The sequence below is a fragment of the Rhizobium sp. NFACC06-2 genome, assembly GCF_900101425.1.
GTDB classification, from domain to species: Bacteria; Pseudomonadota; Alphaproteobacteria; order Rhizobiales; family Rhizobiaceae; genus Agrobacterium; species Agrobacterium leguminum.
This window is the reverse complement of the sequence record NZ_FMVA01000001.1, coordinates 445,044-558,205: the sequence shown is the minus strand read 5'-3', so window position 1 is coordinate 558,205 and position 113,162 is coordinate 445,044. Positions and strand designations below refer to the sequence as shown.

The following is a 113,162-nucleotide window of genomic DNA, read 5'->3' as shown; positions in this document are numbered from 1 at the left end:
GTCGAGCGACGACCCCACATGCGCGACCGCCGGCAGCAGCACGTAATATTTGACGTCGAGAATGCGGGCCGTGTTGTCGGCGCGCTCGATGAAGGTGCCGATGCGGGAGAAATTATAGAGATCGTTGCGCAGCATCGAGCCGTGGAAAGCGCCGCGCACCAGGCCGGCGCGGTGTTTGATGCCATCGATGATTTGCGGCATGTCCGCCGCCTTTATCCTGCGGTCGAGACTGGTCTTCAGCTCTATCCAGAATTCGTTGGTCGCTTCCCATGTCTCGCGCGTCAGCGCGGTGCGCACCATGCGGGCATTGTTGCGGCCCGCCTCGATGCAGGAGAGGACGCTCGACGGGTTGGCCTTGTCGCGCAGGAGATAATCGATCGCATCCGCCGTCGTTACCTTGTCATGCGTTTCGAGAAACGCCTCGTGGACTCCCGCACTTTGCAGCACGCCGTCCCAGTCTTCATCGCCGCTACCCGAGCGCGTCAGTGAAACGCGCAGACCCGCATCGATCAGCCGGGCGATGTTTTCAGCGCGCTCGATGTACCGGAACATCCAGTAGAGCCCGTTTGCCGTTCTGCCCAGCATGGCTTAGTCCTCCAGTACCCATGTATCCTTGGTGCCGCCGCCCTGGCTGGAATTGACCACCAGCGAGCCCTGCTTGAGCGCGACGCGGGTCAGGCCGCCGGGAATGATCTTCACCTTGTCCGACACCAGCACGTAAGGGCGCAGATCGACATGGCGCGGCGCAATGCCGTTCTTGACCATGATCGGCACGGTGGAAAGCGACAGCGTCGGCTGCGCGATATAGTTGGAGGGGCGGGCTTTGAGCTTTTCGGCAAAGAGCGCCCGTTCCTTTTTCGATGCGGTGGGACCGACCAGCATGCCGTAACCGCCCGAACCGTGAACTTCCTTGACGACGAGATCGGCGAGGTTGTCCAGCACGTATTTCAGGCTGTCCGGCTCCGAACAGCGCCAGGTCGGCACGTTTTCCAGAAGCGGCTTGCGGCCGGTATAGAACTCGACGATCTCGGGCATGTAGGAATAGATCGCCTTGTCGTCGGAAATGCCGGTGCCGGGGGCATTGGCGATGGTGATGTTGCCGGCGCGGTAGACATCCATGATGCCGGGCACGCCAAGCGCCGAATCCGGCCGGAAGGTCAACGGGTCGAGGAAGTCGTCATCGACGCGGCGGTAAAGCACGTCGATGGCCTCATAACCGCGGGTGGTGCGCATCTTGACCTTGCCGTCCATGACGCGCAGGTCGGAGCCTTCCACCAGCTCCACGCCCATCATGTCGGCGAGGAAGGAATGTTCGTAATAGGCGGAGTTATAGATGCCGGGCGTCAGCACCGCGACGCGCGGCTTGCCGGAACAGCCGGGCGGGGCGAGCGAAGCGAGCGACTGGCGCAGCAGATAGGGGTAATCCTCCACCCGCCGCACCCGGTTCTCATGGAAGAGTTCCGGGAACATCTGCATCATCGTCTCGCGGTTTTCCAGCATGTAGCTGACACCGGAGGGTGTGCGTGCATTGTCTTCCAGAACGTAGAACTGGTCTTCGCCGGTGCGGACGATGTCGGTGCCGACAATGTGGGTATAAACGCCGCCGGGCGGGGTGAAACCGATCATTTCCGGCAGGAAGGCTTCGTTTTTCTCGATGATTTCGCGGGGAATGCGGCCGGCGCGGATGATTTCCTGCTTGTGGTAGATATCGTCGAGGAAAGCATTGAGGGCGAGGACGCGCTGTTCGATGCCCTGGGCCAGTTTGCGCCACTCGCGGCCGGAGATGATGCGCGGGATGATATCGAAGGGGATCAGTTTTTCTGAACTGTCGGCATGGCCGTAGACTGCGAAAGTAATACCGGTTTTTCGAAAGATGTTTTCCGCGTCTTTTGATTTCTGGATCAGGTGCGCCCTGTCCTGTCGGCTGTACCACTCGTTATAGTTTTCATATGGGCTTCGCGGCGTGTTGTCCGCATTTATCATTTCGTCAAATGCCAACTTCGATGTCCCCTTTTTTGCCATATGAATACAACGCCAAATGCAATGCAAGAACTATGCGGACCTCCCTGCGAAGATTTTTCACCACTCTAGAGTTTTAAAAAAGAAGCGTTTTTTCGGTTTCAGCCTATAAATGCGGCATTGGCAAATTGGTTGCGCGGTGGCGAAGGCGGTAGTGGTATGATGGTGCTGTGCGCGCCGTGGGCGAATGCATAAATTTTGGTCGGTCGCTTTCGGTTGATGAATATCGGGCTTCGCATCAGAAAATCTGAAAGATGCGATCACGAAAACACCTTTGACCTTTTGTCGGGATGTGGATACCGCCTTGCTGAACACCCGGTTCGATCATTCGCCGGTTTGCGTGAAGCCGCAGAAATATCAATTCGCCGCCTTTCCCGCACCGTGTCCGGTTACGGGCATCGTGCGGCACAGGGGATGTTCCCATGTCGCTCGACCGTCTGGCTCCGGCCATCTTCGTTTTTCTCTGGTCGACCGGCTGGGTCACCGCCAAATATGCGGTCTATTATACCGGACCGCTGACCTTTCTCTGTCTGCGCTATCTGCTGGCGGGGGCGCTGCTGTGGGCGATCTGCCGCTTTTCCTCTATCCAGTGGCCTGAGCGGCGTGTCGATCTCTTCCGGGCGATCCTGTCCGGCGTCTTCCTGCACGGTCTTTATCTCGGCATGATCTGGTGGGCGATAGGGCAGGGCGTGCCGGCGGCGATCGGCGGCATCATCGCCGGTCTGCAGCCGCTGATGACGGCGGTGGCCGCCCGCTACATGATCGGCGAAAGGATCTCGCCCTTGCAGCGCGCCGGCCTGCTCATCGGCTTTGCCGGCATCGCCATTGCCGTGCTGCCGAAGGTCATGGCCACCGGTGCTGTCGGCCTGTCGGTGCCGCTCTACGCCGTGGCGGTGAATGTGCTGGGCATGACGTCGGTTACCTATGGCACGCTCTACCAGAAGAAATATGTCCATGGCGGAAACATCATGGCGGTGGCCACGCTGCAATATGTTGGTGCGCTGTTAGTCACCGTGCCCTTCGCGCTTCTGCTGGAGGATGGGCATGTGGACTGGAGCCTCGGCCTTGCCGCCACGCTTGCCTGGTCGGTGGGTGCGATCTCCATCGGCGCCGTGGCGCTGCTTCTTTATCTCATCCGACGCGGGCAGGTCTCGCGGGCCGCCTCGCTGATCTATCTCGTGCCGCCGCTTGCGGCCGTGGAAGCGGCACTGCTTTTCGGCGAAACGCTGACGCCCGCCATGATTGCCGGCACCGTTCTGGCGGTGACGGGGGTTTATCTCGCCAATCGCAAACCTGCCGCAGCGGTTGTCGCACGTTAGAGCCTTTTCGCTTTTCTTCGAGCAGCGACAGCGCTCTAACTCTTTGTTTTGCTGCATTTCCGGACGGACAACCGGTCTCCACTTTTCCTGGAAATTCTCTAATTACCACAACCTCATATTAGGGCTTTGTTAACCATAAAATTATACCTCTCGTTAATCCAAAGATTTGGCGGGGGTTACATGTCTATTTCACGTCGTGGTGTTCTGTTCGGATTGCCGCTGTTTCTGGCCGGCTGCGCGAATACCGGCATCGGCCAGCAGAGGCTGAATTATGCGGCAAAGCCGGAGGAGAAATTCCCGCTTCCCGCCATGCATCTCGACAAGGTCAAGCCGGAACTGCGCCGGCAGGAAGTCACCTACGATACCAAGCACCCGGCCGGAACGGTCGTGGTGGATACGCCGGCGCGGCGGCTTTATTACGTTATGGGCGATGGTCGCGCCATGCGTTACGGCGTCGGTGTCGGCCGGCAGGGTCTTGCGCTGAAGGGCGATGCCTATATCGGCCGCAAGGCGGAATGGCCGTCCTGGACGCCAACCGCGAACATGATGCGCCGCGATCCGCGCAATCTGAAATTTGCCGGCGGCATGGCGGGCGGCCCGAACAATCCGCTCGGCGCACGCGCGCTCTATCTCTATCGCGGCGGCAACGACACCATGTTCCGTCTGCATGGCACCAACCAGCCGCAATCCATCGGCCACGCCATGTCGAGCGGCTGCATCCGCATGCTGAACCACGACATCATCGATCTTTACAGCCGCGTGCCGGTCGGTTCGAAGGTCGTCGTCTTGCAGGCGTGAGGAACAGGCGGATTTTTCCGCCTTTGCCACGCCAGAAAATGCCTGTATCCTTGAGTTGATTTTTTCGGCAGACGGTCAATTTTATGCTGGAAAATCAACCATGTGTAGAATGCCTCCCTTTCTGTATTTAAGGGAGTTCTGCTATATCGGAAACGTGATTTCCGGTGTTCGAGACGTGTATCCATAAAGGCGTAAATGCACTGTATCGAGCGCGGCACCACTTCAACGGGGACACATGAACATGGCAACTTTCGACTCTCTTTCCCGCTATCGCCCGCAGGCACTCGGGGCGCTGCGCATCATGACGGCGCTGCTTTTCATTTCGCATGGAACGCAGAAGCTGTTCGGTTTTCCGGCATCGCAGATGGATGGCTCCCTGCCGACGATGCTGCTGGTGGCGGCGCTTCTGGAACTCGTCGGCGGCATTCTCGTGCTGATCGGCCTGTTCACACGCCCGGTCGCCTTCATCCTGTCCGGCCAGATGGCGGTCGCCTATTTCATGGCGCATGCGCCGAGCAATTTCTTCCCGGCCCTGAACGGTGGCGATGCCGCCATCCTGTTCTGCTTCATCTTCCTCTATCTGTTCGTTGCCGGTCCGGGCGCCTTCTCGGTGGATGAGCGCCGGGCCTGATTGCCCGAGCCGTCATCGATCTCTTTTGCAGAAGCTCCGCATGGTCACGCCGTGCGGAGCTTCTTTTTTGAAAAGAGGATTGAAACTTCGGTCGTGACCGAAGCATAGATGCTTGTTTTCGGGTTAAGAACGGGCCATCCTGAACGCAGTTGGAAAATCGACCCGTGACCTCCCAGAACCCCATCGCCCGCGAATTGCTGCTTCTCGCCCTGTTGTCCACCCTGTGGGCCGCATCCTATACCTTCATCAAGATCGGTGTGGAGACGATACCGCCGATCACCTTCATCGCCTCGAGAACCCTGATCGCCGGTCTGCTGCTCTTTGCGGTGATCCGGTTGCGCGGGCTGCGCCTGCCCACGGATGTGGCGACGTGGCGGCTGTTCTTCATTCAGGCCTGCATCAACAGCGTTCTGCCCCTCACCTTGATCGCCTGGGCGGAACAGAGCATCGATGCCGGTCTTGCCGTCATTCTCAATGCGACGACGCCGATCTTCACCTTTCTTCTCACCGCACTCGTTATCCGCCATGAGCCGGTCAGCGGGCGCAAGCTGTTTGGCACCATTGCCGGCATGACGGGCGTGTGCCTCATCATCGGCGTCGAAGCGCTGAGCGGCGCGGGGGAGGCGATATGGAGCCAGCTCGCCGTGCTGACGGCGGCTTTTTCCTATGCCTGTGCGGCTATTTTCAGTAAAAATTTCAAGGGGCTCGATCCGATCATGCCGGCAGCGGGTTCGCTTATCTGCGGCGCTGTTTTCCTGTTGCCCGTGAGCCTGATCGTAGACCGGCCCTGGACGCTGTCGCCTTCGGCGGCCTCACTGACGGCGCTACTGTGCCTCAGCATCTTTTCGACCGCGCTCGCCTTCATGATCTATTTCCGGCTGATGCAGACGCTGGGCTCCGTCGGCACGACGTCGCAGGCCTATCTCAGGGTGCCGGTCGGCGTCGCCATCGGCATGGCGTTTCTGGGGGAAATGCCGACACCTGCCATGTGGGTGGGGCTCGTCTGCGTCATTGCCGGCGTGCTGGCCATGACCCTGCCGTCACGGCGTCGTGCGGTCGCACAGGGCGGGTGAGGGGAAAGCAAAGCCCCGCTGGCCGGCTGTGGCTGCGGGGCTTGATTATTGGCGAGCGCGTGCCGCTTGTTTCTTCTCCCCGGCGGGGAGAAGAAACGCCCGGCAATGCCGGGCGTCCTTAATCCACTCAGAGCAACTTAGCGGTTGCGGCCGCGATGGCCGTTGCCGGAAGCGCGCTTTTCCTGGCCGTTGCCGCCGGCAGGGGCGTGGCGGTTGGCGCCGCTGCCGCCGGGCTTGCGGGCCGGGCGGCGGTGCTTGCGCGGGCCGGCCGGGCGGCCTGCGTCGCCTTCAGCCTGCTTGACGCGCTTGAAGTCGGAGGTGACTTCCAGATCGTTGTCCGCGTCGCGCGGTGCCTGGTGGCGCGACGGGCGGGATTCGCCGTTGTGACGGCCGCCTTCGCGGGGACCACGCTGATGGCCGCCATTGTTGTTGCGGCCGCCGCGGTTGTTGTTGGGGCGCGTTGGGCTCGCAAGACCGGCCGGGCGTTCGCCGGAGGCGACCGGAATATCGATCTTCATCAGCTTTTCGATGTCGTGCAGCAGGCGGGTTTCGTCCGGCGCGCAAAACGCAATGGCGATGCCGTCGCGGCCGGCGCGGGCGGTACGGCCGATGCGGTGGACATAGGCGTCGGGCACTTCCGGCAGGTCGTAGTTGAAGACGTGGGTGACGGCCGGAATGTCGATGCCACGGGCAGCGACGTCGGTTGCCACCAGCACCTTGATCTCGCCATCCTTGAAGCCCTTGAGAGCGCGCTCGCGCTGGCCCTGGCTCTTGTTGCCGTGGATGGAGGCGACCTTGAAGCCGATATGTTCGAGATGCTTGTAGAGCTTCTCAGCACCGTGCTTGGTGCGCAGGAACACGATGGCGCGGCCATCCGGGTTTTCGTTGAGCGACTTCTTCAGAAGCTCGGTCTTGTCGTTCTTGCCGGCGACGAAGTGAACATATTGCTCCACCTTGTCGGCTGCCTTGCCGGGCGGGGTCACTTCCACCTTGAGCGGATCGGTCAGGTAGCTGTGGGCGAGATCGGCGATCGCCTTCGGCATAGTGGCCGAGAAGAGCAGCGTCTGGCGCTTGGCCGGCACCATCTTCGAAATCTTGCGCAGATCGTGGATGAAGCCGAGATCGAGCATCTGGTCCGCTTCATCGAGCACCAGATAGGTGACCTTGGAGAGCGAGATGGCGTTGCGGGCAATGAGGTCAAGCAGGCGGCCGGGGGTCGCCACCAGAATATCCGTGCCCTTTTCGAGCTGGAGCTGCTGCTTGTTGATCGATGCGCCGCCGACCACCTGGTTGATGCGCAGCGGCGTCTTCTTCACGAAGGAGCGCAGGTTTTCGCCGATCTGGTTCACCAGCTCGCGGGTGGGGGCGAGGATGAGCGTGCGGCAGGTGCGGTTTGCCGGGCGGTCCGCCTGCTTCATCAGCATTTCGATGATGGGCAGGCCGAAAGCGGCGGTCTTGCCGGTGCCGGTCTGTGCGAGGCCGATCAGGTCACGGCCTTCGAGCAGTAGCGGAATGGCCTTTGCCTGAATGGGAGTAGGGGTCGTATAGCCAAGCTGGGTAACGCTGGCCACAATCTTTTCGGAGAGGCCGAGTTCGCTAAAACTGGTCAATATAATGCCTTTCGGGGCGCCAAAAACCAATCGTCCGGAACAGGGCTGCTGTCCGGCGGTTTCGGCGTCAAGAACCCCGCGTGAATTGGGAACTTGTGGGTTGGAATAACTTTCTGCGCATCAGTGCGGCACATGCCGTCTTCTGTATTCTTTGCGCTTTTCCTTCATGCGGGCCAGATTCCTTTTTTTAAGGACGTCTTTCCGGTCATACGCTGCAGCTCACGCGGCTGCCGAAGGTGAAAGCTTGAGGGCCATGTGGGCGTTTTGTGCGTCAAAGTCAAGCGATAGTTTTGTAACGCCGCCGCTGAAGGGTGCATGGCAGCCATGCGTACCGGTAGCCGGCGATTGCCGGGACAGCGTGGGTGCCAGCGAAGAATTATGGTTAAAAAAGGGTAACGACACCGTCGGATACATAGCAAAGATCGATTTTCTCACATAACGTTTTTTGCGACGGCGTCCGGAAATATTTGATTCGACAGGAATGGACTGCAAGGTGTGGAGTATCGATTGACCGAAGGCTGCGGGTTGCTGGAAAAGGCTTGCAGGGCCGTTGCCGCCCTGGACCTGCCCGCGTGCATCAAGGACAGCGAACTTCGCTATATCGCGGTCAATTCCGCCTATGCCCGGATCATGGGGCGCCCGCCCGGGGCATTCAAGGGACACACCAGCCTTTCCCTTTCCGCCGATATTCGCGATGCCGAGCGTGAGGACAAGGAGCGCCGTTCGCTGGTCTTTGCCACGGATGAGATGATTGCCTGCCATGGTGGGGGCGCGTCCGGGCCATACACGCTTCGCTGCGAACGTTTCACCGGTGACGACGGCAATCTGTTCCTGTTCGAAGCGTTCGAGGATATGCCGTCCGCCACCGCGGAGGTTTTTCCGGCAGCCGACAGCGCTTCGGAGCTGCTGTTCGGCAGCGGCGTGATCGATCTCGTCGATGCGGGTATCGTGATTTATGACCGCGAAAACCGGCTGGTCTACTGCAATACCCGCTTCAGGGAATTCTATAGCGCGCTCGGTGTCGACCTGAAGGCCGGTGTCCCGCTCGAGACGCTGATGAGGGCGATTTATTTTTCGAGCGGCTACCGCGATGCGAAGGACGGCGATCCGGCGTTCGAAGGGTGGATGCAGGAGCAGCTGCGGGATTTTTCCCTGCCCTATCTCGAAAGGGTGGAGCAGTTTGCCGATGGCCGCTGGGTGCGCATGGTCAACAAGCGGCTGGAAAACGGCATGCTGGTGGGGCTGCGGGTGGATGTCACCGAGTTCAAGGCGCATGAGACGCTTCTGAGCACGCAGATCCGCGAGACCTGGCTTCTGCGCGCCGCGCTTGAGCAATTGCCGGTCGGCGTGTTCCTGCGGGATCAGGACAGGCGGCTGACCTTTGCCAATGCGGCCTATGAGAAATTTCTGGGCGGCAGCCTCGCCGACCATATCGGCAAGACCGAATGCGAGATGTTTCCGGAGGAAGGCCCGCAGTTCCAGCGGGAAAACGAGCATATTCTGCGAACCGGGGAAGCCATTGAAAAGACCGGAAGCGTTCCGCTTGCGGATGGCGGCGCCATTCCCGTCATCACAAGGCTCGGCCGGGTCGCGACGCCGGATGACGACTATTATCTGGTGGGCTCGGTCACCGATGCCAGCCTGTTGCAGGACCGGGAAAAGGCGCTGATCGCCGCGCAGGCCGAGGCTGAGGCGCTGCACCGCCAGCTTGAAGCGGTTCTCCATGCCCTGCCGGTGGGCGTGCTGCTGCTCAGCGCCGATCTCATCATCGAATATGTCAATCCGTTCTTTTATGAGGTCTGGGGCGAGATCGGCGGCGAGAAGTCGCTTGTCGGCAAAAGTTATCGCGAATTCATGGAGATGAATTTCGACAGCGGCCTTTATGACTATGGCGACAGGCCTTTCGATGAGGTCTATGGCGAGCGGGTGCAGCGGCTTCTGAAGGAGGAGGTCTTTGCGCCCCGCGAGGTGCGCAGCAAAAGCGGCAAGGTCACGGTCATTTCGAAAACCCGGCTCGAAGGCGGGAAAATCCTCAGCACCTATGCCGATGTCACCGATGTGCGCATGCGCGATGTTGAGATCAGCAAGGCGAAGGCCGAACTGGAGCGGGTCGGCGAATATATGCAGGGCGCCACGCGCGCCATGGCGCAGGGGCTGGTGCTGGTCGAGCAGGGCACCATCATCATGTCCAACGAGGCGATGGCGCGCATGTTCGCCGTGCCGCCTCATCTTCTGGAAAAGGGCTGCAACTGGTCGGGTTTCTTCGCCCATTGCGCCGGGCGCGGCGATTTCGGCACGGCCGGGGAGGCTGCGGAGACGCTGCGCGCCTGGAGGGAGAATATCGCCGCCAACCGGCCGTTTTCCTGGCTCATCCATGTCGCCGGCAAAAGCTGGCTCAATCTGGAGGCCACCAACAGTTCCGGCAATTACTGGCTCATCATCGTCACCGATGTGACCGAGATGAAGCTGCGTGAAGAGGAATTGCAGCGGCTGCTATCGCGTGCAGAAGCGGCGGATCGGGCCAAATCGGAATTCCTGGCCAATATGAGCCATGAAATCCGCACGCCGATGAACGGCGTTCTCGGCATGGCGGAGCTTCTGGCCAAGTCCAATCTCGATACGCGCCAGAAGACCTTTACCGATATCATCGTCAAATCCGGCAATGCGCTTCTGACGATCATCAACGACATTCTCGATTTCTCGAAGATCGAGGCCGGGCAGATGAGGCTGCGCAGCGTGCCCTTCGATCCGGCGGAGGCGGTCGAGGATGTGGTGTCGCTGCTGTCCTCGGCGGCGCTGGAAAAGGACATAGAGCTGATCGTCCGCATCGATGCTTCCGTCTTCGGCAAGGTCATCGGCGATGCCGGCCGCTTTCGGCAGATCGTCACCAATATCGTTGGAAACGCCGTCAAGTTCACGGAAGTGGGGCATGTGCTGGTCGAGCTTTCGGCACGTTCGGCGGAAGCCTCCGAGGCCATCCTGTCACTGCGCGTCGAAGACAGCGGCATCGGCATTCCGGCCGACAAGCTTGAAACTATCTTCGACAAGTTCAGCCAGGTCGACGGCTCCGCCACGCGTCGGCACGAGGGAACGGGGCTGGGGCTGGCGATCACGGTCGGTCTCGTCGGCCTGTTCGACGGCGCGATCAAGGTCGTCAGCGATGTCGGCAGGGGATCGACCTTCGAGGTCAATATTCCGTTTCAGGTGACCGAGAGACAGCGCGACCTCCCGCTTCTTTCCGTGGCGATCGACGATATCCGCGTGCTCGTCATCGACGATAACGACGTCAATCGCCGCATATTGACGGAGCAGTTGCGCAGTTGGGGCATAGACGGCCACGCGGTGGAAGACGGGCCTTCCGGCATCGCCGTGCTTGAGGAGGCCGCCTCGCTCGGTTTTTCCATCGACGCCATCGTTCTCGATTATCATATGCCTGTGATGAACGGGCTGGATGTGGTGGAGCGGATCCGGGCGGATGCGCGCTTTGACGACATCGCCATTGTTTTCCTGACCTCCATGGATGTCGTCGGCGACGAGACGCTGTTCACCGATCTCAATGTGCAGGCGCATCTGATGAAACCGGCGCGGGCGCGGCTCCTGCGCTCCACCCTGTTCGATGTGGTGCGCGATGTGCGGCTGAAACGCGCCCGGCAAACTCCGGTCCCGCGTGAAGGTCTCGGTGATGGCGCCGTCCGGCCGGAAAAAGGCTCCGCCGAAAGAAAGCAGCGCGATGCCGCATCGACGGCGGTGCTCGCGCGGCATCGGCCCAGCCTTGTCGATGTGCTGGTGGCCGAGGACAATGACGTCAATCAGATTGTCTTTACCCAGATATTGCAGCAGGCGGGTCTGCGCTTTCTGATCGTCGGCAATGGCAAGAAAGCCGTGCAGGCGTGGCAGGAGAACAATCCCGCCATCATCCTGATGGATGTTTCGATGCCGGTCATGAACGGACATCAGGCGACGCAGGCCATCCGCGCCGCGGAACGGACCGCCGCCGACGGCCGGCATGTGCCGATCATCGGCGTTACCGCGCATACGCAGGAGGCGGATCGGGAACTATGCCTGGAGGCGGGCATGGATGATTATCTGTCGAAGCCCATCAGCCCGGAAACGCTCGAAGACAAGATCGCGCAATGGCTGGGCGAAAACATGCCGCGCCGCGACGTGCCGGGCGTGTGACTTTTCGACCGAAACACTGCTGTGCTTCGCGTCAGCCGAAGGGTTTGGTCCCGCAGAGCATTTCCCGCTTTCCTGCAAAACCTTTTCGGCGCTCCAGCTCAAAACCGGCGGCGATGAGGTTGCGGCGAACGAAGCCGGCGGCGGCATAGGTGGCGAATGTGCCGCCCGGCGCCGTCTTTGCGAAAAGCGCCTGCATGATTTCCAGCGACCACATGTCCGGATTGCGCGCGGGTGCGAAGCCATCGAGAAACCAGGCGTCGAAACTTTCCTCGCTTGCGGAAATGCCGGCGAGCGCTTCGCCGCAAACCACTGTCAGCTGCGTTTCGTCATCGAGCTGGATTTCGACCCGTCCTTTCGGCTCGGCGGGCCAGAGGGCGGTGAGCGCCTTGCGTTCGGCATCCACTTCCGGCCAGCGGGACAGCGCCCGGTCGATTTCCTCCGCCTTCATCGGATAGAGTTCGAAGGAGATGAAATGCAGTGTGGAGCGGCCGTTGCGCATCTCTTTCCATTGGCGCCATGTCTCGCAGAGGTTAAGCCCGGTGCCGAAGCCCAGTTCGCCAATGCGAAAGGCGCCCTCCCGTTCGAGCCAACGCTCTGGCAGGCCGTTTCCGGAGAGGAAGACATGGCCGCATTCCAGCCGGCCATCCGTCTGGCAATAAAAATGGTCGTCAAAGGCCAGTGAATAGGGCATATCCCCGTCACGCCAGTCGAGCGCGGTGGGGGCTTCCCCGGCCGGTGAACCGGCCGCTGCGCCGGTCTCTGTGATATTTTCGTTGGAATGTTTCATGGCTAAAGCCGATAATCCCGCTTTCGAACAGGGTCAATCTCCAAGATTGCCGGCTTCCGTGCCGCTTCTCATCGTCGGCGGCGGCATCATGGGACTGTGGGCCGCCGTCAAGGCGGAACGGCTCGGCATCGAGACATTGCTGGTGGAGGCGGATCGCCCTGGCGGCGGCGCCAGCGGCGGGCTGCTGGGCGCGTTGATGCCGCATATGCCGGACCGCTGGTCGGACAAGAAGCAGTTCCAGTTCGATGCCCTGGTTGCGCTGGAAAAAGAGATTGCCGGGCTGGAGGCGGAGACCGGGCTTTCCGCCGGCTACCGTCGCTCCGGCCGTATCATTCCACTGCCGAAGCCGCATCTGCGCGCCATTGCCGAACGGCACGAACGGGATGCGCTGGAGAACTGGGTGTCGGGCGAGCGCCGGTTCCATTGGCATGTCGGCGACAGGCCTTCAGTCGCGGGCTGGCTGGATGATGCGGCGGGTGAAGCGGGTTTCGTGTTCGATACGCTGGCGGCGCGGGTCTCGCCGCGCGCGATGATCGCCCTTCTTTCGGCTTTTCTCGGCAAGGCGCGGCATGTGCGGCTGGCGGAAGGTTGCCGCGTTTTTTCGCTCGATGCGGATGCCGGGCGGGCGGTGCTGTCGTCGGGCGACGCGGTTTCTTTCGGCCATGTCATCGTCGCCAATGGCCATGGTGCCTTCCCCCTGATCCGCGATGCGATCGGCCTGGAGGCCGGTGTGACGCTGGGGCAGGCGGTGAAGGGGCAGGCAGCACTTCTCGACGCGGGGGCCGATCCGGCGATGCCGGTCGTGTTCCTGAACGGTCTTTATATCGTGCCGCATGAGGATGGCACGGTCGCGATCGGCAGTACCAGCGAAGATTGTTTTTCCGATCCCTTCAGTACCGATGAAAAGCTCGAAAAACTGCTTGCCGATGCGTCTGCCGTTGTTCCCTCGCTTATCCGCGCGGCGGTGCTGGAACGCTGGGCCGGGCTGCGCCCGAAGGCGGTGGGGAGGGACCCGATGGTAGGCACGATCCCCGGCCATCCGAAGCTCGTTGCGCTGACCGGCGGCTTCAAGGTCAGCTTCGGGCTTGCGCATTTTCTCGCCGATGCGGCATTGCAGACCGTGTGCGGTCACACGCCTGTCATCCCCTCGGGCTTTCACCTTCAACAACACGTGAGTATCGCCGCCGCGGACTTTAGAAAGTTCTGATCAGGCCGCCCACGTCGTTAATCTGTCACGCAAATCACTTATTTGCTGGCCTGCAACGAGGCCGGTTTGTCCGCATTTGCGGCGAGGTGACAGTGCATGCGATACGCCATTCATTTCACGCCTTCCCCCAATGACCCCCTGACGCAGGCGGCTGCCGCGTGGTTGGGGCGCGATGCCTATTCCGGTCAGGCGGTGGAGCCGCCGGGCATGATCGATCTCGGCATGCAGGAGATTTCCTATCATACGGCGCTGCCGCGCCGTTACGGTTTCCATGGCACGATCAAGGCCCCCTTCCGTCTTGCAGAGGGCCATTCCGAGGCCGCGCTTCTGCGTGACCTGATGTATTTTTCCGGCAGGCAGGAGCCCTTCACGCTGCCGCAACTGGTGGTGGCAAGGCAGGAGAATGTCTTCAGCCTCGTTCCCGAGCGCCCCTGCGAAGTGCTGCATTTCTTTGCCGCCCGCGTGGTGCAGGAATTCGACCGCTACCGGGCTCCGCTCTCCGACGCGGAAATCGAGCGCGCGGATCCGGACCGGCTTTCGGCCTCGCAGCTCACCAATCTGCATCGCTGGGGCAGCCCGCATGTGATGGACGAGTTCCGGTTCCAGATGTCGCTGACGGGTGGTGTGGAAGCTTCCAGCAGCCAGAGGATAGAGCGGGCCGTGCGCAAGGTTTTTGAGCCGCTGCTGACCCGATCCCTGCAGTTTTCCAGCCTTGCGCTTTTCATCGAGGATGAACCGGGCGCGCCTTTCCGGGTACACTCGCTTCACCCCATGGGCCGTGTTTCCGCCCGAAAGATTGCCTGAAGGGCACGTCGCAGTAATCGTATACAAAAAAGCATCGGAATGTCGGCAAGATTGATCTCGACATTCCGGATGCGGATGCTACCGTTCGGATATCGCATATCTGAAGCGTGTGTTGCGTCCCTTCCGGGTCATCGCGCTTCGGAGGTCTGTTTTATGTCTCCCGAAATTGGTTTCCGCCTTGGGAGAGATGTTCTGGGTGGCTGCATGATTTCCGAAAACTACTCCCGCAATCTGGTGGGCTATGGCCGCAATGTTCCCGATCCGAAATGGCCGGGCGGCGCGCGCATCGCCGTGCAATTCGTCATCAATTACGAGGAGGGCGGCGAAAGCTGCATTCTCGACAATGACAAGGCGTCGGAATCGCTGCTGTCGGAAATCGTCGGCGCCCAGCCCTGGCCGGGTCAGCGCAACCTGAACATGGAATCGATCTACGAATATGGCTCGCGCGCCGGCTTCTGGCGGCTGTGGCGCATGTTCACGGGTCTCGGCGTCACCACCACCGTTTATGGCGTGACCGCCGCCATGGCCCGCAACCCGGAAGCCGTTGCGGCGATGAAGGAAGCGGGTTGGGAAATCGCCAGCCACGGTTATCGCTGGCTGGAATATAAGGATTTTTCCGAAGAAGAAGAGCGCAAGCACATAGTCGAAGCCGTGCGTCTGCATACGGAGGTTACCGGCGAGCGTCCCTATGGCATGTATCAGGGCAAGCCGTCGGACAATACGCTGCGCCTTGTCATGGAAGAGGGCGGTTTCCTCTATTCGTCGGACTCCTATGCCGACGATTTGCCCTATTGGGTGAAGGGTACGAAGGACGAGCCGTTCCTGATCATTCCCTATACGCTCGAAACCAACGATATGCGTTTCGCCACGCCGCAGGGCTTCAATTCCGGCGATCAGTTCTTCACCTATCTGAAGGATGCTTTCGATGTGCTTTATCAGGAAGGTGTCGAGGGCGCGCCGAAGATGATGAGCGTCGGCCTGCATTGCCGTCTTGTCGGCCGCCCCGGCCGCGCGGCGGCACTTCGCCGTTTCATCGAATATGTGCTCGGCCATGAGAAAGTGTGGATCCCGCAGCGCATCGAGATTGCCCGTCACTGGCATGAACATCATAAGCCGGAGGTGCTTTGATGGTGACGCGTGAGGACTTTGTCACCCGTTTCGGCGGCGTGTTCGAACATTCGCCCTTCATCGCCGAACGGGCCTATGACGCCGGCGGAGCCGGCCTGGAACTGACGGCGAAGGCGGTTCACGCCGCGCTTGGCGCGCAGTTTCGCGCCGCTTCCGAGGCGGAAAGGCTCGGCGTGTTGCGGACGCATCCCGATCTTGCCGGCAAGCTGGCGATTGCGGGCGAGTTGACGGCCGACAGCCGAAACGAACAGGCCGGTGCGGGGCTGGACCGGCTTACTCCGGAAGAGCACGCCCGTTTTACCGAATTGAACGGCGCCTATACCGAAAAATTCGGCTTTCCCTTCATCATCGCGGTCAAGGGGCTGAACAGGCATGATATTCTAGCTGCCTTCGAGACGCGCATCGGCAACGGTGCTGCCGAAGAATTTGAGACGGCGACGGCGCAGGTGGAAAAGATCGCCTGGCTTCGCCTTTCCGCGATGTTGCCGGAAGGCTGAATTGGCGAGCGGTGGCCGTTCTGCTAGAATCACGCCGTCTGGAGATTGATACCATGAGACCTTCCGAGGTGCTGGAAAAGAACAGGGAAGCGATCCGCGAAGCGACGAAACGCTTCAACGCGGCAAACCCGCGCGTGTTCGGCTCCGTCGCCCGCGGCGAGGACCGGCCGGACAGCGATCTCGACATTCTGGTGGATGCGCTGCCGGGCACGACATTGTTCGATCTCGGCGGTTTGCTGGAGGAATTGAAGGCGCTGCTTGGTGTGGAGGTTGACGTCGTCACCTCGGGCGGCCTGCATTCGGATATACGGGCGCGCGTTCTGAAGGAAGCCAAAGCGGTATGAGCACGGATCGGCTTCTGCTCTATCTGAAGGAGATGGATGTTGCCGCCTCCAGAATACGGGATTTCATTCAGGATATGGATGAGGCCGCTTTTTCTTCCGACACGCGGACGCAGATGGCGGTCATGATGGGTCTTGCCCTGATTGGCGAGGCGGTCGCCAAGCTGGACAGGCACTACCCCGCATTTTTACAGCAGCACCCGGAAATTCCCTGGATCAAGATGAAGGGTATGCGCAATCTGATCGTGCATGATTATTTCCGGGCGGAGCTCTCGGTCGTCTGGAAAACGATAACGCAGAGCATTCCGGATTTGCAGGCGCGTCTCTCCCTCCTCCGAAACTGGCATGCTGAGGGTGAGTGACTTTTCTGATATGACGCCGGAGAAAATGAGGCGTTTCGTTACAATAGTTGGTCTGGAGATTGATGCCATGAGACCTTCCGAGGTGCTGGAAAAGAACAGGGAAGCGATCCGCGAAGCGACGAAACGCTTCAACGCGGCAAACCCGCGCGTGTTCGGCTCTGTCGCCCGCGGCGAGGACCGGCCGGACAGCGATCTCGACATTCTGGTGGATGCGCTGCCGGGGGCAACCTTGTTCGATCTGGGCGGCCTGTTGGAAGAGCTATCGGCCATCATGCGCGGCACAGAAATTCATCTGTTGACGCCAGGGGACTTTCCCGAGCGCGTCCGTGTGAAGGTTCTGCAGGAAGCGAAGCCTGTATGAGCGTCGAGCGGCTGCACGTTTATCTTCAGGATATCAGGCAAGTTGCTTCGGAAACCATCGACTTCGTTCGACTGAAAACGAAGGATGAATTTTTGGCTGATCTCGTCCGCCAACGGGCGGTTGCGATGAACCTCCTGATTATCGGCGAAACGACCGCGCGGATAATGGAAGAGTTCCCCGCTTTCGTGGCGGATTTTCCCGATATTCCGTGGGTCAAGATGCGCGGCATGCGAAACAGGATCGCGCATGGCTATATGAGCATCAATCTTGAAACGGTCTGGGATACGACACAGACGGCGATACCGGACCTTCTGGACAAACTCTCCCTCCTCCGAAACTGGCATGCCCAAGGTGAATGACATTTGACTGATTTTCTCGACATAAAAACTCTCACCAAAGAGGCTTTCGCATCCTTCGGTGATGTCATCGAAACGACGCCCTCTTCCATGCGGCATATCAATGGCGGTCAGACCGAGCGGCATCATGCGCTTGCAGCTCCGGAGGCGGCGGGGGAGGGTGCGCGTGTCATCCTCAATATTTTCCGCGGGCAGCCGCGCGTCTTTCCGCATCAAATCGAGATGATGGAACGGCATCCGCTTGGCAGCCAGAGTTTTTCACCGCTTTCCGGCCGACCCTTCCTCGTGGTCGTCGCCGATGACGATGGCGGCCGGCCCGGCCGGCCGCAGGTGTTTCTGGCGCGGGGCGATCAGGGCGTGAATTACCGCCGCAATGTCTGGCACTATCCGCTTATGCCGTTGCAGGCGGTTTCGGATTTTCTGGTTGCCGACCGCGATGGGCCGGGTAACAATCTGGAAGAGTATTTTTTCGACAAGCCCTATATGATCGCGGAGCCCAAGCCATGACCGGTTTGACCACCCATGTCCTCGATGCCGCCCATGGCACGCCCGCAGAAGGGCTGACGATCGAGCTCTACCGGCTCTCCGGTGATCGCCGCGAGAAGCTGAAGACAGTGAAGACCAATAGCGACGGCCGTGTCGATGGCGGGCCTCTGCTCGTCGGCGACAGTTTCAGCGCCGGTGAATATGAGCTGGTTTTCCATGCCGGCGATTATCTGCGCGGCAAGGGTCTTGTGCTGCCGGAGCCGGCCTTTCTCGATATTATCCCGATCCGCTTCGGCATTGCCGATGAGAGCGGCCACTACCATGTGCCGCTTCTGCTTTCACCCTATAGCTATTCCACCTATCGAGGAAGCTGATTGCCATGATCTTTGCCGCCATTGCCGATATTCATGGAAACTGCGCCGCGCTTGAAGCGGTGCTGGAGGATATCGCGAGGCTTGGCATCAAAGATATCGTCAATCTCGGCGATTGTTTCAGCGGCCCGCTGGAAGCGGGGTTTACCGGCGATGTGCTTGTTGGCAACTGGATTCCCAGCATTCGCGGCAATCATGACCGGGAACTGATCGACCGCGCGCCAGAGGAGATGGGGAGCTGGGAAAGGCCGGCGCATACGCAGCTGAGCGCCGCCCATCTGGACTGGCTGCAAACCCTGCCATTCAGCATGGTGTTCAAGGATGTCGCTTATTGCTGCCACGGCTCGCCGCGTGACGATCTGGAATATTGGCTGGAAACGCTGTCGCCGGAAGGCGTTCTGAAATTGCGGCCGCTGGCCGAAATCGAAGCCATGGCGGAAGGCATCACCCAGCCGCTGATGCTGTGTGGCCATACCCATATTCCCCGCACCGTGCAGCTTTTCGACGGCCGGCTGATCGTCAATCCCGGCAGCGTCGGCTGCCCCGGCTGGAAGGACGACACGCCTTTCGACCATCACGTCGAGGCCGGTCACCCGCTTGCCACCTATGCCGTGCTGGAAGAGACCGGGCGCGGTTGGCAGGTCTATTTCCGCAACATCCGTTACGACAATATGGCAATGGCCGAGATGGCGAAGGTCAACGGCATGCCTCATCTCTCCGATGCGCTGGCGGGCGGCTGGCTTGGCAAACGGGCTTGAATTGCTTGGGGAGTTGTACTATTTGTTGTACAACTTTCATCGAGGTTCATCCATGCGTACCGTTATGTTTTCGAAAGCACGCGAATCCCTTGCATCGCTTCTGGATGAAGTGTCGCAGGACCGGGTGACTGTGGAAATCGTGCGCCGCGACAAGCCGTCCGCCGTTCTTATCGATAAGGACGAGTATGAAGGCTTGATGGAAACCTTGCATCTCTGCTCGTCGCCGGAGAATTTCGCCAGACTTAGAAAGTCGATGTCCGATGTGGACGCGGGTACTTTCGAAAGCCATGATCTTATCGACTGATTTTTCAAACCCATCGCGCATGAGTGCGAGCTTCCATCAGGAGAAACTCTCATGCAGCAAAAGGGCGCGGTTGCTCTCGGCTGGAGCCATCAGGGCTGGGAAGACTATCTTCACTGGCAACACTATGATCGCAAGATGCTCGAACGCATCAATGAACTCATCAAGGATTGTCGACGGCATCCATTTGAAGGGATCGGAAAACCTGAGCCACTGCGTTTTCAGTTGAAGGGCCTATGGTCACGCAGGATTTCGCAGGAGCATCGGCTTGTCTATGAGTTGCGCGGCGAAGCCGAAAAGACGGTTCTGATTATTCACCAATGCCGTTTCCACTACTGATCCTCACCCCTCGCTGGTCATCACCACGCAGGAATAAGATTGCGCCTTCAGTTCCTTGCACGCGGAAACCGCCGAAGACTGGTCTTCGAAGCCGGTGAAACGGGCGCGATAGAGGGTTGCCGATCCGCTTTGCACGGCTTCTGTGTAGGGAGCGATCCCGGCATAATTTCCGGCGATGTTGGAGCGGGCATTGGCGAGCAGCGAGCGGGCGGCGGCTTCGCTGTCGGTGGCGGCGATCTGCACTTCCCAGCGGCTTCTCTGGGCGGCGGAGACGGCAGTGGGGGCCGGCCGCGGGATGGCCGAAACCTGCATCATGTCGGCCATCTGGTTATTCGCCGTGGCGATCTGCATGGCGACCGGATCCTGGCGGCGCTCGGCGAACATCGGCAATGGTATGGAGGTGGGGGGTACGGAGGCGGTGGGCGCGGCTGCCGGCGTCACAGCAAAGGTGCGGCTGACATTGGCGCTGGCAACGAGCTGTTCGGTGTTGCGGCTTCTCGATGCCTGCGGCACGGCCTTGTCCAGAAGGGCGGCCATCTGCGCATCGCGGCTGCGCGCGGTCTTGCCGCCCAGCACGACGCCTACGACGCGGCGGCCATTGTGATTGACGGCGCTGACGAGGTTGAAGCCGGAAGCATTGGTATAACCGGTCTTGATGCCGTCCATGCCCTGATAGCGATACATCAGATTATTATGGCCGCGAATGCGTTTCCCCCGGAAGCTGAAGGATTCCATGGCGAATAGGCCGTATTCCTTGGGAAAGTCGCGCTGCAGCGCCAGGCCGAGCTTCGCCATATCACGCGCTGTCGTCACCTGCGATTTGCTGGGCAGGCCGGAGGCGTTGCGGAAGACCGTTTTCGTCATGCCGAGCTGGCGGGCCTTGCGGGTCATCATCTCGGCGAACCTTGCCTCGGAGCCGCCGAGATGATCGCCCATGCCTTCCGCCATGTCGTTGGCGGATTTGACGATCATGCCGTAGACCGCCTCGCGCACGGTGAAGGTCTGCCCCTGGCGCACATAAAGCTTCGAGGGGATAACGGCTGCACCGTTCTTGGACATCTTTATCTTCTGGTCCCAGCGAAGCCGGCCGGAATGCAGCGCTTCGAAGGTCATGTAGAGCGTCATCATCTTGGTGAGCGAAGCGGGGTGGTTCAGCACATCGGCATTGCGCGCGGCCAGAACCTTGCCGGTATTGGCGTCCATGATGAAATGGGCGTAACCGGCCTGCGCAGGCGATGCCTGCAATGAGAGGATCGCGCAAAAGAAGGCGAGTGCGAGGACCCATGTGCCCGCCATTCCCCGTTTGATCGTTCCCGACATAATCCACCCCTTTTGTTCGTCCGCCGCGATGAGCGAAGTTTTACTGACACTTTCCGGCAACAAAACCGCTAAAACTTTAGAGATCGCTTTCATGCTTAATTAAGTATGAATTTCAAGCCGGCGGCAGGCCTCACAATTTCCTTGCAAAGAAACCAACCGTCCGGTATGTTCTGAAACATGAAAAATGCACATGAACGGAAAAAGCAGCCTGAGATCGTTCGCCGCAGTCTTCTCGATTGCACGGCGAAACTCGCTGCCGAGCAGGGTGTTGCAGCACTTTCCGTGCAGGCGGTGGCGGATGCCGCCGGGGTGACGAAGGGCGGGTTGTTTCATCATTTTCCCTCCAAGCAGGCGCTCCTGGAAGCGGTGATGACTGACCTTCTGGCGGCTCTGGACGCTGAGATCGACGACCTCGTCTCACAGGATTGTGAAGCTTTTGGGAGCTTCACAAGGGCCTATGTGAACGCGGTTTTCTCGGATCGGGGCAGGGATTCGGGCAGGCAATGGGCAGCGATTTCGGTTTCCATGGTCGGTGAACCGTCGCTTCGGCGCATGTGGAACAGCTGGATTGAGGGACGTCTTGCCCGTCATAAAGAAACGGATGACGGGGTGGTACTGGAGATGGTGCGGCTTGCGGCTGACGGCATCTGGTTTGCCGATCTACTGGCCGACGATGGCAAAGCGGGTGGCGACAGGGCGGCTCTGAGGGCCCGGATGATCGCCCAGACGAAAAAGGAAGTGGAACGATGAACGCGGCTGTTTTGACCTATGGGGCGCTTGTCGCGGCCATCGTCTGTGAGGTCATCGCAACTTCCTTTCTGCAGCAGTCGCAGCAGTTCACCAGGCTGTTGCCAACGGTGCTGATGGCGCTGTTTTACGGTGCAGCCTTTTATCTCCTGTCGTTCACGTTGCGGGCGCTGCCGGTCGGTGTGGCCTACGCGATCTGGAGTGGGCTCGGCATCGTGCTGATTTCGGGCATCGGTTATTTCGTTTTCCGCCAGACGCTGGATATTGCCGCCGTGATCGGCCTCGGGTTCATCGTGACGGGTGTGGTAATCGTGAACGTGTTTTCGAAGACCGTGGGGCATTGAGGGGCTGGGTGGTCTAGCGCGAAGGCTATACCGACCGCCGTCATCCCGGCCTTGAGCCGGGATCCAGCACGATCAAGTCTTTGATCGCGAGAGACTCTTTCGCGGCGCAGACGCGCCGCGGCTGGATGCCGGATCTAGTCCGGCATGACGGTAGAGAGGTCTGCGAGCTGTGGTTGCCATGCCGGAAGTTCTGCCCTCCTGACATCAAGCCAGAATGCTGCGATCCACATCGGTGATCAGCCTTTTGCCGCAAAGCGCCATGCTGATATCCATCTCCTTGCGGATGATTTCGAGCGCCGTCGTCACGCCCTGTTTGCCATCAGCGCCGAGGCCGTAGAGGAAGGGGCGGCCGATATAGGTGCCTTTGGCGCCGAGTGCCACGGCCTTCAGCACGTCCTGACCGGAGCGAATGCCGCCATCCATGTGCACCTCAACCCTGTCGCCGACGGCATCGACGATCTTCGGCAGCATGGCGATGGAGGAATGCGCGCCATCGAGCTGGCGGCCGCCATGGTTGGAGACGATGATGGCGTCGGCGCCTGTGTCGAGCGACGCGCGTGCATCCTCCTCGTCAAGGATGCCCTTGAGGATCAGCTTGCCGCCCCAGCGTTCCTTGATCCATTCGACGTCTTTCCATGAGAGGCGCGGATCGAACTGCTCCGCCGTCCAGGAGGAGAGCGATGACAGGTCTGAGACATTTTTGGCGTGGCCGACGATATTGCCGAAGCTGCGGCGCTTGGTGCGAGCCATGTCCAGGCACCATTGCGGCCGGGTCGCCATCTGCCAGATGTGTTTTGGGGTGAATTTCGGCGGTGCGGACAGGCCGTTGCGAAGGTCCTTGTGGCGTTGGCCAAGCACTTGCAGGTCGAGCGTCAGCACCAGCGCCGAGCATCCGGCGGCCTTGGCGCGGTCGATCAGATTATTGACGAAATCCCGATCCTTCATCACGTAGAGCTGGAACCAGAAGGGTTTCGAGGTGACCGAGGCGACATCCTCGATGGAGCAGATGCTCATGGTGGACAGCGTGAAAGGCACGCCGAATTCTTCGGCTGCTTTCGCGGCCAGCATTTCGCCATCGGCGTGTTGCATGCCGGTCAATCCGGTGGGGGAGAGGGCTACCGGCATCGAAACCTTCTCGCCGACCATTTCTGTGGCAAGCGACCGGTCGGTCATATCCACCAGCACGCGCTGGCGGAGCTTTATCTTGGAAAAATCATCCTCATTGGCGCGGTAGGTGCCTTCCGTCCATGCGCCGCTATCGGCGTAGTCGAAAAACATTTTTGGCACACGGCGCTGAGCCTGTTGCTTCAGGTCCGCTATGGTGAGGATTTTGCCCATGGATAAAGCCTTCACATCTGAATGATTGCTTCACATATCATGGATATTGTGGTCGAGACATCAAAATCGTCGTCGTTCTGTCACCAAAATGCGCGCAGGAACAGTTCGCAGCCGAGCAGAAGCAGGCAGATGAGAAACCAGCGCCGGAACGTTGTCGGGCTGACGATATGGCGTATTTTCTGACCGAGCCACATGCCGGCAAGTGCTGGCAGGACGGCCAGTGCGGAAAGTGACAGATGCTCGACGTGAAAAGCATTCTGAGAAGCAAGGCCAGCGGCGAGCGCGATGGTTGAGACCGTAAAGGAAAGGCCTAGCGCCTGCACCAGATCATCGCGGCTAAAACCAAGCGACTGAATATAGGGCACGGCGGGTACGACGAAAATTCCGGTGCCACCTGTCAGAAGGCCGGTCACCAGCCCCATGACGGGGGAGAGTTTTGGTTCCAGCCTCGCCGGAATCGAGACGGGTCTAGCAAGCAGGCTATAGGTAGCGTAAACCGCGAGGCATAGGCCGAGCGCAGAGGTGGTCCAGACGCCGGCGCCTGATGTCATCAGCCGGATGCCGATGAGGGTGCCGAGCGCAATGGCGATCATCATCGGCCACAGCCGCTTCACAATGGCCCTGAAATCCGGCCCGGCCAGCAATTGCCAGATATTGGTGATGAAGGAGGGCAGAATGAGCAGGCCGGCGGCGATGACCGGCGGCATGAAGAGGCCGAGCACGCCCATGGCGACCGTGGGCAGTCCCATGCCGGTCACACCCTTGACGATGCCGGCAACGATGAATGTCGTGAGGATCATGAGCAGGGTGGTTGTGTCTACGTTCAGCACCGGGCACTCCAGAGCGCTTTCGCATTCGGCCGAGATGGCGTCAGGCAATCATGTGGAGCGAGCGAGTGCCGCTTGTTTCTTCTCCCCGCCGGGGAGAAGGTCGCGGCAGCGGGATGAGGGGGCAAGCTCTCCGAAATCCTGCAACGTTGCCCCCTCATCCGACCCTTCGGGCCACCTTCTCCCCGGCGGGGAGAAGAAAGAGGTGGCACACGCTCGATCCGATATGTGACGGATGTAAACGAGTTAGCAGCTATATGTTTCGGCCCCAGCCGAACTATGCCAGCACGCTCTTCATCGCCCTGCCGGCCACATAGGTCTCAACCACCGTGCGGTCGTCGCCCATGGTCAGCATCAGGAAGAGTTCTTCCGTCAGGCTGTTCACCGCTTCCATCTTCAGCGCCATGGCGGGTGTCGAGGAAGCGTTGAGCACGGTGATGTCTGCGTCCGTGCCGGCCTCCAGCGTGCCGATGCGGTCGACCATGGAAAGCGCCTCGGCATTGCCGCGGGTCATCAGATACCAGCTTTCCAGCGGGTTGAGGCGTTCGCCCAGCAATTGCTGGATCTTGTAGGCCTCGTCCATGGTGCGCAGCATGGAATAGCTCGATCCGCCGCCAATGTCGGTCGCAACCGCGATCCGCACCGGCTTTTCGCGCCGCTGCAGCTTTTTCATCGGGAACAGGCCGGAGCCGATGAAGAGGTTCGAGGTGGGGCAATGCACGGCCACTGCGCCGGTTTCCGAGAGTACGTCCGCCTCGCGCTCGGAGAGGTGGATGGCGTGGCCGAGCAGGGTCTTGTTGCCCATCAGGCCGTAACGCACATAGATATCGGTGTAGTCGGTCGCTTCGGGGTAGAGTTCGCAGGTATATTTGATCTCGTCGAGATTTTCCGAAAGATGCGTCTGGATGAAGAGATCGGGAAATTCCTGCGCCAGCGCCTGCGCGGCTTCCATCTGTTTCGGGGTGGAGGTGATGGCAAAGCGGGGGGTGATGGCGACGTGGTTGCGGCCTTTTCCGTGCCAGTCGGCGATCACCTGACGTGTCTCGTCATAGGAGGTTTCCGGCGTGTCCAGCAGGCCCTGCGGAGCGTTGCGGTCCATCATCACCTTGCCGCCGACCATCAGCATGTTGCGCTTCATGGCTTCAGTGAAAAAGGCGTCGGCGGAGGTCTTGTGCACGGAGCAATAGGCGGCGGCCGTGGTGGTGCCGTGGCGCAGAAGCTCGTCGTAGAAGTGTGTGGCGATGCGTTGAGCATGCGCGCTTTCGACGAAGCGGCATTCTTCCGGGAAAGTATAGGTGTTCAGCCATTCCAGCAGGTTGGCGGCATAGGAGCCGATGACCTGCATCTGCGGGAAATGCAGGTGCATGTCGATGAGGCCCGGCACGATGAGATGCGGCCGGTGATCCTTTTCCTCGATATCTTCGGGGGCTTGCTTGCGGATATCGGCGTAGTCGCCGATGGCGGCGATCCTGCCGTCTTCGATCAGCAGGCCACCGTCTTCGATATAGAGATAGCTTTGCGTATCGTCGATTGCGAGCGGCGCGCGGCGGAAGCTCAGCAGGCGGCCACGCAGCAGAACCATGCTCATTCAGTCTTTCCTTCGGCTTTTCCAGCCCCGGAAACCGCACTCTCATACCATGCGGTCAGCAGCTTGCGCTCATCCGGGGTGATGGCGGTGATGTTGCCGGGAGGCATGGCATGGCTTCGGCCGGCTTGCAAATAAATTTCACGCGCATGGGCGGCGATCTGTTCGTCGGTTTCGAGCTTCACCGATTTTGGTGTGAAGGGCACGCCTTCCCATACCGGCTCGGCCGCATGGCACATGGAACAGCGACCCTGCACCACATCGCGCGCCTTGGTAAAATGAGCGTCGCTGACGAATTGCTGCTGCATGGGGGAGAGGGTGGCGGCTTTCTGTTCTTCCTCGCCGGTCAGCACCTTCGGCACGGTGGAAAGCCACATGATGACGATGAAGATGAGGGCGGTCAGCGGCCAGGTCCATGTGGGTTTTCCCTTGCGGGCATGGGTGGTGTTGAACCAGTGGCGGATGGTGACGCCCATCAGGAAGACGAGTGCCGCGATGATCCAGTTAAACTGCGTGGCGAAGGCCAGCGGATAATGGTTCGACAGCATGAAGAAGATGACGGGCAGCGTCAGGTAGTTGTTATGAAGCGAGCGCTGCTTGGCGATGCGGCCATATTTCGGGTCTGGCGTGCGCCCGGCGATCAGGTCTGCGACGACGATCTTCTGGTTGGGGATGATGATGAAGAACACATTCGCCGACATGATGGTGGCGGTAAACGCGCCCAGATGCAGGAAGGCCGCACGGCCGGTGAAGACCTGTGTGTAGCCCCATGCCATCGCCACCAGCGCGACGTAAAGCACGATCATCAGGCCCCAGGTATTGTTGCCGAGCGGCGATTTGCAGAGGAAATCGTAAAACAGCCAGCCGATGGCAAGCGACGCGAGCGACAGACAGATGGCCTGGAACTGGGTGAGCGCCAGCACCGAATGGTCGATGAGGAAGAGATCCGCGCCGCCATAATAAACGATGCAGAGCATGGCGAAGCCGGACAGCCAGGTGACGTAGCTTTCCCATTTGAACCATGTCAGGTGCTCGGGCATCTGGGCAGGGGCGACCAGATATTTCTGGATGTGATAAAAACCGCCGCCATGCACCTGCCATTCTTCGCCATAGGCCCCCGGCGGCAGATGCGGCCGTTTGACCAGCCCGAGATCGAGCGCGATGAAATAAAAGGATGAGCCGATCCAGGCGATGGCGGTGATGACGTGGAGCCAGCGGACGGCAAAGGCCATCCATTCCCACGCAATGGCGTATTCGTACATGCGGTTCCCCTGATCCTTGTGCAGCGCACCTTGCGAGAAATTTGACCTTTAGGAAAGGGAAAAGCAGAGGGCAGGCGGTGATTGTTCACAATCTGACGCCTATGTGTCCGCAATCTCTATTGAGTTCGCCCGTGTAGGTGGGTTGGCCCGGTAAAGTTGCAGCCCCTCATTCCTGTCGCATAGTTTGTGCTTAGCTGGCTAACGCGACTCAGCTATTATCCTTTGTGCAGTCTGCCGATGTGCTAAAATATAAGGCTGCGGAGTCCTGCGGGGCGCCTTGCCGGAAATCCATTCCGGTTTTACGCCGATGCACAGGGCTTCCATGATATGTTTCGCTGGCGGTTCTTCCGAAAGCGGGCGCTGCGAACCCTGGGTGGGGGCAGATCAGGGGGCAGGTATCGCAGTTCCCGGCGCCGTTGTGTCCGGGTGGGTGTTGATGTGAAATTTGAATAAAGGGACGCAATGATCTTCCGGCAGCCGCCGTTGTTTCAACGGAGACCATGCCGATGCGCCTTGTTCTGACGGTCCTCTTCTTATCTCTGGCGTTCAGCGCCACCGCGCTTGCCCATGAATCCCACAAGGGGTTCAAATATGAAAGCTATTGCTGCAATGGCGACGCCGAAACCGGCGACTGCCAGATGATTCCCACGCGCAGTGTTCGTGTCACGCCTGACGGTTACGAGGTTTCGCTCGCACCCGGCGATCACCGCATGGTCACCCGACGCCATGTCTTCAACTGGTCGCAGCGCGAGGCAAGACGATCCGAGGATGGCGAATATCACCTCTGTCTGTTTCCGGATGAGGACACGCCGCGCTGTTTTTATGCGCCGGATATGGGGTTTTGAGGCAGTTGCTGCGGCCGGCTTTCCTCGATCCGCTTCAATATCCAGTCGCGGAACAGCCTGATCTTGCGAATGTTCCTGCGGTTTTCGGGGTAGACCAGCCAATAGTTCTTGCCTTCGCTGCTGAGGTGCTCGAAGGGTTGATACAGGCGGCCGAGCGCAATCTCATCGGCATAGAGTTCAGGGGTGAGCATGGCCACCCCCTGGCTGGCGATCGCGGCGGCGGCTTCGAAGGCCTGCACATTGAGGCGGCTGCGGGGATAACGGTCGAGGCCGGGATTTTCAACACCCACTTCCCGAAACCATTGGCTCCACCAGATGTCGCCGGGATCGATGATGCGCAGGCGCAGCAGGTCTTCCGGTTTGTGCAATCCGCCGATGCTTTCGGCAAGGCCAGGATGCAGCATCGGCGTATAAACGCCACGCAGCAATTGATGATAGATCAGCCCTTTGCCGCTATCTTTGCTCCAGCGAATGGCGACATCGCAGTCCGACTGGGAAAAATCGATCAATGCGCTTGATGTGTCGAGCCGCACGGCAATCGAGGGATGTTCGAGCTGGAAAGCACCCAGATGCCGCGAAAGCCAGCGTGAGGCGAAGGTAGCGGTGGAATGGATTGTCAGGGTCGCGTCGGACGTGTCACGCACACTATCTACGGCCTCCCGAAGATTGTTGAAGGCTTCCGCGACTTTCGGCGCGAGTTTCTGCCCGGCCTCCGTCAGCGAGACCTGCCGCGCCTTTCTGATGAAGAGCGGCTCGCCGATATTCTCCTCCAGCAGTTTCACCTGATAGCTCACCGCCGTCTGGGTCATGCCCAGCTCTTCGCCGGCCTTGGTGAAGCTCAGATGCCTTGCGGCAGCTTCGAACACCCGCAGGGCGTTCAGGGGAAACTGGCGGGACATTTTCATGGATAAGTTCTCTTTATGCCAATTGCCGAAGGTTTCATTGGTTTTTCTCCGGAAAACAGAGCATTTTTAGCTCAATTCATCAACTGAGCTTCTGACATTTTTGAATGGAGACGAACATGCGCACAGCACTCTTGCGCGCGTGGTCCCGCCTGCGTGCGGGCCTGCGGACAGCGGAACGGTTTACTCTTGAAAGCCTTCAACCCGACAATCTGGCGGATGAAAGCCTGCCGGACGGGCTCAGGCGTGATCTTGGCCTTGAGGATGGCCGTGTCGATTTTCGCTGCGACGGATTTCGGCAGCGGAAAATGCTTGCAACAACTCGGCTGCCACAAGGGCCGCTATGATCGCAGGCCGCTTGTCCCTGACGCTGTTGCCGCCGATGGGCAGGGTGAGCTTTGCAAGGCGGGAAGGGGGCTCTCCCTCCCGCTCCAGCCAATGGGCGAAGGTGGCGCGTTTGGTCTTCGAACCGATCATGCCGACATAGGCGAGATCGTCGCGGGCAAGCGCTTCCTTCGCAATCAGGAAATCGAGCGCGTGATCGTGGGTGACGATGATGGCCGCGCCGTTTGCAGGAATTTTCGCGACGAGCGCCTCCGGCATGGGGGTCAGCACGGATGCGATGTTCACTGGAAGATCGTGCAGTTCGTTTTCCCGCGTTTCCACGATTGTCAGGGTCAAGGGCAGGAGGGACAGCGCCTCGGCCAGCGCCTTGCCGACATGGCCCGCCCCGAAAATGAAGACGGAGGGCTGTTGCTCGGCCTCGCCCTTTAGTCTCGCCTCCAGCGCTGCCGCGATTTCCGCGGTTATCAGCCGGAACCGGAGCAGGGTGCGGCCGCCGCAGCACTGGCCTATTTCCGGCCCTAGCGGAATATCCATGCGGTCTTCGGCAGCACCTGTTCGCAGCATGGCGCGGGCGTGGTCTATCGCCATATATTCAAACTGCCCGCCGCCGATGGTTTCCCACAAGTCAGCCTGTGAGACCAACATGAAGGTGCCGGCCTCGCGTGGGGACGAGCCTTTTACGGCCTCGATTTCCACGAGGATTGCGGGGGCAGGGCGTGCGAGGAAGGCGGAGAGGGGGCGAGGCCGCATGGATACTCCCCTCAAACCTTCTTCAGCCGTTCCACCGCCATCAGCACCCGCTCCGGCGTTGCCGGCGCATCGAGGCGCGGGCAGACCTTGTAATCGGCGACGGAGGCGACGGCCATGGAGAGGGCTTCGAGAACCGAGATCGCCAGCATGAAGGGCGGTTCGCCCACGGCCTTGGAACGGCCAATGGTGGGTTCGGCATTTTCCGCCCATTCCGCCAGCCTGACGTTAAAGCTCTTCGGCCGGTCGGAGGCGAGGGGGATCTTGTAGGTGGAAGGCGCATGGGTGCGCAGCCGGCCCTTGCCGTCCCACCATAATTCCTCCGTCGTCAGCCAGCCCATGCCCTGCACGAAGGCGCCCTCGATCTGGCCGATATCGATGGCCGGGTTCAGCGACTTGCCGACATCGTGGAGGATATCGGTGCGCTCCATCATATATTCGCCGGTCAGCGTATCGATCGACACTTCCGAGCAGGCCGCGCCATAGGCGAAATAATAAAACGGCGTGCCGCGGCCGGCGGCGCGGTCCCAGTGGATTTTCGGCGTCTTGTAAAAACCGGCGGCAGAAAGCTGCACGCGGGCGAAATAGGCCTTTTTGATGAAATCGTTGAAGGCGATTTCCTCAAGGCCGATGCGCACCCGGTTCGGCAGGAAAACGACTTCCTCTTCGGGGACGTTCCAGTTCTCGGCGGCGAATTTGACTAGCCGCTCGCGGATCTGGCGGGCGGCGTCATAGGCCGCCATGCCGTTGAGGTCCGTGCCGGAGGAGGCGGCGGTGGCCGACGTGTTCGGCACCTTGCCCGTTGTCGTGGCTGTGATCTTCACCCGGCCGATATCCACCTGGAAGGCATCGGCCACCACCTGCGCCACCTTGGTGTAGAGGCCCTGACCCATTTCGGTGCCGCCATGGTTCAGGTGGATGGAGCCGTCATTATAGATATGCACCAGTGCACCCGCCTGATTGAAGGCGGTCATGGTGAAGGAGATGCCGAATTTGACTGGGGTGAGCGCAATGCCCTTGCGGATGATGGGGCTCGTTTTGTTGAACTCTATGATCGCCTCGCGTCGCGCGCGATAGTCGCTGGAGGTTTCCAGCTCTTCGACGATGCGGGCGATGATATTGTCCTCGACCTCCTGATGATAGGGCGTCGTGGTGCGGCCCGAGCCGGTCCCGCCATAGAAGTTCAGCTTGCGGATATCGAGCGGGTCCTTGCCAACGGCATAGGCGATCTCCTCGATAAACCGTTCCGCCCCCAGCATGCCCTGCGGCCCGCCGAAACCGCGAAAGGCGGTGTTGGAGACGGTGTGGGTTTTCAGCGGCCGCGAGGTGAGATGCACATGCGGGTAGAAATAGCTGGAATCGGCATGGAACAGCGCGCGATCCGTGACCGGGCCGGAGAGATCGGAGGAAAAACCGCAGCGGGCGGCATAGGTGGCATCGACGGCGTGGATGCGGCCTTCCTCATCGAAGCCTAGCTCGTAATCGACGCGGAAATCATGGCGCTTGCCGGTAGCGCTCATGTCTTCGTCGCGGTCCGGGCGGATTTTCACGGCCCGGTTCAGCTTCTTGGCGGCGATGGCGCAGAGGGCGGCGAACTGGTTGCCCTGCGTTTCCTTGCCGCCGAAACCGCCGCCCATGCGGCGCACCTGCACCGTGACGGCATTGGACGGCACCTGAAGCAGATGGCTGACGATGTGCTGGATTTCGCTCGGATGCTGGGTGGAACTCCACAGCGTCACCTCGTCATCCTCGCCCGGCACGGCCATGGCGATGTGGCTTTCGAGATAAAAATGCTCCTGTCCGCCGATCCGCATGGTGCCGGTGAGGCGGCGGGGTGCGACATCCATTTCCAGCTTGGCATCGCCACGCTTGAGTGTCATCGGATCGATGACAAGCGCGCCGCCATTTTCAATCGCCGTGTCGATATCGGTGAAATGCGGCAGGTCCTTATAGGTGATCTTCGCCTTGCGGGCCGCCTTTCTGGCGATATCGCGGGTTTCGGCAAAAACGGCGAAGATCGGCTGGCCGTGAAATTCCACCTTGGTTTCAGCAAGCAGCGGCTCGTCGTGACGGCCGCCGGAAGAGATGTCGTTTTCGCCAGGTACGTCCTTGGCAACCATGACCCAGAGCACGCCGGGTGTTTTTTCCACTTCCGAGAGGTCCATCGAGACGATTTCGGCATGTGCCCGGTCAGAAAGACCGAGAGCGCCATGGATCAGTCCGGCGGGTTCGGGAATATCGTCGATATATTCGGCGCTGCCCGTCACATGCTTATGGGCTGAATCGTGCCGGAGCGAAGCGTGCATCGGGCCGTCGATTTCGGTCTTGGTCTTGTCGAAGCTTGTGGTGTCCATGGTTCAAGCCTCCTCCAGTGCAAAACGCACAAGTTCCTGCTTTTGCCCCGAAGTCTCGAGGAAAAACCGCGTCAGCAGGTTCTTGGCCGTCAGTTGCCTATATTCGGCAGTCGCCCGCCAGTCGGTCAGCGGGGTGAAATCCTCATCCAGCACATCGCGTGCCGCATCGATGGTTTCCTGGCGCCAGGGCTTGCCGAGAAGGGCCGCCTCCAGATGCGCGGCGCGTTTGGGCGTACCGGCCATGCCACCGAAGGCGATGCGGATGTCTTCGACCGCGCCGTCGGCATCGAGCGTCAGGTTGAAAGCGCTGCAGAGCGCGGAAATATCCTCGTCGCGGCGCTTGGAAATCTTGTAGACGGCGTAGATGCTTTCCGGCTTCCGGAACGGGATGAAGAGTTTTTCGACGAATTCGCCGCTCAACCGGTCCTGTTTGCCGTAATCGATGAAATAGCTTTCCAGCGGCAGGCTGCGGTTGCCGGAGGAGGATCGCAAGGTCAGCGTCGCCCCGAGCGCGATCAGCGCCGGAGGCGTATCGCCGATGGGCGAACCGTTGGCGATATTGCCGCCAATGGTGCCCATATTGCGCACCTGCTCGCCGCCGAGGCGGTCGAACAGCCGGGCAAGCGGCGGGAAGTGTTCCGCAACGGTCTTGAAGGCCTGGCTGTAGGTGACGCCGGCACCGAGTGTCACGCCGTCCTCATCCACGGTGATGGTTTGCAGATCCCCGAGATTGTTGATGAAGATGACCGGGTTCAGCGCCCGCATCTGCTTCGTCACCCACAGGCCGACATCGGTGGAGCCGGCAACGATGGTCGCCTTCGGCTCAGCAGCGTAAATCTCGGTCAGTTCGGCCAGTGTCGCTGGAATGATGGTGCGGTCCTCGCCGTGGGTGACGGTGATCGTTTCATTGGCGCGGATCGCCCAGAGCCTTGCCATGATATCGGTGCGGTCCCGTTGCAGCGGGTCGAAGAGCGCGCTCGGGCGGGCAGCGGCGATTTTTTCGGCGGCGCGCACGATCGGCTCATAACCCGTGCATCGACAGAGATTGCCTTGCAGCGCCTTTTCGATGTCGGCGCGGCCGGGGTTTTCACTGGCAAGCCAGAGACCGTAAAGCGACATGATGAAGCCCGGCGTGCAGAAACCGCATTGCGAGCCGTGGAAATCCACCATCGCCTGCTGCACGGGGTGCAGCGTACCGTCGCGGGCGGCCAGATGCTCGACCGTCACGATATGGGTGCCGTGCAGCGAGCCTAAAAAGCGGATGCAGGCATTGACGCTTTCATAACGCAGCGAACCGTCCAGCAGCCGCCCGACCAGCACCGTGCAGGCGCCACAGTCGCCTTCGGCGCAGCCTTCCTTTGTCCCGGTCAACCGCTTGCTGATGCGGAGATAATCGAGAAGCGTGTCTGTCGGTCCGAAATCCTTCAGCGAGATGGTTTCGCTGTTGAGGATGAAGCTGATCGCGTCGTTCATGCAATGCCCTGCTTTTTTGACCGGCTGCCGAGCCGGTTTCTTGTCATTGTCCCTGCGCATCATATGCACGCCCGCAGGCGTATATCGATTTCCGTTTTGGCAATTCATTGTTTCCAAAACGGAAAGAAAGTTCGGCAATTATTGCGCCGTCCAGCCGCCATCCACGGAAATATGGGTGCCGGTGATGTTGCTTGCGGCGTCGCTTGCCAGAAACAGTGCGGCGGCGGCCACGTCATCGACGGTGACGAACTGCTTGGTTGCCTGCAGTTCCAGCATCACGTCGTTCTTCACCGCCTCTTCGCTGATGCCCCGCACCTTCGCCATTTCCGGTATCTGCTTTTCGACCAGCGGTGTGAGCACATAACCCGGACAGATGGCGTTGACGGTAACCCCGGTCTGCGCAAGCTCGAGCGCCGCCGTCTTCGTCAGGCCCATGATGCCGTGCTTGGCCGCCACATAAGCCGATTTGAACGGCGAGGCGACGAGACCGTGGGCGGATGCGATGTTGATGATACGGCCTTTTCCGGCCTTCTTCATCAGCGGTATCGCAGCCCGCATGGTATGGAAGGAACCGGTCAGATTGATGGCGATGATCCAGTCCCATTTCTCCGTCGGAAATTCCTCGATGGGCGCGATATGCTGGATGCCGGCATTGTTGACGAGCACATCCACCGAGCCGAGTTTTTCGTGCGAGGATTGAATGAGATCGGCGATCTCGTCCTGTTTCGTCATATCCGCGGGGTGATAAAGCACGCGCCCGCCGCTTTCCGCTTCCAGCAAAAGGCGCAGTTTTTCGATCTCGTCCTCATCGCCGAAACCGTTCAGTACAATATTGGCGCCGTCGCGCGCAAATCGCTGCGCAATCGCAAGGCCGATACCGCTTGTAGAGCCCGTCACGATAACTGTCCGATGCATGCTTTCCCCTTTTTGCATTACTTCGCACATGTTTAAGCAAGGTATGCCCAAAGGGGGCAGGCTGGCAATCGCCATTTCAGGCGCCATTTCGGGGGAGCACGGTAGCGCGGTGAAACAGGCCGCGCCCATCCATTTTTTCGAAGCTAAGCATCCAGATTCTGCATTTGCCTGCGGGCGCTTCCGTCCCTATCTCTCAGGCAAGCAAACAGAGGTATCATCTATGGAACTCGGTCTTTACACATTCGCGGATGTCAATCCCAACCCCGCCGATGGCCGTGGGCCGGAAGGCGCGCGCCGGCTGCGCGAACTCATCGAAGAGATCGAGCTTGCCGATCAGGTCGGGCTCGATGTCTTTGGCCTCGGGGAGCATCACCGTCCGGATTATGTCGTCTCCTCGCCCTCCACGGTGCTCGCGGCGGCGGCGGTGAAGACGAAGAATATCCGCCTGACGAGCGCCGTTTCGGTGCTGAGTTCGGACGATCCGGTGCGGGTGTTCCAGCAGTTTTCGACCGTGGATCTCCTGTCGAACGGCCGCGCCGAAATCATGGCCGGGCGCGGGTCCTTCATCGAATCCTACCCGCTGTTCGGTTACGATCTTGAGGATTACGACGTGCTCTTCGCCGAAAAGCTCGATCTGCTTCTGGCGCTGCGGGAGCAGGAAATCGTCACCTGGTCCGGCACCAAGCATCCCGCCATTAACGGGCGCGGCGTTTATCCGCGGCCGCTGCAGGAGCGTCTGCCGGTGTGGATCGCCGTGGGCGGCACGCCGCAATCGGTGGCGCGCGCCGGCGCCATGGGCCTGCCGGTGGCTCTTGCCATCATCGGCGGCGAATATCGCCGGTTTGCGCCGCTGTTCGATCTCTACCATGAGGCAGCACGCCGGGCGGGGCAGGAAAAGACGAAACTGCGCACCAGCATCAACGTCCACGGCTTCATCGCCGACACCACCGACAAGGCGGCGGACCAGTTTTACGGACCGCAGGCGGAGGTGATGAACCGCATCGGCCGCGAGCGTGGCTGGGGGCCGACGAACCGCGCGCATTTCGACGCCGCGCGCGGGCCGGAGGGCAATCTCTTCCTCGGTGAGCCGGAGCTGGTGGCGGAAAAGATCATCAAGGCGCATGGCGTTTTCAGAAACGATCGCTTCCTGCTGCAGATGGCCATCGGCCTGATGCCGCATGACCAGATCATGCGCGGCATCGAGCTTTATGGTACGAAAGTCGCTCCAATCGTCAGAAAAGAATTGACGGGGCGCGCCGATCCGGTGAAAGCCACGGCCTGATGATTACCAGGGCGGGCGTTTTGAGACCCGCCATGCAGAATAACGGACAGAGATATGGTCATTTCCACCGACGAAGAACTGGATCTGCTCAAGGATATCGGTCGTTTGTGCGCCGTTGCCATGCAGACCATGGCGGACGCGCTGGAACCGGGCATCACCACGGCCGAGCTGGATGCCATCGGCCGCAAGGTGCTGGAGGATAACGGCGCGCAGTCGGCTCCGGAATTCTGCTACAAATTTCCTGGCGCGACCTGCATCAGCGTCAATGAGGAAGTGGCTCATGGCATTCCGGGCCCCCGCATCATCAAGGCGGGCGACCTCGTCAATATCGATGTCTCGGCGGTGAAGAACGGCTTTTTCGGCGATACCGGGTCGTCCTTCGCCGTGCCGCCGGTGAAGAAGGACATCGAGCGGCTGTGCCGCGATGGCAAACGCGCCATGTGGACCGGCCTGCAGCAGGTGAAAACCGGCCGGCCTTTCGCCGATATCGGCAATTCCATCGGCGCCTTTGCCAAGAAGAACCGCTATACGCTGATCACCAATCTCGCCAGCCACGGCATCGGCCGCTCGCTGCACGAGGAGCCGAAGGAACTGGCGACCTGGCCGGACAAGGACGAGCGGCGCATCATGCAGGAAGGCATGGTGTTTACTGTCGAGCCGTTCCTGTCGACGGGCGCCTATTGGGCCGAGGACGGTGATGACGATCCCTGGACGCTCTATAGCGATCCGAGCGCGCCGACGGTGCAGTATGAGCATACCGTGGTGGCGACGAAGAACGGGCCGCTGGTGCTGACGCTCGCTGAGTGACAGCTACACCTGCCTCCGTCACCCTCACTTTTAAGGTCGGAGCGAGCGCGTGCCGCTTGTTTCTTCTCCCCTCGGGGGAGAAGTCCGCGGCAGCGGGATGAGGGGGCGCCCTCGCCGGATTTCGGAGAGCTTGCCCCCTCATCCGACCCTTCGGGCCACCTTCTCCCCGGCGGGGAGAAGAAATACGCGGTACCCGCGGAACGCATCGATGCTCGCCTCATGACAGATAACGACCGCTTATAACGCCGATCAAAATAACTCGCTTGTCCCTTATCCGCCCCGTTGCGATAAGCCATGCATGAGCATCGACAAGCCACTTTCCGCCAGACATCTGACCGCACTTGGATTTTCCGGGGCACTGATGATGGCCTCCGCCATGGGTTTCGGCCGCTTTTCTTTCACCCCCATTCTGCCCGGCATGATGGCCGACGTTCCGCTTTCGGCGGGGGATGCGGGGATCGTGGCGGCGGGTAACTTCGCCGGTTATCTGGCGGGGGCGGTTCTGGCGGCCTATTCGTGGGGTTCGGGGAGGGAACGGCTGGTGGCGCTTTGCGGCCTGTTTTCCACCGGGGCATTGTTGCTTGCCATGGCGGCTTTCAACTCCGTCGCGGCTTTCACCATCATCCGGTTTCTGGCCGGCGTCGCCAGCGCGCTGACCATGATCTTCACCTCGCAGATCGTTATCGGCCATGCCGTCAAGGCGGGCAGGGACAGCGTTCAGGCGCTGCATTATGGCGGCGTCGGTGCGGGCATCGCGATCTCCTCGCTTGCGGTCTATCTGATCGGCGTTGTTTTTGACGGTGGCGGCTCCTCATGGCGGGAGGAGTGGATTGCAGGTGCTGTCTTTTCCTTCATCACATTCATTCTCGTCTGGCGGGTGCTGCCCGCAGGCCCGCCGCGACATGCATCCTCTGTGGCGGAGCCGCCGCTCCACTGGACGCGGCCGCTCCTCCTGACGACGCTGGCCTATGGGCTTTTCGGTTTCGGTTACGTCATCACCGCCACCTTCATAGTGGCGATCGCCCGCATGGCCGCTGCCGGCGCTTTCGTGGAGTTTCTGGCCTGGTTCATCACCGGCTGCGCCGCCGCCATTTCGCTTTTCCTCTGGAAACCGGTCTTGAAATCGCAGGGGCTGAAACGCGCCTTCGTCATCGTTCTTGCCATGGAAGCCGCCGGCGTCTTCGCTTCCGTCATGCTGCCGCCGGTGCCGGGCGTTCTCGTCGGAGGCCTGCTTCTCGGGCTGACCTTCATGGTCATCACCGCTTATGGCCTGCAGCTCGGCCGGGAATTTGCCGGGCCGAGCCCGCGTCGCGCCTTTGCGCTGATGACGGCCGCTTTCGGCACGGGCCAGATTGTCGGGCCGCTTGCCGCCGGCTGGATTGCCGAGGCGACGGGAAGTTTCACCGCGCCCAGCATTCTCGCTTCCGCCGTGCTCGTCGTCAGCATTCTGCTGATGCTGCCGGTGCTTGCCACGGAGCGGCGGCGCTAGGCCGCTGGCTGTCTTTTCCTGCCTTTCATCCGGTGTTTCCGGTGGCCATCGCCCGCCACCTGCGCCTTACATCTTGTTAAGGTCGTCGCTTCTCCGTTGCTGTGCACAAATTTCTGCCCTAGGTTCGGGCCATCTAGTGCTTCGCCAATAATGGCTGATTTCAAACGCGCGTGAGTCCGAAACGTGTTTCATTCCTTCTTTCCCAAACCGAAAATCTTCTTCACGTCGGCCATTATATGGGCTTTTTTCGCCATTCTCGGATGGTACTTCATCGTTGAAGGGTTAGGTCGGTCTTGGGGCTATGTAATGCCTGAACAGGAACCCTACGATCTCAGCTACTTCCTGGTCCCGGCTAACCTGTTCTTTTACGCCTATCTCGCATTGTGTCTGGCGGCGTTCGGCGGCGTGTGGACCGTTATCGCCAAGGATCATCCCTGGAAATACTGGTCCATCTGGGGATCGTTGCTGATTATCGCGGTCACCTATTTCGGCGTTCAGATTTCCGTCGTGATCAATAATTTCCGGCGGCCTTTCGGCGATCTTCTGCAAAATGCCCTTTCGAAACAGCCGGGTATCGAGGTCTGGGATTTCTACAGCCTTCAGATCGTCTTCGCCAAGATCGCCTTTCTCAGCATGGCCGTTTCGATCCTGACGGATTTCTTCACCAGCCATTATATCTTCCGCTGGCGAACCGCGATGAACGACTTCTACATGTCGAAATGGGAAAAGCTGCGCCATATCGAAGGTGCGTCCCAGCGCGTTCAGGAAGATACGATGCGGTTCTCCTCGACGCTCGAAGGGTTGGGTATTACGCTCATCAACTCGGTGATGACGCTCGTCGTGTTCCTGCCGATCCTGTTTGCGCTGTCGTCTTATGTCTCTGAATTGCCGATCCTCGGTGAAGTGCCGCATGCGCTGTTCTGGCTGGCAATCGTCTGGTCCATCTTCGGTACGGTTCTTCTGGCGACAGTCGGCATCAAGCTGCCCGGCCTGAACTTCCGCAACCAGCGTGTGGAAGCCGCCTATCGTAAGGAACTGGTCTATGGCGAGGACCACGCCGACCGCGCCCAGCCGCCGACAGTCAAGGAACTCTACTCCAATGTGCGGAAGAATTATTTCCGCATGTACTGGCACTATCTCTATTTCAACGTCGCACGGTATTTCTACATTCAGGCCGATGCGGTGTTCCTGCTTCTGATGCTCGTTCCGACCATCGTGGCGGGCAAGATCACCTACGGTATCTACCAGCAGATCGCCACGGCCTTCGGTCAGGTCAGCAATTCGTTCCAGTATCTGGTCAATTCCTGGACCACGATCATCGAGTTGCTGTCCATCCACAAACGTCTTGTGGCCTTCGAGGCCGCGATCGACGACAAGCCCCTGCCGGATATCGACGAGCGCTATCTTCAGCGGGAAGCGGAAGCCGGAGAGCTGGCGGCCAACAAGCCTTGAAAAAAGGCGGTCGATTGGCCGCCTTCAGGTCTCGAGCACGTGCTACGAAGACGATGTGTTTGGTGAACTGCCTCATTCGCACCCGTCACCCCGGACTAGATCCGGGGTCCAGCGCGATCAAGTCCTTGATCGCAAAAGACTCTTCTCACGGCGCAGACGCGCCGTAGCTGGATGCCGGGTCAAGCCCGGCATGACGGAGGAGGGGTGTTCGACCTTTGTCACGAACAGGAGAGTATGAGGAAGTTTACCCCTCGGTCTTTTGTTTCTTCCGCGCCTCGATCATCGGCATCGCCTCGGCGTAACTCACGCAGGCGACATCCTGCTTGCCGCAGACCTCGCGCAGCAGCCGCTCATAGGCGTTCCAATAGGCGCCGCCATTCATCTTCACGAAGTGAAAGCCCATCTGTAGCGGAATGCGCTCGCCACTATATTGCCTGTCGAATGCATTGCGGAAGGCCGTATAGGCGCGTTCCTCAAATTCCCCGGCACGGTCAGGCGTTTCGACGCCGATGGAGTGGCGGATGAAGAGATTGTAGTCCATGGCGATGATCGGGCGGTTGCCCGGGCCTTCGGGTATCAGCGGCAGGCCGAAATGCTGGATACCTTCACGCTCCACCGGCCATTCCGGTCCCTTGGTGATGCTGGTGGCGTCGTAAACGAAGCCGTGCTTTTTCTGCGCGGCGGTCAGAGCCGGACCCTGCGAGAGATAGGGCGCGCGGAAACCATTGATCTTTTTCACCATCTCCCGCCAGCCTTCGGGTTCCTCGCCCTTCTTGCCGATCATCTGCCAGGCATTTTCCAGCGTGCTGGTGAAGGTGGTGAATTCGCCGTCCCATTGTTCCGCGGTCCACTGTCCGCCATCGAAATGGCCGCAGGTGTGGTTGGCGATCTCGTGGCCTTCGCGATGAGCGGCCCAGATGTTTCTGAGCCTCGCCTCCACCTCTTCTGGCGATTGGCCGAAGCCGACATTGGAGCGGCCGGCCTTCTGGCCCGGTCCCTGATAGGTCTTGGCGCTGGTCTTGCGGTCCATCACCAGCGTGCAGGCGAGAAAATAGGTGAAATGCGCGCCAACTTCTTTCGCCGTCGTCCTGCTTCTTTCCCACAGCGTATTGTCGCCCGCACCATCGAAGGAGACGATGACGAGCTGCTTCGGCTTCTCGGCCTCTTGTGCAAGAGCGGGAAGGGCGGCGAGAACCGACAGGGAAAAGGCGGCAAATGGGCGAAACATCAGTTATCCGTCATATGAAACACCGTGGCCTTTTGCGGGTGGAATAAGGCGAAGCTTTGAATAGTCTGGCGTTTTCATGACTTTCGGCCTAATTCCTGTTGCAGCTTGCGGTGATAGGGCCGCTTCGTTCCACCCGGGGGACCGTGTTTCATGCTTTTTCTCGCACTCTGTCTTGCCTTGTTCCTGCTGACGCATCTTTTGAAGGTGGTCGCACCGCAATTTCGCGCGCGGATGATCGCGACGATGGGCGAAGGCCCTTTCAAGGGCGTCTATTCGCTCGTCAGCCTCATCACGCTCGGCCTTGTCATTTATGCCTTCGGTGAAGCGCGGCAGGAAACCGGAATGTTGTGGTATCCACCTGTCTGGATGAGCCACATTGCCGTGACCCTGATGCTGCCGGCGATGATCTGTCTTATCGCCAGCCTTATCCCGGCTGGCCACATCGCGACGAAGACGAAACATCCGCTCATTCTTTCGGTCAAGATATGGGCGCTCGCGCATCTTCTGGCCAATGGCGAGACGTCTTCCATTCTTCTTTTCGTATCGTTCCTCGCCTGGGGCGTGGTGATGCGGATTTCGCTGAAGCGCCGGGAACGGGAGGGCGAAAAAGTGGTTCGGGACTTCGTTTCAGGCCGCTACGATCTGGTGGCCATCCTCGGCGGCATCGTCCTGTGGGGTGCCTTCATTCTGAAACTGCACGAATGGTTGATCGGCGTTCAGCCCATCGTCCTGTAGGAAATCAACGTTTCCCCCTTACATATCAGGCAAAATAGGCTAGAAGGCCGACCATGGCCCGGTCGGTCTGGCTTTTGCTGACCCGGGTAAGCGGCTTGGTATGTCCGCGGACGGATGGATCGGGAACGATCTCCGCGCGGGTAACGGAGAATTTGATGGCAAACGAAAATGATACCTTTATCCGCGAAGTGAACGAGCAGATCCGTTCCGAGCAGCTGTCGCGCTTCTGGGGCCGGTACGGTATCGTGGTCGTGGGTGCGGCCGTTCTCGTGGTTCTGGGCGCCGCCGGCGCCGGTATCTACGAATACTGGAACACCAGCCGCGCTTCCAATTCCGGCGACCAGTTCCTTGCGGCGCTGAAGCTCGCTTCGGACAACAAGACGGATGAGGCGCTGAAGGCCTTCGCCGATCTCGAAACTTCCGGTCATGGCAATTATCCGGTTCTGGCGAAGTTCCGCTCGGCCACGCTGCTGTCGCAGAAGGGCGATGCGGCCGGCGCCATCGCCGCCTTCACCGCCATCGGCAACGATACGTCCGCACCGCAGGTCTTCCGCGATACCGCCAAGGTGCGCGCGGCCTGGCTGCTGGTGGATAACGGCACCTATGATCAGGTCGCGGCGCTGGCGGAGCCGCTCAGCGGCGAAGGCCAGACCATGAAGGCTTCCGCCCGCGAGGCTCTGGGTCTCGCCGCCTACAAGGCCGGCGATTTCGTCAAGGCCAAGCAATGGTTCGAGCAGATCGTCAGCGACGCGCAGGCGCCGCGTAACGTGACGAACCGCGCGCAGATCATGCTCGACAACATCACCGCTTCCGGCAAGGCTGCCTAACGCCGCTGCGCCACGCAGGATCGCGCCGGCATTCTGTGCATTGCCAAAGCGATCCAACTCATTATTTTACGCATGTCCTTTGCCCAAAACAGGTAACGTTTTGGGCAGACGTGCTTTAAGGAACCAGGATCAATGAGCTTCACCGTCGCCATAGTCGGGCGCCCCAATGTCGGCAAGTCCACGCTTTTCAACCGTCTTGTCGGAAAGAAGCTGGCGCTGGTGGACGATACGCCGGGTGTGACCCGCGACCGCCGCCCCGGCGAGGCGAAGCTGGTCGACCTGCGTTTCACCATCATCGATACCGCCGGTCTGGAGCAATCCGGGCCGGAAACGCTTCAGGGCCGCATGTGGGCGCAGACCGAAGCGGCAATCGACGATGCCGATGTGACGCTGTTCGTTGTGGACGCCAAGGCCGGACTGACGCCGGCCGACGAGACGCTCGCCGAAATGCTGCGCCGTCGCGGCAAGCCGGTGGTGCTGGTGGCCAACAAGTCCGAAGCGCGCGGTTCCGATGCCGGTTTCTACGACGCCTTCACGCTTGGTCTCGGTGACCCTTGCCCGATCTCGGCCGAACACGGTCAGGGCATGATCGACCTGCGCGACGCCATTGTCGAAGCAATCGGCGAAGACGTCGCTTTCCCGCCGGAAGTGGATGAGGCGGAGACGGATATCGTTCTGCCGCGCAGCGAGCCGGGCAGCGAGGACGAGGAAGACGAGGAGCCGGTTTATGACGAGACCAAGCCGCTGCGCGTCGCCATTATCGGCCGGCCGAATGCGGGCAAGTCGACGCTGATCAACCGCTTTCTCGGTGAAGACCGCCTGCTGACCGGCCCGGAAGCCGGCATTACCCGCGACAGCATTTCGGTCGAATGGGACTGGCGCGGCCGCACCATCAAGATGTTCGACACGGCCGGCATGCGCCGCAAGGCCAAGGTGACGGAGAAGCTGGAAAAGCTCTCGGTGGCGGATTCGCTGCGCTCCATCCGTTTTGCCGAAACCGTGGTGATCGTGTTCGACAGCACCATCCCATTCGAAAAGCAGGATTTGCAGCTGGTCGATCTCGTCATCCGCGAAGGCCGCGCCGCCGTGCTCGCCTTCAACAAATGGGATCTGGTGGAAGACCCGCAGGCCTATCTGGCCGATCTGCGCGAGAAAACCGAGCGGCTTCTGCCGCAGGCGCGCGGCATCCGCGCGGTGCCGATTTCCGGACAGACGGGTTATGGTCTCGACCGGCTGATGCAGAACATCATCGACACCGACAAGGTCTGGAACCGCCGCATCTCCACCGCCCGCCTTAACCGCTGGCTGGATTCGCAGACGACCCAGCATCCGCCGCCGGCCGTTTCCGGCCGCCGCCTGAAGCTGAAATATATGACGCAGGTAAAGGCCCGCCCGCCGGCCTTCATGATTTCCTGCACGCGGCCGGAAGCTATTCCGGAAAGCTATACGCGTTATCTGGTGAACGGTCTGCGCAAGGATTTCGACATGCCGGGCGTGCCAATCCGCGTGCACTATCGGGGTTCGGACAATCCGTTCGAAAGCAAGGCGAAGAAGCGGCGTTGATCGGCCTTCGATTCTAGGGCGCAACGCTGCGGCATATTTCTTCTCCCCGCCGGGGAGAAGGTGGCCCGAAGGGTCGGATGAGGGGGCAACGTTGCCGTATCTCACGACCCTTGCCCCCTCATCCCGCTGCCGCGGACTTCTCCCCCTCAGGGAGAAGAAACAGGTGGCACCCGCTCGTTCCAATTCGACGGCACTTCTTTGAAGAGTAAAAATCATGCTGATCAAGCAGACCGACTATCACCGGATTTACCGCGTCATCAACAGCCTGCTCATCAGCCAGAATGCCGATCCCGCTTCGGCTTCCATGTATTTCAGCACCTTCGGCGCCTTCATCCTGCAGCAGTATTACAAGGTGAAGGCGGTGCCGAAGGGCGGGCTTGCGGCCTATAATCTCGGCGGAACCGTGCTGCTGTTCGCCGATCACCGTGAAGACGGTTATGTGACGGGCGCAGGCGAGAACTTCCACTGCTGGATCGAGGCGGATGGCTGGGCGATCGATTTCATGGCGCCGGCATTTTCGGAAGGTGCCGATGGGCTTTCCGTGCCGGCGAAAATGTTCCAGCGGCCGCTTGTCGCCATGGCGGCATCCATCAACGATCTCGGACAATCCGGCGATTTCTTCTATCGCTCCGAACCTGAAGCCACGGCCAAGCGCTTTGCCGACTGGCACAGGCAGGCGATGATCGGCGATATGGCGAGCGTTGCCGCCAACTGGTTCCGCAAGTCGCCGAAACAGATGGCCGCCTCGCTTTCTGTAACGGATCCCGACGGCAAAGCGCGGACCGTACCGCTTTCCGGCCAGATGCTCACCGGAGCGTGGTGAAGGCAGGTTACGCCGCGCAGTGTCGATCCAAGGTTTTGTCAGCAAAAGGTCTTTTGATTTATAGGGGCAATGTTGCTACGCAGGCTGGGCTTCACCATCTCGCACTCACGCCGCCCGACAGTCTGGTGCTGGTTTTCCACGGGACGGTGGCTGTCATACCCATCAGCGCCCTGCCGATTGCTGCAAAGGACATCATCGAGAAGATCAATCACTGGTGCGCAGCCCAGCGGAAAGAGCTGCTTCCCTTGTCCTGAGGCGGGATCATCCGGAAACAGAGGACGGCCAGCGTGTTCTCGCGGCAGCCGCCTGACGTCAATCAGCAGCCCGACCCCGTTCTAAAGATAACGGCAGTCGCGTCCTGATTGCCTTGTGACATTCCCGCTTCGTTTCGTCCACCGTTCCCGAGCAGAATCTCGGGGATCGGCCTCACGCAAGCTGAGAACGCGACAGCAGCGGCAGGGACTTGCCGGCGGCGTGAATGACATTGTCGAGGAATTGCCGCGAGGCTTTTTCCCAGCTGTAGCTTCTGGAAAGCGCCAGCGCCTCCTGCGGCGAACAATGAAGTGCTGCCAGACAGGCATCGCGAAGATTGTCGTCCAGCGCACCGGCTGCGGGGTTACCGCCGAGAATATCGATCGGTCCGGTGACGGGGAAGGCGGCCACGGGCACGCCGCTTGCCAGCGCTTCCAGAATGGTGTTGCCGAACGTATCGGTCTTCGAGGGGAAGACGAAGACATCGGCCTGCGCATAGGCATCGGCCAGTTCCTCACCGGTCTTGACGCCGGTGAACAAAACGTCCGGATATTTCTCCTGCAATTCATGGCGGGCGGGGCCGTCGCCGATGACCACCTTCGAACCCGGCAGGTCCAACTCCAGAAATTCCGGCAGGTTCTTCTCTACGGCCACACGTCCCACCGTCATGAAGATCGGCCTCGGCAGGTCGAAAGGCAGCTTTGCTTTCGGGCGGGGATGGAAAAGCTCGGCGTCGATGCCGCGGCTCCAGCGCTTCAGGTTGCGCACGCCGCGCGCTTCCAGTTCGGTCTCAAGGCTCGGCGTCGCCACCATGCAGGTGTTGCCGCCATTGTGGAACCAGCGCACGAAGGCGTAAAGCCAGCTTTCCGGCACGGGGAAACGCGCCGCCACATATTCGGGAAAGCGGGTGTGATAGCTGGTTGAAAAACGCATGCGGTTCTTCACGCACCAGCGCCGCGCCATGAAACCCAGCGGCCCTTCCGTCGCAATATGCACGAAGGAAGGCTGGCTTTTTTCGATCTCCGCCGCCACACGGCGATAACCGGCAACCGAAAGACGGATTTCCGGATAGGTGGGGCAGGGGATGCTGTAAAAACTCTGCGGCGTGACCATGCGCACATCGACGCCGAGCCGCGCGAGTTCGGTATTGGTGTTTTCTATGGAGCGAACCACGCCGTTGACCTGCGGGTGCCAGGCATCTGTGACAATCGTGATTCTCGTCATGAAACACTGATCCTGCTCATCTGCGCACGGGCGAATCCCCATTGCCCGGCTTCTGCCCGTATATGCGGCGTGCGTGTTACAGGATCATGTCAGGGTGTGTGACGGCGGGGAAGCGTGGTTTGCGCGCGGAAGTTTGCGCGCCTCCCCGGTGCGGCGGAGCCTTATCCCACCAGCGGTAGAAGCTCAGGGCTGATCAGCGCGCCGTGGTGACCGATGACGGTTGCCGCCGCCCTTGCCGCGAAGGTGGCCGCTTCCTCCGGCGAACTGCCGGTCACATAACGGGCGAGGAAAGCGCCGTTGAAGCTGTCGCCGGCGCTTGTCGTGTCCACCACGTCCACGGCTTTCACCGCCGGGGCGTGACTGCGACTGCCGCCGAAATCGAGCGTCGCGCCCTTGGCGCCGTCCTTTACGACGATGTTTTCGACGCCAAGCGAACGGTAGCGGTCGATGGTCGCTTCCACGGAGACATCGCCGAAATGGCTCGCCTCGTCATCGAAGCTCGGCATGACGAGCGTTGCGGCGCGTGCGCCGTTGGAGATGGTCTCGAGCATCGTATCCTTATCCGCCCACAGGCGCGGGCGGATGTTGGGGTCGAAGACCACCAGCTTGCCCGCCGCCCTGGCGCGGCGCAGTTCGGCGAGGAACGTATCGACATCATGGGCGGAGGCAAGAATGGCGAGCGTGATGCCGGAGAAATAGACGACATCGGCGCTTTCCACCGTCCTGCGCAGGTGGTCCGCATCGGCGGCGAGCTGCCTTGCGGCGGCGGCGTTGCGCCAGTAGCTGAAGGTGCGCTCGCCGTCCTTCAGGTTGATGAGGTAAAGGCCGGGCGTGCCACCCTTGATGCGACGGATTTTCTCCGTGCCGATGCCGGCATCCGCGATGAAGGTGAGCATGTCTTCAGAAAGAGGATCGTCGCCGAGTGCGGTGAAATAATCGACCGACCAGTCGCCCGGCAGGCAGGCCCGGGCATACCAGGCGGTATTGAACGTATCGCCGGCAAAACCCTTGCGCAGCAGCCCGTTGCCGGCCTGCGACAGTTCCACCATGCATTCGCCAATCGACAGAAACCGTCCGCCCACGCCGTCATCCTCCCGTTTTTTCCAGCCATGCGGCTTACGACGAGTGCGCGCCGCTGACAAGGGCGGTTGTAGCCGTTTGTGCATGTGCGAAGTTCCGGTTTACGCGGCAGCGACAGCTTTATATTCTTGTGCCACAGCGCTTTCGCTTTTCTTCGAATCGCGAAAGCGCTGTGTCTCTTTTTTACGCATGTCTCTTTCCCAAAACCGCGTCACACTTTTGGGAGACATGCGCCGGCCACCGTCAGGAGATCGCCCATGCCGCTAACCCATGCCCCGGTCCACAAACCCCAAGCGCAATCGGACTGGTGGAAGGGAGCGGTGATCTATCAGGTCTATCCGCGCTCATTTCAGGATACGACCGGCGACGGTTTCGGCGATCTTGCCGGGGTGACGAAACGTCTGCCCTATATCGCCTCGCTCGGTGTCGACGGCATCTGGCTCTCGCCCTTCTTTACCTCGCCCATGGCCGATATGGGGTATGATGTTTCCGATTATTGCAATGTCGATCCGATGTTCGGCACGCTTGCCGATTTCGACGCACTGATGGCCGAGGCGCACCGTTTGGGATTGAAGGTCATCATCGATCAGGTCATCTCGCACACGTCGGACCAGCATCCCTGGTTCGTGGACAGCCGGGCGAGCCGCACCAACAGCAAGGCAGACTGGTATGTCTGGGCCAACCCCAAGCCGGATGGCACGGCCCCCACCAACTGGCTTTCCGTGTTCGGCGGCCCGGCCTGGGAATGGGACGGCGTGCGCAAGCAATATTACATGCACAGCTTCCTCGCCTCGCAGCCGGATCTCAATTTCCATAATCCGGATGTGCAGGATGCGCTTCTGGAAACCGTGCGTTTCTGGCTGGATCGCGGGGTTGACGGTTTCCGGCTCGATACCGTCAATCATTATTTCCATGACAAGCTTTTGCGCGACAACCCGCCGCTTTTCGACGAGGAAAGTTTCGGTCTCGATGCTTCCGACGTCAATCCCTATGGCATGCAGGACCATCTCTACGACAAGACGCGGCCGGAAAACGTGGCTTTCCTGAAGCGTTTTCGCGCGCTGCTCGACGAGTATGAGGGGCGCGCCACGGTGGGTGAGGTGGGAGACGGGGCGCGGTCGCTGAAGACGGTGGCGGCTTATACGTCGGGCAATGACAAGCTCAACATGTGCTACACCTTCGACCTGCTGGGTCCGGATTTCAGCGCGAAGCATCTGCGCGCCTCGGTCGAGACCTTCGGCAAGGTGGTGACGGATGGCTGGGTGTGCTGGGCCTTTTCCAACCACGATGTGGTGCGCCACCTCAGCCGTTTTTCCGAAAGTGTAGAGGAGCAGGTGCGGGTGGCGAAGCTTGCCATCTGCGTTCTCGCCAGCCTGCGCGGTTCCATATGTCTCTATCAGGGCGAGGAATTGGGTCTCACCGAGGCGGAACTCGCCTTCGAGGATCTGCGCGATCCCTATGGCATCCGCTTCTGGCCCGCCTTCAAGGGGCGGGACGGATGCCGCACGCCGATGGTGTGGGAGACAGGAAAGCCGAATGCCGGTTTTTCCAGCGCTGAAAAACCCTGGCTGCCGGTGCCCTATGTTCATGCCATGCAGGCTGTGGATGCGCAGGAGCGCAGGCCGGACTCGGTTCTGAACCATTACCGCGCCGTTTTGTCTTTCCGAAAAGGTCACGGCGCGCTGCGCGATGGCGACATGCATTTTATCAAGACCAATCTCGATGTGCTGGCCTTCACGCGCCAGAAGGGGGATGAAAAACTGCTCTTCGTTTTCAACCTCACCCGTGAGGCGGTGGAATTCCCGATACCGAAGGCCATGCGGGTCACCGATATACTGCCGATGCCGGGTTTCGCACCGTTATTCGATGCGGGTATCGTGAAGCTCGAGGGGCTGGATGTGTTTTGCGGGGTCGTTGCATGAGCGGGCAATTTGCCATCGAGACGGCTGGCGAAGCATCGCTCGATGAGTGGTCGCTTCTGCGGCACCGTTTGTGGCCGGATGCTTCACCCGCCGAACACCGGGCGGAGTTGCAGGACGTCTCCGACAACGAGGTTGGATTTATTGCCTATGATCCGGCGGGCATGGCCATCGGTTTTGCCGAGGCCAGCCTGCGGCACGATTATGTCAACGGATGCGACACCTCGCCCGTGGCGTTTCTCGAAGGCGTTTATGTGGAGGAGGCCTTTCGCAAACAGGGCGTTGCGGCCGCATTGATTGCCGAAGTAACCCGTTGGGCGACCAGCAAGGGTGTGAGCGAACTTGCTTCCGATGCCGATATTTCCAATATCGATTCACATCGCATGCATGGGGCGCTGGGATTTGAGGAAACGCAGCGGGTGGTTTATTTTCGCAAGTCTCTGCCTTTGGGTTCATGACCTCTCGGCATTGTTCAGCTAGTGGATGATGTCAGTCTTCGCGGGCGCCTTTCGCCGATCAAATGCCGCGCCATGATCGCGTCTTGGATGGTGAGTAGCACTATTTATGTATTGATGAATTTTATAAAATATTGAATTTTAATTAATTCACGATTGAAACTTATATATATTCGTATTAATGACAGATACGAAGTAATTTTTTCATATTTACTTCGCTTTTGGCGAGCCTTGGGCAAGCTTCCAGTATTAATCATTGAAACCTACAGATTTTCGGTCTCCACCCATAAAGTGAAGCAGGGATTGTCATGTCCGTTTCAATCAAGAATTTCAATCAGCCCAATACCGCGAATTCCACCTCACCACGCGCCAAAGCTAAGGCCGCCCTTCCATCCATCCGAGAGGTCTTCCTTTCCGGACAATCGGCAGCCCGCGCATCCACACCGAAACCAGCCCCCAAAACCTCGTCAGCCGATTATATCGCATCGCCCGCCTTCATGCGGAATCTGAGGGCCAAGCTTTCCCTGGCGGGGGACGATCCGGCGCAATATCTGCGCGCCCGGTCGATGATGAGTGCTCTCGAGCGTGGAGCCTTGCAGGTTTCGAACCCCACCCAGGGCAAAACGATCAATGCGTGGGATCCGAACCAGAAAAACGCCAAGCCGACGACAGCCACTGACATCGCCAAGACCAACTGGGTGGATTTCCTCAACACGCAGCTGAAGCGCAGCGAAGACGGCGAGCTTTCCAAGGATGGAAGCGGAAGCTATGTCGACAATGCGACAGGAAAACACGCCTATTTTGGCAGGGTCGCGGGCAAATATTATTACGTCACCTGGCCTTCGGAGACGAAAGCATGAGGCCGCTCTCGCGGCCTCAAAACGCGGATTGAGCGTTTTCCGCTGTCTCCGGTCGGCAATCCACCGTCAGATCAACGCAAACCGGTCCACATCCACCATACCCATATCGGAAATCTTCAGATGCGGGATGACGGGCAGGGGCAGGAAGGCGACCTGCAGGAAGGGTTCTTCCAGCGTGGTGCCGAGCGCATAGGCTGCTTTTCTGAGCGTGTGCAGTGTATCGCGAACGGTCTCGTAGGGTTCGAGGCTCATCAGCCCTGCGACGGGCAAAGCGATCTCGCCCGTGACTCTGCCGTCTTCCACCACCACGAAGCCGCCCTTGATTTCGCCGAGCCGGTTGGCGGCCAGCGCCATGTCGTCTTCGCTCACGCCGACGACACAGATATTGTGGCTATCATGGCCGACGGTGGAGGCGATGGCGCCCTTTTTCAGGCCGAAGCCCTGAACGAAACCGTTGGCATGGTTGCCGTTCTTGCCGTGGCGTTCGATGACGGCGACCTTGATGATGTCGTTTTCAAGATCGACGGAGGTCTGGTTGCCATCCGTCGGCAGCCTGTAGCGGCGGTGCTCGGTAATGATCTTGCCGGGAAGCACGCCCATGACAGGGCTTTCGCCTTCCGTGACCGGCACGCCGAAATGCGAGGCGAGCACGGGTCTTGCCTTGACGCTGTCGAGGCCGACGGGTGCGACCGGTTTGCGCGTGGCGAAGAGGGCGTCGTTGACGATCCGCCCGCCGGAAAGCACCATGCTCGCCTTGCAGTTCTGCAGGCTGTCGACCACCACGAGATCGGCGCGCCAGCCCGGTGCGACAAGGCCGCGGTCGCGCAGGCCGAAGGCTTTTGCGGCGGAAATGGAGGCGGCGCGGTAGATGGCGAGCGGTTCCACGCCGCTGGCGATCGCCGTGCGGATCATATAGTCGAGATGGCCCTGTTCGGCGATGTCGAGCGGGTTGCGATCATCGGTGCAGAGGGCCAGATAGGGCGACAGGCGCTCGGTGATGATCGGCATCAGGGCGTGCAGGTCCTTCGAGACCGAGCCTTCGCGCACCAGAATATGCATGCCCTTGCGGATTTTCTCCAACGCCTCAGTCGCGCTCGTGCATTCATGTTCGGTGCGGATGCCGGCGGCGAGATAGCCGTTCAGGGCCGTGCCGGAGAGAAGCGGTGCATGCCCGTCGATATGCTGGCCCTGAAAGGCCTCTAGCTTCGCCATGCACACCGGATCCTTGTGGATGACGCCCGGAAAATTCATGAATTCGGCAAGGCCGATGACCTTCGGGTGCCCCCGGAACGGCAGCAGCTTTTCGATGGGCAGATCCGCGCCGGCGGTTTCCAGATGGGTGGCGGGCACGCAGGAGGAGAGCTGCACGCGGATGTCCATGATGGTTTCCATGGCACTGTCGAGGAAGAACCGAAGCCCCTCCACGCCCAGAACATTGGCAATCTCGTGCGGGTCGCAAATGGCCGTGGTAACGCCATAGGGCAAAACGCAGCGGTCGAATTCGTGCGGCGTCACCAGCGACGATTCGATATGGAGATGCGTATCGATGAAACCCGGAACGACGATCTTTCCGGAAATGTCGATTTCCCGTCGCCCCTTGTAGTTCTCGCAGGTGCCGACGATGGTGTCGCCACAGATGGCGATATCCGAAGCGACGAGTTCTCCGGTGACGAGATCGAAGAAGCGTCCGCCCTTGAGAACCATGTCCGCCGGTTCACGGCCCGTACCCTGATCGATGCGCGTTTCAAGTCTGGAATTCATGCGGGTTTCTTCGGCTCCTGATTTGCGTCGTATGCGAGAATTTTCACTATTTACATTCTACGGTTGTTTCTTGATCTATTCGGATTGATTCTTTGAGTTTTAAATATATCCAGAGTAAAAAATTTTCATATTTGTGTTATCTAATCTTCCGAGGTGCAAGTTTAGGCAGGGTTGGGAAGACTTGACTTCACCTTTGTAGTTTAGCCGGTTGCGCGCCGACATTTTTACGAATTACGGTTTCAGGTTATCATTCCCGGGAAGGAAAATAAAAGCATCTGATGCTCAAACGAATTTCCACCCAGCAACTGACGATTGGCATGTTTATCGAAGCGGTCGAAGGAACGCTTTCGAACCAGGGATTTTTAAAGCGGCACCGCTTTCTTTTGCGGCACGAGGAATTAATGCGTCAATTGAAATCAAGCGGCGCCGAAAGCATCGTCATCAACACCGCCAAGGGATACGATACCGAAGGCAGCGCGCGTTCTGCGGCTCCTTCGCCGCAACCGGGCAATTGCCCGGAAACCGTCGCCGCCGTTACCCACGCCGTACGCTCGGCCGCCGATACGATTGCCGAGACCTTTGCTTCCGCAGAAGAGGGCGGCGTTGTTTCGCTGAAGGGCATGGCTGCGGCGGCGGGCAAGATTTCCGATGCCGTACAGTCGAACCCGGCGATTTTCATCGGCGTCACCCGCCTGAAATCGAAAGATGAAACGACCTTCGTGCACTCGGTCTCCGTCAGCGGGCTGATGATCCTCTTCGGTAATTATCTCGGGCTCGACAGGGGAACGGTCAATCTGCTCGGCATCAGCGGGCTGCTGCATGATATCGGCAAGGTGGAAATCCCTTCATCTATCCTCAACAAGGCGGAAGGGTTGAGCGCCAGCGAGCGGGAAATCATCAATCTCCATCCCGCATTCGGCCGGGATATATTGTCGCGCAATGTGCAGATGCCGGAGATGGTGCTCGATGTCTGCTTCAATCATCATGAGCGGATGGATGGCGGTGGTTATCCGAGCGGCCGTGCGGGCAGCCAGATCAGCCTCTATGCGCGTATCTCGGCGATTTGCGACGTCTATGACGCCATCACCTCGGTCAGGCCCTACAAGAAGCCGTGGACGGCGAATGACGCGCTGACCTGGATGCTGCGTCGGGAAGGGCATTTCGACATGCAGCTGCTGAAGAAATTCGCGCTGTGCATTTCCGCCTCGCTGCCGAGGGGTTAGTTGCCGAAGATGATCGCCATGTTCAGGCTGTCGATGTAACGCCCGTCGATCAGAACGGTGTCACGGCCCAGGCCTTCATGCACAAAACCTATCTTTTCATAAAGCGCGATTGCTCTGGCATTGTCGGCATGCACGCTCAGTTCCACGCGGTGCAGCCCACATTGACGCGCGGCATCGAGCGTCTGCCGCATCAGCCGTCCACCCAACCCCTTGTCCCGATAGGCAGGCAGGATACCCATGCCGAGCGTGCCGCAATGGGCGCGGGTCGCTCTGTCCTGGCGGCGGATATCGCACCAGCCAATCACTTCGCCATCCGCAATCGCCACGAATTGCGGATGGTCGTTTTCGATCATGTCGAGAACGAAGGCGCGGACCGAATCGAGCGGCGGCGCCTCCAGGAAGCTCAGATACTTCCGCTCGCGCGACACCGCATCGAGAGCACGGTGAAAGCTTTCAACGTGTTCCGCCCGGATGGGTTCGATGCTGATGGCGTCGGCAGCAGCCATCATGCCGCCTTTGTCTTCGCCTTGCGGGTCAGATGCACCACGACGTTTTCGATCATGCGCATGCCGGCGTCCTGGCCGAGTGTCATGATCGATTCCGGGTGGAACTGAACGGCGGCCACCGGCTCCTTGGCGTGTTCGATGCCCATGATCGTGCCATCCTCGCTTTCCGCGGTGATGATGAAATCACGCGGAAGGGTGGAGGGGTCGGCGAAGATCGAGTGGTAGCGGCCGACGGTTACTTCCTTGCCGAGGCCGGAGAAGACGAGACCCGGTTCCAGCACGCGGATGCGTGAGGGCTTGCCGTGCATCGGCACCGCAAGCTGGCGAAGCTCGCCGCCATAGGCTTCCGCCAGTGCCTGAAGGCCGAGGCAAACGCCGAAGATCGGCAATTCGCGGGCGCGGGCGGCCTTGATCGTCGCCTTGCAGTCGAAATCCGTCGGGCTGCCCGGTCCGGGAGAGAGCACGACGAGATCGGGCTGGAAGCGATCGAACACCTCTGCCGCAACCGGCGTTCTGACGGTGGAGACGGTCGCGCCCGTCTGGCGGAAATAATTCGCCAGCGTGTGCACGAAGCTGTCTTCGTGGTCAACGAGCAGGATCTTCACACCGGTGCCCACCTTGGCGGCGTCGCGCTTGGTGGAAGCGGCGTTGGTGGCTTTCGCATCGCGAATGGCGGCGATCATGGCGGATGCCTTCAGCTCGGTTTCGGCTTCTTCTTCCTGCGGATTGGAATCGTTAAGCAGCGTCGCACCCGCACGCACCTCGGCAATGCCGTCCTTGATGCGGATGGTGCGCAGCGTCAGGCCGGTATTCATGTCGCCGTTGAAACCGACCATGCCGATTGCGCCGCCATACCAGGCGCGCGGGCTCTTTTCATGGCCCTCGATGAAGCGCATGGCCCAGAGTTTCGGCGCACCGGTAACGGTAACGGCCCAGGCGTGGCTGAGGAAGCCGTCAAAGGCGTCCATGTCATCGCGCAGGCGGCCTTCGATGTGGTCCACGGTGTGGATGAGGCGCGAATACATCTCGATCTGGCGCCGGCCGATGACCTTTACCGAACCCGGTTCGCAGACGCGGCTCTTGTCGTTGCGGTCCACATCCGAGCACATGGTGAGTTCGGATTCGTCCTTCTTCGAATTGAGCAGTTTCAGGATCTGCTCGCTATCGGCAATCGGATCGTCGCCGCGCTTGATGGTGCCGGAAATCGGGCAGGTCTCGATGCGGCGGCCGGAGACGCGCACGAACATTTCCGGCGAAGCGCCGATCAGATATTCCTGATGGCCGAGATTGATGAAGAAGGAATAGGGCGAGGGATTGATCGCCTTCAGCCGGCGCGAAATCGCCGACGGATTGCTTTCACAACGCTCCATGAATTTCTGGCCGGGAACGACCTCGAACAGATCGCCGCGGCGGAAGCTTTCCTTGGCCTTCACCACCAGTTCGGAATATTCACCGGGACGATGATCGCCCTTGGGCGGGATCGTATCGGTGGTCTTGAAAGGGTCGGGTGTGATGTCGGAGGACTTGCCGTCCGTCGTCACGCCGCCCTTTTCGAAATCGTAACGGTCGATCCAGGCCTTGGCGGAATAGTGGTCAACGACGAGGATTTCGTCCGGCAGAAACAGCACCATGTCGCGCTGGTCTTCCGGGCGCGCCAGCGACAGCTTGATCGCGTCGAACTGGAAGGCGAGATCGTAACCGAAGGCGCCGAACAGGCCGATGGCCGAATCCGCATTCGAATAAAAGAGGTCGACGATGGCGCGCAGCGCCGTGAAGACGGTCGGGATTTTCGAACGCTCTTCTTCGGTAAAGACGCGGTCCGGCTCGTTGACGGTGAGATCGAGACGGCGCGTGGTGGAAGCGCCAAGCGTGAGATCGGGCGTCGCCTTCAGCTTCTCGGTAATGAAGGAAAGCAGCACTTCGCCGCGACCATTATAGGCCTCGATCCACATTTTGCGGCCGAAACAGGAAATGCCGAGCGGCGGGTCGACGATGGCCGTATCCCAGCGGGTGTAACGGCCCGGATATTCATAGTTGGACGAAAAAACCGCGCCGCGATGGGAATCGAGCTTTTCGATATAATTATCGATGGCGCTGGCGTAGTCGGCGGGCCGACGCTTTCGGCTGACCTTGATGCCGCCTTTCGTCTCGTAGGTTTCCGCTCCGTCATCCTGAATGATCGTTACCATTTCTCTCATACTTCCCGTTGTTCAGGCCCGCTGACAGGCGGCACAATAACAAAAAAGCCGCCTGAAAATTCGGGCGGCTTGGACTTTGTCTGAAGACATGACTGGTCAAGGCCGCGAAAAGCTGACCCACCACCAGTTAGCAATGTTCTTAGACACGATGTTCATGGGAAAATTGTTAGCGCGCACGATCCGCCTTGGCAAGCGGATTTCGGTGAGGGAATGAACCTTACGGGCTGCGGCGGCGTTGCACTCCTGCCGAAACGGTCAGGAGTGCCCCGAAAAATGCTTCATCGCCTGTGTCTTCTGGTAACCACCCTCGCATTGATTTCCGCCTCTGAACCGCCGGCGCAGGTGCCGGTGCCGCAACCGAAACCGGGTGAGGGGCAATCCGCCACCCCCTCGGAAAGGCCATCCGACGAGCCGCCGCGAAGCCCGGTGGAAGCGCCGAAACCAGGCCCGAAACCGCAGGCCCCGGAAGAGCGGAAACCGGATGACGGCAAGACGCCGGCAGACAAGGGGTCCGATGACAGCAGGAAAGGCGTCGAAGGCAAGGCGGGGGAGGGCAAAGGGGAGGGTGAACAACGGAAGCAGGATGTTGACGCTGCAAAACCGGAAGAGAAGCCGCCGGAGCCGGTGAGGCCGGAAGACCCGGCCGCGCTTCAGGCATGCCTTGGCGCGTTGAAGGATATCGGCGCGGAATTCAAACAGCTCGAACCGATCCGCGATGCGGAGCAGGGGTGCGGCATCGAAGCGCCTGTCGAGCTTTCCGTGGTTCTGCCCGGCATCAAGCTGGAACCTTCGGGCACCATGCGCTGCGAAACCGCGCTCGCGCTTTCCCGCTGGACAAAGGAGATGATGCTGCCGGCTGCGGCTTTGGCTTTGCCTGAGAGAAAGGTGACGGCCATCGCCAATGCCTCGACCTATATCTGCCGCAACCGCAACAGCGCGGAAAACGGCAAGATTTCCGAACATGCCAAGGGCAATGCCGTCGATATTTCCACGATCGCCTTCGATAAGGGCGAGCCGCTGGTAATGAAGCCGCGCGGTGAGGACGGAACGCCGGAAGGCGCTTTCCAGCGCACGATTACCGCCGCCGCCTGCCTGTTCTTCCGCACGGTTCTTTCGCCCGGCAGCGACGCCACCCATCAGGACCACCTGCATCTCGACGTGCTGGAGCGCAGGGGCGGCTACCTCTATTGCCGCTGACAAAAAAGGGGCGACCCGAAAGCCGCCCCGACTGGAGATGATGTTTCTGCCCGGGTTTAGAATTTCTGGGTCAGAGAAATTTTGAAGGTGCGTCCGGCTTCCGTATAGAAGTCCACCGGCTGGTTGACGGTGCTGACGGAATTCGGGTTCACGTCGCGAACGCCGACGGCATTCCAGTATTTCCTGTCGAACAGATTGTAGATGCCGGCCTGGATGCGCAGGCCCTTGGTCTGTTCCGGTTCCCACCAGCCGGTCAGGTTGAAGACGCCGTAGCCGGGGGCGTCGAAGGTGTTGGCCACCCTGTCGTCACGCATGCCGGAGGAGAAGACACCGGTAAATTCCGTGCCCCAGACGTCCTGCTCGTAGCCGATGCCGACAACGGACTTGAAGGGCGCGACGGTGCGAATGAATTCGTTGGTGTCGGTGTCCTTGCCATAGGCGTAAGCGAGCGAAGCATGGGCGAAGAAGCCGTTTGCGAGGTCCTTGCGGACCTTGGCTTCGACACCGGAGATTTCGACGTTGTTACGGTTGCGATAGGTGAAGAGCGATCCGTTGCCCCTGCCGCCGAAGCCGGGGAAGAGCGTTGTCGAGGTTGTATATTGCTCGATGAAGTTCTTGTACTTGTTGTGGAACAGCGTCAGGCTTCCCGTGAGGTCGCCGGAGGCGTAGTTCGCACCGATCTCGAAACCGTTGCTGGTCTCGGGATTGAGGGCGGAGTTGCCGACAACAGCGTAACCGGAGCTGACGTTGGAGAAGTTCAGATACAGTTCGTTGATCGTGGGGGCACGATAGGCCATCGACCATTGTGCGAAAAGCTGCAGTTCCGGCGTGACGTCATAGGTGGCAAGAAGCTTCGGCGAGAAGCGCGAGCCGCTGTTGCCGGTCGGCAGCCCGAAGGTTCTGTAGCCGCTATTGCTGGAAACGGAGCCATCGGGATCGTAATCGTAGGAATCGAAGCGCAGGCCGGGGGTCAGGCGGAAGCCGTTGCCGAAGGCGATTTCGTCATCGAGATAAAGACCGAGGCTCTTGCCGCTCACGTCAGGCATGTCCGATTGCGAGGACGAGGTCGATCCGGCCGTGTTGGCGAAAAGCTCCTGGCTGAAATCGGTCGTCATGGCGTTGCCGCCGAAACGGACCGTGTGCTGCACGCCGCCAAGCTCGAAGCCGGATTCAAGGCCACCGACGATGCCGAATGCGCTGTTGCGCATGCTGTCTTCGCGAATATAAAGCGAATTGTTGGTCAGGCGGTCACCGGCACCGGATTCCTTGGAAAGACGCGTCCAGTAGAGCGAAAGATTGGCGGCGTCGATGAAGCCGTCGGTCGAGGGCGCTTCGTATTCGTAATCGAGCGATACGCGATCGCGCTCGGTATCCTCGTAGCCCCGGTAGTCGCCGATCCGGTAGGTCGAGCCCGAAACGCTGACGCCCTGCAGGGTCTTCATGTCGCTGCGGTTTCTCAGAGAATAACGCTCGGCCGTCAGCCCGATGCTGTGACCGCCTTCAAGGTCCTGACGGATCTTGAACATCAGGTTGCTTTCATAGGTGTCGGCGGGATTGGGCTTGGTGCGGCGCGTGCCGTAGATATCGGCCGTACCCTTGTTGTCCGTCTCGTTGCCGCGCTTGTAGGAGCCCTGGAACAGAACTGACGTATTCTCGATCTTCTTGGCGACAGCGAGCGATCCGCCCACGCTTCTGTCTTCGCTGTCATAGGTGGTCTTGGCCACACCGCCCCAGTCCCTGCCTTCGCCGATCAGGTCTTCCGGATCGAGCGTGCGCAGCACCAGCGCGCCGCCGAGGGCGCCGGAGCCGATACGGCTGGAATCTGCGCCACGCACCACATCGACCGTCGAGAGCGAGGAAAAATCGAAGCTCGAACTCGTATCGCTGAGGGTGGTGGTTGCCTGACCCTGACGGGCGAAATTGTTGAAGTAAGGAACGGGAATATTGTCGATCAAGGTGACGACGCGTGCGCCGCCGAGGCCGCGAATGAACAGGCCGCCGGGCCGGCCGGGCTTGGCATCGACGTAATCGACGCCCGGCTCCGTGCTGTTGCCGAGGTCCTTGATGCTGCCGATGTCCTTCTTGCGGATGTCTTCCGCCGTGGTCTGGCTCGCCAGCGGCGTGTCGGCGGCGGCATTGGCGCTTTTGACGCGCTTGCCCTTGACGACGATCCTTTCAAGCGTGGTGGCGCCGTCCGCCTGCGTCGCGGCATCCTGGGCCCGCGCGGGGCCGGCAAGCGGCAGAAGAGAGATGGCAGTGCACAGAAGCAGCGCGGAGTGCGTGCGCGAAATGGACATTAAGTACCCCCAGGTAGGCGCGCGAATGGGCCACGGCGTGCGAAGGCACGCCGCGTTTGCCGCCGCGGCTGAAACTGTTTTGATTGTTACGGGCGAGCCGATAATCGAGGACTAAAAAACATGATGATAACTGTCAACATATTATATATGACTTTTTGCATCATGTTTTAAAGCATAACAGTATGTTGCAAAAATATGACGCTTATCCGCTCTCGAACCTCATTGGTGAATGGGGTGTGAAAACGCCACGGTACGGTCAAAGTCCCGACATTGCCGCTTGCTAGGATATTCGCAGCCAGTTTACATGGCGAAACAAACCATGCCCCAACAATAAACAGATTATTAATCGGATACGGAAATGAAGTCTCTTGAACTGCTCGTCGAGCGGATCATCCTCTCCAGCCGCTGGCTGCTCGTCGTTTTTTATCTCGGGCTCGTCGCGGCACTGGCGGTTTATGCGTTTTCCTTCGCGCTCAAGTTCCTGAAAGTTGCGAAGAACGTTTTCACCTACGACGAAGCGGACATGATCCTCGCCATGCTGGGTCTGATCGATGCGGCGCTGGTCGCCAGCCTGATCGTCATGGTGATGATTTCCGGTTACGAGAACTTCGTCAGCCGCTTCGACGATGCCGATGCCGAGGTTTCCTTTCTGGGCAAGCTCGATTCCGGCAGTCTGAAAATCAAGGTCGCATCGTCGATCGTGGCGATCTCATCGATCCACCTGCTGCAAATCTTCCTCAACGCCAGTCAATATTCGGACAGCAAGCTGATGTGGTTCACCATCATCCATCTGGCTTTTGTCGTCTCGGCGGTCATGCTCGGTTTCCTGGAAAAACTGATGGCCAAGCCGAAGGACAAATCCGAAAAGCCGGTGCTTTGATCAGGATGGTCCAGCCGATATGAAGGTCGTAACCCCGTTCTGGCCATGCCGCATGTTTCTCGCTCCGGGCGCTGCGTCCCGGTGTGTCGAGGGTGCGTGAATGGTGAAGACGGAGCGTCAGGCCAGACTTTGCGACGATCTGTCGGCTGCGGCCGACAAATCCCAATGGCTGGAGGCGCTGCGGGAAGTGATGCGCGCCTTCGGTTACGCCTATGTGACGCTTTTGCGGTTGCCCGGCGGACAGAATGCCTATGCCTTGCCAACGGTTGTCGAAAGCAGCCTGCCCATCTGGGTCGTGAATGCGATGACCAGGGACGGCGCACTTGGGGACTGTCCCGTCATCAAGCGCGGCGCGTCATCGATGATGCCGCAATATTGGTCGCTGCAGGATCCGGATATTGCCTGCGGACCGCTGGTGGATGCGGCGGACTCGGTGAGCAGCATGGGCATTACGTCCGGTCTGATGGTGCCGGTGCACGGCATGTACGGCAACCGGCATTTGATGAATTTCGCGGGCGATCGCGATATCCTGCCGCAAGCCGCGCTCAACGAGCTGGGCATGATCGTGCTGCATGCGCTGGAGGTTTATGACCGGCTTTGCCGCACCAACTCAAAAGGCCCATCGCCTTTGACGAAGCGGGAACTAGACGTTGTGCGCTGGACGGCGCAGGGAAAGACCTCCGTGGAGATCGCCGATCTTCTGTCCATCTCGGAACATACCGTCAATGCCTATATGAACAACGCCATCCGCAAGCTCGACTGCGTCAACCGCACGCAGCTGGTGGCCAAGACCATACGCCTTGGCCTGATAGACTGATCGACCCTGTCGTTGCGGGCAGGCCTCGTCTCACCGGTCGAGAACCGAGCGAAGCTCGACGAGATTAGAGCGAACCCGAAGGACGTAAAATCCCATTGTGGCGAGATGCGAGGGCATGATCCAGCCGCTTTCCTCACCATTGGAAATGATCGCCGGCTGGATGCGCAGGGCTGCACGGGTCTGCAACAGCGTGTCGTTCCACAGGTTGGTCAGGTTACGCTCGCGGATGACCTGCGCGAAGTCCGATCCGGCGGCGGAAAGCACGCCGTAATAACCGTAGAGCTGGCCATAGGCGAACCAGAAGCGGTCGTCGGCACGCGTATCGAACCAGCCGCCATTATAATTTTCCGAGCGTTCGCGCAGAATTGCCGACGTGGAGCCGATATCGCCGGCGATACGGTCGATGAACTGGATGAGGTTGTCGGCGCGGGTATCGAAGACGGCCTTGCAGGCGGCGAGTTCGCCGTTGAAGGCCTGGAAGCTGCGGATGGCGGCGCGGTAATAGCTGGGGGTCGGCGTCTTCGGGCCGAAGGGATCGAGGCCGAAATACCAGGAATATTCGCTGAACTGCATGTTGCCGCGCGCTTCCTGGAGATTGTTGTTGATGCCGGAGGTTCCGCGCACGCGGCCGAGCGTATCCACAAGTTCCACCGAGGTGCGGCGCACGGCCTGGTTTACACCACGCTGGAAAGACGCCTTGTTGTCCAGAAACGGCGTGCTGTCCCAGTCCATGCCGAAAAGGCCGAGACGATAGAGTAGCATGGAGGAAATCCACGCGTTCTGGTTGACGTTGAAATCGGTGAGATCGGCGGCTGCGTCGACGATGGCCGAACGCTGGCAGACCGGCGCGGATGTGTTTGCGGCGGCGCCCGTTGCGCCACCCGCCGGGGCGGCGGCGGGCAATTCCTGCCCGGCAGGCACGGTGCGCTCTTCAAGCTTGTAGCGCGCGACGTAATCCGGGTCGAAATTCGTCCAGACCTGGGTTTGCCAGATGAAATATCCGTAGAAGCCGGCAAGAAGAATGACGATGAGGGCGATCGGGCCCTTGATTAGCCAGTTGCGGCCGCTGTACCAGCCATGGGCGGCCATGAAGGGCCACAGAAGCCAGGCGACGAGAAGACCGGCGGCCCTGCCGATGGCGCTGAAGGCTGCCTGAATCAAAGCGGTGATCCGGTCGATCATGTCGTCATAGTCTCCTCTGCCCGTGGGGCTGGACGCCGGAAGAAAAACACGCGGCCCGCCCGCGCCCTTCGGCGCTTCGTATAAACCGCGGTCATTTACTGTCTTCCAGATATGTCCCGGTCAACCGGGATACAACATGATTGCGAAACTTTTCTCAACCTGCGGTCCGCGCCAGCCATTATGGCTTTCCACACCGATTGTGGAGCAACAGCCGCCGCGGAACCGAAGGGATATGTCCTCAAAGGCCGAGCTTGGCGATCTCGTCGTTCAGCCGGTCGCGCGCCTTTTTCGGCAGTTTGCCGTTCTTGACGGCGTCCAGATTGGCCGGCGCGGCATCGCCGACGACAACGAGCGCGATCATGCCCATGCCCAGATGCGGTGTGCATTTGACCACGTAGGCGCCTTCCTTCTCAACCGTCAACTTCACCGTCTCGTTCATCTTGCCCTTGAAGTCTGCGACACCCTCGGGGATCATGTCCTTCACGGCTGCCGCATCATGGCCCTTGTCGACCGGGACGAAGGTAATGACGTCGCCGACGGCGGCCTTGACGGTTGCGGGCTCGAAGACCATCGCCTGACCGTCGCTGCCCTTGTTGAGCATCTTCACTTCGATTTCGGCAGCAAGGGCGGGAAAGGCGAAAAGACCTGCGAGAATGGCGAGGCCGGCGAATTTGGCAGTTCTGTTCTGCATAGTTTTGCTCCTGAGAGAAAGCACATCCACGCGAATGTGTCGCCGTCGTCTTAGCCCAGGAGCGGGGGAGCCATCTTTGCGGAAAATCAAATGCGGCAACCGGACGCAGATGTTCACTCGCCCTTGAACGTCTCCACCCAGTGGCGGCGGCAGAAGGAAACATATTTCTCGTTGCCGCCGACATCGATCTGCGCGCCTTCCGTCACGACCTTTCCTTCATTGTCGAAGCGGGCAACCATCGTCGCCTTGCGGCCGCAATGGCAGATGGTGCGGATTTCGCGAAGCTCGTCGGCAATGGCCAGCAGTTCTTTCGAGGCGGGGAAAAGCTTTCCCTGAAAATCCGTGCGCAGGCCATAGGTCATGACCGGGATGTTCAGCCTGTCGACAATGTCGGCAAGCTGCCAGACATGGTGTTCGGAGAGAAAATTGGCTTCATCGATGAAAACGCAGGCGACCGGCGCTTCGGCAGTGAGGGCCGATACCTCGGCGAATAGGTTGGTATTCTCATCGAAGGTCAGGGCGTCGGAGGAGAGGCCGATTCGCGAGGCGACACGGCCGACGCCGGCCCGGTCGTCAAAGGCGGCCGTGAAGATCAGTGTGCGCATGCCGCGCTCCTGATAATTGTAGGATGCCTGCAGCAGCATGGTCGATTTGCCGGCATTCATCGTCGAATAATTGAAATAGAGTTTTGCCATTATCCACTCCCGGAGCACCGTTGCATCATTCCGACGTGCGTTTGAATGCTCCAACCTCTTCAATCGGCACACCGTGCCTCACAAACCTGTCCCGGTATTCCAGCCGATGCTGCATCCAGCGTCTTTTGACGGCGAAGACGCGGATTGAAAAGTATGGCCGTTGGAAAAACACAGATTTCTACGGTCTGCTCTTTTTCGACATTGCACCGCTGAATACCGACATTTTCACCATTTTGTCGCAAACGGTGCGCCAAAGCACGCAAATGCGCGCGAGTTGATTGTGTCCGGCAGATATTGATAATGGCAAGGGAACGAAAAAACAGGGAGCAAGCCATATGTTTGCAAATAGAAGCCGCTGTCTGGCCCTGGCCGCAGCAATCTCCTCCATGACGTTCAGTGCGGCCGGTGCTGCGGAACCGGCAAGCTGTGGCACAGTGCGCTTTTCCGATGTGGGCTGGACCGACATCACCGCCACGACGGCGACCGCCACCGTGCTTCTGAAAAGCCTTGGCTATGAGACCGACGTCAAGCTGCTCTCGGTGCCCGTTACCTACACATCGCTGAAAAACAAGGATATCGACGTCTTCCTCGGCAACTGGATGCCGACCATGGAAGGCGATATCGCGCCTTATCGCGAAGACAAATCCGTGGAAACGCTGCGGGAAAACCTGACCGGTGCGAAATACACGCTGGCGACCAACGCCAAGGGCGCCGAACTCGGCATCAAGGATTTCAAGGACATCGCCGCCCACAGCGCCGATCTCGGCGGCAAGATTTATGGTATCGAGCCGGGCAACGACGGCAACCGCCTGATTCTCGACATGGTGGCCAAGGACAGTTTCGGTCTGAAGTCGTTCGAGGTGGTCGAGTCGTCCGAACAGGGCATGCTCTCCCAGGTGGCCCGCGCTGAAAAATCCGGCGAGCCCATCGTCTTCCTCGGCTGGGAACCGCATCCCATGAATGCGAATTTCAAGCTGACCTATCTGACCGGCGGCGACGAGGTCTTCGGCCCCAATCTCGGCGGCGCGACGATCCATACCAATGTCCGCAAGGGTTACGTCGAGGAGTGCCCGAATGTCGGCGCCTTCCTCAAGAACCTGCAATTTTCCCTGCCCATGGAAAACGAGATCATGGGCAAGATCCTGAATGACGGCCTTGAGGGCGAGGCGGCTGCAACCGCCTGGCTGAAGGCCAATCCGACGGCGATCGAGCCCTGGCTCGCCAACGTCAAGACCAAGGACGGCAGCGCTGACGCCCTGCCTGCCGCCAAGAAGGCTCTCGGCCTCTAAGCCGCAAGACGATGCATGACTGCATCCGGCCTGCGCGGCAGGCCGGATCAGCGGGAAATAACGATGCCCATGCATGACCTTGCCTGTGAATTTTCAGACATTGAAGGTCATGCGCCAGCACCGCGTCCGGCAGTTCCGCTGCCGGCCGTCATTTCTGCATTGGAGCAATCCCGGTGAAACGGGATGACGATGCTCTATTTCTTTGTTGTCTGCGCAATTCCGGACGCAAAACCGCTCTGCATTTTTGCCGGAATTGTTTTAGTTCACGAAAGGTCTTTTCTTACCGTGGAATGGCTCAGCGCTCCTGAAAACCGCCTGCCCGTCGGCCGATATGCCAAGGAGGCCATTGACTGGCTGACCGGCAATCTCGCTTTTTTCTTCGATTGGCTTTCCTTCATTTTCCAAAGCGTCATCAACGCCCTGCTTTATGTGCTGCAGGCGCCGCATCCGCTTGTCATCGTCGCGATCCTGACGGCCCTTTCCGCCTGGACGCGCCGCTCCGTTGGCATGCCGGTCTTCACGGCGCTCGGCCTGCTGCTCATCATCAATCTGGGCTACTGGAAGGCGACGACGGAAACGCTGGCGCTCGTCATCGCCGCCAGCGCCGTGTGCATGATCATCGGCATACCGCTCGGCATATTGGCGGCGCGGCGCAAATGGATCTATGCCGGCATGCGCCCGGTGCTGGACCTGATGCAGACCATCCCCACCTTCGTTTATCTGATCCCGGCGCTGGTGCTGTTCGGTCTCGGCATGGTTCCGGGGCTCATCGCCACCGTCATCTTCGCCATTCCGGCCCCGGTGCGGCTCACCCGCCTCGGCATCGTTTCGACGCCGCCGGCGCTGGTGGAGGCGGCCGTCGCTTTTGGCGCTACGCCTTCGCAAGTATTGCGCAAGGTGGAGCTTCCCTTCGCCGCGCCGCAGATCATGGCCGGCCTTACCCAGACGATCATGCTGTCGCTGTCGATGGTGGTCATTTCCGCCCTGGTGGGCGCCAATGGTCTGGGTGTGCCGGTGGTGCGCGCGCTCAATACCGTCAATATCGCCATGGGCTTCGAAGCGGGACTGTGCATCGTCGTACTGGCGATCGTTCTCGACCGGCTTTTCCGCCTTCCCGGCGCGGAGGATGATCTATGAGTGACGCCATCATCTTCGGAAATGTCGATATCGTTTTCGGCGACCGGCCCGATGCGGCGCTGCCGCTGATCGACAAGGGCAGCACGCGTGACGAGATCAATGCCGAAACCGGACTGGTTCTCGGCGTCGCCAATGCCTCGCTCTCGGTCAGCGAGGGCGAGATACTCGTGCTCATGGGGCTTTCCGGCTCGGGCAAGTCGACCCTGCTCAGGGCCGTCAACGGGCTTGCGCCCGTGGTGCGCGGCAATGTCGGCGTGAAGACCAAGTCCGGCTATGTCGATCCCTATCGCTCGACGGCGAAAGCGCTGCGCGACCTGCGTATGCACACGGTCTCCATGGTCTTCCAGCAATTCGGCCTTCTGCCCTGGCGCAATGTGGCCGATAATGTCGGCTTCGGGCTTGAGCTTTCCGGCGTGCCGGAAGCCGAGCGCAAGCGCATGGTGGCCGAGCAGCTGGAGCTGGTCAATCTCTCCGCCTGGGCTGACCGCAAGGTGGGAGAGCTTTCCGGCGGCATGCAGCAGCGTGTGGGGCTGGCGAGAGCCTTTGCCACCGGCGCGCCGATCCTGTTGATGGACGAGCCGTTCTCGGCGCTCGACCCTCTCATCAGAAGCCGCCTGCAGGACGAACTTCTGGAGTTCCAGAGCCGGCTGAAGAAAACTATCCTCTTCGTCAGCCACGATCTGGATGAGGCCTTCCGTATCGGTAACCGTATCGCCATGATGGAAGGCGGACGCATCATCCAGTGCGGAACGCCGCAGCAGATCGTCAAGCAGCCGGCCACGCCGTATGTCGCGGATTTCGTGCAGAACATGAACCCGATCTCCATGCTGACCGCCGCCGATGTGATGAAAAGGGGCGTGGACGAACGCAATGGACAGATGGCAGTCGCCGCCACCGCCCTTCCGTCGTCGCCGCTGATCGATATTCTCGACGCGCTGTCGAAACAGGCAGGTGCGATCGGCGTGGTCGATAATGGCGCTATTATCGGCACGATTTCGGCGGATGAAGTCGTGGCGGGGCTGACGCGTCATCGCAAGAAATAGTGATTCGCCCATTTTGAATAAAAATGAGGGGCTTCCGGCACGGAGGCCCTTTTTCTTTGCCGTAAAAACTTCCCGCTTTAAGCTATACCTTCCTACCGTGGCAAAGAATATTTTTTGATATCGTAAGTTATGCATTAAAATAATTGCGTATAAAAAGCATATTGCAAATTTCGCAAAAATTGCGCAATGTTAATCTAGATTCTTTGGTTCGCTATTAAATTTAAGGTGGTAATAGATTGCAGCGCCGCAAACCGCTACCAAGCGTTGGGATTTACGCGCTCAAGTTTTAATCGTATATTTCTTATAAATACTATTTGTAATACATTTTTTCATTATTTATATTTTCAAAATAGGCAAAAGGCCGAAAATTTGACCATAATTTATTAGGCGAATAATTTGGGAAGAATAGTCTTTGAAAGGGACGCGATATAAGCAAGATTTAGGTATATACAACGTATCGACCGAATTATAAAAACACCTTTTAGACCACCTATTATAGCCACTATGACGGTCTCTTCGACTGTCATCAGGAGACTTGAGCGTATGGATAATCAATCTCTGTCGGAACATAGCATCGCCGCTGCAGACTTGCTCTCAGCGATGGCGAACCCAAAGCGCCTGATGATCTTGTGTACGCTGGTGGATACGGAAGTGCCGGTCGGTGTTCTCGCCTCGCAGGTTGGTCTCAGCCAGTCCGCTCTTTCGCAACATCTTTCGAAATTGCGTGCTCAGCGGCTGGTCAAGACAAGACGGGATGCGCAGACCATCTATTATTCCAGCAATTCCGAATCCGTTAAGAAAATCCTCGCATCACTCGAGGAAATTTACTGCCAGGCGCAAAAGAGCAGCAAGACTGCAGCCTGATCTCACGGCCTTTCAAGGCCAGAGAAGCATTACTCGATTGAAACCGGCGCATTGCGCCGGTTTTTTCTTTTGGTGGCCCTTATAGCGGTGCAACGGACTCTGCGATCTCGGGGGAGGCCCTGGCGCGGCGTTCAGTCCAGCGCCGCAGACTGCATCTGCTGCTTGAGACGGCTGGCCGCAGCCGCATATCCGCCGTCGGCACCATCCACGAAATGCATATGGTCTCGCGAAAGCGGAGACGGGACGATACAGGTCATCAAGGCGGCATCCTGTTCGTGCAGGCCGTAATAACAGCTTCCCGAGAGGCGGCCCTGTTCCAACCGCGCGCGGATTTTTTCGAGCCGTGCGGTGTCGATATCCACCGTCATCTTCAGGCCGTCGTCGAATTTCCTGAAATCGGTGTTGCTCGCGACCGACCGCCGGTAGCGTATCGCATTGAACGGTCCGAACGAGAGCCCCGTCACGCTCAAGAGATTGACGAGCAGGGACTCGCCGAGAACGCGAAACGAGCGGCGCATCTTGCCCCAGACATCGCGATAGGCAGCGCCGGCACGGGCTTCGAGGCCGAGACCCTCGCGCACAAAACCGAGTTTCGGCCCATCTTCGGGCACGGGGTGGCCGTGTCTTGCGTCCTGTTCGGCGAGATCGACAAGATCGACGACCAGTTGGCGAAATGCCGGCATGTCCCGCGACGGTCCCGGCACGGCGATGATCGACACCACCTTGCCATGGGTGGCCGGAATGGGGTTCCAGCGGCATGAAAGGCCGGTGAGATCGGGGCGTTCGCCCTTTTCGGCTGCGGGCAGGGCATATTGCCCCTCCTTCATCCGCGCTTCCGCCCAACTGTTGCCGCCGCCCGAAAACATGGCGTAGGAAACGTCCTCGCTCGCCTGAAAGCGCGCGACACGAATATCGAAGCCATTTTCACGAATATCCTCGACGGGAACCAGCGCCACGCGCATGGCAAGATCGAGATCGTCCTTCACCCAGCGCTGTACATTTGAAAGCGCGGTGCGTGCGACAGACAGCCCGTGCGGCGGCACCGCGACGGCAGCGCCATCGCCGCCGAAAACGAAGGGCAGGTCGTGACGCCCGAGACTGTTCGATACGCCTGATATGACCGCCGCACCCGCCATATTGACGGCCTTGTAGCGGCCGGTGCCGATGGCCGAAGTCGAATCGACGATATCGGCGATGGCCAGCCCCCATCCCGGCGGCAGGGCGCGATAAAGCGTCGGGTCGGCCACATCTTCAAAATGCAGGAAGACGGGCAGGCCCGTCAGAAATTCTTCATCTGCTGTGATCATGGCGTATTATCCTCCAGCGGCGACCAAACGCCAAGCGTTTACGGAAAGCCGATGCGTCCTTTCTGATGGCGCAATCACGGTCGATCCGGCGATTGATTTACCGCTAATAGAGCTAATCCAGCAAAGTGACTTGCATAAATCATCAAACCTTCCGTATGAGTTGAGTGGAAGGCTCGGAATTCAAAAATGGAACGAGTTTTCGCCGGGAGGCGTCCGATAGTTTCATTCGGTCGGCGCCCCATGGCGCTCACCGGGTCCCGCGACCCCCTTTAAGGAGACACCAGGATGAAACTGAAGACATTGACCAGCGTGACGCTTGCAGCGTCCTTCGCATTCGCACCCCTTGCTCATGCCGAAATCGTCATCGGCCTGATTGCGCCGCTCACCGGTCCTGTCGCCGCCTATGGCGACCAGGTGAAGAACGGCGCCCAGACGGCAGTCAATGAAATCAACAAGAAGGGCGGCATCCTCGGCGAACAGGTCGTGCTGAAGCTTGCAGATGACGGCGGTGAGCCGAAGCAGGGCGTTTCCGCAGCCAACCAGCTGGTTGCCGAAGGCATCCACTTCGTCGTCGGTCCGGTGACGTCCGGCGTCGCCATTCCGGCATCGGATGTCTTTGCCGAAAACGGCGTGCTGATGGTGACGCCGACGGCGACCGCGCCGGGCCTGACCAACCGTGGCCTTGCCAACGTTTTCCGCACCTGCGGTCGTGACGACCAGCAGGCCGAGGTTGCGGCGAAATATGTTCTCGCCAACCTCAAGGACAAGAAGATCGCCATCATTCACGACAAGGGCGCTTACGGCAAAGGTCTGGCGGACGCCTTCAAGACCACGCTGAATGCTGGCGGCGTGACCGAAGTTCTCTACGATGCGCTGACGCCCGGCGAAAAGGATCTCGGTGCGCTGACGGCCCGTCTGAAGTCCGACAATGCCGACATCGTCTATTTCGGCGGTTACCATCCGGAAGCGGGTCTTCTGGTGCGCCAGCTGAAAGATATCGGGTCCAAGGCTGCCGTCATCGGCGGTGACGGCCTGTCGAACAGCGAGTTCTGGAACATCGGTTCGCAGGCTGGCGAAGGCACGATCTTCACCAATGCTTCGGACGCGCTGAAGAACGACGATTCCAAGGCCGCTGCCGAAGCGCTGAAGGCCGCCAACATTCCGGCGGAAGCCTTCACGCTCAATGCTTACGCTGCCGTCGAAGTGCTGAAGGCCGGCATCGAGAAGGCCGGAAGCGCCAAGGATTCCGAAGCGGTTGCCACGGCCCTGAAAAGCGGTGACGCTTTCCCGACCGCAATCGGCAAGGTGACCTACGGCGAAAACGGCGACCTGACCTCGCAGGCCTTCTCGCTGTTCAAATGGCAGGACGGCAAGATCGTCGCAGCCGAATAAGCTGATCCTACCGGCCGCACCCTGTGCGGCCGGTATCGTTTTACGGCCGGAAAAGGGGTTGGGGCAGCATGGGCGATGCCGGAAAGCGGACTGTTGGAGACATCGGCTTCGGGCGGATATTCCCGATCGTCAGAATTTTCGACGAGGCCAAGGCGCGGGAGTTCTATGTCGCTTTTCTCGGTTTCGAGGTCGACTGGGAACATCGCTTCGGCGATAATTTCCCGCTTTACATGCAGGTTTCACGGGCCGGGATGGGGCTTCACCTCAGCGGCCATCACGGCGATGCGACGCCGGGCTCCAACATCTTCGCCACCATGCACGGTGTTCACGCCTATCAACAGGAACTGGCGGCGAAAGACTATCGCTTCATGAAGCCGGGCGTTGAAGAACTGCCATGGGGCGATGTGATGGAAGTGACCGATCCGTTCGGCAACCGCATTCGTTTCTGCGAGCAGAAAAGCGAAGAGTGATGTTTTGGGCCTGAGCGCAAGGCCCTTGACCTTGTTCTCCGTTTGAACGATAGAACGCGCAAACAGCGAACCGCGCGCACGGAGACCCCGTGCGCGCGGTTCGTGCGTTTTGGCAATCGGTCATGCAATTCGTTCGCATCCGCACGGGGGCAAAAATGAACAGTGAAGGCAATACGCTGGTCCGGAAGCTCGCATTCTGGAGCATTCCGCTTTCTTTCGGCGTGCTGGGCCTCAAGCTCGTGGCCTGGTGGGTCACCGGCTCGGTCGCGCTTTTATCGGACGGTCTGGAATCGACCGTCAATGTGGTCGCGGCCTTCATCGCCTATTTCGTCATTCGTTACGCGCAGAAGCCCGCCGATGACGACCACCAGTTCGGCCACCACAAGGCGGAATATATTTCCGCCGTCGTGGAGGGAGTGCTGATCGTCGTTGCCGCGCTTCTGATCGTGCAGGAGGCCTGGGGCGGTCTTTTCAACCCGAGGCTGCCGGAAGCGCCGGCTCTTGGTCTTGCCATCAATGCGGCGGCGGGCGTCATCAACGCCATATGGGCGACGATCCTCATCCGTGTGGGCAAAAGACACGCCTCACCGGCACTGGCCGCCGACGGCCATCACATCATGTCCGACGTCGTGACCTCGGCAGGCGTTCTCGTCGGCCTTATTCTGGCGCTGCTGACGGGTTATGCCATTCTCGATCCGCTGCTCGCCATTCTGGTGGCCATCAACATCCTGTTCCAGGGCTCCAAGGTCATTCTGCATTCGCTTGGCGGGCTGATGGATCGGGCCGTGGAGCCGGAAGAAGACGAGGCGATCAAGAAGGCCATCGCCGAACATTCCGGCGGCGTCATTGGCGTTCATGATCTGAGGACACGCCGCGCGGGCTCGGCCGCCTTCATCGATTTTCACGTCGTTGTTCCAGCCGTCATGACGGTGCGCGAGGCGCATGATATTTGCGACCGCCTTGAAGATGCCATAAGGGACGTCATACCGGGCGCCAGCCTTGCCATTCACGTCGAGCCGGAAGGCGAAAAGGCGCATGGCGTCAAAGTGATTGTTTGAAAAACAGGAGTTTCCATGTCCGTGACGGATGTTTCCGGCCTGTCGCAGCTGGGCACGAAGGTCGATACGCCTGAGAGCCCGGAAAAGGCCGTTCTCGAAAAAGTGCCGAACGGCAATGCCGGCACCGATTATGTGGTGCGCTTCACCGCGCCCGAATTCACCTCGCTTTGCCCGATGACCGGCCAGCCGGATTTCGCCCATATCGTCATCGACTATATTCCCGGCGATTTTCTGGTGGAATCGAAGTCGCTGAAGCTCTTCCTGCAGTCCTTCCGCAATCACGGCGCATTCCACGAGGATTGCTCGGTCTATATCGCCAAGCGGCTTGTTGATCTGTTGCAGCCGAAATGGCTGAGGATCGGCGCTTATTGGTATCCGCGCGGCGGCATTCCGATCGACGTCTTCTGGCAGACCGGACCGGCGCCCGAAGGCGTGTGGCTGCCGGATCAGGGCGTTCCCACCTATCGCGGTCGCGGCTGATCCGGCTTCTACGAGATTAAAGGTTCAGGCGAACGAACCGTCGTCGCCTGAATCGACATCCGCGTCGTCGGCGCTGTCGTCGTAATCGGCCTGCTGGATATCGTCATCGTCGTTGTTCTGCGGGCTGGCGCTGTCGCCGTAATAATTATTGATGACGGTTTCCTCGACAGGCGCGTTGCCGGCAGCATTGCCGCCGCCGAAGGGCGAGCCAAGGCCGAGCGACGACATGTGGCTGCCGAAAATGCCGCTCAGCGAATTGGCGAGCAGCATGCCGCCGGCGACACCCGCAGCTGTCCCAAGCGCACCCTGCAGAAAACCACCGCCGGAAGAACGTCCGAATGCGGCGGACTGCTGGCTCCAGGGGCCGCCGGGCTGCTGGCCGGCTGGCGATCCCCAGGGACCGGCCGTCTGGCCGGCGGTATCGTTGCGCCATGAGGTTTGCGGGGCAGCCGGGGAGGGGGCGGGCGTGGGTGCCGGCGGCTGCGGCTGGCCGGTTCCGAAGATGGAACTCAGAAAGCCGCCCTGCGCTGCGGCCTGCGGGGCGCCGTTGCCGCTTTCCAGCGCATGGATACGGTCTTCGAGCTGCTTGATATGCGCTGCCGCCGCCTCCAGGCCCTTTTCCTGAACGATCACCGCCTGGGCGAGATAATAAGGTGCTGCGGGCTGATCGCGCACGGCGTCTGCGATCAATGTTTCCGCCTCGCGGTCACGCGGGGTGGCGGATGCGGTTCTGGTCCTGTCGAACAGGGCCTTGAGAAGCTGGCTTTCTTCCGGTGACATATGATGCCTCCTTACCGTGAAGCGAAAATCCACGATAAGGAGGTAGGTCTCAATTCCGGCTTTTCAAAGCAGCCCGAATTTTAAATTTCGGTAATGATCGTCAGCCGCCGAAGGCGAGCGAGAGACCCGCAATCGCCGTCAACGCGCCGACCGTGCGGCTGGCTACTGAGCCGAAACGGGCAATGCCGAGACCGAGTGCTATGCCGGCCGCATGCAGGATGGCGGTGGCGATCATGAAGCCGATGCCGAATTGAAGCGCGCCGGCGCTGCCGAGTTCACCGCCATGGGCGTGGCCGTGAAAAAGCGCGAAAGCGCCGACAACGGCCGCCGCCGCTGCCGTCGGAAGCCTTGCCGCCATGGCAACAAGCAGGCCGAGACCGATGACGGAGGCGAGAATTGCTGGTTCGACGAAGGGAAGCCCGATGCCATAAACGGCCATCAGGAAGCCAGCGGCCATGGTGCCGACGAAGGCGGAAGGCACGATCCACAGCGCCTTGCGGTCGCTCTGCGCCACGGCGATCTGCGAGGCCCAGATGCCGACGGCCACCATCGCCAGAATGTGATCCGCACCGAAGAACGGGTGGGAGACGCCGGCCATGAAGGAGCCGTGTTCTTCCGGGTTCAAATGGGCGAAAGCGGGCAGGGCGGTAACGCCCAGTGCGGCGGCAGTGAGGCTTAGTCTTTTCAGCATGGTTCCCTCTTGAAATTATGGCCGTCCGCAACGGAATCTTGGGGCTTCCCGCGGCAGGCGGCGCTGCAATGAGGCGTCAACGATATCGCGAAGGCAGACAGGCTGTCCATGCGTCATCTGCCGGGGGTGCTGTTTATTGTTGGCGGGCAAACCTTGCCTTTTTCTCTCATTGCCTTACGTAACAAGTCGCACTATGTCCGAAGGGCATGCACGAATTTTGCTGGAGAGAGCCGTTGATGAACGAAGACGAAGACGACAAGAGCAAGGAACTGCCGATCGGCAAGGAAACGGAAGCGAATCTTTTCAAGTCGCGTTCGATCTTCATCTATGGTGGCATCACGCAGGAACTGGCGCAGAAGGTCTGCACACAGCTCGTGGCTCTTGCCGCCGCCAGCGACGACGACATTCGCGTTTACGTCAATTCGCCGGGCGGCCATGTCGAATCGGGTGATTCCATCCACGACATGATCAAGTTCATCAAGCCGAAGGTCTATATCATCGGCACGGGCTGGGTCGCTTCCGCCGGCGCGCTGATTTACGTTTCGGTGCCGAAGGAACGCCGCCTCTGCCTGCCGAACACCCGCTTCCTGCTGCACCAACCCTCCGGCGGCACGCGCGGCATGGCGTCCGACATCGAAATCCAGGCCCGCGAAATCATCAAGATGAACCAGCGCCTGATCAAGATCTTCTCCAAGGCCACCGGCCAGAGCGAAGAAAAGATCGCCAAGGATATCGATCGCGATTACTGGCTCGGCGCGGAAGAGGCCAAGGATTACGGCCTCGTCGGCAAGATCGTCGAGAGCCAGTCGGAACTCTGAGTTTTCGATTTTTCAGTTGAGAAAGCCCGTATCGGTGAAAACCGGTGCGGGCTTTTTCCTTTTGGGCCGGTGTTATTTCATCATGTCGCAGGCCTTCATCATGTCGGCCTTTTTCATCTTGTCCATTTCCATGCCGGCCTTGTGCATGCAATCCTTTTTGCTGGCCATGGACATGCCATCCTTTTTCATCGTCTCCGTCTTCATGGTGTCGCTATGCATGGTATCCTTCTTCATCGCATCGGTTTTCATGCTGTCGGCATGGGCGATGCCTGCGAAGGAAAGAGCGGACAGAAGGGAAGCGGCGGCAATGGCGGTAAAAATGCGGGTCATGAAGGGTCTCCTCTGGACGTCGTTGAATGTCCGCCGGCATCGCGCCGGGGCTCACGATTGTCCATTCGTCCGGGAACGCCCGGCCGTTACATCTTCACGCGCTTGTGAGGACAAGTTCGGGCGAGATTTTTTTAAAGCCACTATGTAACAATATCCTGCCGATTGCGAATAACCCGATAGTGACGATGACAGGCAGCCCTTCGGAAGAGACACTGAAAATGCTGATGCTGCGTTCCCTCGATGGGGACGAAGGCGCCTACAGGCATTTGCTTCATGCCCTGAGACGGCTGCTGATCGCCTATTACGGCCGGCGCATGGCCGCCGCCGCCAGAGGCGATGTCGAAGATCTCGTGCAGGAGACGCTGTTGTCGCTTCACGCCAAACGGGAGACCTATGATCGTGCGCGACCGTTTACGGCCTGGTTCTTTTCGATAGCGCGCTACAAGCTCATCGATCACTATCGGGGCCGGGGTGCGCGGGTGCTGACGGAAGTGGAACTCGATGAAACGCTGGAGGCGGAACCGTCCGTCGATGCGGTCACGGCCCGCATGGATGTGGAGCGGCTGCTTGATGAGTTGCCGGAACGGCAACGGGATCTCATTCGAAGGGTGAAGCTCGAAGGTCACTCAATTGCCGAAGCGGCGCAAAAATCCGGCCAGACCGAGCTTGCGGCGAGGGTTGGTATTCACAGAACGCTGAAAGTCCTGGCGGCAAAGTTGCGGGGGGACACGTGAGGAAGACGGAAGACATCATCGATCAACTGGCAGGCGATCTGAAACCCGTACCGGCTTTTGCGCTGGAGCGGAGGCTGGCGTTCGCCGCCTTGCCCGCGCTCGGCGTTTCGCTGCTGCTGATGGTCGTCATTCTGGGGCTTCGCAGCGATATGAATGACGCCATGACCGAACCGGGTTTCTGGGTCAAATCCGCCTATAATGCCCTGCTGGCCGTGGCCGCATTTTTCGCCGTCATGCGTCTTGCGCGGCCGGAGGGCGACAGGGGTGGTCTGTTCGCGTGGCTTGCGGTGATTTTTGTGGCCATGGCGGTCATCGCGCTCGTCCAGCTTGGGTTTGCCGTGCCCGGCACCTACAGGACCCTCATTCTCGGATCGTCGGCGCTGCATTGCCCGTTTTTGATCGTTGCTTTCGCGCTGCCGGTGTTTATCGCGAATTTCGCGGTTCTCAAGCGTTCGGCTCCCGCTGATCCCAGGCTTGCGGGTTTTGCCGCAGGCATCGCAGCAGGTGCTGCCGGGGCATGGGTCTATTCGTGGTTCTGCACCGAAAACGGCATGGCTTTCGTGTTAGTCTGGTATTCGCTGGGCATCCTGTTGACCGGCATCATCGGCGCTTTTGCCGGTTCACGTCTGCTCCGCTGGTGAAGGCAAGATTGCCGATGCCGGCCCGGACATGGTCCAGAACCGGCAGTCTGCTTTAGGCGGATTTCACTGACCCAGATTGGCGGGAATTGCGAATGCCGCAAACTGGGTGAACTGCTTGCCCGTGTTGAAATTGTCGTCGGAAGCGATGACGAAGAGCTGCTTGCCATCCACCACCGGGCCGAAGGCGAAGCTTTCGATATTGTCGATATCGAGGCCGAAATCGCCTTCGTTGATTTCGAACCAGGCCGATTTGGATACGGCGGCCACGGATGCGGGATCGATCTTGTCCTTGCCGAGAATATTGTCGGCGCGGGACATGTCGGCGATGAAAAAGCGGATGTGATTGCCGACGCCGGAGGCGAAATTGCGCTCGACAGCCACGAAACGGCCATCCGGCAGGGCCGCGATGGCGGAAAGGCCGTTGTCGTTATATTTCGGCTCGGCGGCTGTCGGCGTCCTAGAGATAGGCTCGGTGACATAGACATGCTCGGCGACCGGTTTCAGCGTCGCCGTGTCGATGACGAGGATACGGGCCGGGCTTCCCGCCTGCGGCGTCGCCTTGGGGCCGTCCTGGGTGAGCGCATTTTCGGTGGCGGCGATCAGCCGGCCGGGCATCAGCGTCAGGCCTTCGAAAGCGAGGTTGTTCTGTACGCCCCTGGTCTTGGCGTCATCAACGAGATAGGCGTTTGGCAGTTCCAGCCGCTTCACATTGCTGCCGTCGAGGTCCGAGACGTAAAGCGCCGGCTGGTTCTTCAGGTCGCGTTCGGAGGACCAGTAGAGCTTGCCGCCCTTGCGGTCGAGCGCGATGCCTTCCGCATCGATGCCCTTCGGCGCAAAAGCAGCGCCGGTCTCGTCCTTCAATTCGCGCGTGGCGGCGATGTTGAGCGTGGCGGCGCCTTCCGCGACAGTCAGTTCCAGTTCGTAATAACGGGCCGGCCCTTTTTCCACGCGGTCATCGGAAATTGCGAGATAACGCCCGGTTTCGCTGTCAAAGGCGAGATCGGAAATGCCGCCGAAGGTGACGCCATCGATGGAGAGGCCCGATGGAACGACGATCTGGCCGAGAAAGGCCGGCGGCGGCGGGGTCTGGGCCGCGGCGGGCAAAGCCGCAAAACAGCAGGCGACGGTGGTGACGATGCGCAGCATGGCAAGGGTCCCTCTTGTGGCGGATGACCGGTTGTGATGCAGGGAGGATTAGCGCCGTGCCGCTAAACTTTGATGACGTTTTCCATGCCGCCGTACCTGAAGTCTGGCGGCTCATCTTGCCAAGCCACGTCTTTTTTGATCCTGAATATAATCACGCTTCATCCAAAGCGTGTCGCCATCCCCGGAGTCGCGCGTCACGCTTCAGTTTTGTTTCTGCCTGTCGCCAATGCGGACCGCTGCGGTTGTTTGCGACAGGCCGCAGGCCGCAGAGTGCTTCATGCTGAAAGATTTTTCCGTCCAGAGCCTGTTCATGGGCTGCCTCACCGCCTTTGTCGGTTTCGCCAGCTCCTTCGCCGTCGTGCTGCAGGGCCTGAAAGCTGTCGGCGCGACGGATTTCGAGGCGGCGTCGGGGCTGATGGCGCTTTCGGTGGCGATGGGGCTTTGCGCCATTATTCTCTCCGCCGCCACCCGGCTTCCCATCAGCATCGCCTGGTCGACACCGGGTGCGGCGCTGCTTGCGACCACCGGCGTCATTGAGGGCGGCTTTCCGGCGGCCGTCGGCGGGTTCATCATCTGCGCCATCCTGATCATCATCGCGGGCCTGTTCCGGCCGCTGGGAAAGGCGGTCGCCTCCATTCCAGCGCCGCTTGCCAATGCCATGCTCTCCGGCGTCATCATCGGCCTGTGTTTTGCGCCCATCAAGGCGATCGGCTTCAACCCGGCGCTCGGATTGCCCATCATCCTCGCCTGGATCGTGGTGGGAGCCTTTAAACGGCTGTTCGCCGTGCCCGCCGCCCTTGCCGCCTTCGTGCTGGTGATGATTTTTGGCGTCGAAATTCCGGCGGGTGCGCTGGACAGCGTGGCGCAATCGCTGACGCCGCCGATGGAGTGGGTAACGCCCGTCTTCAGTCTCCACGCGGTTGTCTCCATCGCGCTGCCGCTCTTCATCGTCACCATGGCCTCGCAGAATATTCCCGGCATCGCGGTGCTGAAGGTCAATCATTTCGATCCGCAGCCCGGACCGCTTTTCGCCTCGACCGGCTTTTTCTCGCTGCTTTCCGCACCTTTTGGCGGCCATGCCGTCAATCTAGCGGCGATTACTGCTGCCATGTGCGCGAGCGAGGACGCCCATCCTGATCCAAAGCGGCGTTACTGGGCGGCGATCATCGGTGGTGTCGGCTATATTATTTTCGGTCTTTTGGCGGGCGTGGTCACCGCCTTCGTGGCGCTGGCGCCGCCCATCCTCATTCAGGCGGTGGCGGGGCTGGCGCTGGTCGGCGCCTTTTCCGGTTCCGCTGTCGCAGCCTTCAGGGAGCAGGAAACCCGCGAGGCGGCGGCCATCACTTTCCTCATTACGGCTTCCGGCCTTTCCTTCGGCGGCATTTCCGGGGCCTTCTGGGGCCTGATCGGCGGCGGGCTGATGATGGCGTTGCAGCGGATGGTGAAGCGTGGTTAGATAGGGAGCTTATTGTTTTAAAGAAATATTATTTATGGATTTCGAATTCGATCCTGCCAAAAGTGAAAGTAACAAAGACAAACACGGAATAGATTTTGTGGAGGCAAGAGCGCTTTGGCTGGACGAGAAAAGACTCGTCGTTCCTCTCGAAACCACGTCGGAAGAGCGGTATATTATGGTCGCCCAGTTACGCGGGAAGTGCTGGAGCGCCATTTATACTTACAGAAATGACCGGTTGCGTATCATCTCCGTCAGGCGTTCCAGAGACAAGGAAAGGCAGCGTTATGAAGACGATCAGCGCTGAAGAATTTGACAGGAAATTCGACGATGGCGAAGACATCGACGATTATCTCGACTGGTCCAAGGCAAGCCGTCCTGGACTGGAAATGGTGCATGTCGATATCGATCTGCCTGAAAAGCTTTTGCGAAAAGTGGATGCGGAAGCGGTGCGCCTTGGCAGGACACGACAATCCCTGATGGCCGAATGGATTGCCGAAAGGTTGGAGAGCGGCAGGCAGGGAAAATAACCGGCGCACGGCACAAGATCACTTGTCAGACCGCCAGCCGCTGTTTATACACATCGCCATGAGCAACAGCATCGCAACCATTTTTGGCATGAGCGCGCAGATTTCTGCGAAGGCCTCGCCATGCGGTGCACTCTCGCTTCTTAGCCTCGACCTTACACGCGGTTGCCGGGTCCAGTGAGGAGCGCCCGGCGGCCGAAAGCCCGCTGGTGCAAACGCTCCTCATCTCGAAATCTCATTTTATACTGGATTTAGGCCCTCAAGGGCCGCGCATCCGCCGATGGCGAAAGACGCCCGCGGACTGCGCAAGGAGGAAGCGAAATGGACGGCAAGATCACCAATATTTCCAAGGGTATGGCTGACGCGAGCGTGAAGTATCGCCCTTACCCGACCATCAATATCCCCGACCGCACCTGGCCGGGCAAGACCATCGACAAGGCGCCGATCTGGTGTTCGGTGGACCTGCGCGACGGCAACCAGTCGCTGGTCAACCCCATGGGTCACGACCGCAAGGCCCGCATGTTCAAGCTGCTGCTCGAAATGGGTTTCAAGGAAATCGAAATCGGTTTTCCTTCCGCCTCGCAGACGGATTTCGATTTCGCCCGCTGGTGCGTGGAAGAGGGCAATGTGCCTGACGATGTCTCCCTGCAGGTGCTGGTGCAGTGCCGGCCGGAGCTGATCACCCGTACCTTCGAGGCGCTGGAGGGCGCCAACAAGCCGATCATCCACTTCTACAATTCCACTTCGGAATTGCAGCGCCGCGTGGTGTTTGGCAAGGATGTGCACGGCATCAAGCAGATCGCCGTCGATGCGGCCAAGATGATCACCGATATGGCGGCGAAGGCCGGCGGCGGTTACCGCTTCGAATATTCGCCTGAGAGCTTTACCGGCACAGAGCTGGAAGTGGCGCTGGAAATCTGCAACGCCGTGGTCGAGGTGGTGAAGCCGACGGCCGACAACAAGCTGATCCTGAACCTGCCCTCGACGGTGGAAATGGCGACGCCGAACATCTATGCCGACCAGATCGAATGGATGTGCCGCAATATCGACAATCGCGAAAACGTCATCATCTCGCTGCATCCGCATAATGACCGCGGCACGGGCATCGCCGCGACCGAACTGGGCCTGATGGCCGGTGCGGACCGCGTTGAAGGCACGCTGTTCGGCAATGGTGAGCGCACTGGCAATGTCGACGTCGTGACACTGGCGCTGAACATGTATACGCAGGGTGTCGATCCGGAGCTGGATTGCCGCGATATCGAGCGCATCAAGGCGGTCTATGAATATTCCAACGAGATGACGATCCCCGAGCGCCACCCCTATGTCGGCGAACTGGTCTATACGGCCTTTTCCGGCTCGCATCAGGATGCGATCAACAAGGGCATGAAGGCGATCAAGGTTGCCAACCACCCAGTGTGGGAAGTGCCCTATCTGCCGATCGACCCAAAGGATGTCGGCCGTTCCTACGAGGCGATCATCCGCATCAACTCGCAATCCGGCAAGGGCGGCATAGCCTACATTCTGCAGCAGGATTACGGCATCAACCTGCCGCGCAACCTGCAGGTGGAATTCCGCGAGGATATCCAGCGCATCACCGATGAAGAGGGCGTGGAACTGCCGGCCAAGCGCATCTACGAGCGCTTTATCGAGCGTTACGTGACGCAGCCGAATGCGCGCATCAAGTTCGTCGATCACCACACCTATCCGGCCGGCGATTTCAAGGGCGTGCGCATCGTCGCCGCCGAGATCACCGATAATGGCGAGGTGAAGCGTATCGAAGGCAAGGGTACGGGTCCGATCGACGGGTTCATCAATGCGCTGTCGGTCTATCTCGGCATCGATCTGTCGGTGAATGATTATTCGGAACATTCGCTGCAGCATGGCTCGAACGCTTCGGCCATTGCCTATGTCGAGATGGAGCATCCGGGCGGCAAGCTGTTCGGGGCAGGCGTCAATACGAATATCGTAGCGGCGTCGCTGGAGGCGATTGTTTCGGCGGCCAATCGGGTGCTGGAAGAGCGGGCGCGGTAAGTGGGCCTTGAGGGTGGGGCTTTACCCCCCTCTGTCCTGCCGGACATCTCCCCCTCAAGGGGGGAGATCGACTCGCGGATAGGTCTCGCCCATCTCAACGTTTGTTAATGAAATGGCGGTAGCGCTTCCTGCTGATCTCCCCCCTTGAGGGGGAGATGCCCGGCAGGGCAGAGGGGGGGGGGTGAAGCCACACACTCCAACCTCACCGCAGCGAATTTACTCCCCCAGCAGCGAAAACCCCAGCGGCCGCCCGTTTTCATAAAACACCCGCACATCCTCCAGCGCCACGCCCGTCCCCGTCTCATTGAGGCTGTGGCGCTCACAGGCGACATTCCATGTGCCGGGGCCACCGGAAATATGGAAGAGATTATAGGCCGCGCGCGGTTTTTCACCGCCGGGTCCCTGGCTGGCGGAGGAAATGCCGACGACCGGGATGTGGTCTTCCCCATGATGCGTATTCAGCCAGTAGACCGTGTTGAGATGGGTATGGCCATGCAGCACGAGTTCCGCGCCGCCGACGCCCAGCGCCGCTGCGAAACGGCGGATGCCGATCATACGCTTGTGGGTGGGGGAAGCGCCCCGGATCGGCGGGTGATGGATCATCACCACCCGGAACAGCCCCTGTTCACCGGCTTTTTTCAAAAGCTCCGCCGTCGCGCGCGCCTGCCGGTTGCCGAAATAGCCAGTGGCTGAGAAAGGCGGTGTCGCAATCGAGGTGGAGCAGCCAATGAGTGCGACGGGACCGCGCACGCGCATATAGGGGAAAATCTTGCGGTCGTCGTCCCACTCCGGCGGATCGCCATCGCCACGAACATAGGGATACCAGGCCTGCATGGCCTTGTCGTGCGCGCCGGAAACATAGGCGTCGTGATTGCCGGGAACGACGGAGGTTTTTTCGGGATCGCCCACCTCCTCCAGCCAGTCGGCGGCGGCGCGGATTTCAATCCCGGTCGCAAGATTGACGAGATCGCCGGTAATAGCCAGATGGTCCGGTGACTTTGTCTCCAGATCGTCGAGCAGTTTTTCCAGCGTATCGGTGAAGAGATGCTTGCGGCGGTTGCGGTGCCAGTTGACAAAACCGGTGATACGCTTGGATGCAAGTTCGCGGAAAGTGAGTTTTGGCAGTGGCCCCAAATGGACGTCTGAAATATGCGCAAGTTTGAACATGGCGGCAGAGATAACCTATGATATGCCGCGCGTCCAATGAAAGCCGGCAGGCGGGGAGAAACCAGGGTGAATGACGAAACAACCGGGCGGCAGGCCCGTCCGTTCCATATGCGTGTCTTCATCCGTTTTCTGCATTTCGTTTTTCTGTTCACGCGCGGCGCCACCCTTGGCGTGCGTGCGGCCTGTTTCGATGAAAAGGGCAGGATTTTTCTGGTGCGGCACACCTATCTGCCGGGCTGGTATCTGCCGGGCGGCGGGGTGGAACGTGGTGAAACCCTGCTCGTGGCGCTGCACAAGGAAATCCGCGAGGAAGGCAATCTCGAAGCAGCCTCCAGGCCGGAGCTTTTCCATGTCTATCTCAATCTGGAAGGCAGCAATCGCGATCATGTTGCGCTCTACCGGCTTGACGTCACCCAGACCAAACCGAAAAAGCCGGATCACGAAATTGCCGAAAGCGGCTTTTTCGACCTGTCGGAGCTGCCGGAAGGGGTGACGGCCGCCACCCGTCGCCGCCTTGCCGAGCTTGCCGCCGAAGCGCCGATCGTCGATCACTGGTAAAGGCGGCGGCTCTCCGTCAGGAGAGCGCCTCGCGGCCATGCGCCATTGTCAGGTCCAGTTCCGGGCCGATGGGCACGATGCCGGTCGGGTTGATGGTGCGGTGGCTGCGGTAATAATGCTCCTTGATGTGGCGCATATCCACCGTCTCTGGCACGCCCGGCGTCTGGTAAAGATCGCGCAGGTAATCCGTCAGGTGCGGATAGTCGTGGATGCGGCGGATATTGCATTTGAAATGGCCGACATAGACGGGGTCAAACCGCACCATCGTCGTGAACAGGCGCCAGTCCGCTTCCGTCTGTTCCGCACCGAACAGGAAGCGCCGGTCCTTCAAGCGGTCCTCCAGCATATCGAGCGTTTCGAACACTTTTACGGCATTCTGCTGATAGGCATCCTGCGTGGTGGCGAAGCCGGCCTTGTAGACGCCGTTATTGACGGTGTCGTAGATCACGTCGTTCAGTGCGTCGATCTCGCCGCGTAGCGCTTCAGGATAATAATCGGCCTGCGAGCCGGTGAGATCGTTGAAGGCGGAATTGAACATGCGGATGATTTCCGCCGATTCATTGGAGACGATGGTGCCGCGCTTTTTGTCCCAGAGCACCGGCACGGTGACGCGCCCCGAATATTTGGGGTCCGCCTTTGTGTAGACCTGCCAGAGTGCGGAGGAGCCGAAGAGGTGATCCTCGGTCGCGCCCGGCGTGCGTTCGCCCTCAGGCTTGAATTCCCAGCCGTTTTCCAGCATCAGCGGATCGACGACGGAGACGGAAATCAGGTCCTCCAGCTTTTTCAGCTTGCGGAAAATCAGGGTGCGGTGCGCCCAGGGGCAGGCGAAGGAGACATAGAGGTGGTAACGGTCCTTCTCGGCCTCGAACCCGCCTTCTCCGGAAGGACCGGGCGCGCCATCCGCTGTGATCCAGTTACGGAATTGCGAGGCGCTGCGCTTGAAATGCCCCTTGGTTTCCTTGGTGTCATACCAGACGTCTTTCCATACGCCTTCCACCAGCATGCCCATGATGATCTCCTTAATTGTTTCCTTTTGAGCGATCCTAACCGTTCTGCACTCTCCCGCGAACCCGAAAGGCGTTGAACAATGCGTTTCCGGTCCTGTGGAAACTGAATGGGATAGCGCAGAGATTTGTTCTGGACGGGTGAGAATTTTCCTGATAACTGCAATTCTCACAATTCTGAGGAAATTTTTGATTATGATCGAACCACGGATGCTCCGACGACGCTGACGCTCCTGAACGCCCTAACCGGCGCAGCCGTCATCTATTGTCGCATCCGCATTCTGGAAGTTTCGGTCTCTTCATGTCCAAGCACGATCTTGTCTACCTCACCGAGGACGCGTCGCACGACGCCATCATCGACGTCATCAACGAAGAAGCATTCGGTCCCGGTAGGCATACCCGGGCCGCAGCGCGCATTCGTGAGCAGGGGCCGCATGACCGGTCGCTGTCCTTCGTCTGCGCCGATGATGGCGAAACCATTGCTTCAGTGCGCATGACGCCGGTTCTGGCGGGCGGGGTGAAGGGCCATATGCTCGGGCCCCTTGCGGTTCGGCCGTCGCACAAGAACAAGGGTATCGGCCGGGAGCTCGTCCGGATCGCCATTGCCGCCGCCCGGCGGAAGGGCTCGGAAGCGGTAATCCTGATCGGCGATCCGCCCTATTACATGCCGCTCGGTTTCGAGAAGGTCGCTTATGCGGCGCTCGATTTTCCAGGCCCGGTGGACCCGAACCGGGTGCTCGTCGTGCCGATTGGCGACGACGTGCACCAGCGGCTGAAGGGCAAGATCGGCTGGCGTAAATGCGAGGCCGTGATGTCGGCCGCCACGGCGGAAGATGAGGGTTTTGAGGAGCCGCTCAGGGTTTACGGTTGAAGATTTTTCTTCTCACCATGATACTATCCCTTCCGTCATTCCGGCCTTGAGCCGGAATCCAGCCGACGCGCGTCGGCGCGGCTAAAGAATCTTTTTTCAGCCCAAGGACTTGGGCTGGCTGGACCCCGGATCTAATCCGGGGTGACGGAAGGCCTGTTGCGAATTACGGGAACCATCGAGACTGCCGTGCCAATCCTCGTGTGGTAAAATCTTCTTCCGATGGTCTGTCTCGAAACAGCGCGTCTCCGCCACAGAATTCAATTCCGTTTCCTCCCCCTATACGATAGCAAGTCAAAGTCGATTTCTGCAAAGGGGCGGGGCATGACGGCGATTACCATGAACGATGCGCTGGAGCGCGCGGGCGCAGGCGCCTATCAACGGCGGCTGATGGGCATATTCGGCCTCGTCTGGGCGGCGGATGCCATGCAGGTTCTGGCGGTTGGCTTCACCGCCGCGTCTATCGCCGCAACCTTCGGGCTGACGGTGCCGCAGGCGTTGCAGACCGGCACGGCGTTCTTTTTCGGCATGCTGCTGGGTGCTGCCGGTTTCGGGCGGCTGGCGGATCGTTACGGGCGTCGCCGCGTGCTGATCGTCACCGTGGCCTGTGATGCGCTGTTCGGCGTGCTTTCGGTGTTCGCGCCTGATTTCACTATTCTGCTCGTTCTGCGCTTTCTCACCGGCGCTGCCGTGGGCGGCACGCTGCCCGTGGATTATGCGATGATGGCCGAATTCCTGCCGGCGAAGAACAGGGGACGCTGGCTGGTCTTTCTCGAGGGCTTCTGGGCTGTCGGCACGCTGATCGTGGCGCTGGCGGCCTGGGGCGCCAGCCTTGCCGGCGTTGCCGATGCGTGGCGGTATATATTCGCGGTGACGGCTTTTCCGGCGGTTCTCGGCCTTGGCCTGCGCTTTCTGGTGCCGGAATCGCCGCTTTACCTGCTGCGCGGCGGGCGGTTGGAGGAAGCCAAGGCCGTCGTCAACCGCATGCTGGTGACGAATGGGCGTGCGCCGCTCGATGCCGGGACCGGGCTTTTCCAGCCTGACGTGGGCAAAGGGCAGGGGATATTTTCACCGGCGCTCCGGCAGCGCAGCATCATGATCCTTGCCATCTGGTTCCTCGTTTCCGTTTCCTATTACGGCGTCTTCACATGGATGCCGGCGAAACTGGCCGGAGACGGGTTCGGTTTCGTGCGCGGTTACGGGTTTCTGGTACTGGTGGCATTGGCGCAGATCCCCGGTTATGCGCTTGCCGCCTATGGCGTCGAAAAATGGGGCCGCAAGCCGACGCTGATCGGCTTCTGCCTGCTCTCTGCGCTTGGGTGCCTACTTTTCACGCTGGCCTCGGCGGGTGCGATGATCGCCGCCTCGCTTCTTATCATGAGCTTTGCGCTGCTCGGCACCTGGGGCGCGCTTTACGCCTATACGCCGGAGCTTTACCCGACGGAATCGCGGGCGACCGGCATGGGGGCTGCGGGCGCCATGGCAAGGCTCGGCGGCCTGCTGGCGCCGTCTCTGCTCGGTTATGCCATTGCGCAGGGCTTTGGGGTCGCGATCGGCATCTTTGCCGGTTTGCTGGTGCTGGCGGCCATAGCCGCAACGATGATCAACGCGGAAACGCGCCAGGTGGCGCTCACCTGAGGTCGCGATCCACGGCGATGGCCCGATCTTTCAGAACCGGGCCACGTCTTGTTCTTATCAGAGCGCGGCGTAATTGACCGGCAGCCAATCATAATTGGTGCTATCGGTGCGCACGTGGCCGATGCCGGGGAAGGCGATATGCGCGCCGGCCACCAGATATTTGCCCTCTACCGCCTGTTTGAATGCCAAATCACGCGCCACGACGGCGGCCTTCTGGTCGACGTCGAATTCGATTGCCACGTCAGGCTCATCGAACTGGAGGATATCGCCATGGGTGATATCGCCCCAGAAGACGATTTTCTGGCCTTCGCTTTCCAGAACGACAGCGCTGTGGCCGGGCGTGTGGCCGGCGTAAAGGATAGAGCCGAGACCGGGAACCGGCGCGGCATTGTCGCCGAATGTCTTGAACTTGCTGGCATCGATATAGGGCTGGATGCTTTCCTTGGCTTCAGCATAATATTTTTTCATCGCTTCGGGCGCGGCCTTCGCCTTTGCCTCATCCAGCCAGAAAGCGGCTTCGCGATTGTTGACGTGCAGGGTTGCGTTGGCGAAAACGCGTTTGCCATTCGCCGACAGTCCGCCGGAATGGTCGGTGTGGATGTGTGTGAGGATAACGTCGTCGATCTCACCGGCCTTGTAGCCCGAGGCTTCGATATTGGCGACGAGCTTGCCAAGGCTCGCGCCGAGATAGGTGCCGGTGCCGGCATCAATCAGCACCAGCCTGTCGCCGGTATTGACCAGAAACGCATTGACGGAGGTCGGCGTCTCGTCCGGCAGGAAGGCATCCTTCAGCACCTTGGATGCGTGTTCCGGTGTCGTGTTGGTGTAAAGTTTTGCAAGCGGCAGCGCGACGACGCCATCCGACAGCGCGGTGACTTCCACCTTGCCGACCATCAGCCTGTAGAAGCCGGGTGCCTGTGTGGCAGCGAGCGGCGCTTTGGCAAAGGCGAGGGAGGGCGCAATGAAAGGGGCTGCAAAGATGGCGCTGGCGGCGCCTTTGAGAAGTGAGCGACGTGATGGCATTAAAGGCTCCTGAGTTAGGGAACGTCTTGAAACTTTCCGCACTCCAGCTAAGTGTAAGGGGGTCAGCAATCAAATCGATGTGACTTATGCAAACTATCGATCATTTCAATCTCCGTTCCTTCGACCTCAATCTCCTCGTCGCTTTCGATGCGATGATGGAAGAGATGAACGTGACGCGCGCCGCGCGGCGGCTGAAAATCCAGCAGCCGGCCATGAGCCATAACATCTCAACTTTGCGGACCCTGTTTCAGGATGAGCTTTTCATCCGCGTGGGGCAGGAGATGAAGCCGACGGCGCGGGCGCTCCATCTGGCGGGCCCGGTGCGGCAGGCGCTCAGGCAGGCGCAGGCGGCGGTTTTGACGGCGGATGTGTTCGATCCGGCGACGGAGCGCCGCACGTTCCGGCTGGGCATGTCGAGCGAGGTGGAGCTGTTGCTTTTGCCGGATCTGACGGCGCGACTGCGGGAGATCGCGCCCGGTATTCGCATTCTGGCCCGCAGCGGGCAGGAGCAGGAAATTACCGCGATGCTGGATACGGGTGTGATCGACATGGCGGTCGGATGCACCTACTCGAAAGAGCAGCGCCACCACTGCGAACCGCTTTATTCCTCCAGCGTGCTTTGCTGTTTCAATCCGGCCTTGCTCGATCTGCCCAATCCCGTCGGGCTGGACGCCTATATGGAGGCCAAACATGCGGTTATCTCGCAGACGGACAGCCTCCATGGCTGCATCAAGGATGCGCTGGAACTGAGCGGCTTGGAAATCGATGTCGTCGCGGCCGCACCGGATTTTCTCTCGGTGCTGGCAACGGCGCGATCCTCGGCGGTGCTGGCGACCGTGTCCTCACGCATCGCGCTGCGTTATGCGCCAATGCTGGGGCTGGAAATAAGCCCGGTGCCGGTGACGCTGAGTTTCCCGCCCGTCGCCATGGTCTGGACATTGCAGACTGACGCGGATGCCGGAGCCGTATGGCTTCGCCAGCAAATCCGCGAGGCTATGGGACGAACGGTGGACGGTGGGGTATCGGGGATTGCCGCCTAGAACCGCTTCTCCAGCCAGGTGATCGACTGGCCGCTGGAAAGGGGGCCAAGCGAGCCAATCTTCGTGAAACCGTAGCGCTCATAGGTTCTCAGGGCGTCCGGGTTCATCGTGTCGATATAGGCGCCCATGCAGCCGCGCTTTCTGGCTTCTTCCTCCGCCATGGCAAGCAGCTTCGGGCCTGTGCCCTGACCGCGCATGACCTCCGGCACGAAAAGAAGCTGCACGTAAAGCCAGCCGCGAGCGGTATGGCCCACCAGACCGCCGGTGACGGTATTGTCGTCATCGCGGATGGTGATGTTGAGTTCGCGTTTGTCGCTTTCGCCGAAACGGGCGAGATTATAAGCCACCAGCGGATCGCGAATGGCCTTTTCGGCCTCTGCATCCGCGACATCGCTCAAAACGAAATTCATGTTCATCTTCCCGGGCCGCCGGGCGGCGGCCGTTTCCCGTTTTCCGTTCCGAGACCTGAAGCGCTTCGCTGGAAACGCCCTTACCGGCCCTCACGCCACCACAGCGCGGAGAAGGCGAGCAGCAGGGCGGCAAGCCCGGCAAAACCGGCAAAGAGCGGCAGGGTATTGACGCCTTTCAGCACCGTCTCGTCGGTCATGCGTATCAGCATGCGATCCTCATCGGCAACCCTGATATCTCCACGAACGGGCAATATATCGGGCAGCGCGATACGGCCGGAATTGTCGGCGACACGGTGCACGCTGCCCTTGGTGGCCTCGGCCAGCGGCTTCAGCGTTTCGGTGGTCGAGATCATCGCCTTGAATTCCGGCGCATCCACCGCGCCGACATGGACGAGGGTGGTGAAATCGCCGTTTTTGATTTCGAACAGCCCGGTTTCGTCCATGCGGCGCTCGATCCTGTAAAGACCGGGCTCGGTGCTGGTGAAGGCCATGTTCTCGGTTTTGCCAGAAGGGAAACGCACGCTTGCCTGACCGGGATCATCGCCGATGGTCTGGCGGGTGATCTGCAGGGTGCGGCCGTTAGCGCGTGCCGTCAGCGCCTCTTCCTCAAGCTCGGGTTCCTTCATCAGCCAGTGGGCGATGCGGCGATAAAGCGCCACATGTGGGCCGCCGCCCTCGAAACCGCGCGCCCACAGCCAGCCCTGATCGGACAGCAGCATGGCGACACGGCCTTCGCCCTGACGGTTGAGCACCAGAAGCGGGTCCTGCCCGTCGCCCAGCATCACGGTCTGGCCCTGCGGCGGGTCGACGCTGATGGTGCGGAACCAGCGGCCCCATTGCGGCGGCTCGTTGCCCGAACCTTCCAGCCCGCGGGTGACCGGGTGTTTCTTGCCCGCTTCCGAAAGGCGCGGGTAGAAAGCGGCCTGATGCACCTGACCGGTCGGCTGCGCAGGCAGCACGGAGGCGAGTGGCGTCATGGCGATCGAATCCTGACCCGCATGTTCCGGCCCGGCGGCGATCAAAAGCGCGCCGCCCTTTTCGACATATTGGGCGATGTAATCGTAATAAAGAATCGGCAGCACGCCGCGATGCTGATAGCGGTCGAAGATGATGAGGTCGAAATCCTCGATCTTTTCGACGAACAATTCGCGGGTTGGGAAGGCGATCAGCGAGAGTTCGTTGATCGGCGTGCCATCCTGTTTTTCCGGCGGGCGCAGAATGGTGAAATGTACCAGATCGACCGAGGCGTCGGATTTCAGGAGATTGCGCCACGCCCGTTCGCCGGCGTGCGGCTCGCCGGAGACGAGCAGCACGCGGAGATTCTGGCGGATGCCTTCGATCAGGTGAACGGCGCGGTTGTTCGCAGCCGTCACTTCGCCCGGAAGCTCGGCGACGGAAAATTCCATGACATTGTTGCCGCCGCGCGGAACCTTGAAATTGAACGGCGTCGGCTGGCCGGGTGTCGCCTGCAGCGTGGCGATTTCTTCGCCATTCATCTTCACCGTCACTTCTGCCGAACCGCCGCCTGCGGGGCGGCCGTCATCGAAGACGCGCAGCGTGAGCTGCTGTTCCTCGTTGACGATGCCGAAGCGAGGGGCGCGGACGATTTCGATACGGCGATCGAATTCGTCAGCCTTGCCGGTGATCAGCCCATGGACGGGTGCGCGAAAGCCGAGCGCCTGTTCGGCGTTGGGCAGGGCATTGGGGATATCATGAATCTGGCCGTCGCTGAGGAAGATCGCGCCCCCGACGCGGGAAGGCGAGACATCAGAAACGGCGGAAGATAGCGCCGAGAAAAGCTGGGTCGAGGGCGAGTCGCTCTCGCCATTGTCGCGCACTTCGACGATGCGTGGTTCGATGCGCGGGAAACGGGAGAGCCGGTCTCTCAGCGTCTCCAGCGCCGTATCCGTCATTTGCGGCCGGTCCTGCACATCCTGGCTCTGCGAGCGGTCAAGGATGACGGGCACGATGGTGGAGAGCGGCTCGCGTTCCTCCTGTGTCAGAAGCGGATTGGCGATGGCGGTGAGCAAAGCGGCGAGCGCCAGCCCGCGCAGCCATGCGCCGCGCACGCCGCGCCACAGGCCGATGAAGGAGAGGGCAAGGGCGGCGACGGCCAGAACGGCGATCACGATCCACGGCAGGAAGGGGGCGAAGGTCAATGTCATGTCACTGCCCCAACCGTTCGAGAAGTGCGGGAACGTGGACCTGATCGGCCTTGTAGTTGCCGGTCAGCATATACATCATGATGTTGACGCCGGAGCGGAAGGCATGCTCGCGCTGCGTCTCATCAGGCGGCACCGTTGGCAGAACCGGCGCGCCCTGTGGATCGACGGCCCATGCACCGGCGAAATCATTGCCCGTTATCATGATCGGCGTCACGCCATCGCCGGAGGAGGAGAGGCCCGAGGTGGTCTTGGCCGCCCCCTGCCGTGATTCCACCCAGAGCGGGGAGCCGTTGTAACGGCCGGGGAAATTGGTGAGCAGGTAGAAGGAGCGCGTCAGAACGTGATCTTCCGGCACGGGCTCGAGCGGTGGGATATCGATATTGGCGAGGATCGCCTGCAGGCGCTCGCCGTTAGGGCTGGTCGCGCCGGTATCGAGCGAAGAGAACTGGTCGCGCGTGTCGAACAGCACGGTGCCGCCGGCGCGCATATAGGCGTCGATGCGTGAGATGGCGGCGCTTGAGGGCATGGGTGCCGTTGCGGAAACCGGCCAGTAGATGATGGGATAAAAGGACAATTCATCCTTGGAAATATCGAGGCCGACCGGCTGGCCGGGCTCCAGCGTCGTGCGCCAGGTCAGGAATTCGCTTAACCCCTGCAAACCCTGCTCGGAAATGCGGTCGACATCGTCTTCGCCGGTGCGCACATAGGCGAGATGCGTCGTGTCCAGCCGCTCGAAAATCTGCTCGTCGCCGGGTTTCGGATCGTCGGCGCGGGCATCGGTTGGCGACATGGCGGCAAAGGCGCCAAGCGCCAGAAGCACGGTGGCGGCGGTGGCGCTGCGGGCTTTCGGCAGGCGTGCGAAGGCACCGTTCATGAAGAGCACGATCAGGCTATCGGCAATCAACATCAGGAAGGCGGCGATGAAGAGCGCGGGGCGCAGCGATTTCGCCGTTTCGCCGATCAGGGCTTCGCTGGTGGTGCTGACACCGGCGGCGGAGGTGTCGAGCGGGCGAAGTGTGGCACCTGCGGGTAAGAGATTGAGAGCCACGAAACTATCCTCTGTGCCATAGAGGCCGGGGGGATTGTCGAAACCGGTGCGGGGCGGCTGGCCGGCGCGCATTTCCAGCGGCCGGGCAGTGCCGATTTCGGCTGAAAGCGCGCCTTCGGCCGTCAGCAGCCGGAAGGGCGGAAGGGCCGCGGCCGGGGCATTGGCGTTGGCGGAAGCGCCGCCCGCCTTCGACAATTGCACGATACGGCGCAGCATATCGACGAAATGGCCAGAGATCGGCAGGTCGGACCAACTTGCCTCAGCGCTGACATGGAACAGCACGATGCGGCCAGCCTCGACATTGCGGGTGGTGACGAGCGGCGTGCCATCGGCAAGGCTTGCCCATGTGCGTTCAGCCAGATCCGGTGTCGGTTCGGCCAGAACCTGACGCTTGACGAGGACGCCATCGGCCTTCGGCATGCCGGCAAAGGCGCCGAAATTCGGGAAATCGGCAAGCGGCTGCGGCTCCGCCCAGGAGAGCGCGCCGCCAAGCGCGCGTTCGCCCTGTCTGAGTGTTACAGGCACCAGCGGATCGTCAGCGGGCGCTGCGGCAAGGCGCGGCCCGGCAAAACGGATCAGTGTGCCGCCGCCGGCAAGCCACCGCTGCATCGGCTCATAGGTTTCCTGCGGCAGACGGCCGATATCGGCCATGACGATGACGGAAGGATTGGATTGCAGGATTTCCGGGATCGCCTGCGCCAGATCGGCCTGCCGCTGCGGGATGAGATCGGCAAACGGCTGGAGCGCGCGGCTGATATAATAAAGCGGCTGCAGCAGCGGCTGGAAATCATTGCCGGTTTCGCCGGCCAGCAGTGCCACGCGACGGCGGCGGAAACCGTCATCCAGAAGATGCACCGCACCCGCCGTCGACACGCCTTCGAGGGAGAGACGGGCGAAATCGTTTCGCAGCTCGAAGGGCGCTTCCACCGTTGCCGTGGTTTCGGCCGCGCCGGGCGCGAAGTTCGCGATGCCGTTGGCGAGGATGCGGCCCTGGCTGTCCTGCGCGTTGACGGTCAGCCGGGCGGCTTCGGCGGTATCGAGGCGCGACAGTGTGACGCTCATGGCATCGGCATTGTTGGTGGCGCCGGTAATGGCGGCGATCGCCTTGCCGTCGCCCTTCACGATGCGGAATTCGGCGGGGGAGAGGCTGGCTAGCGTTCTCATCGCGCTTTCATCCTGCGCGGTCTGAACACCATCGGTAATATAGGCGATCGTGCCGGGAGCCGTGCCGTTCAGCGCCTCGGTGATGGCTTCCGCCGTGCGGACACGATCTGGAACGAGCGGCTTCGGCTTTGCGGCGGCGAGTTTTTCCAGTGCAACGGCTGTCGTTCCCGGTACGGCGTCATGTTCCGCATCGGCGGTGAAGCTGATGGAGACGGGGCGGTCGGCCCGTTCCGCATCGCCGATCAGCGCCTGAGCGGTCGCCACGCGCCTTTCCCAGTCGGGTGCGGAGGCCCAGCTGTTGTCGACCAGCAGCACCAGCTGGCCGCTGCCGGCAATGCTGTTGTTGCGCGGGTTCACCACCGGATCGGCCAGCGCGAAAATCACGGCGGCGGCAAGCGCCATGCGCAGCAGGGTCAGCCACCACGGGCTTTTAGACGGCGTTTCCTCGCGTTTCAGCACCGTCGCCAGAATCTTCAGCGGGGGAAAGACCTCCGCCTTGGGGCGTGGCGGGGTCAGCCGCAGCAGCCACCAGATGGCGGGCAGCGCCAGCAAGCCGAGGAGGATATAGGGGCTGGTGAAAACGAAAGGCAATGCGCTCATCTTTGCCCACCGCCCTGTGCTGGCGCGCCGGAAAGATACATGTGCATGGCCACAAGCGCCTCGGAGGCCAGATGATCGGTGCGATGGAACACGAAGTTCCAGCCGAGACGGCGCAGCGACGAGGACAGCGCCTCACGCCTCGCGAGATAGGCGCGGGTGTAATCCTCGCGAATGGTTTCGGCACGGCCGGACACCAGTTTTTCGCCGGTTTCCGGGTCGGTGAATTCGGTGCGGCCGGAATAGGGGAAGGTTTCTTCGGCCGGATCGGCAATTTCCACCACATGGCCGCGCAGGCCGCGCCGCGCCAGAGGCGAAATCCGCTCCATCACGGCTTTGGCATCATCGAGAAAATCGCCGATGAGGACGATGTCGCTCGCGCCGCGGATCATGCCCGTTTCCGGCATGCCAGTGGTCAGCGGCGCATGCATGATGGCGGCGGCCAGCCGTTCGGCGGCGTTTCTGGCCGAAACCGGCTCCATGATGCCGGGGCAGCCGATGCGCTCGCCCGAACGTGCAAGGATTTCCGCCAGCGCCAGCATCAGTACCAGTGCGCGGCTTTCCTTGGAGACGGAGCCGAGGGTGGATTTGAACATCATCGACGGCGACATGTCGGCCCAGAGCCAGATGGTGTGGGCGGCTTCCCACTCCCGGTCGCGCACATAGGTATGATCGTCGCGGGCGGAGCGCCGCCAGTCGATGCGCGACAGGCTCTCGCCTTCGGCATAGGGGCGGAACTGCCAGAAATTTTCACCGATGCCGCGCTTGCGGCGGCCGTGCCAGCCGGCGGTGACCGTGTTGGCGATGCGCTTTGCCTCGACCATGCAGTCCGGCACCAGGGCTGCGCGCTGGCGCGCGCGCGCCAGAACTTCGCTACCCGGCGTCTTGTCTACGATCTGGCCGATGGATGCCACATGCAGTCCTTTCGCGAACGTGCTTTCAGTTCTTCGCCTGCTCCACGAGCGCTGCGATGACATCGCGCACCGACATGCCTTCGGCGCGAGCCGCAAAGGTCAGCGCCATGCGGTGTTCCAGCACCGGTTCGGCCAGCGCATGGACATCGTCCAGCGACGGGGCGAGCCGGCCTTCGTAAAGCGCACGGGCGCGGGCCGTCAGCATCAGCGACTGGCCGGCGCGCGGGCCCGGACCCCAGACAACGTGTTTGTCGGTCAATTCGTTGCCATGGCCGGGGCGGGCGGAGCGGACGAGTGAGAGGATTGCATCCACCACCTTGTCGCTGACCGGCATCTGGCGGATGAGGGCCTGGATTTCCATCAGGCGCCCGGCATCGATCACGCCGCGCGCTTCGCCGGAGGCGGTGCCCGTCGTGTCGAGCAGGATCTGGCGTTCGGCGGCAAGCTCGGGATAACCGACATCGACCTGCAGCAGGAAACGGTCGAGCTGGGCTTCGGGCAGCGGATAGGTGCCTTCCTGTTCCAGCGGGTTCTGGGTGGCGAGAACGTGGAACGGCTTCGGCAGTTCATAGGTCTGGCCGGCCATGGTGATGTGATATTCCTGCATGGCCTGCAAAAGGGCGGACTGCGTGCGCGGGCTGGCGCGGTTGATTTCGTCGGCCATCAGCAGCTGGCCGAAAATCGGACCCTTGATGAAGCGGAAGGAACGGCGACCGTTCTCGTCCTGATCCATGACTTCCGAACCGAGGATATCCGAGGGCATCAAATCCGGTGTGAACTGGATGCGGTTGGCATCGAGACCGAGCACGGTGCCGAGCGTGGTGACGAGCTTGGTCTTGGCGAGGCCGGGAACGCCGACGAGCAGCGCATGACCGCCGGAGAGGATGGCGAGAAGCGTGTTCTGCACCACTTTTTCCTGGCCGAAAATGACCTTGGAGACTTCCGTGCGGATGGCCGCAATGTCTGAAAGCGCCTTTTCGGCCGAGGCGACGATGGCCTTTTCATCGAGGGTTTCGCCGGTATTCATCACGCCCATGTCGCTCTCCTCATACCTTCGCCGCTGTCACAATTGCATCCCGGTTTGCTGGCGGCTGGCCGGGGCGGATTTTGCGCTGCATATAGCTTATTGCTCTCTTGGCCGCTGACAAGCGCCATTCGAATGACTATGTCGTGACTTAGTATTTCCTTATCGGCAAAGCGAGACTCGAATATGGCAGCGGAGACGATAAATTCGGCGGGTGACGCGGCCGGGCTGGCGGCGATGATTTCCCGCGCCGCCGAACAGACCGGCGACGCCAAACGCGGGCCGGCCCCGGTGGAGCGCTGGAATCCGCCTTTTTGCGGCGATCTCGACATGGAAATCCGCGCTGATGGCACCTGGTTCTACCTCGGCACCCCTATCGGCAGGGCGCCGCTGGTGCGGCTGTTTTCCACCGTTCTGCGCAAGGATGAGGATGGCAAAACCTATCTCGTAACTCCTGTGGAAAAAGTCGGCATCCGCGTCGTGGACGCGCCTTTCGTCGCCGTGGAAATGAAGCTGACGGCGGGTGAGGATGATGGCGAGCCGCTGCTGACCTTCCGCACCAATGTCGGCGATGTGGTGGAGGCGGGACCGGAGCATCCGCTGCGGTTCGAGGTTTTCGGTGAGAACCGCGAATTGAAGCCCTATCTTCTGGTGCGCGGTAGGCTGGAAGCGCTCGTCTCGCGAGCCGTGATGTACGACCTCGTCGCACTCGGCGAGGTGATTAAGGTGGATGGCGTTGAGATGTTCGCGGTGCGCTCGGGCGGGGTGACTTTTCCGGTGATGCCCGCCAAGGAACTGGAACGGCTTTCGCAATGACGACAACGGCATTCAAGACTTTTACCGCCGCCGATTTCCGCTGCCGCGTGCTGCAGGAAGGCGAGGGCGTGGCGGAACGGGAGCATGGCGACCATGTGCTCAATCCGGGCGTGGTGCTGTCTGGAAACGGCATCAGGCTGAAGGACGCCGCCGTGCTGGTGCCGGTCATTGACGATGGCAACGATGCGCGGGTGATCTTCACCCAGCGCACTTCGACGCTGCGCAAGCATTCCGGCCAGATTTCATTTCCGGGCGGCGGCATCGATGCCGAGGACCGGACGCCGGAAGAGGCGGCGCTGCGCGAGACGGAAGAGGAAATCGGCCTTTCCAGGTCTTTCGTGGAAACGGTCGGGCGTCTGCCGGATTATATTTCCGGGACCGGTTTCCGCATCAAGCCGGTGCTGTCGATCGTTCGCCCCGGCTTTGACCTGACACTTAATCCAACGGAAGTGGATGAGGTTTTCGAGGTGCCGCTGTCCTTTCTGATGGACCCGGCCAACCACGGGCGCGGCAGCCGTATCTTTCAGGGGAAGGAGCGGTTTTTCTACGAAATGCCCTATGGCGAACGCTACATTTGGGGCATTACGGCGGGCATCGTCAGGACGATTTACGAGAGGTTTTATTCATGAGCAGCCTTGCCGGGCGGGACTGGTTTGAAAAACCGGCGCTGAAGCGCATCTTTACGCTTCTGAATGCCGATGGCGGCGAGGTGCGGATCGTCGGCGGCGCGGTGCGCAATGCGCTGATGGACCTGCCGGTGGTCGATGTCGACATGGCGACGACGCTGACCCCTGACGTGGTTGTTGCTCGGGCCAAGGCTGCGGGCATCAAGGCGGTGCCGACCGGCATCGAGCACGGCACCGTAACGCTGGTGATCGATGGCGAAGGTTTCGAGGTGACGACGTTGCGCCGCGATGTCGAAACCAATGGCCGCCACGCACAGGTAGCCTTCGGCACTGACTGGCAGACCGACGCCGAGCGGCGCGACCTTACCATCAATGCCCTCTATGCCGACGAAAAGGGCGAGATCATCGACCTTGTCGATGGTCTTCCTGATATCGAGACCGGCACGGTGCGCTTCATCGGCGATGCGGCGATGCGGATTTCGGAAGATTATCTGCGGATTCTCCGGTTTTTCCGCTTTTTCGCCCATTATGGCTCCGGCCGCCCGGATGCGGACGGCTTGCGGGCGAGCGCGCGGGCCAAGGATAAGCTGGGCACCCTTTCGGCCGAGCGGGTGTGGAGCGAATTGAAAAAGCTGCTTTCCGCCCGCGATCCTTCCCGCGCCCTTTTGTGGATGCGGCAATCGGGCGTGCTGGCGGAAATTCTGCCCGAAACGGAAAAATGGGGCATCGACGCCATTCACGGGCTGGTGGCGACGGAGCAGGCTCTCGGCTGGGCAGTGGACCCGATGCTGCGGCTTGCCGCCATCGTGCCGCCGGACAGGGACAGGCTGGCCGCCCTTGCTGCGCGCCTCCGGCTGTCGAAAGCCGAGGCGGGTTATCTTGCCCATTGGGCTTCGGCTCCGGCGGCTGATCCCGATCTGAAGGAGACGGCGCTCGACCGGCTGCTTTATCGTCAGGGCGTCGAAGGCGTGAAGACGCGGCTGAAACTGGCGCTTGCTTCAGCCCGTGCCGATCTTTCGGCTGGCGACACGGCCATGCAGAAAGTGGCGCGGCTTTCGACTTTGCTGGCGCGAGCGGAAAAATTCCACAAACCGGGCTTTCCGCTGAGCGGTGCGGATGTGATGGCCGCAGGTGTGGAGGCCGGCCCGAAGGTGGGCGAAGTGCTGAAAAGCCTTGAGGAAAAGTGGATCGACGTCAATTTCTCGCTCGACCGGGCAGCTTTGACCGCCCGGCTGAAGGATATGCTGGAAAATTGAGGTCAGCGACGGCGGCGTTGCGGCTCAGGCCGCATTTGCCTCGTCGCGAATGCGGGATTTGATGTTTTCGATCATGTTCTCGCGGATGACGGTTTCGCCGTGCGCCGATCGCATATGTTCCACGGTGCGACGCACAACTTCGGCGTCGTCATCTGCGCGCGTGTGCCAGGCACAGCCGGGCACGAGCGTTCCACATTCAAACAGTCTCATGGTCTTGCCTCCCTGTTTTAGAGCGCCATGCGTCCGTTGGGACGCATGAAGGACGCTCTAACATCTTGAGTCTGCACATTCTCCCTGTCGAAAACCGGAATCGATTTTCGACAGGGAGAATGTGCGAGAGTGAGGGACAGCAATTCGATTACCTGCTGTCCCTCCGACAAGAAACGAATGTTCACCGCTTATGTTCCAGAGCGGCGTCCTTCGACCTTATTCAGGCCCCTATTCGGGCATCGCCCAGCACTGGAAAACAGAGGATGTGCCGGCTGCCGGAATTTTTGTACGAGGCATTTCGTCATTGGCCGCCCGCCGTGCCGTTTTTTGTCCGGCAAGGGAGCGTTTTACCTGTTCGACATAAAAGGAATGCGGCAGTTCGCGATCACCCGTGGCGCGCATTTCCGCTGCCAGGCGGTCGATCAAATCAGGGGTATCAATAGAATGCTGGGCTTCCTCGGGGGAAGCAGAGATAGGCATGCTGTTCGAAGTAATCATGACGATAGCTCCTCCAGTACGTCTGCGGTGAGGAGACTATCATTGCCTTGATTTTTCCATAAGTCCTAATTTGCGCTATTTGCGACAAATTGGCTGATGAGCGTCAAATTTGCGTGAGGTTTTTTAAGGCCAGCGCACCACCGGCGGCAGAGACGAGAGGATCGATTCGACGTTGCCCCCGGTCTTGAGGCCGAAGATGGTGCCGCGGTCGTAAAGCAGGTTGAATTCCACGTAGCGGCCGCGGCGGATGAGCTGTTCGTCGCGGTCCTCTTCCGTCCAGTTATGGTTGAAATTGGCGCGGACGATTTTCGGATAGACCAGATTGAAGGCGCGGCCGACATCTTGCACGAAGGCGAAATTGGCGTCCCAGCCGCCATTTTCCTCCTGCGGGTGCAGCCAGTCGAAAAAGATGCCGCCGATGCCGCGGGCTTCGTTACGGTGCTTGAGGAAGAAATACTCGTCGCACCATGTCTTGTAGCGCGGATAATCGGCAACCGGATGGCGGTTGCAGGTGATTTCGAAGGCGCGGTGGAAAAGCTGGCTGTCCGGGTCTTCCTGCGTCCTTCTGCGCCCCAGCACCGGCGTCAGATCCGCGCCGCCGCCGAACCAGTGGCTGGTGGTGACGACCATGCGGGTATTCATGTGCACCGCCGGCACATTGGGGTTGACGGGATGAGCGATGAGCGAGAGGCCGGAGGCCCAGAAACGCGGGTCTTCTTCCGCACCCGGTATCTGCTTGCGGAATTCCGGCGAGAATTCGCCATAGACGGTGGAGGTGTGGACGCCGACCTTTTCGAAGACGCGGCCTTCCATCATCGACATCTTGCCGCCGCCGCCCTCGCCATTGTCGCGCAGCCAGTCTTTCTGGACGAAACGGCCGGGCTCCTGATCGGAAAGAGGGCCGGTCAGGTCGTTTTCGAGGGTCTCGAAGGAGTTAACGATGGTGTCGCGAAGATGCTGGAACCAGGCTTGGGCAAGGGCCTTCTTGTCTTCGATGTCGTCGGGCAAGCCCTTCGGCAAGATTGGCCGTTCCATGCGTATTCTCCTTTGGTGAAGTCGATTCCCTGTCGCGTCTAGCAGGTGCAGGCCCCGCGCACAAATTCGACTCGCCAAGTTCACATGCGGGCACTATCTTTATCGATGTAGGTGCCAGAGGTGAATATCATGACGAAATTTACCGGACCGCCGCCCCTCGACGGGCTGAAGCGCAGGATCGCCAATCACCGCAAGGCGCGTGAAGGCTCGGGCGACGACAAGACGCGCAATGGCATGTTCGTGCGGCAGACCTTCTGTCTCGGACGCGAGGAAGCCCGCGCCAAGGCGCGCGAATGGTTCGACAGCTTTCCGAAAGCGGCCTACTGGACGGAAGTGGAAAGCTGGCGGCAGCTGGAAGGCGACCGCATCGAATTCACCATGCGGCGGCTTCCTTCGGCCGATTGAAGTTTAGAGCGTTTTCGCATTCCCCGGAAATGCTTTCAGGCGCGGGGCTCGGCATAACGCAGGCGGCTTTCGATCAGCACGCCGCTTTCATCCAGAATGGGATGGGCCACCGTGACGATATGGGCGTTGATGCGTTTGAGGTCGCGCAGCATGTCGAGATGCAGCGAACTGGTCTGCATGCTTTCCGCCAGCCCGTCGCGCAGCCGCTCCAGATGGCGGTTGGAGGACTGTTTTTCGAGGCGGCGTATATCCACCTTGCTTTCCATCAGCCTGCGGGCGAGCTCGAAATCGCCGGTTACCAGAATGCTCTGGGCGGCGCGCAGGTTCTCGATGGTCATGTCGAACAGGGTTTTCAATTCCTCATAACCGTCATCGGAAAATTTGAAGCTGTTCAACACCTTCTTGCGAATCTGCTCGCAAATGCCCTTTTCGATGATGTCGCCGATATGTTCGAGGTTGATGGCGTAGTCGATGATGGCGATCGAACGGCGCGCTTCTTCGTCGGAAAGCCCTTTGCGCCCGAGTTGCGACAGATAGACCTTCACCTCCTGCTGGCGGCGGTCGACCTTGTTTTCGAGCAGGGAAACCTCCTGAAGCGGTGCGAGATCATTATGCTTGAAGGCGTTTTCGGCGCGGATCAGCATCCGCTCGATGCTGTCGCCGACGCTTAAGACTTCGCGGGTGGCGTTGGCAAGCGCCACGACCGGCATGTCCAGCGCCTGCTGGTCGAGGAAATTCGGGCCGTCTTCGGCTTTCGGATCGCCCGGCACCAGCCTCGCCATCAGGTCGGACAGGAGGCCGGAGAAGGGCCAGGCCAGCGCCGCCAGAATAACGTTGAAGATCAGATGGGCGTCGACCGGCAATTTTGCGGGCGAAAGCGGCAATTGCTGCAGGAACTCCGCGCCATAGGAGGCGAGCGGCAGGGCGATGAGGCAACCAATGGTGCGCACCAGAAGGTTGCCCATGGTGATGCGCCGCGCCGAGGCGGGGCCGGAAAGCGTGGCGATGACCGGCGGAATGGCGCCGCCGAGATTGGCGCCGAGAATGAGCACGATGATGAGGCCGGTGGAAAGCGTGCCGGTGGCGGCCAGCGACAGGATGAGCACCACCACGGCAAGGCTGGAAGACGAAACGAAGGCGAGCACGGCGGAAAAGATCAGCGCGACGGGCCATGCCCCGTCAAGCAGGCCGATAAAGACGCCGAGAGCCGGCGAGGCGCGCATCGGTTCTGTCGCGCCGCTCAACAGATGCAGCGACAGAAGCATGAGGCCGATGCCGATCAGCGCCGTTCCGCCGCCCTGCCGGGCATTGGAGCTGCCCTTTTTCAGAATAATGCCAGCAAGGATCAGCAGCGGCGACAGCCATTCCACCCCGGCTGCCACGATCCATGCGGTAACGGCGGTGCCGACATTGGCGCCCAACAGCACCACCTGCGCCATGCGCGGCCTGATGAGGTCTCGTTCAGCAAAGGAGGCGACGGTGAGTGCCGTCGCCGTCGAACTCTGCAGCGCGACGGTGGCGAAGAAGCCGGAAAAGAAGGAGCGCGGACCGTTCTGGGTGCCGGTGGCCAGCACGCTTCGCAGTTTCATGCCGAAGGCGCGGGTGACGCCATCCTTGACCTGGGCAAGGCCGAAGAGCAGCAGCGCGACTGCGCCGAGAAGGTTGACGATGACAATGGTGGATTGCATGCGACGTCTCCTCACACCCGCCGGCGGATGGTTCCGGCGAGCACGATTTTTATTGTCCGGCTAATTAGTATAGGAGCCTCGATGCCCCCGGTACAGGCCGGGTTGCGACAGTTTTGAAGTAAAAACGGTCAAATTTTGTATTTGCCCGAAAAATTGGCGTTAAAAATGGCGCCTATGCCCATGCCATCTGGCGCAAAGCCTCGCCGGCGATCATCGCCGCCGACATGGCGACGTTGATGGAGCGCTGTCCCGCCACCATGGGGATGATGATTCGCACCTCTGCTTTTTCATGCACATGGTCCGGTACGCCCGCACTTTCGCGGCCGAAAAGCAGGATGTCATCCTTGCGGTAGTCGATCTTCGTATAGGGCAGGGCGGCTTTGGTGGAGGCGAGAACGAGACGGCGGCCGGTGGTTGCCCGCCATTCCTCGAAACGGTCCCAGCTGACATGGCGCGTCAGCGCCGCCGCCGCGATATAATCCATGCCCGCCCGTTTCAGATTACGGTCGGAAATATCGAAACCCGCCGGCTCGATGATATCGACGCCGAGGCCGAGACAGGCGGCCAGCCGCAGGATGGTGCCGGTGTTGCCGGGAATATCGGGCTGGTAAAGGGCGATCCTGATTTCGGGCATGGTATCGGGCATGGACGTCTCACTGCGATTGGGGTGCCCGTCCGATTATCACGGGCAGGGGCCGGGCGACAGCTATGCTGTGAAAAGTCCCTTTGAGGCGTTGTTCCCGGCCGGATGTTCATTCGCGTGACATACAGGGCGGCTACCCATTCACCAGCGCATCGTCGGGTTTGCCCGGACCATCGTGAATGGTCGGGACAGGCCGTTTCGAGCCGGATTTTCTGCGCGCAACAACAGGAGGACATCATGTCCGAACGGGTGAATTTCGTCCATCTGACCGATCTGCACGTGGGCAATCCGCAGGTGCAGGACGATGATCTTTATTCCGAGACCTCGGCCACGCTTTCCGCGACGCTTGCGCAGATCAAGGCGCTGGTGCCGTCGCCTGAATTCATCGTCGCCAGCGGCGATCTGACCAACAGGGGCGATGCCGGCAGCTATGAGGAACTCAAGCGGCTGATGGCGGAAGCGGAACTCGATATGCCGGTGCTCTTCGCGCTCGGCAATCACGACCGCCGCGATGGTTTCTACCCGGTCATGCTCGACCGCCATGAGGATCTGGACGAGCCCTATGACCATGCCGAAGTCATTGCCGGCATCCACATCATCGTCATGGATACCAGCGTTCCGGGCAAGGTCGGCGGCGCTTTCGAGCCGGGGCAGATCGAATGGCTGGAAGATGAGCTGGAAAACCACCCCGAACTGCCGAAGCTGCTGGTGATGCACCATGCGCCGGCGCTCGATTTCGACCGTCCGGATGCGGAGTGGGAATCGCTTTCCTTCGCGGATACCGAGGCGCTGGACGAGGTGCTGTTCGAGCATGATGTCATCGGCATTCTTGCGGGCCACATCCATTACGACCGCATGTCGCACTGGCAGGGCATTCCCGTCGTGGTCGGCATCGGCCAGCATTTCGCTACCGATCCGCTTTGGCTGCATGAGGGCGTGCGCATGCTGTCCGGTGCGTCCTTCGCCATCGGCACGATAAGGGACACGGGGCTGACCGTTACCTTTGCGCCGCAGCCCAGCGACCGCCGGGAATTGAAGCGGCATACGCAGGCCGGAATGGTCGAGTTGATTGCGAGCTATGAAAGCGCAGAGGCGCAGGACGCGGCCGAATAGGGCGACGTGCGCATCGTTTAACGGGCGGAGACCTCGCGGGGTCATCTCCGCCCGTTCGCCTTTGGGCGGCACCTGCACGTTTTCTCGCGTATTCGGTGTCTTTCCGACTGGTCATTGACTAAATTTTGCGCTACAAGGCCATATCTTCAACACCAGCCAAGGGAGGTTCTCATGCCAAATGACATTCGCATCCGCCTCCCGGCCCCAGTCGTGCCGCTGCTGGCTTAGGTGTTACTCCGCGGTTCGCCCGCGTTTCCCATTTTTCGATTCGTCATGTGGCTGTCACGGCCATATCCAAAGACTTTTCCGTTCCGTCGTGAGCCATATTTGTGTCCGCTCACCATGTCACGATGGAGCGATTGATCGCCGGAGCTTGGCCTATGTTTGGCTGGTTTGAAAAACGCCTCGATCCTTTTCCCTCTTCGGCGCCCTCCGTGCCGCCAAAGAAGCTTTTGCCGTTCCTGTGGCATTATGTGAAGCCCGCATGGCCGTGGCTCCTTCTGCTTGGCCTCATGTCCATGGGCATCGCCATTGCGGAAGCCATGCTCTACAAATTCCTCGGCAATATCGTCGACTGGCTTTCCACGGCCAATCGCGAGACATTTTTTGCCGATGAGGGCTGGCATCTGATCGGCATGGCGGCGCTGGTGCTCTTCGTGCTGCCGCTGATGGGCGCGATCCACACCATGACGATGCACCAGACGCTTGCCGGCAATTTCGGGATGATTGCGCGCTGGAAGATGCACCGTTTCCTGCTGCGCCATTCCATGAACTTCTTCGCCAACGAGTTTGCCGGCCGCGTTTCCACCAAGGTGATGCAGACGGCGCTGGCGATCCGTGAAGTGGCGCTGAAGGTGATCGACGTCTTCGTCTATGCGATCAGCTTCGTCGTCTCGATGCTGTTCATGGTCGCGGCGGCGGACTGGCGGCTGGTCATTCCGCTGCTGGTCTGGCTCGGTATCTATATGGCCATCCTCGCTTATTTCGTGCCCAAGCTCGGCCGGCTGGCGCAGGAGCAGGCCGATGCACGCTCGATGATGACGGGCCGGATCGTCGACAGTTACACCAACATCTCGACGATCAAGCTGTTTTCCCATGCGGGGCGCGAGGAAAGATATGCGCGGGAGGGCATGAATGTGTTTCTCGGCACGGTTCACCGCCAGATGCGCAAGATTTCCGGCTTCAACATCCTGATCGACCTCAACAACGCCCTGGTGCTGTTTTCCACGGCGGCGCTCGGTCTTTATTTCTGGATGCAGGGTTCGGTCACGGCCGGTTCGGTCGCCATCGCCATCAGCCTTGCCATGCGCGTCAACGGCATGTCGCAGTGGATCATGTGGGAAGTCACCTCGCTGTTCGAAAATATCGGCACGGTTTATGACGGCATGTCGATGATGACGAAGCCGCACGATATCGTCGACGTTCCGAAGGCGCCTGAGCTTGCCGCACCGCAGGGCGCGATCCGTTATGATAACGTCCGTTTCCACTACGGCAAGAACAAGGGCGTGATCGACGGGCTGACGCTCGACATAAAACCGGGCGAAAAGGTCGGTCTGGTCGGGCGTTCGGGTGCGGGCAAGACGACGCTGATGAACCTGCTTCTGCGTTTCTACGATCTGGAGGCGGGCAGGATCACCATCGACGGGCAGGACATTTCCAAGGTGTCGCAGGACAGCCTGCGCGAGCTGATAGGCGTCGTGACGCAGGATACCTCGCTGCTGCACCGTTCGATCCGCGACAACATCGCTTATGGTCACCCCGAAGCCACGGACGAGCAGGTGATCGCGGCGGCGAAGCGGGCGAATGCCTGGGACTTCATCGAAACGCTTGTCGACATGCATGGCCGTCAGGGCCTCGATGCGCAGGTGGGCGAACGCGGCGTGAAGCTCTCCGGCGGCCAGCGCCAGCGTATCGCAATCGCCCGTGTTTTCCTCAAGAACGCCCCGATCCTGGTGCTGGACGAGGCGACCTCGGCGCTCGACTCGGAAGTCGAGGCGGCGATCCAGGAAAACCTGTTCTCGCTGATGGAAGGCAAGACGGTGATCGCGATTGCCCACCGCCTGTCGACACTGACCGAAATGGACCGGCTCATCATTCTCGACAAGGGCCGGATCGTGGAGGCGGGCAGCCATGCGGAACTGGTGGCGATGGGCGGTATCTATGCCGACCTGTGGCGGCGCCAGTCCGGCGGCTTCATTGCCGACCATGAGGCGGAAGTGGCCGCAGAGTAAGGAAAAGCGAGAGGGCGGCAAGCATGGTTTCCCGCCCTCTCGCCTATGATATGTGCGCCAACCTCTCCTCCGTCATGCCGGACTAGATCGGGCATCCAGCCACGGCACGTCCGCGCCGTGAGAGGAGTCTTTTGCGAGCAAGGACTTGATCGCGCTGGACCCCGGATCAAGCCCGGGGTGACGGTGCGAGGATGCAGCCGATGCGCAAAATATCGCTGGGTCGATTTAAGGGCGGGGAACATTCCCCGCCCTTTTTCATTCCCCGAATGTTACCGAAATATAATCTCTTCCCGAAGCCTTCGCGGCTGTTCCCGCTTCGGGAATCCGCCTATATCCGGATCATGGTTATTACCCGCATCTTCGAGTTTTTCGAGAACTGGATAAAGCCCTTCGCCCGCAAGGACGATTTGCGGCCGCCTGAAAGCACGTTCGCCTTTATCTGGTTTTACATCTCGCAGGCCAAGGCGCCGTTTTTCGCCATGCTGGTGCTCGGCGGGCTGACCGCGGCCATCGAGGCGGCGCTGTTCTGGTTCGTCGGGCGGCTGGTGGATATTCTCTCGACGGTAAAGCCGGAAGAGGGCTGGGCGGGGCTGCTCGCGGCCCATGGCGGCGAGCTGGTGGGCATGCTGGTGCTGATCGGCGTCGTGCGTTTTATCGTCACCATGGTAACGGCGCTGGTGGATCAGCAGATCATCACACCCGGCTTTTACAATCTGGTGCGCTGGCAATCCTATATGCATGTGGCGCGGCAATCGCTGACCTTCTTCCAGAACGATTTTTCCGGCCGCATCGTCACCAAGGTCTGGTCGGGCGGGCAGGCGGCGGGCGATCTCGTCACCTCGCTGATGGAAAGCGTGTGGTTCGTCGGCATTTATTCCGTTTCCATGCTGTTCCTGATTGGCGGGCTGGACTGGCGGCTTGCGGTCGTTGTTGTCGTCTGGGTGGGGATATTCTCGCTGCTGGCGCGCTATTTCGTGCCACGTATCCGCTACCATTCCAAGGAAACGGCGGAAGCCGCCTCGATGCTCTCCGGCCGCATGGTGGATGCCTATAGCAATATCCAGACGCTCCGGCTGTTCGGGCGAGATGATGCCAATGACCGCTACATGCGGCAGGGTTTCGACATTTTCCAGCATGCGACCATGACATTCACCCGGTTCATCACCGGCGTGCGCGCCTCCATGGCGCTGTTGTCCGGCGTGATGATCACCTCCATGGCGGCGCTCTGCATCGATCTGTGGCTTTCCGGCAAGATCAGTTCCGGTGCGGTGGCCTTCACGCTGGCGCTGGTGCTGCGTCTCAACTTCCTGCTCGGCCGGCTGATGACGCAGTTCAACGGCATTATGCGCAATTTCGGCACGGTGCAGAATGCCGCCGAGCTGATTTCGCAGCCGATCGGTCTCATCGATGCGCCGGAGGCAACGGTGCTGGAGGTGAAGAAGCCGGGCATCCGTTTCGAAAATGTCAGCTTCCATTACGGGCGCGCGAACGGCGTCATCGACCATCTCAATCTCGAAATCAGGGCGGGCGAGAAGGTAGGCATCGTCGGACGCTCCGGGGCGGGAAAATCCACCCTCGTCAATCTGCTCCTGCGCTTTTACGATGTTGAAAAAGGCCGCATCCTGATCGACGGGCAGGATATCGCCAGAGTGACGCAGGAATCGCTGCGCGCCCATATCGGCATGGTCACGCAGGATACGTCGCTGCTGCATCGCTCCATTCGCGACAATATCCTGTTCGGCCGCACCGACGCCACCGAAGCGCAATTGCAGGAGGCGACGCGGCGCGCCAAGGCGGATGATTTCATCGCCAGGCTCGAGGATCAGCGCGGCCGCAAGGGGTTCGATGCACATGTGGGCGAACGCGGCGTGAAATTGTCCGGCGGCCAGCGCCAGCGCATCGCAATCGCCCGCGTGATGCTGAAGGACGCACCGATCCTCGTGCTCGATGAGGCGACGTCGGCGCTCGATTCGGAGGTGGAGGCGGCGATCCAGAGCAATCTGGATGAGTTGATGCAGGGCAAGACGGTGCTGGCCATCGCCCACCGCCTGTCGACGATTGCCGCTCTCGACCGGCTGATCGTGATGGACGAGGGGCGCATCGTCGAACAGGGCAGCCATTCCGATCTGGTCACGCAGGGCGGACTTTATTCGGAACTCTGGGCGCGGCAGTCGGGCGGTTTTCTTGCCGCGGACGAAGCGGCGCAATAAGGCCCTCGGCTATTTCCCGATCATGAAATCCGCCATCAGGCCGTAATGATTGGAACCGAGGCTGTCGGGCAGGCGAGTGGTTTTCATCAGCGTCGCCGGTTCGCGGGCGAAGATGTGGTCGATGGCGATGCCGAAGCGGCCGGCCTCCGTCGGCCATGTGGCGGGTTCGAAGGTCGCTTTCTTCAGATCGTTGGCGGCGAGGAAAGCGCGCATGTCAGGGGCGATGCTGGCAGAATTGAAATCTCCGGCCAGAATGAGCGGTCCGGTGACGCGAAAGAGAATTTCACTGACTTCATCGAGTTCGTCGCGATGATAATCGTCGAAATAGGGCTTGGTGATATGCCCGGCGGCGAGCGTCAGTTCCGTGCCGTCAAGATCGATATGGGCTATGGCGAACCGATCCCGCCGAAGATCGCTGAGACTATGGAAACGGCCTTCCAGCAACGGTCTTTTTGAAAGGATCACCAGATCGCACCCGGGCGTTCCGGTGTAACAGCCAAGCCTGTGCGGATAGGTTTGCTGCAGACGCGGCAGGGCCGATTTCAGCGCTGCCGCCTCGAAGAGATAAACGGCATCCGCACCCGATTCGAGAATCGTGTCGGCAATTGCATCCGCATTGGTGGCATTGTCCATCAGCACGTTGAAGGACAGCAGACGGAAGGGTTTGGCGCCCGGCGCCGGGTTGGCGGATGAGGAAAATTCCAGAAGCATGGCAATGGCATGGATGGCGAGCGCAAGCGACCAGACGACGAGGAGCGCCCAAACCGCGTCGCGCGTCAGCCAGAAAACGAGGCATGAGAGCAGGATACAGACGATGGCGATGTGCAGCTGGAAACTGGTGACGAAGGCGAGAAGCCAGAAATCCGTCACATAACGCAGGCTGGCGACGAAAAGAACGGCAGCCACCGCCGTGGAGACCATGCAAGAGAGCTTCGCCGTCATCCGAATCCCTGCTTTCCGCGCTCTCCCTTGAAGTCTCCTAACATGGGGCATGGATGCGCACAATGTTGCCCGCCTGCCAAGGACGGCGAAAAAATGCGAGCCAAATCGGCCCCCTCCGGCAGAATTACGGCAGCTTTGTGTGCTTTGCTCTTGCCAAGTCAGTCAATATTTTGCGATCAAACACATGACGCGGTTTCTCAAATGCCGCGAGAATGACCAGGACGATGGGACGGAGTTTGTCTTGGATCAAATCATAGCGGGAGGACTCATGCGATTTACGGCAAAAACAGCGCAGAGGATGGTGTAGCGGTGAGCGAGCACGTAACCAATCACGACGCTTCGGGTGAACCGACCCGTCGCGATTTTCTTTACCTAGTGACGGGAATGGCGGGCGCTGTCGGTGCCGCCGCCGTCGCATGGCCCTTTATCGACCAGATGCGTCCCGATGCATCGACGCTGGCGCTCGCCTCCATCGAGGTGGATGTCACGGCCGTCGAGCCGGGCATGTCGCTTACCGTGAAGTGGCGCGGCAAGCCGATTTTCATCCGCAACCGCACGGAGAAGGAAATCGAGGAAGCCAAGGCCGTCGCTCTCGGCGATCTGAAGGATCCCGTGGCGCGCAATGCCAACATCGCCGCCGACGCGCAGGCGACGGATATCGACCGCTCCGCCGGCGAGGGCAAGGAAAACTGGATCGTCATGGTCGGTTCCTGCACCCATCTCGGTTGCGTTCCGCTCGGCCAGGCCGGCGATTTCGGCGGGTGGTTCTGTCCCTGCCATGGCTCGCACTACGATACGGCGGGCCGCATACGTAAGGGTCCGGCGCCGGAAAACCTCGCCATCCCGACATTTGCATTCACATCCGATACCGTGATCAAGATCGGATAAGGGGACAGATATTCATGAGTGGTCATTCCAGTTATCAGCCGTCCACCGGCATCGAAAGGTGGATCGATTCGCGGCTTCCCTTGCCGCGCATGATCTATGACAGCTTCGTTGCCTATCCTGTCCCGCGTAACCTGAACTACGCCTACACCTTCGGCGCGATGCTTTCCGTCATGCTGCTGGTGCAAATCCTCACCGGCGTCGTGCTGGCCATGCATTATGCGGCCGAAACGACGGTCGCCTTCAATTCCGTCGAAAAGATCATGCGCGACGTCAACCATGGCTGGCTGCTGCGCTACATGCATGCCAACGGTGCGTCGTTCTTCTTCATCGCGGTTTACCTGCACATCGCCCGTGGCCTTTATTACGGCTCCTACAAGGCGCCGCGCGAAATCCTCTGGATTCTCGGCTGCGTGATCTTCCTGCTGATGATGGCGACAGGCTTCATGGGCTACGTTCTGCCCTGGGGCCAGATGTCCTTCTGGGGCGCAACCGTTATCACCGGCTTCTTCACCGCGTTCCCCGCCATCGGCGAATGGATCCAGCAGTTCCTGCTCGGCGGCTTTGCCGTTGATCAGCCGACCCTGAACCGCTTCTTTGCGCTTCACTATCTGCTGCCCTTCATGATCGCAGGCGTCGTGATCCTGCATATCTGGGCGCTGCATGTGACCGGCCAGACCAACCCGACCGGCGTTGAAGTGAAGAGCAAGACCGATACGGTTCCCTTCACGCCCTATGCGACGCTGAAGGATGCGCTCGGCGTTTCCGTGTTCCTGATCGGTTATGCCTGGTTCGTGTTCTACATGCCGAACTTCCTTGGCCACCCCGACAACTACATCATGGCCGATCCGCTGAAGACGCCGGCGCATATCGTTCCGGAATGGTACTTCCTGCCGTTCTACGCCATGCTGCGCGCCATCACCTTCAACATCTGGATCATCGATTCCAAGCTGGGCGGCGTTCTCGTGATGTTCGGCGCGATCGTCGTGCTGTTCTTCCTGCCTTGGCTCGATACGTCGAAGGTGCGTTCCGCCGTCTATCGTCCCTGGTACAAGATGTTTTTCTGGCTGTTCGTGGTCAATGCCATCATGCTCGGCTGGCTGGGTTCACGCCCGGCGGAAGGAACTGGCCTGCTCGGCCTGCTCACCGGCGAGCTGAAAGGCAATTATGTCGGCTATTCGCAGCTCGGCACGCTTTATTACTTCGGTTTCTTCCTCGTCATCATGCCGATCCTCGGTCTGGTCGAAACGCCCCGGCGTATCCCAAATTCGATTACCGAGGCCGTTCTCGAAAAGAACGCCGCCAAGACGGGTGCCGCATCTGCGGCTGCCGAAGTCTGAGCGCGAAGGAAGGATGACGACAATGAAGACGCTTCTCACGAGCATCGCGCTTTTCGCCGCCATTGGCTGTTCCGCCGCCGCTTTTGCGGCGGAGGAGAGCCATGATCTCGCCGCCCAGGCCACGCATGCGATCGCCGGCAATCACTTCCCGGTCATCAAGCCCGAGGAGCAGAGCTGGTCCTTTGCCGGTCCCTTCGGCAAATACGACAAGGGCCAGCTGCAACGCGGCCTGAAGGTCTATAAGGAAGTCTGCTCCGCCTGCCATTCCATGAGCCTCGT

Annotated in this window: 111 protein-coding genes (2 of these 111 cut by a window edge); 67 read left to right on the top strand and 44 right to left on the bottom strand. The window is 60.2% G+C overall.

Features of this window, described 5'->3' with window-relative positions:
- Positions 1-585, bottom strand: partial view of an alpha-E domain-containing protein gene (locus F3H58_RS02895; RefSeq protein WP_149741139.1) — the 5' portion only. Its footprint begins 357 nt before the window's first position; the window shows 585 of its 942 coding nt (coding positions 1-585); the start codon lies at positions 583-585; its stop codon lies beyond the left edge, outside the window.
- Positions 586-588: 3 nt separating this feature from the next.
- Positions 589-1,998 (bottom strand): circularly permuted type 2 ATP-grasp protein, encoded by a 1,410-nt coding sequence (locus tag F3H58_RS02890; protein ID WP_188128742.1) that lies wholly within the window; start codon positions 1,996-1,998, stop codon positions 589-591.
- 443 nt (positions 1,999-2,441) lie between these two features.
- Between F3H58_RS02890 and F3H58_RS02885 the strand changes: the two genes are divergently transcribed.
- The 4 genes from F3H58_RS02885 to F3H58_RS02870 all read left to right on the top strand — a co-directional run bounded on the left by F3H58_RS02885 (position 2,442) and on the right by F3H58_RS02870 (position 5,840).
- Complete coding sequence (locus tag F3H58_RS02885) at positions 2,442-3,338, top strand: DMT family transporter (RefSeq protein WP_149741138.1); 897 nt, start codon at positions 2,442-2,444, stop codon at positions 3,336-3,338.
- Positions 3,339-3,518: 180 nt separating this feature from the next.
- A complete protein-coding gene (locus F3H58_RS02880; protein ID WP_149741137.1) occupies positions 3,519-4,136 on the top strand; it encodes a L,D-transpeptidase in 618 nt (205 codons plus the stop codon).
- 241 nt (positions 4,137-4,377) lie between these two features.
- Complete coding sequence (locus F3H58_RS02875; protein ID WP_003520528.1) at positions 4,378-4,767, top strand: DoxX family protein; 390 nt, start codon at positions 4,378-4,380, stop codon at positions 4,765-4,767.
- 164 nt (positions 4,768-4,931) lie between these two features.
- Complete coding sequence (locus tag F3H58_RS02870) at positions 4,932-5,840, top strand: DMT family transporter (protein WP_149741136.1); 909 nt, start codon at positions 4,932-4,934, stop codon at positions 5,838-5,840.
- 137 nt (positions 5,841-5,977) lie between these two features.
- On the opposite strand, the gene F3H58_RS02865 is transcribed toward F3H58_RS02870, so the two are convergent.
- Entirely contained in the window at positions 5,978-7,450 is a 1,473-nt protein-coding gene (locus tag F3H58_RS02865) for a DEAD/DEAH box helicase (protein WP_149741135.1), read from the bottom strand.
- Positions 7,451-7,669: 219 nt separating this feature from the next.
- Positions 7,670-7,942: a hypothetical protein gene (locus F3H58_RS27080; protein WP_188128741.1), complete on the bottom strand. Its 273-nt coding sequence runs from the start codon at positions 7,940-7,942 to the stop codon at positions 7,670-7,672.
- Positions 7,943-7,957: 15 nt separating this feature from the next.
- On the opposite strand from F3H58_RS27080, the gene F3H58_RS02860 reads away from it, so the two are divergent.
- On the top strand, positions 7,958-11,629 hold the full coding sequence (locus tag F3H58_RS02860; RefSeq protein ID WP_188128740.1) for a response regulator: 3,672 nt from the start codon (positions 7,958-7,960) through the stop codon (positions 11,627-11,629).
- Between the two features lie 31 nt (positions 11,630-11,660).
- Here the strand turns inward: F3H58_RS02860 and mnmC2 are convergent, their stop codons facing one another.
- The gene (gene mnmC2 / locus F3H58_RS02855) at positions 11,661-12,416 is read right to left on the bottom strand and encodes a tRNA (5-methylaminomethyl-2-thiouridine)(34)-methyltransferase MnmC2 (RefSeq protein ID WP_149741133.1); all 756 of its coding nucleotides are present in this window, start codon (positions 12,414-12,416) and stop codon (positions 11,661-11,663) included.
- On the opposite strand from mnmC2, the gene F3H58_RS02850 reads away from it, so the two are divergent.
- The 13 genes from F3H58_RS02850 to F3H58_RS02790 all read left to right on the top strand — a co-directional run bounded on the left by F3H58_RS02850 (position 12,415) and on the right by F3H58_RS02790 (position 19,727).
- Positions 12,415-13,623 (top strand): NAD(P)/FAD-dependent oxidoreductase, encoded by a 1,209-nt coding sequence (locus F3H58_RS02850; protein WP_149741132.1) that lies wholly within the window; start codon positions 12,415-12,417, stop codon positions 13,621-13,623. The two genes, mnmC2 and F3H58_RS02850, sit on opposite strands and share 2 nt — an antisense overlap.
- Positions 13,624-13,719: 96 nt before the next feature.
- Entirely contained in the window at positions 13,720-14,427 is a 708-nt protein-coding gene (locus F3H58_RS02845) for a DUF1045 domain-containing protein (RefSeq protein ID WP_003524263.1), read from the top strand.
- Positions 14,428-14,631: 204 nt separating this feature from the next.
- Positions 14,632-15,555 (top strand): allantoinase PuuE, encoded by a 924-nt coding sequence (gene puuE, locus F3H58_RS02840; protein WP_149741334.1) that lies wholly within the window; start codon positions 14,632-14,634, stop codon positions 15,553-15,555.
- A complete protein-coding gene (uraD, locus tag F3H58_RS02835) occupies positions 15,555-16,052 on the top strand; it encodes a 2-oxo-4-hydroxy-4-carboxy-5-ureidoimidazoline decarboxylase (protein ID WP_149741131.1) in 498 nt (165 codons plus the stop codon). The genes puuE and uraD overlap by 1 nt, the downstream gene beginning before the upstream one ends.
- Before the next feature lie 53 nt (positions 16,053-16,105).
- Entirely contained in the window at positions 16,106-16,396 is a 291-nt protein-coding gene (locus F3H58_RS02830) for a nucleotidyltransferase family protein (protein ID WP_035220685.1), read from the top strand.
- On the top strand, positions 16,393-16,755 hold the full coding sequence (locus tag F3H58_RS02825) for a HepT-like ribonuclease domain-containing protein (RefSeq protein ID WP_149741130.1): 363 nt from the start codon (positions 16,393-16,395) through the stop codon (positions 16,753-16,755). The genes F3H58_RS02830 and F3H58_RS02825 overlap by 4 nt, the downstream gene beginning before the upstream one ends.
- 67 nt (positions 16,756-16,822) lie before the next feature.
- Complete coding sequence (locus tag F3H58_RS02820) at positions 16,823-17,116, top strand: nucleotidyltransferase family protein (protein ID WP_003509513.1); 294 nt, start codon at positions 16,823-16,825, stop codon at positions 17,114-17,116.
- Positions 17,113-17,475 (top strand): HepT-like ribonuclease domain-containing protein, encoded by a 363-nt coding sequence (locus F3H58_RS02815; protein WP_059754283.1) that lies wholly within the window; start codon positions 17,113-17,115, stop codon positions 17,473-17,475. Before F3H58_RS02820 ends, F3H58_RS02815 begins: the two co-directional genes overlap by 4 nt.
- A 3-nt stretch (positions 17,476-17,478) precedes the next feature.
- A complete protein-coding gene (locus F3H58_RS02810; protein WP_149741129.1) occupies positions 17,479-17,979 on the top strand; it encodes an ureidoglycolate lyase in 501 nt (166 codons plus the stop codon).
- Entirely contained in the window at positions 17,976-18,332 is a 357-nt protein-coding gene (gene uraH, locus F3H58_RS02805) for a hydroxyisourate hydrolase (RefSeq protein WP_149741128.1), read from the top strand. The genes F3H58_RS02810 and uraH overlap by 4 nt, the downstream gene beginning before the upstream one ends.
- Positions 18,333-18,337: 5 nt before the next feature.
- On the top strand, positions 18,338-19,087 hold the full coding sequence (locus F3H58_RS02800; RefSeq protein ID WP_149741127.1) for a metallophosphoesterase family protein: 750 nt from the start codon (positions 18,338-18,340) through the stop codon (positions 19,085-19,087).
- Positions 19,088-19,139: 52 nt separating this feature from the next.
- Positions 19,140-19,391, top strand: a complete 252-nt coding sequence (locus F3H58_RS02795) for a type II toxin-antitoxin system Phd/YefM family antitoxin (protein ID WP_035260938.1) — start codon at positions 19,140-19,142, stop codon at positions 19,389-19,391.
- A 51-nt stretch (positions 19,392-19,442) separates the two neighbouring features.
- The gene (locus F3H58_RS02790) at positions 19,443-19,727 is read left to right on the top strand and encodes a Txe/YoeB family addiction module toxin (protein WP_149741126.1); all 285 of its coding nucleotides are present in this window, start codon (positions 19,443-19,445) and stop codon (positions 19,725-19,727) included.
- Between the two features lie 3 nt (positions 19,728-19,730).
- Here F3H58_RS02790 and F3H58_RS02785 read toward each other — a convergent pair whose 3' ends face one another.
- The gene (locus F3H58_RS02785) at positions 19,731-21,023 is read right to left on the bottom strand and encodes a D-alanyl-D-alanine carboxypeptidase (RefSeq protein ID WP_188128770.1); all 1,293 of its coding nucleotides are present in this window, start codon (positions 21,021-21,023) and stop codon (positions 19,731-19,733) included.
- Positions 21,024-21,224: 201 nt separating this feature from the next.
- On the opposite strand from F3H58_RS02785, the gene F3H58_RS02780 reads away from it, so the two are divergent.
- Together F3H58_RS02780 and F3H58_RS02775 are read left to right on the top strand one after the other, a co-directional pair.
- The gene (locus tag F3H58_RS02780) at positions 21,225-21,797 is read left to right on the top strand and encodes a TetR/AcrR family transcriptional regulator (RefSeq protein ID WP_149741124.1); all 573 of its coding nucleotides are present in this window, start codon (positions 21,225-21,227) and stop codon (positions 21,795-21,797) included.
- Positions 21,794-22,138, top strand: coding sequence for a DMT family transporter (locus F3H58_RS02775; RefSeq protein ID WP_149741123.1), 345 nt, complete (start codon positions 21,794-21,796; stop codon positions 22,136-22,138). Before F3H58_RS02780 ends, F3H58_RS02775 begins: the two co-directional genes overlap by 4 nt.
- A 204-nt stretch (positions 22,139-22,342) precedes the next feature.
- On the opposite strand, the gene F3H58_RS02770 is transcribed toward F3H58_RS02775, so the two are convergent.
- The 4 genes from F3H58_RS02770 to puuD form a co-directional block, all read right to left on the bottom strand.
- The gene (locus tag F3H58_RS02770; protein WP_188128739.1) at positions 22,343-23,476 is read right to left on the bottom strand and encodes an alpha-hydroxy acid oxidase; all 1,134 of its coding nucleotides are present in this window, start codon (positions 23,474-23,476) and stop codon (positions 22,343-22,345) included.
- 80 nt (positions 23,477-23,556) lie between these two features.
- A complete protein-coding gene (locus tag F3H58_RS02765) occupies positions 23,557-24,276 on the bottom strand; it encodes a sulfite exporter TauE/SafE family protein (RefSeq protein ID WP_149741333.1) in 720 nt (239 codons plus the stop codon).
- A gap of 304 nt (positions 24,277-24,580) precedes the next feature.
- Complete coding sequence (gene guaD / locus F3H58_RS02760) at positions 24,581-25,891, bottom strand: guanine deaminase (RefSeq protein WP_149741121.1); 1,311 nt, start codon at positions 25,889-25,891, stop codon at positions 24,581-24,583.
- Positions 25,888-27,150, bottom strand: coding sequence for a urate hydroxylase PuuD (gene puuD, locus F3H58_RS02755; RefSeq protein WP_149741120.1), 1,263 nt, complete (start codon positions 27,148-27,150; stop codon positions 25,888-25,890). Before puuD ends, guaD begins: the two co-directional genes overlap by 4 nt.
- Positions 27,151-27,656: 506 nt before the next feature.
- Here puuD and F3H58_RS02750 point away from each other — a divergent pair.
- Positions 27,657-27,995, top strand: a complete 339-nt coding sequence (locus tag F3H58_RS02750; RefSeq protein ID WP_003524238.1) for a hypothetical protein — start codon at positions 27,657-27,659, stop codon at positions 27,993-27,995.
- Here F3H58_RS02750 and F3H58_RS02745 read toward each other — a convergent pair.
- The 5 genes from F3H58_RS02745 to F3H58_RS02725 all read right to left on the bottom strand — a co-directional run bounded on the left by F3H58_RS02745 (position 27,971) and on the right by F3H58_RS02725 (position 34,731).
- Entirely contained in the window at positions 27,971-28,900 is a 930-nt protein-coding gene (locus tag F3H58_RS02745) for a LysR substrate-binding domain-containing protein (protein ID WP_149741119.1), read from the bottom strand. The two genes, F3H58_RS02750 and F3H58_RS02745, sit on opposite strands and share 25 nt — an antisense overlap.
- 237 nt (positions 28,901-29,137) lie before the next feature.
- Positions 29,138-29,992, bottom strand: a complete 855-nt coding sequence (gene xdhC, locus F3H58_RS02740) for a xanthine dehydrogenase accessory protein XdhC (RefSeq protein ID WP_149741118.1) — start codon at positions 29,990-29,992, stop codon at positions 29,138-29,140.
- Between the two features lie 11 nt (positions 29,993-30,003).
- Positions 30,004-32,343: a xanthine dehydrogenase molybdopterin binding subunit gene (gene xdhB, locus F3H58_RS02735; RefSeq protein WP_188128738.1), complete on the bottom strand. Its 2,340-nt coding sequence runs from the start codon at positions 32,341-32,343 to the stop codon at positions 30,004-30,006.
- Positions 32,344-32,346: 3 nt separating this feature from the next.
- Positions 32,347-33,816, bottom strand: coding sequence for a xanthine dehydrogenase small subunit (gene xdhA, locus F3H58_RS02730; protein WP_149741117.1), 1,470 nt, complete (start codon positions 33,814-33,816; stop codon positions 32,347-32,349).
- 138 nt (positions 33,817-33,954) lie between these two features.
- Positions 33,955-34,731: a 3-hydroxybutyrate dehydrogenase gene (locus F3H58_RS02725; protein WP_149741116.1), complete on the bottom strand. Its 777-nt coding sequence runs from the start codon at positions 34,729-34,731 to the stop codon at positions 33,955-33,957.
- 220 nt (positions 34,732-34,951) lie between these two features.
- Here F3H58_RS02725 and F3H58_RS02720 point away from each other — a divergent pair, with 220 nt between their 5' ends.
- From F3H58_RS02720 to sbmA, 4 genes are all read left to right on the top strand, one after another.
- Positions 34,952-36,013, top strand: coding sequence for an LLM class flavin-dependent oxidoreductase (locus F3H58_RS02720; RefSeq protein WP_149741115.1), 1,062 nt, complete (start codon positions 34,952-34,954; stop codon positions 36,011-36,013).
- Between the two features lie 54 nt (positions 36,014-36,067).
- Positions 36,068-36,820 carry a type I methionyl aminopeptidase gene (map, locus tag F3H58_RS02715; RefSeq protein ID WP_149741114.1) on the top strand — a complete coding sequence of 251 codons (753 nt, stop codon included), beginning with the start codon at positions 36,068-36,070 and terminating at the stop codon, positions 36,818-36,820.
- Positions 36,821-37,118: 298 nt separating this feature from the next.
- Positions 37,119-38,309: an MFS transporter gene (locus F3H58_RS02710; RefSeq protein WP_149741113.1), complete on the top strand. Its 1,191-nt coding sequence runs from the start codon at positions 37,119-37,121 to the stop codon at positions 38,307-38,309.
- Positions 38,310-38,492: 183 nt separating this feature from the next.
- Positions 38,493-39,761, top strand: a complete 1,269-nt coding sequence (gene sbmA / locus F3H58_RS02705) for a peptide antibiotic transporter SbmA (protein ID WP_035240299.1) — start codon at positions 38,493-38,495, stop codon at positions 39,759-39,761.
- A 244-nt stretch (positions 39,762-40,005) separates the two neighbouring features.
- On the opposite strand, the gene F3H58_RS02700 is transcribed toward sbmA, so the two are convergent.
- Positions 40,006-40,989: a polysaccharide deacetylase family protein gene (locus F3H58_RS02700; protein WP_149741112.1), complete on the bottom strand. Its 984-nt coding sequence runs from the start codon at positions 40,987-40,989 to the stop codon at positions 40,006-40,008.
- Positions 40,990-41,139: 150 nt separating this feature from the next.
- Here F3H58_RS02700 and F3H58_RS02695 point away from each other — a divergent pair, with 150 nt between their 5' ends.
- The 5 genes from F3H58_RS02695 (at position 41,140) to F3H58_RS02675 (ending at position 45,191) form a co-directional block, all read left to right on the top strand.
- The gene (locus F3H58_RS02695) at positions 41,140-41,724 is read left to right on the top strand and encodes an NnrU family protein (RefSeq protein WP_149741111.1); all 585 of its coding nucleotides are present in this window, start codon (positions 41,140-41,142) and stop codon (positions 41,722-41,724) included.
- Positions 41,725-41,879: 155 nt separating this feature from the next.
- Positions 41,880-42,551 carry a tetratricopeptide repeat protein gene (locus F3H58_RS02690; protein ID WP_149741110.1) on the top strand — a complete coding sequence of 224 codons (672 nt, stop codon included), beginning with the start codon at positions 41,880-41,882 and terminating at the stop codon, positions 42,549-42,551.
- A 132-nt stretch (positions 42,552-42,683) separates the two neighbouring features.
- Positions 42,684-44,114: a ribosome biogenesis GTPase Der gene (gene der / locus F3H58_RS02685; protein WP_003524225.1), complete on the top strand. Its 1,431-nt coding sequence runs from the start codon at positions 42,684-42,686 to the stop codon at positions 44,112-44,114.
- A gap of 214 nt (positions 44,115-44,328) precedes the next feature.
- Positions 44,329-44,937 (top strand): DUF2026 family protein, encoded by a 609-nt coding sequence (locus tag F3H58_RS02680; protein WP_149741109.1) that lies wholly within the window; start codon positions 44,329-44,331, stop codon positions 44,935-44,937.
- Entirely contained in the window at positions 44,931-45,191 is a 261-nt protein-coding gene (locus F3H58_RS02675; protein ID WP_149741108.1) for a hypothetical protein, read from the top strand. The genes F3H58_RS02680 and F3H58_RS02675 overlap by 7 nt, the downstream gene beginning before the upstream one ends.
- 172 nt (positions 45,192-45,363) lie before the next feature.
- Here F3H58_RS02675 and F3H58_RS02670 read toward each other — a convergent pair whose 3' ends face one another.
- Complete coding sequence (locus F3H58_RS02670; RefSeq protein WP_035240305.1) at positions 45,364-46,413, bottom strand: bifunctional monoglucosyl/glucuronosyl diacylglycerol synthase; 1,050 nt, start codon at positions 46,411-46,413, stop codon at positions 45,364-45,366.
- Between the two features lie 161 nt (positions 46,414-46,574).
- The gene (locus tag F3H58_RS02665) at positions 46,575-47,495 is read right to left on the bottom strand and encodes a sugar kinase (protein ID WP_188128769.1); all 921 of its coding nucleotides are present in this window, start codon (positions 47,493-47,495) and stop codon (positions 46,575-46,577) included.
- 255 nt (positions 47,496-47,750) lie between these two features.
- Between F3H58_RS02665 and bglA the strand changes: the two genes are divergently transcribed.
- The 3 genes from bglA (at position 47,751) to F3H58_RS02650 (ending at position 50,727) form a co-directional block, all read left to right on the top strand.
- A complete protein-coding gene (gene bglA / locus F3H58_RS02660) occupies positions 47,751-49,415 on the top strand; it encodes a beta-galactosidase BglA (RefSeq protein ID WP_149741107.1) in 1,665 nt (554 codons plus the stop codon).
- Positions 49,412-49,870: an aminoglycoside 6'-N-acetyltransferase gene (gene aac(6'), locus F3H58_RS02655; protein WP_149741106.1), complete on the top strand. Its 459-nt coding sequence runs from the start codon at positions 49,412-49,414 to the stop codon at positions 49,868-49,870. Before bglA ends, aac(6') begins: the two co-directional genes overlap by 4 nt.
- A 305-nt stretch (positions 49,871-50,175) precedes the next feature.
- Entirely contained in the window at positions 50,176-50,727 is a 552-nt protein-coding gene (locus F3H58_RS02650; RefSeq protein ID WP_149741105.1) for a hypothetical protein, read from the top strand.
- Between the two features lie 66 nt (positions 50,728-50,793).
- Here F3H58_RS02650 and ade read toward each other — a convergent pair whose 3' ends face one another.
- Positions 50,794-52,488: an adenine deaminase gene (ade, locus tag F3H58_RS02645; protein WP_149741104.1), complete on the bottom strand. Its 1,695-nt coding sequence runs from the start codon at positions 52,486-52,488 to the stop codon at positions 50,794-50,796.
- A 278-nt stretch (positions 52,489-52,766) separates the two neighbouring features.
- On the opposite strand from ade, the gene F3H58_RS02640 reads away from it, so the two are divergent.
- On the top strand, positions 52,767-53,711 hold the full coding sequence (locus F3H58_RS02640; RefSeq protein WP_149741103.1) for a cyclic di-GMP phosphodiesterase: 945 nt from the start codon (positions 52,767-52,769) through the stop codon (positions 53,709-53,711).
- On the opposite strand, the gene F3H58_RS02635 is transcribed toward F3H58_RS02640, so the two are convergent.
- Positions 53,708-54,220 (bottom strand): GNAT family N-acetyltransferase, encoded by a 513-nt coding sequence (locus F3H58_RS02635; RefSeq protein ID WP_188128737.1) that lies wholly within the window; start codon positions 54,218-54,220, stop codon positions 53,708-53,710. The two genes, F3H58_RS02640 and F3H58_RS02635, sit on opposite strands and share 4 nt — an antisense overlap.
- Positions 54,217-56,406 (bottom strand): anthranilate synthase, encoded by a 2,190-nt coding sequence (locus F3H58_RS02630; protein WP_149741102.1) that lies wholly within the window; start codon positions 56,404-56,406, stop codon positions 54,217-54,219. Before F3H58_RS02630 ends, F3H58_RS02635 begins: the two co-directional genes overlap by 4 nt.
- 282 nt (positions 56,407-56,688) lie before the next feature.
- Between F3H58_RS02630 and F3H58_RS02625 the strand changes: the two genes are divergently transcribed.
- Positions 56,689-57,612, top strand: coding sequence for an extensin-like domain-containing protein (locus F3H58_RS02625; RefSeq protein ID WP_149741101.1), 924 nt, complete (start codon positions 56,689-56,691; stop codon positions 57,610-57,612).
- A gap of 56 nt (positions 57,613-57,668) precedes the next feature.
- Here the strand turns inward: F3H58_RS02625 and F3H58_RS02620 are convergent, their stop codons facing one another.
- On the bottom strand, positions 57,669-59,909 hold the full coding sequence (locus F3H58_RS02620) for a TonB-dependent hemoglobin/transferrin/lactoferrin family receptor (RefSeq protein WP_149741100.1): 2,241 nt from the start codon (positions 59,907-59,909) through the stop codon (positions 57,669-57,671).
- Positions 59,910-60,267: 358 nt separating this feature from the next.
- On the opposite strand from F3H58_RS02620, the gene F3H58_RS02615 reads away from it, so the two are divergent.
- Together F3H58_RS02615 and F3H58_RS02610 are read left to right on the top strand one after the other, a co-directional pair.
- Positions 60,268-60,789 carry a TIGR00645 family protein gene (locus F3H58_RS02615; protein ID WP_003524933.1) on the top strand — a complete coding sequence of 174 codons (522 nt, stop codon included), beginning with the start codon at positions 60,268-60,270 and terminating at the stop codon, positions 60,787-60,789.
- Positions 60,790-60,889: 100 nt separating this feature from the next.
- Entirely contained in the window at positions 60,890-61,606 is a 717-nt protein-coding gene (locus F3H58_RS02610; RefSeq protein ID WP_149741099.1) for a helix-turn-helix transcriptional regulator, read from the top strand.
- A 30-nt stretch (positions 61,607-61,636) separates the two neighbouring features.
- On the opposite strand, the gene F3H58_RS02605 is transcribed toward F3H58_RS02610, so the two are convergent.
- The 3 genes from F3H58_RS02605 to F3H58_RS02595 all read right to left on the bottom strand — a co-directional run bounded on the left by F3H58_RS02605 (position 61,637) and on the right by F3H58_RS02595 (position 64,174).
- Positions 61,637-62,788 (bottom strand): DUF2333 family protein, encoded by a 1,152-nt coding sequence (locus F3H58_RS02605; protein ID WP_078051758.1) that lies wholly within the window; start codon positions 62,786-62,788, stop codon positions 61,637-61,639.
- Between the two features lie 238 nt (positions 62,789-63,026).
- Positions 63,027-63,479: a pseudoazurin gene (locus F3H58_RS02600; protein WP_003524080.1), complete on the bottom strand. Its 453-nt coding sequence runs from the start codon at positions 63,477-63,479 to the stop codon at positions 63,027-63,029.
- 113 nt (positions 63,480-63,592) lie between these two features.
- Complete coding sequence (locus F3H58_RS02595; RefSeq protein ID WP_149741098.1) at positions 63,593-64,174, bottom strand: thymidine kinase; 582 nt, start codon at positions 64,172-64,174, stop codon at positions 63,593-63,595.
- A 20-nt stretch (positions 64,175-64,194) separates the two neighbouring features.
- On the opposite strand from F3H58_RS02595, the gene F3H58_RS02590 reads away from it, so the two are divergent.
- From F3H58_RS02590 to F3H58_RS02570, 5 genes are all read left to right on the top strand, one after another.
- Positions 64,195-64,452, top strand: coding sequence for a hypothetical protein (locus F3H58_RS02590; RefSeq protein WP_149741097.1), 258 nt, complete (start codon positions 64,195-64,197; stop codon positions 64,450-64,452).
- Positions 64,453-64,560: 108 nt separating this feature from the next.
- Positions 64,561-65,463 (top strand): choline ABC transporter substrate-binding protein, encoded by a 903-nt coding sequence (locus F3H58_RS02585; RefSeq protein WP_371259706.1) that lies wholly within the window; start codon positions 64,561-64,563, stop codon positions 65,461-65,463.
- 285 nt (positions 65,464-65,748) lie between these two features.
- Positions 65,749-66,600 carry a choline ABC transporter permease subunit gene (gene choW / locus F3H58_RS02580; protein WP_035240066.1) on the top strand — a complete coding sequence of 284 codons (852 nt, stop codon included), beginning with the start codon at positions 65,749-65,751 and terminating at the stop codon, positions 66,598-66,600.
- Positions 66,597-67,643 carry a choline ABC transporter ATP-binding protein gene (choV, locus tag F3H58_RS02575; protein ID WP_149741096.1) on the top strand — a complete coding sequence of 349 codons (1,047 nt, stop codon included), beginning with the start codon at positions 66,597-66,599 and terminating at the stop codon, positions 67,641-67,643. Before choW ends, choV begins: the two co-directional genes overlap by 4 nt.
- A gap of 543 nt (positions 67,644-68,186) precedes the next feature.
- Positions 68,187-68,507 carry an ArsR/SmtB family transcription factor gene (locus F3H58_RS02570; RefSeq protein ID WP_003524068.1) on the top strand — a complete coding sequence of 107 codons (321 nt, stop codon included), beginning with the start codon at positions 68,187-68,189 and terminating at the stop codon, positions 68,505-68,507.
- A 131-nt stretch (positions 68,508-68,638) separates the two neighbouring features.
- Here F3H58_RS02570 and F3H58_RS02565 read toward each other — a convergent pair whose 3' ends face one another.
- Positions 68,639-69,814: a DUF3095 domain-containing protein gene (locus F3H58_RS02565; protein ID WP_149741095.1), complete on the bottom strand. Its 1,176-nt coding sequence runs from the start codon at positions 69,812-69,814 to the stop codon at positions 68,639-68,641.
- A gap of 285 nt (positions 69,815-70,099) precedes the next feature.
- Between F3H58_RS02565 and F3H58_RS02560 the strand changes: the two genes are divergently transcribed.
- From F3H58_RS02560 to queF, 4 genes are all read left to right on the top strand, one after another.
- Positions 70,100-71,206 (top strand): branched-chain amino acid ABC transporter substrate-binding protein, encoded by a 1,107-nt coding sequence (locus tag F3H58_RS02560; RefSeq protein WP_065655678.1) that lies wholly within the window; start codon positions 70,100-70,102, stop codon positions 71,204-71,206.
- 68 nt (positions 71,207-71,274) lie between these two features.
- Complete coding sequence (locus F3H58_RS02555; protein ID WP_149741094.1) at positions 71,275-71,676, top strand: glyoxalase superfamily protein; 402 nt, start codon at positions 71,275-71,277, stop codon at positions 71,674-71,676.
- Positions 71,677-71,831: 155 nt separating this feature from the next.
- Positions 71,832-72,734, top strand: coding sequence for a cation diffusion facilitator family transporter (locus F3H58_RS02550; protein ID WP_142780196.1), 903 nt, complete (start codon positions 71,832-71,834; stop codon positions 72,732-72,734).
- A gap of 15 nt (positions 72,735-72,749) precedes the next feature.
- On the top strand, positions 72,750-73,214 hold the full coding sequence (gene queF / locus F3H58_RS02545) for a preQ(1) synthase (RefSeq protein WP_003523055.1): 465 nt from the start codon (positions 72,750-72,752) through the stop codon (positions 73,212-73,214).
- A gap of 24 nt (positions 73,215-73,238) precedes the next feature.
- Here the strand turns inward: queF and F3H58_RS02540 are convergent, their stop codons facing one another.
- Both F3H58_RS02540 and F3H58_RS02535 read right to left on the bottom strand, forming a co-directional pair.
- Positions 73,239-73,994, bottom strand: a complete 756-nt coding sequence (locus F3H58_RS02540) for a DUF2076 domain-containing protein (protein ID WP_149741093.1) — start codon at positions 73,992-73,994, stop codon at positions 73,239-73,241.
- A 100-nt stretch (positions 73,995-74,094) separates the two neighbouring features.
- Positions 74,095-74,685: a HupE/UreJ family protein gene (locus tag F3H58_RS02535; RefSeq protein WP_149741092.1), complete on the bottom strand. Its 591-nt coding sequence runs from the start codon at positions 74,683-74,685 to the stop codon at positions 74,095-74,097.
- Positions 74,686-74,921: 236 nt separating this feature from the next.
- On the opposite strand from F3H58_RS02535, the gene F3H58_RS02530 reads away from it, so the two are divergent.
- A complete protein-coding gene (locus tag F3H58_RS02530) occupies positions 74,922-75,503 on the top strand; it encodes an ATP-dependent Clp protease proteolytic subunit (protein WP_003523060.1) in 582 nt (193 codons plus the stop codon).
- Positions 75,504-75,575: 72 nt separating this feature from the next.
- On the opposite strand, the gene F3H58_RS02525 is transcribed toward F3H58_RS02530, so the two are convergent.
- On the bottom strand, positions 75,576-75,833 hold the full coding sequence (locus tag F3H58_RS02525; protein WP_149741091.1) for a pentapeptide MXKDX repeat protein: 258 nt from the start codon (positions 75,831-75,833) through the stop codon (positions 75,576-75,578).
- Positions 75,834-76,018: 185 nt separating this feature from the next.
- Between F3H58_RS02525 and F3H58_RS02520 the strand changes: the two genes are divergently transcribed.
- The gene (locus tag F3H58_RS02520) at positions 76,019-76,567 is read left to right on the top strand and encodes a sigma-70 family RNA polymerase sigma factor (protein WP_149741090.1); all 549 of its coding nucleotides are present in this window, start codon (positions 76,019-76,021) and stop codon (positions 76,565-76,567) included.
- The gene (locus tag F3H58_RS02515) at positions 76,564-77,208 is read left to right on the top strand and encodes an NrsF family protein (protein ID WP_149741089.1); all 645 of its coding nucleotides are present in this window, start codon (positions 76,564-76,566) and stop codon (positions 77,206-77,208) included. The genes F3H58_RS02520 and F3H58_RS02515 overlap by 4 nt, the downstream gene beginning before the upstream one ends.
- 63 nt (positions 77,209-77,271) lie before the next feature.
- Here F3H58_RS02515 and F3H58_RS02510 read toward each other — a convergent pair whose 3' ends face one another.
- Positions 77,272-78,354, bottom strand: coding sequence for an esterase-like activity of phytase family protein (locus tag F3H58_RS02510; protein ID WP_149741088.1), 1,083 nt, complete (start codon positions 78,352-78,354; stop codon positions 77,272-77,274).
- 277 nt (positions 78,355-78,631) lie between these two features.
- Between F3H58_RS02510 and F3H58_RS02505 the strand changes: the two genes are divergently transcribed.
- The 4 genes from F3H58_RS02505 (at position 78,632) to leuA (ending at position 82,365) form a co-directional block, all read left to right on the top strand.
- The gene (locus tag F3H58_RS02505) at positions 78,632-79,810 is read left to right on the top strand and encodes a benzoate/H(+) symporter BenE family transporter (RefSeq protein ID WP_149741087.1); all 1,179 of its coding nucleotides are present in this window, start codon (positions 78,632-78,634) and stop codon (positions 79,808-79,810) included.
- Positions 79,811-79,844: 34 nt separating this feature from the next.
- Positions 79,845-80,114 carry a BrnT family toxin gene (locus F3H58_RS02500; protein ID WP_137003859.1) on the top strand — a complete coding sequence of 90 codons (270 nt, stop codon included), beginning with the start codon at positions 79,845-79,847 and terminating at the stop codon, positions 80,112-80,114.
- Positions 80,095-80,337 carry a type II toxin-antitoxin system BrnA family antitoxin gene (brnA, locus tag F3H58_RS02495; protein ID WP_170985846.1) on the top strand — a complete coding sequence of 81 codons (243 nt, stop codon included), beginning with the start codon at positions 80,095-80,097 and terminating at the stop codon, positions 80,335-80,337. Before F3H58_RS02500 ends, brnA begins: the two co-directional genes overlap by 20 nt.
- A gap of 318 nt (positions 80,338-80,655) precedes the next feature.
- A complete protein-coding gene (gene leuA / locus F3H58_RS02490; RefSeq protein WP_003523073.1) occupies positions 80,656-82,365 on the top strand; it encodes a 2-isopropylmalate synthase in 1,710 nt (569 codons plus the stop codon).
- Between the two features lie 216 nt (positions 82,366-82,581).
- Here leuA and F3H58_RS02480 read toward each other — a convergent pair whose 3' ends face one another.
- Positions 82,582-83,532 (bottom strand): metallophosphoesterase family protein, encoded by a 951-nt coding sequence (locus F3H58_RS02480; RefSeq protein ID WP_065655687.1) that lies wholly within the window; start codon positions 83,530-83,532, stop codon positions 82,582-82,584.
- Between the two features lie 66 nt (positions 83,533-83,598).
- Between F3H58_RS02480 and F3H58_RS02475 the strand changes: the two genes are divergently transcribed.
- Positions 83,599-84,090, top strand: coding sequence for an NUDIX domain-containing protein (locus F3H58_RS02475; protein ID WP_149741086.1), 492 nt, complete (start codon positions 83,599-83,601; stop codon positions 84,088-84,090).
- 16 nt (positions 84,091-84,106) lie between these two features.
- Here the strand turns inward: F3H58_RS02475 and F3H58_RS02470 are convergent, their stop codons facing one another.
- Complete coding sequence (locus F3H58_RS02470) at positions 84,107-85,099, bottom strand: glutathione S-transferase family protein (protein WP_149741085.1); 993 nt, start codon at positions 85,097-85,099, stop codon at positions 84,107-84,109.
- Positions 85,100-85,395: 296 nt separating this feature from the next.
- Here F3H58_RS02470 and F3H58_RS02465 point away from each other — a divergent pair, with 296 nt between their 5' ends.
- Positions 85,396-85,965 (top strand): GNAT family N-acetyltransferase, encoded by a 570-nt coding sequence (locus tag F3H58_RS02465; RefSeq protein ID WP_149741084.1) that lies wholly within the window; start codon positions 85,396-85,398, stop codon positions 85,963-85,965.
- Between the two features lie 321 nt (positions 85,966-86,286).
- Positions 86,287-87,600: an MFS transporter gene (locus F3H58_RS02460; RefSeq protein ID WP_104679561.1), complete on the top strand. Its 1,314-nt coding sequence runs from the start codon at positions 86,287-86,289 to the stop codon at positions 87,598-87,600.
- Between the two features lie 57 nt (positions 87,601-87,657).
- Here F3H58_RS02460 and F3H58_RS02455 read toward each other — a convergent pair whose 3' ends face one another.
- The gene (locus F3H58_RS02455) at positions 87,658-88,623 is read right to left on the bottom strand and encodes an MBL fold metallo-hydrolase (protein ID WP_149741083.1); all 966 of its coding nucleotides are present in this window, start codon (positions 88,621-88,623) and stop codon (positions 87,658-87,660) included.
- Positions 88,624-88,709: 86 nt separating this feature from the next.
- Between F3H58_RS02455 and F3H58_RS02450 the strand changes: the two genes are divergently transcribed.
- Entirely contained in the window at positions 88,710-89,663 is a 954-nt protein-coding gene (locus F3H58_RS02450) for a LysR family transcriptional regulator (protein ID WP_078051773.1), read from the top strand.
- Here the strand turns inward: F3H58_RS02450 and F3H58_RS02445 are convergent.
- From F3H58_RS02445 to F3H58_RS02425, 5 genes are all read right to left on the bottom strand, one after another.
- The gene (locus tag F3H58_RS02445; RefSeq protein WP_077981563.1) at positions 89,660-90,073 is read right to left on the bottom strand and encodes a GNAT family N-acetyltransferase; all 414 of its coding nucleotides are present in this window, start codon (positions 90,071-90,073) and stop codon (positions 89,660-89,662) included. The genes F3H58_RS02450 and F3H58_RS02445 overlap by 4 nt on opposite strands.
- Before the next feature lie 80 nt (positions 90,074-90,153).
- Positions 90,154-92,238, bottom strand: a complete 2,085-nt coding sequence (locus F3H58_RS02440) for a hypothetical protein (protein WP_149741082.1) — start codon at positions 92,236-92,238, stop codon at positions 90,154-90,156.
- A gap of 1 nt (position 92,239) precedes the next feature.
- A complete protein-coding gene (locus tag F3H58_RS02435; protein ID WP_149741081.1) occupies positions 92,240-95,050 on the bottom strand; it encodes a DUF4159 domain-containing protein in 2,811 nt (936 codons plus the stop codon).
- On the bottom strand, positions 95,047-95,961 hold the full coding sequence (locus F3H58_RS02430; RefSeq protein ID WP_142845437.1) for a DUF58 domain-containing protein: 915 nt from the start codon (positions 95,959-95,961) through the stop codon (positions 95,047-95,049). The genes F3H58_RS02435 and F3H58_RS02430 overlap by 4 nt, the downstream gene beginning before the upstream one ends.
- 25 nt (positions 95,962-95,986) lie before the next feature.
- Complete coding sequence (locus F3H58_RS02425) at positions 95,987-96,997, bottom strand: AAA family ATPase (RefSeq protein WP_149741080.1); 1,011 nt, start codon at positions 96,995-96,997, stop codon at positions 95,987-95,989.
- A 174-nt stretch (positions 96,998-97,171) separates the two neighbouring features.
- Between F3H58_RS02425 and F3H58_RS02420 the strand changes: the two genes are divergently transcribed.
- Genes F3H58_RS02420 through F3H58_RS02410 form a run of 3 tightly spaced genes read left to right on the top strand, consistent with a single transcriptional unit; the run spans position 97,172 to position 99,683 of the window.
- Positions 97,172-97,801, top strand: a complete 630-nt coding sequence (locus F3H58_RS02420) for a DUF1285 domain-containing protein (protein WP_149741079.1) — start codon at positions 97,172-97,174, stop codon at positions 97,799-97,801.
- Positions 97,798-98,430 (top strand): NUDIX hydrolase, encoded by a 633-nt coding sequence (locus F3H58_RS02415; protein WP_080851189.1) that lies wholly within the window; start codon positions 97,798-97,800, stop codon positions 98,428-98,430. Before F3H58_RS02420 ends, F3H58_RS02415 begins: the two co-directional genes overlap by 4 nt.
- On the top strand, positions 98,427-99,683 hold the full coding sequence (locus F3H58_RS02410; RefSeq protein WP_149741078.1) for a CCA tRNA nucleotidyltransferase: 1,257 nt from the start codon (positions 98,427-98,429) through the stop codon (positions 99,681-99,683). The genes F3H58_RS02415 and F3H58_RS02410 overlap by 4 nt, the downstream gene beginning before the upstream one ends.
- Positions 99,684-99,707: 24 nt before the next feature.
- Here the strand turns inward: F3H58_RS02410 and F3H58_RS02405 are convergent, their stop codons facing one another.
- The 3 genes from F3H58_RS02405 to hemF all read right to left on the bottom strand — a co-directional run bounded on the left by F3H58_RS02405 (position 99,708) and on the right by hemF (position 101,426).
- Entirely contained in the window at positions 99,708-99,893 is a 186-nt protein-coding gene (locus F3H58_RS02405) for a DUF1059 domain-containing protein (protein WP_003523091.1), read from the bottom strand.
- A 228-nt stretch (positions 99,894-100,121) separates the two neighbouring features.
- Positions 100,122-100,391 (bottom strand): hypothetical protein, encoded by a 270-nt coding sequence (locus tag F3H58_RS02400; protein WP_065655700.1) that lies wholly within the window; start codon positions 100,389-100,391, stop codon positions 100,122-100,124.
- A 123-nt stretch (positions 100,392-100,514) separates the two neighbouring features.
- Entirely contained in the window at positions 100,515-101,426 is a 912-nt protein-coding gene (gene hemF / locus F3H58_RS02395) for an oxygen-dependent coproporphyrinogen oxidase (protein WP_149741077.1), read from the bottom strand.
- Positions 101,427-101,555: 129 nt separating this feature from the next.
- Here hemF and F3H58_RS02390 point away from each other — a divergent pair, with 129 nt between their 5' ends.
- On the top strand, positions 101,556-101,831 hold the full coding sequence (locus F3H58_RS02390) for a hypothetical protein (protein ID WP_003523094.1): 276 nt from the start codon (positions 101,556-101,558) through the stop codon (positions 101,829-101,831).
- A gap of 35 nt (positions 101,832-101,866) precedes the next feature.
- On the opposite strand, the gene F3H58_RS02385 is transcribed toward F3H58_RS02390, so the two are convergent.
- Together F3H58_RS02385 and F3H58_RS02380 are read right to left on the bottom strand one after the other, a co-directional pair.
- Positions 101,867-103,519, bottom strand: coding sequence for a Na/Pi cotransporter family protein (locus F3H58_RS02385; protein WP_149741076.1), 1,653 nt, complete (start codon positions 103,517-103,519; stop codon positions 101,867-101,869).
- 172 nt (positions 103,520-103,691) lie between these two features.
- The gene (locus F3H58_RS02380) at positions 103,692-104,165 is read right to left on the bottom strand and encodes a tRNA (cytidine(34)-2'-O)-methyltransferase (protein WP_149741075.1); all 474 of its coding nucleotides are present in this window, start codon (positions 104,163-104,165) and stop codon (positions 103,692-103,694) included.
- A gap of 234 nt (positions 104,166-104,399) precedes the next feature.
- Between F3H58_RS02380 and F3H58_RS02375 the strand changes: the two genes are divergently transcribed.
- From F3H58_RS02375 to F3H58_RS02365, 3 genes are all read left to right on the top strand, one after another.
- A complete protein-coding gene (locus tag F3H58_RS02375) occupies positions 104,400-105,275 on the top strand; it encodes a phosphodiesterase (protein ID WP_149741074.1) in 876 nt (291 codons plus the stop codon).
- Between the two features lie 380 nt (positions 105,276-105,655).
- Positions 105,656-107,506 carry an ABC transporter ATP-binding protein gene (locus tag F3H58_RS02370; protein ID WP_003523098.1) on the top strand — a complete coding sequence of 617 codons (1,851 nt, stop codon included), beginning with the start codon at positions 105,656-105,658 and terminating at the stop codon, positions 107,504-107,506.
- 200 nt (positions 107,507-107,706) lie between these two features.
- Positions 107,707-109,716, top strand: a complete 2,010-nt coding sequence (locus tag F3H58_RS02365; RefSeq protein ID WP_502706409.1) for an ABC transporter ATP-binding protein — start codon at positions 107,707-107,709, stop codon at positions 109,714-109,716.
- A 9-nt stretch (positions 109,717-109,725) separates the two neighbouring features.
- Here the strand turns inward: F3H58_RS02365 and F3H58_RS02360 are convergent, their stop codons facing one another.
- Entirely contained in the window at positions 109,726-110,658 is a 933-nt protein-coding gene (locus F3H58_RS02360; protein WP_149741073.1) for an endonuclease/exonuclease/phosphatase family protein, read from the bottom strand.
- 309 nt (positions 110,659-110,967) lie between these two features.
- Between F3H58_RS02360 and petA the strand changes: the two genes are divergently transcribed.
- The 3 genes in view from petA to F3H58_RS02345 are tightly spaced (at most 22 nt apart) and all read left to right on the top strand, a layout consistent with a single transcriptional unit that may run on beyond the window.
- Positions 110,968-111,546 carry a ubiquinol-cytochrome c reductase iron-sulfur subunit gene (petA, locus tag F3H58_RS02355; RefSeq protein ID WP_065655706.1) on the top strand — a complete coding sequence of 193 codons (579 nt, stop codon included), beginning with the start codon at positions 110,968-110,970 and terminating at the stop codon, positions 111,544-111,546.
- Positions 111,547-111,560: 14 nt separating this feature from the next.
- A complete protein-coding gene (locus F3H58_RS02350) occupies positions 111,561-112,883 on the top strand; it encodes a cytochrome b (RefSeq protein WP_065655707.1) in 1,323 nt (440 codons plus the stop codon).
- 22 nt (positions 112,884-112,905) lie between these two features.
- On the top strand, positions 112,906-113,162 hold the start of the coding sequence (locus F3H58_RS02345; RefSeq protein WP_149741072.1) for a cytochrome c1. 652 nt of this gene lie beyond the right edge of the window; the window shows 257 of its 909 coding nt (coding positions 1-257); the start codon lies at positions 112,906-112,908; its stop codon lies beyond the right edge, outside the window.

Coding starts and splice junctions, on each gene's coding strand:
- F3H58_RS02885 (WP_149741138.1), top strand. CDS start 2,442: ATGTCGCTCGACCGTCTGGCTCCGGCCATCTTCGTTTTTCTCTGGTCG.
- F3H58_RS02880 (WP_149741137.1), top strand. CDS start 3,519: ATGTCTATTTCACGTCGTGGTGTTCTGTTCGGATTGCCGCTGTTTCTG.
- F3H58_RS02875 (WP_003520528.1), top strand. CDS start 4,378: ATGGCAACTTTCGACTCTCTTTCCCGCTATCGCCCGCAGGCACTCGGG.
- F3H58_RS02850 (WP_149741132.1), top strand. CDS start 12,415: ATGGCTAAAGCCGATAATCCCGCTTTCGAACAGGGTCAATCTCCAAGA.
- mnmC2 (WP_149741133.1), bottom strand. CDS start 12,416: ATGAAACATTCCAACGAAAATATCACAGAGACCGGCGCAGCGGCCGGT.
- F3H58_RS02845 (WP_003524263.1), top strand. CDS start 13,720: ATGCGATACGCCATTCATTTCACGCCTTCCCCCAATGACCCCCTGACG.
- puuE (WP_149741334.1), top strand. CDS start 14,632: ATGATTTCCGAAAACTACTCCCGCAATCTGGTGGGCTATGGCCGCAAT.
- uraD (WP_149741131.1), top strand. CDS start 15,555: ATGGTGACGCGTGAGGACTTTGTCACCCGTTTCGGCGGCGTGTTCGAA.
- F3H58_RS02830 (WP_035220685.1), top strand. CDS start 16,106: ATGAGACCTTCCGAGGTGCTGGAAAAGAACAGGGAAGCGATCCGCGAA.
- F3H58_RS02825 (WP_149741130.1), top strand. CDS start 16,393: ATGAGCACGGATCGGCTTCTGCTCTATCTGAAGGAGATGGATGTTGCC.
- F3H58_RS02820 (WP_003509513.1), top strand. CDS start 16,823: ATGAGACCTTCCGAGGTGCTGGAAAAGAACAGGGAAGCGATCCGCGAA.
- F3H58_RS02815 (WP_059754283.1), top strand. CDS start 17,113: ATGAGCGTCGAGCGGCTGCACGTTTATCTTCAGGATATCAGGCAAGTT.
- uraH (WP_149741128.1), top strand. CDS start 17,976: ATGACCGGTTTGACCACCCATGTCCTCGATGCCGCCCATGGCACGCCC.
- F3H58_RS02800 (WP_149741127.1), top strand. CDS start 18,338: ATGATCTTTGCCGCCATTGCCGATATTCATGGAAACTGCGCCGCGCTT.
- F3H58_RS02795 (WP_035260938.1), top strand. CDS start 19,140: ATGCGTACCGTTATGTTTTCGAAAGCACGCGAATCCCTTGCATCGCTT.
- F3H58_RS02790 (WP_149741126.1), top strand. CDS start 19,443: ATGCAGCAAAAGGGCGCGGTTGCTCTCGGCTGGAGCCATCAGGGCTGG.
- F3H58_RS02785 (WP_188128770.1), bottom strand. CDS start 21,023: ATGGCGGGCACATGGGTCCTCGCACTCGCCTTCTTTTGCGCGATCCTC.
- F3H58_RS02780 (WP_149741124.1), top strand. CDS start 21,225: ATGAAAAATGCACATGAACGGAAAAAGCAGCCTGAGATCGTTCGCCGC.
- F3H58_RS02775 (WP_149741123.1), top strand. CDS start 21,794: ATGAACGCGGCTGTTTTGACCTATGGGGCGCTTGTCGCGGCCATCGTC.
- F3H58_RS02770 (WP_188128739.1), bottom strand. CDS start 23,476: ATGGGCAAAATCCTCACCATAGCGGACCTGAAGCAACAGGCTCAGCGC.
- F3H58_RS02765 (WP_149741333.1), bottom strand. CDS start 24,276: ATGATCCTCACGACATTCATCGTTGCCGGCATCGTCAAGGGTGTGACC.
- guaD (WP_149741121.1), bottom strand. CDS start 25,891: ATGAGCATGGTTCTGCTGCGTGGCCGCCTGCTGAGCTTCCGCCGCGCG.
- puuD (WP_149741120.1), bottom strand. CDS start 27,150: ATGTACGAATACGCCATTGCGTGGGAATGGATGGCCTTTGCCGTCCGC.
- F3H58_RS02750 (WP_003524238.1), top strand. CDS start 27,657: ATGCGCCTTGTTCTGACGGTCCTCTTCTTATCTCTGGCGTTCAGCGCC.
- F3H58_RS02745 (WP_149741119.1), bottom strand. CDS start 28,900: ATGAAAATGTCCCGCCAGTTTCCCCTGAACGCCCTGCGGGTGTTCGAA.
- xdhC (WP_149741118.1), bottom strand. CDS start 29,992: ATGCGGCCTCGCCCCCTCTCCGCCTTCCTCGCACGCCCTGCCCCCGCA.
- xdhB (WP_188128738.1), bottom strand. CDS start 32,343: ATGGACACCACAAGCTTCGACAAGACCAAGACCGAAATCGACGGCCCG.
- xdhA (WP_149741117.1), bottom strand. CDS start 33,816: ATGAACGACGCGATCAGCTTCATCCTCAACAGCGAAACCATCTCGCTG.
- F3H58_RS02725 (WP_149741116.1), bottom strand. CDS start 34,731: ATGCATCGGACAGTTATCGTGACGGGCTCTACAAGCGGTATCGGCCTT.
- F3H58_RS02720 (WP_149741115.1), top strand. CDS start 34,952: ATGGAACTCGGTCTTTACACATTCGCGGATGTCAATCCCAACCCCGCC.
- map (WP_149741114.1), top strand. CDS start 36,068: ATGGTCATTTCCACCGACGAAGAACTGGATCTGCTCAAGGATATCGGT.
- F3H58_RS02710 (WP_149741113.1), top strand. CDS start 37,119: ATGAGCATCGACAAGCCACTTTCCGCCAGACATCTGACCGCACTTGGA.
- F3H58_RS02700 (WP_149741112.1), bottom strand. CDS start 40,989: ATGTTTCGCCCATTTGCCGCCTTTTCCCTGTCGGTTCTCGCCGCCCTT.
- F3H58_RS02695 (WP_149741111.1), top strand. CDS start 41,140: ATGCTTTTTCTCGCACTCTGTCTTGCCTTGTTCCTGCTGACGCATCTT.
- F3H58_RS02690 (WP_149741110.1), top strand. CDS start 41,880: ATGGCAAACGAAAATGATACCTTTATCCGCGAAGTGAACGAGCAGATC.
- der (WP_003524225.1), top strand. CDS start 42,684: ATGAGCTTCACCGTCGCCATAGTCGGGCGCCCCAATGTCGGCAAGTCC.
- F3H58_RS02680 (WP_149741109.1), top strand. CDS start 44,329: ATGCTGATCAAGCAGACCGACTATCACCGGATTTACCGCGTCATCAAC.
- F3H58_RS02670 (WP_035240305.1), bottom strand. CDS start 46,413: ATGACGAGAATCACGATTGTCACAGATGCCTGGCACCCGCAGGTCAAC.
- bglA (WP_149741107.1), top strand. CDS start 47,751: ATGCCGCTAACCCATGCCCCGGTCCACAAACCCCAAGCGCAATCGGAC.
- F3H58_RS02650 (WP_149741105.1), top strand. CDS start 50,176: ATGTCCGTTTCAATCAAGAATTTCAATCAGCCCAATACCGCGAATTCC.
- ade (WP_149741104.1), bottom strand. CDS start 52,488: ATGAATTCCAGACTTGAAACGCGCATCGATCAGGGTACGGGCCGTGAA.
- F3H58_RS02640 (WP_149741103.1), top strand. CDS start 52,767: ATGCTCAAACGAATTTCCACCCAGCAACTGACGATTGGCATGTTTATC.
- F3H58_RS02635 (WP_188128737.1), bottom strand. CDS start 54,220: ATGATGGCTGCTGCCGACGCCATCAGCATCGAACCCATCCGGGCGGAA.
- F3H58_RS02630 (WP_149741102.1), bottom strand. CDS start 56,406: ATGGTAACGATCATTCAGGATGACGGAGCGGAAACCTACGAGACGAAA.
- F3H58_RS02625 (WP_149741101.1), top strand. CDS start 56,689: ATGCTTCATCGCCTGTGTCTTCTGGTAACCACCCTCGCATTGATTTCC.
- F3H58_RS02620 (WP_149741100.1), bottom strand. CDS start 59,909: ATGTCCATTTCGCGCACGCACTCCGCGCTGCTTCTGTGCACTGCCATC.
- F3H58_RS02615 (WP_003524933.1), top strand. CDS start 60,268: ATGAAGTCTCTTGAACTGCTCGTCGAGCGGATCATCCTCTCCAGCCGC.
- F3H58_RS02610 (WP_149741099.1), top strand. CDS start 60,890: ATGGTGAAGACGGAGCGTCAGGCCAGACTTTGCGACGATCTGTCGGCT.
- F3H58_RS02605 (WP_078051758.1), bottom strand. CDS start 62,788: ATGATCGACCGGATCACCGCTTTGATTCAGGCAGCCTTCAGCGCCATC.
- F3H58_RS02600 (WP_003524080.1), bottom strand. CDS start 63,479: ATGCAGAACAGAACTGCCAAATTCGCCGGCCTCGCCATTCTCGCAGGT.
- F3H58_RS02595 (WP_149741098.1), bottom strand. CDS start 64,174: ATGGCAAAACTCTATTTCAATTATTCGACGATGAATGCCGGCAAATCG.
- F3H58_RS02585 (WP_371259706.1), top strand. CDS start 64,561: ATGACGTTCAGTGCGGCCGGTGCTGCGGAACCGGCAAGCTGTGGCACA.
- choV (WP_149741096.1), top strand. CDS start 66,597: ATGAGTGACGCCATCATCTTCGGAAATGTCGATATCGTTTTCGGCGAC.
- F3H58_RS02570 (WP_003524068.1), top strand. CDS start 68,187: ATGGATAATCAATCTCTGTCGGAACATAGCATCGCCGCTGCAGACTTG.
- F3H58_RS02565 (WP_149741095.1), bottom strand. CDS start 69,814: ATGATCACAGCAGATGAAGAATTTCTGACGGGCCTGCCCGTCTTCCTG.
- F3H58_RS02560 (WP_065655678.1), top strand. CDS start 70,100: ATGAAACTGAAGACATTGACCAGCGTGACGCTTGCAGCGTCCTTCGCA.
- F3H58_RS02555 (WP_149741094.1), top strand. CDS start 71,275: ATGGGCGATGCCGGAAAGCGGACTGTTGGAGACATCGGCTTCGGGCGG.
- F3H58_RS02550 (WP_142780196.1), top strand. CDS start 71,832: ATGAACAGTGAAGGCAATACGCTGGTCCGGAAGCTCGCATTCTGGAGC.
- queF (WP_003523055.1), top strand. CDS start 72,750: ATGTCCGTGACGGATGTTTCCGGCCTGTCGCAGCTGGGCACGAAGGTC.
- F3H58_RS02540 (WP_149741093.1), bottom strand. CDS start 73,994: ATGTCACCGGAAGAAAGCCAGCTTCTCAAGGCCCTGTTCGACAGGACC.
- F3H58_RS02535 (WP_149741092.1), bottom strand. CDS start 74,685: ATGCTGAAAAGACTAAGCCTCACTGCCGCCGCACTGGGCGTTACCGCC.
- F3H58_RS02530 (WP_003523060.1), top strand. CDS start 74,922: ATGAACGAAGACGAAGACGACAAGAGCAAGGAACTGCCGATCGGCAAG.
- F3H58_RS02525 (WP_149741091.1), bottom strand. CDS start 75,833: ATGACCCGCATTTTTACCGCCATTGCCGCCGCTTCCCTTCTGTCCGCT.
- F3H58_RS02520 (WP_149741090.1), top strand. CDS start 76,019: ATGACAGGCAGCCCTTCGGAAGAGACACTGAAAATGCTGATGCTGCGT.
- F3H58_RS02510 (WP_149741088.1), bottom strand. CDS start 78,354: ATGCTGCGCATCGTCACCACCGTCGCCTGCTGTTTTGCGGCTTTGCCC.
- F3H58_RS02505 (WP_149741087.1), top strand. CDS start 78,632: ATGCTGAAAGATTTTTCCGTCCAGAGCCTGTTCATGGGCTGCCTCACC.
- F3H58_RS02500 (WP_137003859.1), top strand. CDS start 79,845: ATGGATTTCGAATTCGATCCTGCCAAAAGTGAAAGTAACAAAGACAAA.
- brnA (WP_170985846.1), top strand. CDS start 80,095: ATGAAGACGATCAGCGCTGAAGAATTTGACAGGAAATTCGACGATGGC.
- leuA (WP_003523073.1), top strand. CDS start 80,656: ATGGACGGCAAGATCACCAATATTTCCAAGGGTATGGCTGACGCGAGC.
- F3H58_RS02480 (WP_065655687.1), bottom strand. CDS start 83,532: ATGTTCAAACTTGCGCATATTTCAGACGTCCATTTGGGGCCACTGCCA.
- F3H58_RS02470 (WP_149741085.1), bottom strand. CDS start 85,099: ATGGGCATGCTGGTGGAAGGCGTATGGAAAGACGTCTGGTATGACACC.
- F3H58_RS02465 (WP_149741084.1), top strand. CDS start 85,396: ATGTCCAAGCACGATCTTGTCTACCTCACCGAGGACGCGTCGCACGAC.
- F3H58_RS02460 (WP_104679561.1), top strand. CDS start 86,287: ATGACGGCGATTACCATGAACGATGCGCTGGAGCGCGCGGGCGCAGGC.
- F3H58_RS02455 (WP_149741083.1), bottom strand. CDS start 88,623: ATGCCATCACGTCGCTCACTTCTCAAAGGCGCCGCCAGCGCCATCTTT.
- F3H58_RS02450 (WP_078051773.1), top strand. CDS start 88,710: ATGCAAACTATCGATCATTTCAATCTCCGTTCCTTCGACCTCAATCTC.
- F3H58_RS02445 (WP_077981563.1), bottom strand. CDS start 90,073: ATGAATTTCGTTTTGAGCGATGTCGCGGATGCAGAGGCCGAAAAGGCC.
- F3H58_RS02440 (WP_149741082.1), bottom strand. CDS start 92,238: ATGACATTGACCTTCGCCCCCTTCCTGCCGTGGATCGTGATCGCCGTT.
- F3H58_RS02435 (WP_149741081.1), bottom strand. CDS start 95,050: ATGAGCGCATTGCCTTTCGTTTTCACCAGCCCCTATATCCTCCTCGGC.
- F3H58_RS02425 (WP_149741080.1), bottom strand. CDS start 96,997: ATGGGCGTGATGAATACCGGCGAAACCCTCGATGAAAAGGCCATCGTC.
- F3H58_RS02420 (WP_149741079.1), top strand. CDS start 97,172: ATGGCAGCGGAGACGATAAATTCGGCGGGTGACGCGGCCGGGCTGGCG.
- F3H58_RS02415 (WP_080851189.1), top strand. CDS start 97,798: ATGACGACAACGGCATTCAAGACTTTTACCGCCGCCGATTTCCGCTGC.
- F3H58_RS02410 (WP_149741078.1), top strand. CDS start 98,427: ATGAGCAGCCTTGCCGGGCGGGACTGGTTTGAAAAACCGGCGCTGAAG.
- F3H58_RS02405 (WP_003523091.1), bottom strand. CDS start 99,893: ATGAGACTGTTTGAATGTGGAACGCTCGTGCCCGGCTGTGCCTGGCAC.
- F3H58_RS02400 (WP_065655700.1), bottom strand. CDS start 100,391: ATGATTACTTCGAACAGCATGCCTATCTCTGCTTCCCCCGAGGAAGCC.
- hemF (WP_149741077.1), bottom strand. CDS start 101,426: ATGGAACGGCCAATCTTGCCGAAGGGCTTGCCCGACGACATCGAAGAC.
- F3H58_RS02390 (WP_003523094.1), top strand. CDS start 101,556: ATGACGAAATTTACCGGACCGCCGCCCCTCGACGGGCTGAAGCGCAGG.
- F3H58_RS02385 (WP_149741076.1), bottom strand. CDS start 103,519: ATGCAATCCACCATTGTCATCGTCAACCTTCTCGGCGCAGTCGCGCTG.
- F3H58_RS02380 (WP_149741075.1), bottom strand. CDS start 104,165: ATGCCCGATACCATGCCCGAAATCAGGATCGCCCTTTACCAGCCCGAT.
- F3H58_RS02375 (WP_149741074.1), top strand. CDS start 104,400: ATGTCCGAACGGGTGAATTTCGTCCATCTGACCGATCTGCACGTGGGC.
- F3H58_RS02370 (WP_003523098.1), top strand. CDS start 105,656: ATGTTTGGCTGGTTTGAAAAACGCCTCGATCCTTTTCCCTCTTCGGCG.
- F3H58_RS02365 (WP_502706409.1), top strand. CDS start 107,707: ATGCGCAAAATATCGCTGGGTCGATTTAAGGGCGGGGAACATTCCCCG.
- F3H58_RS02360 (WP_149741073.1), bottom strand. CDS start 110,658: ATGACGGCGAAGCTCTCTTGCATGGTCTCCACGGCGGTGGCTGCCGTT.
- F3H58_RS02350 (WP_065655707.1), top strand. CDS start 111,561: ATGAGTGGTCATTCCAGTTATCAGCCGTCCACCGGCATCGAAAGGTGG.